The sequence below is a fragment of the Mangrovivirga cuniculi genome (assembly GCF_005166025.1).
GTDB classification, from domain to species: Bacteria; Bacteroidota; Bacteroidia; order Cytophagales; family Cyclobacteriaceae; genus Mangrovivirga; species Mangrovivirga cuniculi.
Map to the genome: position 1 here is coordinate 3,544,533 of NZ_CP028923.1, position 115,343 is coordinate 3,659,875.

Genomic DNA, 115,343 nt, shown 5'->3' on the forward strand with positions numbered 1-115,343 from the left:
GTTATTGCCGGAAGAGTACTTCCAAAAGAACACTACAAGTTATTCAACCTCAACTCCAATGAATTTGATAACTGGCCGGTATACCGAACTGATGTCATGTATCATTCCAGATCGTTTGAACCGACTCCGGTACCCATGAGCCGACAAGTAAAATTCAAGGCTTCAAAATTCTTTAAAAGCAGAAGAAAAACTCCATTACTCGATGCAGATGCATACACATTCAGACTGGATGACCAGGGAACTAAGATCGATGTCAATCAGTTGAAAGATACGTTGATGGAATCATCATCTAAAGCCAGTGAGTACCAGGAAAGACCTGCAGGAAAAAGGCCGGCTGCTTCTGTGGACCTGCATATCGAGGAATTGACTAAGGATTATGGAAAGATGTCTAATAGCGACATGCTCGAATTACAATTTGACACATTCCTGAGAAACTTTGACCAGGCTTTAAGCTCAAATATGGATGAGATCACCTTTATCCATGGTGTTGGCAATGGAGTATTAAAAAACAAGATCCACAAGTATTTAAGTGGAATGGATAACATCAAATACTTCAAAGATACCCAGAGAGATAAATGGGGTGGCTACGGCGCTACGAAGGTTGTATTTAAATAATATTAATTTGAATTCCAGAAACCATAAAAAATCCTTATATTATTTTTTATAACTAACCATAGCCGAATTATGAACTTTCTGGAATTCATGGAAAAATTCGCCTCCGAGATCGGCGGGCAATTTTCCGAGTACGACAAAAACAAATCGGTCATTATTGTACCGGTTGATGAATCGCGTTATCAGACCGTCCTTGGGATGATGCGCATGAACGAAAAATATGGTAAGACTGGTGTTGAGTTTACTTCCAAAGTATGCGAATACACTCCGGCCATAGATCTAAAGCACCTTTTAGTGGAAAACGCCAGGTTCTGCCACGCCAAATTTGTACTCAGCGAAAACTTCATCAAAGTGGAAGCTGCGACATTTCTCGATAACATTACTGATGATCTTTTAAAAGAGATGATCGTTGAAGTTGCCGAGCTGGCAGATGAATACGAATTAAAATTAACCGGGCTGGACGTACACTAAATCAGACTATATGGCATAATTTTACGTAATAAATAAAACAAAGGCAGTACAGCTTATCGCTCAAAACTTAGTTTTGTGAGGAAAGTCCGGGCAACACAGGGCACCGTACTTCCTAACGGGAAGGTTCCTGATAAGCCTTGCTTATCAGGAGACAGCCAGTGCCACAGAAAAGATACCGCCCTGACAAACTTCGGTTTCGTCAGTGGTAAGGGTGAAAAGGTGAGGTAAGAGCTCACCGGTCTTGGTGTGAATCAGGATGCGAGGTAAACCTTACGGGTTGAAAGACCAAATAGGTTCCGGATAAAGCGGCCCGCTTACATCCTTCGGGATACCGGAATGGGTAGGTCGATCGAGCCTGGTGGTGACGCCAGGCCCAGATAAATGATAAGCACTCCTCACGGAGTACAGAACCCGGCTTATCGTTCTGCCTTTGTTTTATTTTTTCATTACTTTCCACTTCCCCTCATCTTTGTTTTATTTTTTTCTTCTTTTTGTCTGGCATTCCTTTTGCAGTTCTTTAATTTTATTTTTTTAACCAACCAGAAATCTAATGGCTAAAATTCTGATAATTGACGATGAACCGGGAATCAGAGATACTCTGAAAGATATATTATCGTATGAAAAATACGATGTTGATGATGCCCCTGATGGTAAGGCAGGGCTTGAAAAAATCGAAAAGAACGATTATGACATCGTTCTCTGTGATATTAAAATGCCGAAAATGGATGGAATGGAAGTGCTTTCCAGGGCTCTTGAGCTAGGTAAAGACACCCAATTCATTATGATCTCTGCACACGGCACGATCGAAACAGCGGTTGATGCCACCAAAAAAGGAGCCTTCGATTTCATTTCCAAACCACCGGATCTGAACAGGATGCTGGTCAGTATCCGCAATGCGCTGGACAAATCAAACCTGGTTACTGAAACCAAGACACTGAAGAAAAAAATAGCCAAGAAATATGATATGATCGGTACCTCCGAACCGATGGAAGAAATTAAGGAGACGATCGAAAAGGTAGCTCCGACAGATGCCAGGGTTCTGATCACCGGTCCGAATGGTTCGGGTAAAGAACTCGTAGCCCGCTGGCTGCACGAAAAGAGTGAGCGAAGTAAAGGCCCGATGATCGAAGTAAACTGTGCGGCAATACCTGCAGAGCTGATAGAAAGTGAGCTTTTTGGTCACGAAAAAGGTGCGTTTACCTCGGCAGTGAAGCAACGAAAAGGAAAATTTGAACTCGCCGATGGTGGAACTTTATTCCTCGATGAGATCGGCGATATGTCACTTTCTGCACAGGCTAAGGTATTGAGAGCATTACAGGAAAATAAAATTTCTCGCGTAGGTGGAGATAAAGATATTAAAGTGAATGTTCGCGTTCTTGCAGCGACGAATAAGGACCTGAAAAAGGAGATCGAAGAAGGAAACTTCAGGGAAGACCTTTACCACAGGCTAAGTGTGATCATCATTAAAGTACCTGCTTTGAATGATCGCAAGGATGACATTCCTCTTCTGGTTGATAAATTTCTTAATGACCTGGCTGGTGAATACGGAACAGCCAAAAAAGAAATTGAAGATGGTGCGCTTGATGAACTCAAGAAAAACGACTGGACCGGTAATATCCGAGAACTGAGAAACGTTGTAGAGCGTCTGGTGATTATGTCGGGTAAGAAAATCACTGCTGATGACGTGAAGAAATATTGTTGAGGTTGTGTATTAAGTTATTAGAGATTAGGTTATTGGTTATTAGTGCGCTTGACTCGAATATATAACACACCACAAATATGACACTGGCGCCAGCTTCCCGCTGGTGCCTTTTTCATTCTACCGTTGAAGCTGTTCCAGATGTTAGCGTCAGCGCATCTGGAACCGAAGATAATTTAGGATCTTTGATCCGACTTCAAAAACTGTTAGAATCAGGAATTTTCAGAATTTTAAGATTACAAAGATTGCCTTTGACTCGAATAAAAAAACACACCGCAAAGGTCGCAAACAACACAGCAAGCTGTATAATTATAACCACAGAGATCGCAGAGAACGCAGAGAAAAACAGCAAGCTGTTTCGATATCAATATCAGATGGGAAAATTCTTTTTAATAAACACAGTTTATCCAAACATGGAGGACAGAAAACCTTCGTTTACAAGCTTGGGACCTAAAGAAAAATTGACACAACAAGTTCGGAAAACGAGAAGCAAAAGGAATACTAAAATCACAATTCAATAAAATGAAACATAGAAAGGCGCGGTAGATATGACAATATCACGAGGGTGGGGAGATTTGTGGGGAAGGAGGTTTGATATTGTCTTGATTTTTTGGTCCATTTTTTATCAAGAAAAAAGGACAAGAAAAAAATATTAACATATATAATTAGGAGATTCAAAATAGAATTTTATTACACTAATTAATTATTTCAACCGGTTCGTGAGGACACAAACCAGGGCGACAAAGCTTTATAAAATACACCGCAAATCCTTAGACCCTGACAACCTTTAAGTTCGTCATGGGGACGCAAAGGTCGCAAAGTCGAAGACCCTGATAAGCGGAAACTTCATCATGGGAACACAGCAAGCTGTATAATTATAACCACAGAGATCGCAGAGTACGCAGATAAAAACAGCAAGCTGTTTAATATTTATCACGAAGACAAAGAGAGCACAGAGCAAATTGCTAAGCAATTTATTCTAACTACCAGAATTTAGATTTCTATAGTTCCTATTTCATTATATCATCGAAGCTGTTCCAGATGTTAGCGCAGCGCATCTGGAACCAAAGATAATTTAGGATCTTTGATCCGTTATCAACCGGTAAGTGAGGAAACGAACCAAAGCGGCCTGAGTAGTTTATCAACTGTTTCATGAGCACATTAACCAGGGCGGTAAATAACATCAGCCCCACCCCAATATCACAACACCATCAAATTACACCCCCTGATATCACTATTATCAAACCGCCCGAGGATTTCGAATCTTCCATCGCTAAACTTGCGTCCCAGGTCCTGAGTTTCGATAAAAGAACACGAATCAATATTTGCCAGGTCGATTACATTTACTCCACCGGTTTTACCCTCTCCTACCCATGAAAACGGATCATTGGTATCTCTTACCATAATATCAAGAGTGGATGACGGATCAAAAACACCATCACCGGAAGAATAAGCCTGGGATAATAATTCAGTCATGCCATACTCCGAATGAATTGAATTCACTCCGAATGATTTTTTCAAAATATCATGAACTTCGGTTCTGGTCATTTCCTTTCTCCTTCCCTTCATTCCGCCGGTTTCCATGACAATCAGATCAGGGAAATTCAATTGATATTTTTCGGTAAAATCCAGTAGCCCGAAAGTCACCCCGAATAACACCACCTTTTTTCCTTCTTTTTTCAGGCTATTTAACAAATTAAATAATTTTCCGTGCTCATAAAGAAAAAAGCCACTTCGTTTATCATTGGATAATTTTATAAAATGATCGACCATGTAAATCAACGATGATCCTTTTCTTTCCAGATAGCCAGGCAATAGGGCCAGCACCACACAGTCAGATAAGGGGAAATATTTTTCCTCCCACAATTTATTCGTGATCTTTTCATACCAATTCCGATCGTAGAGTTCATGTTTGGAAGTATTTGAACCCGTGGTGCCACTGCTTGTAAAGATCTCCAGTGGTGATTGATTTGAGGCACTAATTCGGTGCTTTTTAAAAAAATCTATCGGTAGAAAAGGAATTTCATCGACATTGTTGATCGAGTACGGATCAACTGACAGATAAGTTAGATACTGCCTGTAAACTTCATTATGTTCTGATTGATGTCTGAATACACGAAGAGAGAGCTTATTAAAACCCTTTTTATCACCAGTCGATAAATTTAAGATCTCTTCCTTTAAACTATCTGACATTAATGTTCGTTTTAATATTGTAAATATTTACATATCTTTAATTTAAAGATAGACGAGCACACATGAAATATAATGCGTTTTTAGCAATAATTTTTATTCTCTGTACAGCGGCATTTTGTGACGGACCGCCATCATTATCTCCACAACCGACAATCAGTTATAACGACATAACTTATTACGATACCGGGTTTACAAAAAATTTATCCCTTGTCCTGAATTTCGAAGATGGTGACGGGGACTTAGGACTTAGTCCGGTAGATGTTGGAGTTCCTTATCAGCCATTTGACCTGGTATTTGATAATGGAGAACCGGTAATGTATGGTGACAGAGCCGGTGACCCTGATTTTAATTGTGTCGATTATGAAATTGTGCCGGATGGCAATGAGGTTGATACCTTTTTAGTTGACAGAAACAAATATCACAACAATATTTTCATTGATTTCTTCGTGAAAAGGAATGGCGTATGGGAGGAATATGATTTAAGAACAACGGATCCGTTTTTATGTGCCGATACATATGATGGTCGATTCCCGATTCTTAACCTGGAAGAAAATGAAAAAGCATTAAAAGGAGAATTAAGATATAACATGTATTCTGCAGCTATTTTCTCAGTGTTTAGAAATGATACCGTAAAAGTTCAGGCACAGATCGTAGACAGAGAACTTCACGAGAGCAATATAGTTGAAACTCCAGAATTTACATTTCAACAGATCACAGTTACTGAAGTACCGGAAGAACCGGAAGGAGAGTAAGAGATTTAATAAAATATTTTATCATTATAAGCCTCATCATTCGATGCAGGCTTTTTTTATTTCAATCGATTTACAACCTGTCAATCAAAATTAATATAAAAACCCCATTTTAAATATGTCCTTTTAATTTGGCGAATAAAATTATCCGTGAGATTATACGCATAATATACGTATATAAACGTTTAGTCTAACGTTTAAATTCGAAACATTTCGGTAATTACCAGCAGAATAATTCGGCTATTTATGATTGAAATTCTGTTGAAAAAAATCGATAATAAAAACTATCTGGTTTGTGAGTTTAAATACCACAAAAGGATTATTGAACTAGTAAAATCGATACAAGGGAGAAAGTGGTACCCGAAAAACAAATACTGGTATTTTGACGATACCCCACGCAGTTACCGGGAGATTAAAACAGTATTATCAAAATATCATTTACAAATAAGCCCTGAAATCCTTGAAAAATATGATTCAGATATGCTGAAAAGCAGTGTTTCACAAAAAACAAATACTAACAAAGAGAAAAATAAAAATCCTTTCACAAGAAAGAAGCGACGGGTCCCTGTACCTAAAGAATACATTCACAAACTGGAAACAGTGCGATATAGTAAAAGCACAATTGATACCTACCTCTATTATTTTTCAGATTTTCTAACCTATTGCCGGATCGAAAATCCGGATACGATGACTGATGAGCAGGTTAAAAACTATCTTTTATATCTTATCCATGATAAAAAGGCATCTCAAAGCACTCAAAACCAGGCAGTGAACGCCATAAAATTTTACCTGGAAAAAATAAAAGGAGAAGACCGGAAGTATTACTGGATCGACCGTCCCAGTAAAGAGAAAAAATTGCCCGTGGTACTGAGTGAAGAAGAAGTGGTGCGCATGCTTAAAACACCAATGAATCTGAAGCACCGGTGTATGCTGACGTTAATCTATAGTGCAGGCTTGCGTGTCGGAGAAATGATCGATATGAAAATTTCTGATATCGATGGTGACCGTATGTTGATTCATGTAAAAGGCGCCAAAGGCAAAAAAGACCGCACTACCCTATTATCGGAAAAGACGTTGGCGTTATTACGAGAATATTACAAAAAGTATAAGCCCAAACGATGGTTGTTTGAGGGCCAGGGAGGGGAAAAATATTCTTCGAGTAGCTTAAGAAAAGTATTTCACAGGGCAAAAAAGAACGCTGGGATAAAAAAGGACGCAACTCTTCATACGTTGAGGCATAGTTTTGCAACACATTTATTAGAAAGAGGGACAAATTTACGATACATCCAAAATTTGCTAGGCCATTCAAGCAGTAAAACAACAGAAATATACACCCATATCACAAGTAAAGGAATGAATGAAATTAAAAGTCCATTAGATAATTTAGAAATATGAAACCAGCCACATACTTGTTCAAACAGATTTTTGTAAATAGTGACTCAGGCATTATATTGCAAGGAAAACCAAATACATATATGGAATAAGAGCCACCGAGTGGCACTTAGCCATTCGTTATAGCCAATTAAAATGACTAAATTAATTGTACCAATATTATTTATTCTAAGCACTTTTTATTCAATTGGATGCTCTTGTTCGGATAAGATCAAAAACGACTTTATATCGAATGTAAAGAATTTTGATGCAGTAATCATTGGGAAGTTTATTAGAGATTCGAATTCAAACAAGGGAAAAATTTTAATTTCTGATGTCTTGAAAGGCACCATTGATCAGAGCTCCATTAAAATATACGAAGGAGGAATTGACTGTACTGAAATATTCGTTGAATCAGATAATACAATAATTGTCGGTTTAAATATAAAAGAATCAAACAACGGAAATGAATATTATGCTCCATCTTGCATCACGTCTGTTTTGAGACTTGATAATGGATTAATTTCTTCAGAAGTAGATGGATATAATATTCATATTTTGAATCCTAAAATCACACCATTTAAAACTATATTGGATGTTGATAAATTTGAAAAAAAGGTAAATAAAAGGCTATAACAGCATGTATGCAGTTATGTCGGCAGTACTGCCAGCTCAAGCGCCGGATTCTCGCTGGATTTCACTGTCCTATCGGACGCGAAATCGGCACGATAATCCGCCCCAACTCATACATCGAACGTTGTAGTTCATTACTGAGATGATGAAAAAGCTGTTAAATAAATTAAAGACAAAAGCAATTAAGGATTCTTATTTTGGAGAAATGGGGTCGACTTATGATAAATCCGATGGCTGTTTTTATTTGGACAAGGATATTGAGCTTGAAAAAGTTTATACACCCGTTACTTTGTATTTGAAAACTTCAAAAGAGAAGTCCAACAAAAGTCAGCAACTAGCATATGAATCTATCAAGACAGATTTTACAAGTATTTGGAACTCGTTGACTAAGTACATTGTGGAAACTGAACAGTTTATTTCGGATGATCAATTGAAAAAGGAATATCGACTTGAATCAATAACTCTACCAGAGGGTATTAATGGAAAAGAAATGAAGTGGGAAATGGATTTGATAAACTTAAAAGATGGTTTTTCAAGAATAGTTATTGAACTGGAAAATAATAATCCAATTAACCATTCCGTAGAAGCTTAAAGAAGAAAACGAAACTACAACAAATGCTATGAATGAATGGGGTACCATTGGTCAGGATACTTACATGTGGATTGGAAAGTCCGCCACAAGTTTTATATTTATATCAAGGCGTGGCTATGTGCGAGACGAGAGGTTAGTGCTTTCTAATCCCCACTCATCATAGCTGTACGTTAGGTTGCATTTGCAACAGCACAGAAACAATGGATACAGATTCAAAATTTAAAATATTAGAATGTAAGTTTGGAGACAAACGATTCAAGATTGAGGAGGACTTGCCTGATGTTGGATGGTATCTGTATGCATATGACTTAAACGATAAATGCCTCGCAGACCATCTGCAGGACGATTTTGAAACGATAATTGATTTTGCATTTGAAGAATATCAGATTCCTAAAACAAACTGGATTGACAGCGAAATCAGAAGTTTTGTACAGGAAGAGACGTATAAAATATTAGCTCAAAGAGTATTGTCGCACTTTGACAGTAAAAAACTTATTGACTGGGCGATAATGCTTATGGGCAAAGGATTTGATTCCGAAAGCTTAATAATTCTTGCAGGACTTGATTCGGATACAACAGAAGAACGTGAGCAGTATTTTTGGCAGACAATTGACGAATTAGGATTTGATATTAATAGGACTGATTTTGAATTAATTGAAAACTATGCTGTTTATGTTGCAGAATCTGTTGTAAATAAAAAAATCGCACCAATGGACGGACTGACAATAATGCAAGACATAGTTCGCTCCACAGATTATTCTAAAAAATACGTTCAGTTTTACGAGATAGACGAAGACTTGGATTACTTAAAATATGACAATCATACAATATTCAACTCTGGATTGACTCTTAAGAATGCGGACAGTTTTATAATAAGAGAATTTGAATTGTTCCTTGAAACAGAGAAATATAACATTGATGATAAAACAAGGGAGCTTGCGTACTGCAAACATTGCGATAAGATTGAGAAACCTAAACTAAAAAACATAAAAAACTGGATTGGTAAAGTAAAATACCAGACTTGGGTATGCGGATTATGTGAATCCAAGGATATTCTACATTTTAGTAGTCAGAAAGGAAAAGAGATAATTTTGAAACGAAAAACGCAACCTAATCGAGTAGACGGCTGACAGCCAATTGACTGTCAGTGCGCCTCTCACACCACCGTACGTACGTTGGGCAATGCCCCTCCCTTCGCACTCTCGTGCTCGTGAGCATATACGGCGGTTCGCCAAATCAAATCTTCACTTTCTGATAGTATGTAACCATGCTTTCATAGCCTCTTCGTCTGAGTCGGGATTCGGTAATCGTTGTACCTAAGATGGGGCTTTATTCACTATTTCAATTGATTTTTTAAAGGAGTTCATGAATGCGAAGCATTTGAGCAACTGCCCACCCTCCCATTATTCATTGTATTGTTTAGTTTTCAATCGTATTCACGAAATCGTTGATTTGCTTCGTCAAATCAAAAATAGATTCGGCGAAGCCAATGCTTCGCATTTCTTGTCCGGCTCCATGCATAGGCTTGGCCTTGATTGATACCTAATCTGATTAGGTTTTTACGCTTTCGCTCTCCTCCCCGTCACCCTGTCCCATCGCTAAAATTGTCTACCAGACAATTTCTCAACGCTCTGTCCTCCAGTCATGCCAGATACAGTATCTTAGTCGGCATCAAAGCCACTCATCGAGTTTCTTGAGTTTGGCGTTAATACTTCCCTGTCGGAAGTTATTGACCCAACCTCTATACACTTCTTTGAGTTTCTGAATGCGTTCCTGAAAACTGTATGGTAGCGTTTTTCTGGTAATCTGTTTAAGCTTGCGTTTCAAGGTATCCCATGCTGATGGTTTGGCTACTAACTGATATTTGCCTCGTTTCCCCTTTTGGTATATCGGTACAAACCCATGACCTAGTACTTCAAAAGTATTTGGTCGTCTTACCCCGCTTTTCTGTCTGTTAATTGGTAGTTCTAATTTTCCATTTAGGAAGTTAGCTACATCCTTGCTGATCTGGTTTGCTTCGGCTTTCGATTTTGTATAAATACTAAAGTCGTCAGCATAGCGAATGAACTTATATCCTTTTTCTTTCAGGTATTTGTCCAGTTGATCCAGCAGGATATTTGACAGCAGGGGACTAAGGGGACTGCCTTGAGGCACGCCCCTTCTACGCTTATACAATCTACCATTTATCTGTATCGGTGATCTAAGCCATTTTCTAATCAACCTAAGGGTTGTCTGGCATTTTACCCGATTGTAGATCAGTTGTAGGATTTTGTAGTGCTGCACTTCGTCAAAGAAACTCTTCAGGTCAATATCGACTATATCCTGATACCCATCCCTTCGCACAACCTGGCTCAAAGCTCTCGCTTTGCCCTATATTTCAGGCTTTGTCGAACAGCTTGTTGAGTATTCTTATGTGGTCTGAAGCCATAGCTTTCTGGTTCAAAAGTCAGTTCGAACTTTGCAGCTAGTTGTTGACTAACTGCCTGCTGAAGCCAGCGCTCTACTACTGTAGGTACTCCAAGTAGTCTGGTTTTGCCCTTGCCCTTCGGAATTTCCACTCCTTTGATAGGTTGTGGCAGATACTTACGGTTCATCACATCGAGAATAATCCTGGACCGATACTGTTTGAGGTAATCGCCCAGTTGGTCTGTTCTCATTCCATCAATGCCTGCCGCGCCTTTGTTACTCACCACTTGGTGGTAGGCTTTTGTCAGGTTCTTTGCATGTAGTACTTTCTCTATCATTAAATGTTAATCTTGTCCGTTTAAGTGAAGGCTATCCCAGAATACTGGCATTCCAACACGAATTAAGACATGTTTGACGTTCAGCCCTTCCCAACTTTGTGAGCCCTCTGTCGTTATCCGTTTTGGTGACAGCTCGTTTGCCCGTTGGTACTATGGCTTTCCGCAAAGCGGAACAGGTCCTGCTGACTTCTCAAATTGATACTCCTACCCTGCAACCTGGCTCATCGCTAAAATTGTCTACCAGACAATTTCTTAACGCTCTGTCCTCTCGGTAAGACGAATTTCCTTGTGTCTATTCCTGCTACATCTATCACTTCGGTATTTCCCTTTCCGGGTTTTATACTTCATTATGATCCCGTCACCAGGACAGGTAGTGCTACCTCATCCGACCTAATGGCCTCTATATATAGTTTCTGTCCGTCAGTACAGACACCGCACTCTGGTTTTATTCATTGTTTTTATAATTTATTTAATGGAATTCATGAATGCAGAGCATTTCTTCAGTTCCAGAATCACTTCTGACAACTCCCGATAAATCGGGACAGGCATTGCCACTTGCTTTGCTTCCAGGAGTCACCCCAGCGCATCCGGGACTTTATTCATAGAGTTATCTTATTATATCGAATTCATGAATACAACGTATTTCACCCTTTGGAACACTCATTTCCATGAGTTATATTCGCCATTCAAGGCACACACACTATGTAAAAACCATGCGCTTCAGCAGTTTCAGGCAAGCAAAGTGGTGGATTCCCGCAATTTTTGGCAAGCGAGGTAAAATGTTAATCGTAATTATTGCAGGTAACAAAATCAAGCCATTGGCTTCAATGTAAAAATTGCTAACTTCATCTCCTTAATTAAATGTGGCGCACGGATTTTTACACGTGCCCGTTGTGAAGCATAAAACTACTATTCCAAATTAAAATTCTTGTTTTATTGTATCCAAGTGAATACATTTACGTATGTATATAATTGAACAAACCACTGAATTTGAAAAGTGGTTTCGAAAGTTAAAAGACAGAAAAGCAAAAGCTAAAATTTTGCTCCGTCTACAGAGAATAGAGGATCAAGGTAATTATGGCGATTGCCAACCAATTGGCGAAGGTCTTTCCGAATTACGGATACATTATGCAAAAGGGTATCGGGTATATTTTAAAGAACGTGGAGATACACTTGTATTGCTATTAATTGGAGGAGATAAATCAACCCAAAGTAAAGACATTAAAAAAGCAAAAGAACTTTGGGAGCAGTATAAAAACAAGATTTAAATGAAAACTACAAGATTCGAAATTGCTAATTATCTTGAAGATGACGAGATGATTCAGGAGTATTTAAATACGGTTTTAGAAGAGGGGGATTCAAGAGATATTGTTGTTGCTTTGGGTCACATCGCCAAAGCAATTGGGATGTCAAAAATCGCAGAACAAACTGGATTGAGTAGACCTAGTCTGTATAAAGCTCTATCAGAAAATTCAAAACCTCAATTTGATACTATTTTGAAGGTAATAAGAGCTATTGGAAGTAATCTGAAATTAAATATTTCAACAAATTAATACACTTCACAACACTCACTATAACCGCATTTTTATGCTACAGGGGACATAAAATCGCGCCATAGTGTAGACGTTAGCTACAACCAGAAAAATGCAGATTAAAGAACTGAAAATATATTCTCAAAATTTCTTAGAGCAAATTGATTTTTATTCGAATCAGATTGGTCTGGACTTGATTGAAACGTCTGAAACCGAAGCACGATTTATGGTTGGAAAGTCAATACTCAAGATTGTCAAGAGTGAAAAATTTAAACCATATCATTTTGCAATAAATATTCCCAGCAATAAAGAAACCGAAGCTTTAAAATGGCTAAAAGAACGAGTAACAATTCTTAAACAAGGTAAGACTGAAATTCAAGACTTTGATTTTTGGAATGCAAAAGCGATTTATTTTTATGATATAGACAAGAATATTGTTGAGTTCATAGCTCGGAAAAATATGAAAATTGAAAACAAAGAAGAGTTTAGTGTTAATTCATTACTTGAAATCTCAGAAATCGGAATGCCTGTGAGTGATATTGAAACAACATTTTCTAGATTAGAAAAAATAGTAAATATTGAGATTTTCGACGGTGGATTTGAGCGGTTCTGTGCGATTGGAGACGAAAACGGACTGTTTATATGTATCAATAAAAAGATTAAGGATTGGTTTCCAACAGGAGATAAAGCTCATTCTTCTGAATTTGAGATAAAGATTAATGAGAATGGGTGTGAATATGAATTAGAATTTATAAATGAAGAAATAAAGGAAGTAGCTAACAAGGTATAAAAAACATAGGGCGGTTTAGGCTTGCCGAAAGGTCTATGTTTATTTACAAAGTCGCCAAATATAAAATTTGGCATTTTCAACAAAAAGATAAAAGCAAAATATTATATTTGGCTTAGTACCAAACTGAAACGTATCACTTTCTACTGCCCTACTTGCCATATACTAAACGTTGCCCACCATTAGGTACGATAAAGGGACATCCTTTACAGAGTTAAAGGGACATAGTTTACACTTTCGACATAGTAAATTGATTGATCTAAAATCATACTGCTATGCCTTGGAAAGTACAAACTATTATGGAAACAAGAATTGAATTTATCTGTGAATGGTTAACTCAGAAATACACCTTCACCGAACTCTGTAAAACCTTTGAAATCTCCCGTCCCACAGGATACAGGCTGATTCAAAAGGATGAAAAGTATTGGTTAGAAGGTCTACGTGAACAATCCAGGGCACCTCAAAATCATCCAAATCAAACCAAGCAATTCATCATCGATAAAATTCTTTCATTTAAGGCTAAATATCCTAGATGGGGAACTAAAAAAATCCATCGGTTGCTGTTTAACGTTTGTGAACCTGAAGACATACCATCAGTGGTTACAGTACACAACATACTGGCTAAAAACGGTTTAGTTTGCCCTCAGAAACGACTGAGAAGAGTCAAGCCAATCTACCCGATCTTTGATCCGCAACATTGTAATGAAGTTTGGAGTGCGGATTATAAAGGTAAATTCCAAATGGGCAACAAGAAATATTGTCATCCACTCACTATAGCCGATTCCAGAAGTAGATTTTTATTTACAGCTAAAGCACATTACCGAGAAGCATTTAAAGCAGCTAAAGAAGAGTTTACACGAGTTTTTAGACTATATGGAATACCAAAGCAGATTCATACTGACAATGGAAGTCCTTTTGGCTCAGTAAGATCAATCCAACGATTTACTAAACTCTCCTATTGGTTTATAGACTTAGGCATCTTACCAGTATTCTCTGATCCAGCTCATCCAGAACAAAACGGAAGATACGAAAGAATGCATCGGGATCTTAAAGCTGCTTGCGCTCTTCCTCCTGCACATGACCTTAAGTCGCAGCAAAGAAGGCTGAATAAGTTTGTTAAAGAATATAATGTCGAACGACCTCATGAAGCACTGGAAATAGAAACTCCTGCTGTAATACATACATTCTCAAATCGACCCTTTCCTGAAAAAATACCATCCTATGACTATCATACACATATGAAAGTTATGAATGTAACTCAAAATGGATCAGTAAGATGGAAGAGTTATTACTGGGTGTATATTACAGCTAGTTTAACTGGCAGACAGATTGCTGCTGAGGAAATAGGTAATGGGATTTATTCATAGTATAATTATTTTTAATGGAATTCATGAATCTCGTAAACTCGATTTGGAAGGTATTCTATAGACACGTATTTTTAGGATACTTTAATGAAAATGATATAAGAATTAAACAACAATCGATAAGGCTCAGTACGATTTTAGTGTAAAGCATCCCGAATAATTCGGGACAGGTCGTGCCCTTAACTTTGTAAACCATCTGCCTTAACGAACATTAAGATTAAAGCAAATGGCAACCGTAAAATACATTTTCACATGGACAATCTTATTGGTGATATCACAAATCACACATGCACATCCTTCATGGGGTATTGTTGTTGATCAAAACGAAAACATATACTTCGCAGACATTCTGCATAATGAAATGGGGTCGGTTTGGAAGTTGACCAACAAAGGAAAACTCGAACTTCTATTTGAAAACTTTCATGCTCATAACGTCAGTTTAGATGCTGATGGAAACTTGATTACCGCTCACGGTGAAAATAATCATACGATGGTTCGACTCAACAGCGATGGTAAAATTGACACACTATACCACAGATTAAATCATGAAGAGTTTAATGGGGGTAATAGCACCTATACACCACTTGGAGAAATTGTGTTTGTAGCTGAAAATTATTTGTGGCGTGTAAATCAATATGGAGATAAGGAAAAGCTCAGTGAATATAAACTTGGATGGAGTCAAACTGTATATGCTGATGAAAATGGCAATTATTACGCTCCTGATATAGGTGATGGCCTGGGAAAATTGATAAAAATTGACAGCACAGGAAGTTCAACAATAATTGCCACAAACTTGATTTCCAAATTAGATCGTCCTTTTGATCGGCACGCAGATATCCTTATGGGTATTACACTTGGTTGTGATGGACATGTCTATGTCGCAGAACTTGCTGGAAAACGGATAATAAAAGTACTGGACAATCAAAAAACAGAAACATTTTACATCTCAAGCGATGGATGGTTTCCCACAGGAGTCGACTTTTTTTCAGGTAACGCATACATACTAGAATACAAGTCGAAAAACGGACATGAAGGGCCTAGAATTGTCAAAATTGATGAGTCAGGCGTAAAGACCATCTTGTTTAACTACGACAATTACCAAAAAGGAGCGATTTCTCCAATCACAAAGGATAACACAAACTGGTTCTGGTGGATAGGAAGTGCTGCAATTATCACCTTATCGACTGTTATATTATGGATAAGAAGAAATAAAAAATTACTGCCAATAACTAAGCATTCGAGTGGCCGATAGGCCGTAACTTAGCCTGTCCCGAAAATCGGGAAATGCAGTGTTGACAAGTCCGGTGCTGGAAGATGGCACTATGGGGATTTCGGCGATTTTGGTAAGGGTATTTTCTGGTTATTACCTTTAAGCAGCTCTGTATTTGTTAGTTAATCTGGTTGTATATTCATGAGAATTACTATTCCTCAGGACTTTTTCGTTCCTTTTTTATAGTTTTTAACCCGATTTTGGAATAGTAATCCCCTACGCCCAATGGCGTTACATTTTTTAGTGGTTTAGCAGTAGTCTTTTCCAGTGTCTTAGTGGCCCCCGACCATCAAATACAGCGACGGTTACCAACCGACCAACTTTACATACCGGGCAGATTTTATGACACGTATTTTCTTGCAATTCCTGAATCACGATCGCACCAATCTGCTGATCTATTTCCTGCTTGCATTGTTTTTTAAGGCTGCTGCTTAGTATACCATAGTGTCGCATCCGGGTAAACCCTTTGGGCAACACATGCAATGCAAACCGGGGGATAAATTCTCGGTCCGGTAGTTTAAAGGACTTACAATATATTCTATGGCGGTTGAACAATATGTTATGAAATCAAAATCAGTCTTCCATACTCTTTTTGGAGCCATTTATCGAAAAATAATACATACTACTATTTATTCTGGTTTCATGATTTACTTTTGCTTTTCATTCTAATTTTTTAAACATGAAGATTTTTAAGAAATACTTTTTACTTTTTACACTTGCCTTAAGTTTTGGCTTTCTTTCTGGATGTTACGAAAATGAAGTTGACAATATAGAAATCTGTGATGGTTCTAAATTTAAGGTTTCTTATTCAGCGTTTATTTTCGGAAATATTACTGAATATACCTATTACATTTCTGCACCTAGTGGTAAAAAAACATTTGATGAGTCCGTAACTCTTAAATATCGAATTGAGTCAACTCCAAATTCAAATACAACACTCGAAATTCCAGCTGGAACGAAGTCTCCCGTGCAGTTTCACAGTTATCAATCAATAAATGGTAATCGTCCTGTTGATATTACAATAGCTACAGAAGAATGTCCACAGGAAACTAAAAAAGCCGAGGAGGATATAATTAATGAAAATGAAAACCCTGATTGTCCCGATCAAATTTCTTTGCAAATTCAAAGCTGCGAAGACATAATTAACTTAAGGTGGACTTCGAACCTAGAAAACACTACAGAATTAAGCATATATGGTCAAAATCTCACCATTACTAACGAAGGTGGCGTTACCTTGAACAAATCAGAGATTGATCTTACTGATTCTGAGCCTTCATTGTCAACTACTGATATTTGCCTGTATACAATTGAAAAAACATGTTCAGGAACATCTGGATCATTAACTATATCAGAAACGATTGAAGGAGGTCAGGAATTGAATATTAAAGTTACAGATGCAGATTTGAATATGGATGAAAGCGTCGTAGAAACAGTAAGTGTTCAGGTTGTTAGTGCTCAAGGTGAAAAAGAAACAGTAGCTTTAACGGAAACTTCAATCAACAGTAATGAATTTTCAGGTTCGCTTAGCACTATTTTAGGCGCTGAATCAGGTACTAATAATGATAATGTGCTGACAATTGAGAATGGAATGTCTATTACTGTCACGTATCAGGATGAAAAGGATGGAAATGAGGAAGCTGTTTCACTTGAAAAAACTGTAATAGCATCTGGTGCTGTTGCACCGAAAAACTATTCTGTAATCTATGCTGGTACTACCTATTATCTTGAGTCAGACTCGTATTTAGTTTTCAACATAGATGAGCCATACAGCGTTTATTTTAGCATAGATAATGGTCAAAATTCCTTTTTCTTGACCCTCGAAATTTATCACCAGGGTACACAATTAACTTCTGGAACTTATACTGTGGCAGGACAAAATCAAGGGGTAAATGCTGAAACAAGTGGAGTAAACGTTGGTGATGATCCTAATAATTACAAAGCTTTTACTGGAGGTTCCGTAAAAGTAACTACTCAGGAAGATGGGTATTTGCTTGAAATGAATCTGGAGGAAGGAAATAATACACTTGTCGGAAGCTACTTTGTTAAAACAGAAGGTCAATAAATATTAGAAAAAAATAAGAACTAAAGAGGCTGTCTGAAATAGGCAGCCTTTTTTATATTTTAACCTGTGCTAAAATACCTTCAGATAGATTAATTACAACTGATGAAATAAAATCATGGAAAATTTTATTGACAAAAAAACATGCAGGCCACTTAGAAATCAATTAGACCTTTAATATTTGAAAGGTTAATTGGATAACAGAAAACCTAAAATGATATCCTTTCGCCCCGCCCACCGTCGAAACCTCAAAAAGTTCACTAACCTCGTAAGCGAAGGCTAATATGGATGTTTTGGTATTAGCAAAAGTTTAACAATAACTACAAAGTAGCACTGAGTGAACGGCCTCTATCCATATACGCACAAGTCCCCTGCTTAAGATACCCATGACAATAAGTTTTAATGGGTATTTCATAAGGCGGTTTGGTAAATCAAACCAATTTTTCGCAATCGCGATTCATTTATAATTGTATTATTTCCAGATTAACAAGAAAATATTATCTTTTTAACTTGTTTTATCACTCCATCTTTTAACACTTTATTTGATTTAAATAGATGAATTATGTGTAAATAAAGTTGAATAAGAAGCGTTTTAATATACTTTTGTAGCCTATTTAAAAAACAGGTATCCTAAGCGATTATTCTTTGTAATCGTGATTTTAAATTCAACATGAAAAAACTTTTAACCATTACTTTTGCGAGTATTAGTCTATGTATTTTTGCACAGAATTCTGATTTTGAGAAAAAATTAGTCGAATTCAGGTCTAGCTTATATCCCCTTTTGGATAATTACAATCCAGAAAAGCTATTAAAATATGATTTTGATCAAAACGATTTAATTGTAACCAAAGTTGACAGTTTTGTTCATGCTAACGAGCTTGAAATTCAGCAATATCAATTAAGATTGATGCAGCAATACTCAAATAATTACAATTTTGAGATACGAACTGAACAGTTTGAGCCAGTAGATATTAATGACTTTAATCAAAAATTAAATAACATAGATCTAAGCTCAGTTAACCCCTTTTATAAACTGCTTTTGATCGACCCCATTAAAGAGTTGGAAATCTACAGAAATATGTATCTCGTGCAGAAATACACAAATACTGAATTTGCTGTTTTCAATACAAAACTGACCATAGCACCTTCTCTTATTAAGACTAAAAAATCAGAAGATGGATATTGGGATATCATTGAATATCTACATGAATTCATAATCAAAGCCCAATATGATCCCAAACAAAGCAAAATCACCAACATTGAGATTTTTAAGATAAAGCCTTTATAGCACAAATGGACCATTATTCTATCATGTAGAACAGGCCATCCTCAGCATACTATTCCACAGATTCAACCATACTTAACAAAAACACCATGCGCTTAACGTTTTGCTCTATATGTCTACTATTATTGTTTGACTTATATTCAAATGCCCAATCTAATGATACGCTCTTCTATGACATTAACTGGAATGAAACACGCCCTGAAAATGCTTTATATTTCAGGGTCAGACCTATAAAAAAGGGTTCCGTTTTCGAGATTAAAGACTATTACCTTTCAGGTAGGTTACGGAAAATAGCTTACTCCACTTCTTTGGAAGAAGATATTTTTCATGGTGAATTAAAACGGTATGATAAAAATGGAAAGTTGACCGAATTAGTGAACTATCAAAATGGAAACAAACAGGGAGATTATATTCAATTTGATGAATCGGGAGATACCTTAACTATTTGTAACTACAAAGAAAATCAGCCTTATGATGGTAGTGTTTTTTCTGAGAAATTTAAGCTAGCTATAGAAACTACTTATAAAAATGGATATATAGTTAAGAAATTAGTCTATGCTGCTAATGGCCACTCTAATTTAAAAATGGTGACAAACCTTATTAAACAGGACAAAGATTCTGTTTACCAAAGCAAAACTTATGGAAATAGCGGTCAGCTGTTAGGGGTAGGAACTTATACAGAAGAAGGTCAAATATGGAGTGGTTTATTTTCATTTGTTGAACCAAGAAATGGTAATTTAAACCTGGCTTATTTCACTGAGGGTCGACAAGATTCCAGTCTGAGTTTTTATAACAATGGGAAACTAAAATCTAAGACACTTTTCCAGGAGGCTGGAAGAACAACTTTATATTACAACGAGAATGGAAAAGTTCTGGATTCAATTCGATACAAAAATAAAATCCCCTGGAATGGCACTGAATATGAATTTGATGGTGATATTGTCTTCAGAAAGCACAGTTATAAAAATGGTGTTTTAGATGGCCCTTTTTTTGACACATATTATCTACATGGAATTAAGCGAATTGGGCAATATAAAAATGGAAAACTAGAGGGCAAAATAGAGCATGAAGATGAAAATGGAAATTTTATTTGCAGCGGTATTTACAAAAATGATTTTCGACAGGAAGGAAATTTTTTAAGTAGAACTGATAAATACCTGATGTTCACTTTCAGGGAGGGAAATCTGATTGAGAAACGCAGACATTATTCAGACCGAAAACAGATAGCCTGGCTGGAATACAAAGATTCTCTTCGACTTACTTATAAGCAAAATGGAGAACTTTTAGCAAAACTGATCTTTAAAAACAATCAAAAGTATACTGGCAGGGAATATAGTTTTTCTGCTAGCCATATCGTAAATCAAATTAAAGAATACAAAGAAGGGCATCTCATAAGCAATAAATTTTTTAATAAGGAAGGCGAATTAAATAGGTCAATTTTATACAAGAGTCCTAAAATCCGTACAGAGACAACTTATTATCCTGAAGGTGTAAAACAGTCGGTTATTGAATCAACTACAGACAGCAAAAGAATTATCAAAACAGTTTACTTCAATAAAAAGGGAGATACAATCGGAAGATTAGTCAAGGAAGGATACGATAAGCATGGCGATGAATATTTTTTCGAACATGGAGATGTCTACAGGATGGATCGATACCGCAATGATACTCTTATTTATGAAAAGCGCTATGCTCCTAATGAAAGGCTGATTTATGAGATTGACTATTTTGGTAAAGCTCGTTTTTATGATCCATGGGGAAATGTTTTAGCATCGGCAACCTATAAGCAAGGCAAGCCCTATGAGGGGACTATTATTGAATATCAAAATAAAACAATAAAAACGATTACTCATATGAAGGAAGGAAAGCTTCATGGTAAGAAAATTACTTATGCGCGGAATCCTGAATTAGGTCGAAGAATTATTGTTAAAGAAGAAAATTATAAAGATGGCAAACGAGAAGGCTTACTGAAGCAATTCCACAGAAATGGCGATACAATTCAAATTATTCAATATAAGAATGACAAAATGGATGGAGAAGCTAAGTTTTACGGGCCCGAAGGAATGGTTACAGGAATTTATTCTAACGGAGTCAAGGAGGAAGGTACTTTTTACGAATATTCCTCTGGAGAAATTTCGTCAATTGTAAAACTGAAGAATGGCCGCCCTCATGGAAAATGGATAAAATATAATTATAGTGGAGATACTTCGAGAATAGCAATTTGGGAAAACGGTTTTCAGAAAGAGCAAACTAATTTTCTATTTGGAAAAGCTTATAAAGTGAGCTTCAAAAACAACATTAAATATAATGGTGTGGTACCAAGGTACAAGAGATTATTACATTATGAAAACGGCGATTTAGTCAGGGAGGAACAGTATGCCAATGAGAATATGGATAATCTATTGGCCTCGATTGATTATGACAGGGCTAAAAATATACAGACCAGATCACTATATAAAACTAACGGGCAAAAAGTAAGTGAAATTCAATATAAAGCGGGAAAAAGAAATGGAGCGGCCATGTATTATCAGGGAAAGGGCAAAATCATCGCTAAAGGAATCTTTAAAGATGATTTACCGGTAGATGGTAAATTTATCTTCTACAGCAAAAACACCTTTGATAATTACATAATATTACAAATGGAAGGACACAAAATGTTGGCTAAGGCATTTAAGCATGGCGAAGAATCTTTATCATTTGATTTAACAATAAGTGATGATTTACCTCAAAAAGACTGGATGCAAAACATTGTTTCTTTTCTCCGAAATGTGGAAAGATCATGTGATTATCAATATGATATTCTTTAATAAATAATAAATATAAATGAGTTTAAAAGGAATAATTTTAATGATTCTGGCAATCTGTTTAGGCTTTAATGCACCTAGTAGGACAAAAAAACCAACTGATCCAAATGAAGCGGGTCAAAAAGTCTTTGATATTCTGAAAAAGCTAGATCAGCTATCACCAGAAAAATTCGCCCGGCAAATGATTAATATTCGGGATTTTCATAACCTGGTTAAAGAATATAATATTACCGATGAGCAAGAAATTCAAAATATCACAAGAATAACCAGAGAAGAGTGGAAGGAAATAGCTCTCAATAATTATAAAGGATTGAAGTGGTATACTGAAGATCACCAGATCGACTGGACAAAAATAAAATTCAGTAAATACAATTATAAAATAGTTGAAAAAGGTGGATTAGAATACTACGAGGGTTTATTAGAATTCACTCATCTTCAAACCACTCACAGCCTGGCAATCACTTCGATCAAAACAGGCAACAAAATTGAAATTGTTGGTATAAATGTTCCTGTAGAGGATTACTAATACCTGGTAAATCGATCAAACTTATTAAACTAACCATGCAAATGAAATATCTGGTCTTCCTGATCTTACTCGCAAACATGAGTCGATGTACTCATCAAGACGATCCTGTTATTTATAAAAATTTCATGAATTACAAATACGTAAATGGTGATGTTGTAGAAGTAAAGGAATTATACAAATTCGTGAACGATAATGGAAAAATTAACAAACCAGCATGGGAAATGGTCTATTCCCTGGATAAACATCATCGAATCACCTCTTCTTATATGCGAAATTTATCGATTGAGCCCTACGATACTACCGGACGAAGAAAAACCTATTTTACCGAAGACAACCAAATCGATTCGATAGTAACTGATGCCAATGGGGTATATCGATATATAACCAGGATAACCTATTTAGATGAAAATAGATTAAAAATCATAAAGAGTAATAGAAAAGGCGTAAAAGCACAGGAAACACATGCCTCGCACGATCAAAATGGACGTCCTTTAATATCTAATACCACCTGGTATAATATCGAGGGAGAGGTAGATAGTAAGACAAAAGATGAATTCAAATATAAAAATGGTTTTAATAAACCTATCTCCCATTCAACAACATTCTATGATGCCAGCGATCAGTTAATTAAGATAGAGAAAAGAATATTCATATATGGTGAGCACGATGAGGTGATTGCAGCGAAAATATATAATGAAAAAGATAGTCTGTTACAAACTTTACGTAATGAACAAGTATTGGATGATCAAAACAATCTATTAAAAACAACTACCTATAAGAATGGCAAACTTAATATGGTTGTTGAAAGGGAGTTTACTTATAAACAATTCTGACTTTCTAATATGGATTGTATACTATCCTTAGGATGAGAATTTAAGTAACATTTCGATATCAACTTAATCAACCAGAAAGAATGAAGAAAAGGAAATGAAAACTGATTAAAAAATAATACCGTACAAACTCCAAATATTCCACTAGTATTTTTTTTATAAATAAATTAATATTTTGTAGTAAAATAATAATCAGCATCTTTTTTGGAGGTATCGATTTACTATAAAAATATCTCAAAATAATTCTCATTTATGTAAAAATGAACTACACAGAATATCAACCAGCAGAAAATATAAAAGATATTGTCAGGAACTATTGGAGATTTGAGGTATCCAATCAGGATAAGATCAACTTTCCATTAAATCACGAAACACTACCCCACCCTGAAGTATCAATAGTTTTTATTAAGCAACCGTATTTCCAAGGGATAAGAATGCAGGGTCCACATACCAGGAAATTTGAAAAAACAATTTTTCCAAATTCAACATACTTCGGAATTCGGTTGATGCCCTGGATAACTCTTGACCCTGCAGTCCTTAATAAGCAGGAAATGCTAAACACTACAACAAGATGTCCACAGATATTAAGTAAAAAACTCGAATCAGTAAATTTTGATGAATCCACGGAACCAGAACTTTTAATTTCGCTAGTAGAAGAAAGGTTAACTCTTATATTTTCAGAAGATATACAGGTTACCCAAAATAATATAGTCAAATATATATGCCTTGAACTTTCCGGTGGAAAACCTGTGGGAGATACTATAGCAGAAATCCCATTGTCAAAGCGGGTTATACAAAAAATGTTTAAACAGGTGGTCGGGATGAGTATGCGTAATTATCACAGTGTAATCAGACAGGGAAGACTTTGGTCTGACTTTGTAAAGACCAAAAAAAACAGATCAGACTTGCTTTATAAATACGGTTTTTATGACCAGGCCCATTTCATAAACGATTTCAAGAAACAAATGGATCAAACACATACCGATTTTGAGAAAAAACTTAGCCAAATAAATATTTCAATAACCTAAACTGACGCTTTCTTACAATATTTTAATAATCAATACTCATATTTTTATTGAAAATCAAAAAACTACATCTTATGAGAATAATCGTTTTAATAATTATTGGCCTAAACTTCACATTTAGTGCTTATACCCAGGAAAAGACCGAAAGTGTAGACCAATTAAACTTTATGGTGGGTAAATGGGACGGAAACGGCTGGATATTGGGCAAAGACAGAATCAAAAAGCACTTTTCCCAATCTGAGATAATTCAAAGTAAGGTAAAAGGGCGTGCGCTTATAGTAAATGGATTGGGCTATGAAATAGACAGCACAGGTGCCATAACAGATCGTGAGATTCATGAAGCTTTTGGAATCATCTCTTATAATAATGAAAGGAAGACAGTTACTATGATTTCATTTTCCAGTATGAAAGGAAGAATGGAATCAGACATGATGATCCTTGGTGAGAAAAAGCTTCAGTGGTCATTCAAAGATGAAAAAAGTGGTGCAACCATCAGATTTACTGAAGATTTTTCAAAAGAAAATAAATGGAGTGAGATTGGAGAAGTTTCGATGGACGGAGAAAATTGGCATCAATTTTTTGAAATGAATCTTAGCAAGCAATAGTTGAATTCTAACGGGGAAATTGAATTAATGAAATATTATGAGATTTCACAAGCACCTGATCAACCAACTGAAAAAACATAAAACTGGTGTTTTCCTATACATTATATTGGCTTTAATTTTATTAATTATTGCCATACCGGAATCACGACTGATGAAGACATCTATCTATCTATTAGTCATGACAGGAGCATTCCTGATATCCGAATTTATTTATTATAAAAATAACCCTTCCATTAATAAGTGGGAAATCAAAAAACCAAAAAAGAATTATGGATAGTAATATTTGTAGTAACTATAGCCTCCCTCCTTTTTGTATTTTGGTTTATCATTATAGATCAAAACTCTATAAATCGACCCCTTAAAATCATCTTTTTCCTTCTTCGGATAGTTTTCATCTTTCCGGTTTTTCTTTTGGTTTATTTTCTGGCAATTAAAAAATATACTCCAAAAGATATTGGAATATGGGGCATCAAATGTTGGTATGTTAGCCTGCCTATCATCTTATTAATTGGTGGCGTAACATATATTTTATTTCCTGAAGGTATGCAATTTCAATACTACTGGCAAAATAATGGAATAACTGGCTTTATATTATTTGGTTTTATTACTGCTGCTATACCAGAAGAAATAACCAGGACATTATTTCAATCCAGACTTGGGATTGTTTTAAATAGCAAATCGATCGCCTGGTTTATGGTGTCCTTGGTTTGGGCATTGCAACATATACCCATATTCGTTTCAAGATCAGCTGGTGATTACTACAGTGCGTTCATATCAGCATTAGGGATATTACCTATCGGTTTGCTGTGGGGCTATCTAAATGAACGCTATAAATCGATAGTGCCATCGGTTATCATTCACGGCACCAATTTATGGGGACTACATAATATCTTTTGATTAAATAGTATTATGGACGATAAATGAAAATCATAAATTATATAGCCCTTTAATATTATATTATAAAAGCACTATCTATCTTTCTTTTAACATTTCTTTTTGTGGCTAATAATCAAAAAGAAAGCGATAGTTTTAGGCTAAAATCCGGTGACAATATCACTTTGTACACTACTTGTGGATCAAGAGAAGGACCGGGATTTCGTCAATGCCGGGGGCTCGATAAAGAAATGTGGGAAAAACAAATTGAATTTTTTAAAAGTAATTACCAGGTGATCGCTGATGAATGGAATAAGTCCTACATTTCCGGCAGAGCAACTGATTTTAAAACACTCATTTATTCAAATTCTTCAAAACCTGTATTTTCATTCAAATACTCAAAAATGAATGAGGATGTCAAAAATGCAAAGTGTTTAGCTAAGAATTTAGATGCTGATTAGATATAAATATTCAAGATAGTTAGTGGAATCTTGATTGAGAAATTACTCCTGTAATTTTTAAAGGAGACAAATAAGAATTAAAACAAATTGTCTCTCCATGCATGGAGAATTTGTATTGCAATTAATACATTCACCTGAACCCTCTATTTTTCAATTGCAGCCATTATCTTTGGAATTCGACTATTTGTTTACTCTTTCTGCAAATTAGTCCAGTTTATAACTATAAAATCTATTAATCAACCAAAAATGAAGTCAATCAAAACACTCCTATTACTTTTAATTTTTCCACTAATTAGTCTTGCTCAGGATTTTAATGTCGGAGAGCGAACCATTGAATACATGGATAGTTCCAGAAACAGACCAATTAAGACTGAAGTCTGGTATCCTACTTTTGAAACTGATTCTTTAAATGAGAAAAAAACTGAACTTCCTTTCAAATTATCGCCGACAATCAGAAATGCAAAACTGGTAAACAAATCTTTTCCCTTAATAGTCATGTCACACGGTACTGGTGGTAATAGATTTAGCTTAGCCTGGTTAGCGATCGAATTAGCAAAAAACGGATACATCGTAATTGCCCCTGACCATTGGGGAAATACCTATGACAATAAAATTCCAGAATATTTTGTCCGCTACTGGGAACGGCCACTTGATATAAACTTCTTGCTAACCTCAATTCTGGCTGATAAGTCTATTAATTCTTCTATCGACGATACAAGAATCGGAATGATGGGCTTTTCATTTGGTGGGTATACTACCTTAGCCATCGCCGGTGCGGATATTAACTGCGAATTGATTAAAGAGCAGACTAAAACCAAAGCTGGAAAAAAAGAATTTAAGGTTTCGGAATTAGGCGACCTGAGAAAATTAATTTCTGAAATTAATTGCAGCGAACCTCAAAAAACCTTTAAAGATGACAGATTTAAAGTTTTCGTTGCCATGGCACCGGCATTGGGACTCGGATTACCTGATCAATCTCAAAATATAAAAGCTCCTGTATTAATTATAGGAGCTAAAAATGACCGGACCACACCAATTCAAACCAACGCAATGAAATACCATAAACTAATTACAGGATCTGAATACTTTTTGCTAGAAGGTGAAACCGGCCACTATGTGTTTTTAAATGAGGGTAATAAAATGCTCCAAAAACGAGCTAAAAGATATTACAGGGATGATAAATCCGTTAAAAGAAGCTTAATTCACGAACAAGTGACAAAAGAGGTTTTATCTTTTTTAAAAGAGAGTTTCTAATTGAATTAGAAATATTATTAGCGGCAATAAAGAAATGAGAAAAAAACTATTTATTCCGTTCCTGGCAATTATCTGGCTTTGCTCCTGTCAGGATAAAGCCAATTCTAACACAGAAAATATTTCTAACGATCCGGCGGAATCAAAAGCATTTACAAACGGTAAAGAACAACCAACAATAAAGCCTGATTTAGAAAAGTATATTTATACAGACACTATTTATACTTCATTCAGTGGAAAAGGAATAACCATCCAAAACAGTCTTCCAAAAGGTGGTGCCATTGCCACTGATGGATCTCAATATGTTGATTCTTCAGGTAAGAGTTATGCATTTGCGGTATTCTGGACCCGCATAATCAATGAAACGAATAGTCCCATTCAACTTAAAATCAATATTCCAGCTGACTCATTTGCGATTTTTACTCCCCCTGACTCCTACTTAAAATTATTTTTACCAGCAGAAAAGTTTAAATACCAAAAGATAGAATCTTTTAATTACGGATTAACCAATATCAAATCCATTTTGGATACCAATTTTAGCAAAGCTACTCAGGTGCAAAAAACAATTAATCCCAATAAAGAGCATGTGTTCTACATCGCTACGCTAGCTTATAATGCCACAGGGACTCCAAGGGCAGGACTTATATTAAATGGAAAAGACCTTTATTATAAAATGAGCTTATCACCAAACGGCTCCGGGATAATTCCTGTCGGGGAGATTTTAATAAATGATAAAGTTGGTAATTAACATTTACTATTAACTTTGTTAGTTAACAGACTTTACTAACAGGTAAAAAATGAATGACTTTTTAAATAAAATCCACCCTGTAGACCGGGAAGTTCTCGATAAATACATTTCACATTGGACTGAATACAATGTTCCTAAAAAAACTATTATGACAGCTCCGGGTGAAACTGAGCGATACATGTATTTTGTCCTTGATGGTATTCAAAAGTCATATTACCTGAACAATGATAAACAACACGTCATTGCATTTACTTATCCTCCTTCATTTAGCGGAATCCCGGAGTCATTTCTAACTCAAACACCCTCAAAGTACTATCTGGAGACAATTACTGATAGCTCATTCCTTCGTCTTTCTTTTGAAAAGCACCAGCAACTGATGAAGGAATACCGTGAAATAGAAACCTTGTTTAGAAAGGCAGCTGAACTTTTTTTAATTGGAATGGTCGAGCGTCACTATGAGTTAATGGCGTTTGATATTAATCAGCGATTTAAAAGCTTTGCCCAGAGAAGTCCGCACCTTTTCAATTTAGTTTCTCACAAAGACTTAGCCTCCTACTTACGTATCGACTCAACAAACTTCAGTAAACTGTTCAACTCGATTAAGATTTAGATTGTTGGTTTATACCAAAAATAAGATGAAATAAGAGTCTGACCTTTGTTTCAAATCGAAACAATTAAACAGACATATTATGAAAACAACATCATCATCTAAATCCTGGGTTGACAATTCTCTATATCCATTTGAAAACAAATATCTTCGGTTAGAAGCAGGCAATATGCATTATGTTGATGAAGGGCAAGGGGAAATAATCCTTTTCGTTCACGGTACACCGACCTGGTCATTTCTGTACAGGAATTTCATAAAAGAACTTTCAAAAAATTATCGTTGTATTGCTATTGACCATTTAGGATTTGGATTATCAGAAAAACCAGATTCAATACCCGGGACACCCGAGTGGCATTCGAACAACCTCAGTGAATTCATCGAAAAATTAGATCTTCAGAAAATCACATTGGTCGTTCATGACTTTGGTGGTCCGATAGGATTAGCGGCAGGAATAAAGCATTCTAAGAGAATCAACAAAGTTGTGCTATTTAATTCCTGGCTTTGGGAAACCAAACACGAAAAAGAAGCCCTGAAAATTGACAAGATCATAAATTCCTGGTTGGGAAAATTCCTTTATCTGAATATGAACTACTCTCCAAAAGTCTTGCTTAAAAAAGGATTTACCGACAAAAACAACCTGCCCAAAGAAGTGCATAAACAGTATATTCAGCCTTTTCCGGATAAAAAATCCAGAATTCCGCTTCTGAATCTTGCAAAAGCTTTGGTTGGCTCTTCAGACTGGTACCAAAAACAATGGGAACAACTTGACCAATTATCGGACAAAAACTGGTTGATGCTCTGGGGAGTAAACGACGATTTTATTACTACGAAATACTTAAAAAAATGGCAGGACAGGCTTACAGAAGCTAAAACGTTAGAATTCGAATGTGGGCATTTTATTCAGGAAGAAAAGACTTCAGAATCAATTGCTGCAATTGATGATTTTATAGGCAACTAATAGCCTTTGCAAGACATTGTATAAGCTCAAAATGGATTTGACAGGAGGTTTATATCATTATTTTAATAAAAAAATGTATATTCCTAAATTAATACAAGTCTTTATAGCTTGCTATAGAGTCTAAATACCAATGAGCCTCGACCACTAAATGAAAAAATTCCCTAACGCTTTCGTTATAATCCTGTCTGTTATTCTCCTTGCCTGGATTTTTACATTTATAATTCCCCAGGGAACTTATGACCGGGAAGTAAATGTAGTAACAAATCAGACAAATGTAATTCCTAACTCCTATGAACATCAGGAAGCTCCTCACCTTTCAGCTTTTGATGTACTTCTTGCAATTCCGCAAGGAATTGCCGGAAGAGCGAATTTAATTGTTTTGATCCTTCTTTTAGGAGGATGCTTTTACCTGATCGAAAAAACAGGCGCTCTAAATCAAGGATTAAATCAACTGATTAAAATCTTAAAGGGTAAGGAAGTGTATGCCTTGATAGCCATAACGATATTATTTATGTTGGCTGGTTTTACGATTGCATTGCAAGAAGAAGTAATAGCTATGATGCCTATTCTACTTCTTTTTGGCCGCAACCTGGGATATACCCCACTTACTATTATCTATGCCAGCTATGGATCAACGGTTATCGGATCAGCATTTAGTCCATTTAATCCTTTTGGAGTACTGATTGCTCAAAAGGAAGCTGAAGTCACGTTGCTTTCAGGATCATCTTTCAGGATTATTGTATTTTTAGTAGGCGCTTTTTCTGGATGGTTTATATAATTCGGTTTGCTCATAAGAACCGAATAAAGAAAACTTATCAGATATTAGAAACAGACAAGCTTACTTTAAGAAACAAAATAATCTTAGGCCTGCTAGCTATAACCTTTGGGATTGTCACTTACGGACTGATAGAATTAGAATGGGGATTTACTGAGATGTCGGCCTGTTTTTTTGCTTTAGCCTTAGCAAGTGGTCTTATAGCTAAATTTGGATTCAATAAGACTACTGAAATATATGTTGACGGGTTCAAAGAGTTGATTTTTGCTTGCGTTATCATTGGACTTGCAAACAGTATCTCAATAATATTAACAAAGGGTTTGGTCATAGATACAATTGTTTATGCGCTATTTACTCCACTCAAGAATATACCGACTGCCCTATCTGCTGTTATGATGATGATTTCTCATTCTATATTGCATTTTCCGATACCCAGTTATTCAGGACAGGCAATATTAACAATGCCGATTCTGACACCTCTCTCTGATTTGATTGGTCTTCCAAGACAAATTACTGTCCTGGCCTATCAATATGGAGCTATTTTAATGGATTTGATCGTGCCGACTAATGGTGCATTGATGGCTGTGATAGCTATAGCCGGAATTAAATATAACAATTGGCTGAAATTCATATTAAAACCAACTTTAATAATACTGGTATTAGCAGCAATTGCTATTTTAACTGCGATACAAATTGGATATCATTAAAGCTGATAAAATTAGTAGCATTAATGGCCTGATAACAAAAAATGACTGAATAGAATTCTCATGAAAGCAATCATATTAAAAGAATACGGATTACCGAATGTCCTTGAAATAGGAGAAGTTGAAAAACCCCAACCAGAGGAGGACGAAGTATTGGTAAAAATCCATTCAACAGCCATAAATGATTGGGATTGGGGGTTAGTCAGAGGCAAACCATTCATAATTCGTATGATTTATGGTTTAAAAAAACCAAAAATTAAAATTCCCGGGGTAGACATTTCCGGAAAGGTAGAAGCTGTTGGGGAAAAAGTTAATTCCGTTAAAGTCGGTGATGAAATTTATTGTGATCTATCGGAAGGTAATTTTGGTGGATTTGCAGAATATGTTTGTGTTCCGGAAAAAACAATATATAAAAAACCTGCCGGCATCAGTTTTAATGATGCCTCTGCCCTACCACATGCCGGGCTCCTCGCTTTACAGGGCTTTCTTGAAGGAAAGTTAAAAGATGGACAGGATATTCTGATCAATGGTGCCGGAGGAGGTGTCGGAACCCTGGGAATTCAAATTCTGAAATCATATAATGTAAAGGTGACTGGCGTTGATAATGGTGAAAAACTTGATTTGATGAAATCACTGGGTTATGACTATGTGATGGATTATAAAAAAGTGGACTTCACCAATACAGGAGAAAAGTATGATCTTATCCTGGATACAAAATCAAACAGATCTGCATTTAAATATGCACGTTCTCTTAAAAAAATGGAACCTACATTACAGTTGGAGGATCGATGAACAGATTATTCGAAATTTTATCATTAGGTTCTATGATATCTCTTTTACCGGTAAAAAGCTAAAAATCCTCACTCTTAAACCAAATAAAGGGTTAGACCAAATTTCAGAACTTGCAGAAAAAGGACAAATAAAGCCAGTAATTGATGGTCCCCATAGATTTGAACAAATCCCTGAATTGATCCAATATTTGGGTGATGGCAAGCATCTTGGAAAGATTGTTGTTGAAATTGACTGACATTCCTATGAAAGTTATAGATAACAATTTAATATTAAAACAGGAAGTATGTAAAGGTGAATTGCGATTTAGTTCTAATTTCAAACCAATACCTTTACTTTCTTTAACCTCTCTTTTGTTTTCTTATTGAGGCTGTTATATTTAGATATCAGCTAATCACAGCCTTCTACCTATGATAAAAAAATTAAGTTTTATTCTATTATGCATTGTCCTGAGTGACTACTTGTATGCTCAGAACCTCATAATTAAAGGTGGTAATATTGTAAATGCTGATTCTAATATTGCAATACCAAATAATGCTATTGAGATCCGTAACGGTAAGATATATTCTATAGGTGCTACAACTAATGAAAATAACTTTCCTACAATCACACTTCAAAAAGATGATTACATTCTTCCCGGATTGTTTGATTTACATGCCCACTTAAAACTAGTCTATGAAGGACAACTAAAGGAAGACACCGTAACGACACCTCTTCTTTATTTGGCAAACGGTGTAACCACAATATTCACCTGTGGCGATGTTGATCCTGAAGCAGTGGCCAAATACAAATCTAATGTCGCATCAGGCAGATCGACAGGACCCAGAATACTGAATTCAGGCCCCTATTTTGGACATGGCAATAACGAATGGAACGATAGTATCAGCCGGGAAGAAATTTATCGAAAAATAGATTACTGGGCGGGTAGAGGAGTTGATGGCCTTAAAGTTAAAGATATCAGCGAACATCAGCTCAAATATATCATAGACAGGGCTCACAAGCATGGCCTGACTGTAACCGGACACCTTAACCATATTGTGCATCCGGAAGTTGGTTCGCAAATAGCTATTCCCCTGGGCATTGATCGTCTTGAACATTTTATTGGTGGCTATGCGCTGCCCGGTAAAAAACCTGGATATACTGAAGTAGCTATGTTAGACTTATCCGATCCATTAATAGATAAATCCATTGATCTTTTTATTGAAAACGAAGTCTATTTTAATTCGACTCTTACAGTGATCGGTGGGTTTACTCAAAGCCAGGACGAATGGCTAAAATATTGGGTGGATGAAAAAAAATACTGGACACCCTATGCTCAATCTATTGTTGAAAACAATCCTAAAAAATGGAACCCTAATCGTCAAAAATTCTATGAAAACAGTAAAAAAATACTCAAGCGATATTACGACCGGGGTGGCCTTATTTCAATGGGGACCGACGGACCATTAATTCTGGATTTCCTCTGGGTTTTTAAAACTCCCGGATTCAATACTCATCGAGAAATGGCTATGATGTCAGAAATACGTATTCCAAACAATGAGATTTTAAAAATCGCCACGATAAATAGTGCCATGGCCATGGGACTGGAAGAAAAAGTCGGATCCATCGAAATCGGAAAACTGGCCGATTTAATAATCATAAAAGGTAATCCGCTGGAAGATATCTATTTCACCCGGAGTGTACATACCGTAATCAAAAATGGGGAAATCTATGATTCGCAATCTTTATTAGAAAAATGCGAAGGTAAATTAGGTCCTGAAAGTGAAGAAAAGTGGTTTAATAAATAAATGCTATTACAATAAGATTGATTCCTGATACAAAAAATTTGACACTTTATTAGAATGGAGTTTTGATGACTGAAAATGTGGGTATAAAAACATAAAAATTTAAACCTGAGAATAACCCAAAGCTTAAATAACAATGACAATGGCATTTCCATTTTAGATGCGTGATTCAGATTCATTTAGCATAATAAATTTATCCTTTACCAAAGGACTGATAATCATTAACTTATCAAGTTAAAAACTATACAGCCACTGTTCGAAATCGAACATCAAAGTGTCCAGTATCGGTAAATTTATTCAATTTCAAATTACCATTAAACACTGATATTCAAAGACTTAAACTCAAAGGCATGGTTTTGACTTTCTTATTCATCGTTAAATCACAAAACCAATCATAAAAAAATGAAGACTTTTATACTAAGTACAATCCTTATCTGTTTATTACTTTCCCCTTTACAAGCTCAATATTCCAAAGTTGAAGAAGTAACCATCGAATCAAAAGAACTGGGGCAGACCCGTGAGCTCATGATTTATACCCCATTTGGATATGCTGATTCAGCGTATAAATACTACAATGTTATGTACGTATTTGATGCTCAGAACCGAATGTTTTTCGATTATACCACTTCGGTATCTATGCTATCAAAAGAAGCGGGCCAGGGATGCATTGTGGTAGGGATTAAAGCGACATTTATCGAAGAAATATTTTATGCGCGAAATCATGATTTCCTCCCTTCGGATACCAAACGTAACATGGGACCCAAATCGAAAGGAAATGCAGAGAACTTTTTGAAATATATAAAAAACGAAGTGGTTCCTTATATTGAATCCAATTACCCTACCCTGCCGGGCAGAACTGCAGTTGGACATTCACTGGGAGCTTCTTTTATCACTTATGCCCTGATCGAAGAACCAGACCTTTTTGATAATTACATTGCTGTTTCTCCAAACGTTGATTATGATGATCAACGGTTAGTTCGCGGATTACGAAAATTAAATCCAGAAGAATTTGAATCGAAGAAATATTTCTATATAAGTCATGGAGATGAAGGCGAAACGTGGGGATGGAAAGAAGCCAATGAAAATGCTTATGCTCTGCTGAAAGATACTCTGGACTCTGAAAAATTTCAGGTAACAATCGAAAAACATCCGGAAGAAAATCATGGTAGTAATTTTATGCCCAGTCTGCATTCAGCCATGCAAGCTTACTATAAAACGATCCAACCCCAATTCCGCAACAGGCTTTCAGGTAAAAAATATGAGGTTACCATTCGCCTGAAAGTTCAAGATCAAAACGATAACATCTATATTTCCGGTAATCAGAAAGCTTTAGGAAACTGGAAGTCTGATCAAATACAAATGAATTATGTATCTCCTTTAATTCGGGAAATAACTCTTCCGATAAGTGATCACGCTGAAGTGATGTTTTATCTGGATGGAGAATCGCAGGCCTGGATTAAATATGGCGATGGAGGAAGAACAACATATCCGATGATGATTCGACCTGAAGAAGGTGCTGAATATACTTTCGAAGTAGATGGATATAACAACTAATACAAGTCTAAAAATTATCTAAATTGATATAAAATCAATAATCATGAAAAATATTATAATACAAGGTTTATTAATTCTAATAACTTTCTCATTTTCATTCGGACAAGAAGAAAGTAGACTTAATTCCAAATATCTTGATTCAAAAGTATTAGAAGAAAAAAGAGAAGTTCTCATTTATCTACCTGAAAATTATTCTGAAAATAAAGCATATCCTGTAATCTATTTAACCGACGGAGGGACAACTAATTTTGAGGCTGCAAGAAATTATCTCGACATCCTTTCAAAACCCATTTATGACGCAGTTCCACAGTGCATTCTTGTGGGGATAATCCAGCAAAACCGCAATGCCGAATTGGATGTCTTTGGAAAAGAAAGAGGTAAAAAATTCATAAACTTCATCTTTAATGAATTAGTGCCTTATGTGGACAATTCCTACAACACATCGGGATTCAACACCATGATTGGTCATTCAGATGGAGCAGAAGTAAACCATCATATGATGCTGACTGAAGGTAATCCTTTTAGAGGGTTTATAAGTATATCAACGAACTTCAATACCGATTTAAAGGAAGAAGTAGGTCAATTTATGAAATCCTACGAGGGTGCTCAAATGTATTATTTTATTGCGAATGGTACCCAGGATGCTTTTATGAGAACTGACGCCGGAAATGCTTTTGCGGAGATTTACAAAAATTCCTCAAACGACCATATTGATTTTAAAAAAGAAACCTACCAGGGTGATCATCAAAGCATTGTCGCCCTTTCATTGCTCGATGGGTTGACGTTTATCTTTAAAGACTATAAAAACATCGAACAATATGCTACTGCCATTGATTATGGTGAAAATTACCTATCTGACTTAAAGGAAATTTATGGTATTGACGCTAACTACGACATTGCTGATACAGAGGTTTTCTTTATGGATATAATCGGTAATAAAAAACTCGACGAATATCATTATTTAATCGAATTAATCGATGAGCATAAATTATTTTTTGGATCCGGAATTGATCCGGTCAATCGTGCTAATCATTATTATGCGATGGAAATGTATCCGGAGACCATTGAATACTACAATAAAGCAGTTAAAGAGCTTGATACTATCCATCCCCAGCTTTTTTATGCCAATATTTTCAGAGTTGTAAAAGCATATAAAATTGAAAACAGGCTTACGGAAGCAGTCGATTTTCTTGAAAAGAGTAAGCATAAACTTCCTGAAAAATACACTCTGCGCATGAATTACCGAATAGCTAAACTATGTCTGGATAATCAAATTGAATTAAATAAGGGAAAAGCTGCACTGGAATACTGTAAAACCAATTACGAAGAAAATAAACTATTCACAATGGACAATTTGCTTGAACTGGAAAATAAATTGTAGAGATAGGTAATTAAAATTAAAGGTATGGCATTAAAATCCTTCTCAGCTATTGAGTTTAATTTTTTGCCATTACCTTTAAAATGTATTTTCACCTTCTAATATCAACTGTGACCAAAAATAAAGCACTTGAAAATCAAAGATACAGATTAAACCTGATTATTATCTCCTTCCTTTGTTCTACAACATTAGCACCCTCCTTAATATTTTTTGTGAGAGGAAAAGGGGAATTCATTTGGCTGGGTATATTTATTGCAATTGGTTTTTTAATAAGTCGTCTTAAACCCTCCTTTTATGATAGAATTCAATTTTCTCAAAACCTGAGTTTTTACAAGAAGCTGGGAGTTGATAAATTCAAAAAATTCTCGTCAAATGGCGATTATATAAACAGGCAAATAAGGAGAAAATATCCCTCCTATCGTTTCCTTAAAAATTTTGATATGATAAAAGAAAAATTGGAGGAGACTTATGTTATTGAAAGATCACATACTGTTTTATTTATATTTTGCCTGTTAACCAGCATTTATGCATTTTTAACTACATCATACCCAATTGCTATTCTTATAATCGTGGGGAATACTCTTTTTAATTTCTATCCAAATTTATTGCAGCAATATAATCGGATTAGGTATAAGCGGGTTATCAGTAAAAAAAATTAATTTCCCTGTTTAGCCATCTTGTTTCTTAAAGAGGAAACCAGAGAAAACCATATAATCAAGGAAAGTAAAAATATAAAGAGTCCATAAAGAGTCGTGATCATAGAGATTTTAAAACCTTCTGCGATTAATTCAGGCGAAACATCTACTATTCCGAGTTCAATAGAACGAAAAGCAGAAAAAAGCCCAATTAATTGCCCTAGCAGACCAATTATAAATGCTGATAAACCGATTGACCTCACTCTTTTAATTTTTCGTAAATTCTCAGCATGGTCATTGACTTTATTTTTAAAAACATACCAGCTATTGATTAATGCTACCCCAAGCATTGATAATAGAAGTATCGTTAGAATACTCATAAATATCGGTCCGCCAGAATAAAATAACTCTATCATTAATAATTCTTTTCATAACAGCTTTGGCACTATCATTTTCGTGTGAATTATACTTATAATTATCAACTTAATCGATAAAATTGCCGAGTTTAGTGCCTGCAAAGATGAAAAAAAGATTAATTAAACATTTAGCCTACTGGATTTTGATCCTGCTTTTCCTGACAGCTTTTTTCGGTTATAACTGGAAAAGCCATACTACGGCATTCTATTTTTCGATCTTTCTCCTTCCTGTGGTTATCGCTACGACTTACTTCTTTAATTTTTGGTTAGTTCCCAATTATCTGTTAAAGAGTAAATACGGCAAATTTGCTTTGTATTTCTTTTATATGCTGGTAGTCTCACTTTACCTGGAAATGGTTGTAACACTGATTTCTTTTGTTGTGATCGCCAACTATAATATGGAAGTGATGAACCTGGAAAGTATTTCCATCTTTATTCTTGGAATTAATCTTTACCTGATCGTTTTTGCTACCAGTTTTATCAGGCTGGTAGTTCAATTCCGCAAAAAATCACTTCAACTGGATACGTTAAAGACACAACAAGAAAAAAATCAGCAAGCGGTTATAAATATTCGTGCAGATAGAAAAAACCACCAGGTTATACTCGATGATTTGCTATACATAGAAAGTCTTAGTGATTATGTCAAAATAGTAACAACCGAAGAAGAACTAATAACAAGAGAGAAAATCAGTAAACTACACTCCGATCTCCCCGATCAATTTATCAGAATCCACAGGTCATTTGTTATCAACAAACGAAAAGTTCAATCATTTACAAATACTGAATTAACCATTAATAACACGAGTATTCCGATAAGCAGAACTTATAAAAAAAGTACTATTGAAGAACTACAGGATCAATAGATATAAACCCTGAAACCATAACCATTCTGTATTCCTATTTTTACTCTTACCACCTAAAATTAAATTCAATTAATTTCTTCAAAATTCCCTCATATTAACTTTCTAAAATCAATTAATCCTGAACACCTCTCTTGTACCGGGATGAGTTCAAAATTGGAACGCTAATCAACGCATATTTTTAATAATAGTCTTTCCCTCATCTTAAACTCTTATATTATCGACGAATGACAGGTTTCAGCATGGATTCTACATTGCATTTTACTCCGATTCCCTCAAGATTTGTAACAGTCATTTTCATTTAATTATTAAATCATTTTTTATGAGAACATTCGAAATAATTCTGCTTTTGACAGTTACAATTTTGCCTTTTATAAAGAGGCCTTTGATAAGGAAAATACCATCAAACTACCTCCTGATATTTCCGGGAATATTTCTATCGATTCACCTGCTTTTTGAAGGATGGCGATGGCAAATGTTACCGGCATATTTATTAGTTCTGATAGTCGGATGGAGAATAAAAACGGTGGATGAAACCAAATCACCTGGCTTATCATTTATAAGAGGTACCGGATTTTTAATACTATCTGTTTTAATAATTATCGGATGGACTCTCCCCATGGCCCTGCCAGTTTTTTCTTTACCCAAGCCAACTGGTCCTTACCAGGTTGGTACACAAATGGTCCATTTTAAAACTAATATGGATGAATCCATCACAAAAGATCCATCAGATAAGCGCGAACTCATGATAAAAGTTTGGTATCCAAGTAATGCTAATACTTCATCACTTGAAGGTGAAAAATATATCGATAACGCCAGTAGAGTTGGATTCGCAACAAAATATGGTCTACCCCCTTCAGCCCTTAACTATCTGGATTATGTAAAAACCTACGCCTATAATGAAATTCCGGTAGCGGAAAAAAAATACCCGGTTTTGATCTTTTCCCATGGGTATGGATCTAAGGCTACAGGTTATTATGCTTTACTGACCGAAATAGCCAGCCATGGGTATGTTATCATTAACATGAATCACACTTTCGAAAGCCTGGGAGTAACTTTTCCCGATGGCAGACAGGAGTATTTTGATTACAGTTTCCAGAATGAGATCTCATCAGGATCAATGGAGGTGATCGAACCGGTGATCAACGCCTTCAGAAAAGGACTTGATTATGAACAAAGGCATCCAATCGTAAAAGTAGCTGCAATAAATTACTTCGAAGGTGATATCCAGGATCGATGGGCTAATGACATGCAGATAACGATCGATCAGCTTGAAGAATGGAATTCTAAAGGTTTATTAAAAGATAAACTTGAGCTGGATAAAATCGGCGTAATAGGACATTCAGTTGGCGGTGGTTCAGTAGGTAAGGTTGCATTGCGAGACCACCGTGTGAAAGCTGCTGTAAATCTTGATGGAAACCAATGGGGAGAATTGATCGATAGTATCCACCATATACCCTTCTTATATGTTTCTGCTGATTGGCCTGAAGATCATGAAGATATCAATTCTCACATTTACATTAATAAGAGTACTGATTACTTTTACGAAATCAAGCTGTTAAATTCAGGACATCCGGATTTTATGGATATTCCATTTATGGTTCCTGTTAACTCGTTAGCCGGAACCGGAGAGATTGATCCTTACTTAGGAACAGAGATTATTACTAAACTTACCACTGCATTTTTTGATAAACATTTAAAAAACTCACAAGCAGCCAGTCTTAAGGAGCTCGATAAAAAATACGAGTTACTAGAGATGACTATTTACATAGGAGATTCAATCAGATAACTAAAATACAATTAAGAACTAATCATTTAGCAGCCTGTTCACTTCAAACCAGGCTGTTAAATAATATTTGTTCTTAACTTGTCTCCGATTAAATAATAAAATCTAACAAGCTTAGAGAAAAGAACCAATGCAATGGTGAACGAATTCAATAAAATGTTGCCATTAGACTTTTTTAAACGATCTATTTCAGTCTATTTTGCTTTCAATAAAAATCAAAGAACATGAAAGAGAATAGCGTGCTGAAATTTGTTGAAGATGTATTAGAAAACATGCCAAATGACTGGGTAAGGTTAACAACCCACCGCCTGGATATTTACGACGAGTCTTTGGCTAAAACCCAGTTTATCGAACAATTTGAAAAGTTATATAAGAAAAACAACTCTGATACTTCAGCACTCAGCGAATTACCTACTGCTTTCGATTACATACGACTTGGACATCCATTGTCTTGTGTACTTGAATGGGCTGTTGCTAATTTAAATGATCTCTCTTCTGATAATGTGATCAGCTTTTCTTCAATGACAGCTCCCGTATTAGCTGTTCTAAGAAAAAACCTGCTTGCAAACCGTAAAACGCTCATCACTTATACCGGCGAATTACCTGACCACTTTGATTTTGAAGTGATAAAAAGTGTTTATGGATATAACTTTGAAGTACAAAAGGTTGAGAATGCAGAGGAAATTCCAGCATTTGAGGGAAGTACGGTTTTCATTTCTCAAAAAGATGATATTGGTAAAATAGAATTGCATTCGAACATTGACTTCTTCGTTCGAATACATTCTCTTTTCGGTAGCATCATATTAGTTAATGGCGAAAATAATAAAGAGTACATCAGCGAAATTCAGCATGTGCGAAGAAGAGAAACGATAGCAATGACACCTGCCAACTGCTTTTTAGCCTTACAAATTTTGACAGGAGGTTCTTCGCTGGATAAAGTAAAAACCAATAAAGAAGAAAATAAAACTGTTGTTGAGAATACGATTAGAAAGGTTACCGGTACCGATTCAAAACCACTGGTTGGTTCTTCCGGACTATCTATTCAATATGCGATCATGATGGGGCTCATCGATGACGCACTAAAACAACATCCCGGAAAGGATATAAAATTTATCGTACCACCTAATTGCTATGGCGGTACAAACGACCAGGCCAGAAGGGTTGCTGCCTGCCTGGACAATGTCGAAATCGTCGATCTGCCTGTTGATGGTGATAATAACATGGTTGATAGTGTTGATCGCGTATTGGCGGAGGTGGCCAGGGAAGATGCGATTCCATATATTATAGTTGAAATCCCGACAAACCCGAGAGTAGAAGTTCCCAACCTGAAAAAACTAAGAGAAGCATTAAGCAAAGAGCGAAAAACGGCTTCAGGAAAAACTGCAATCGACCCGGTATTTATCCTTGACCAGACATTTTGCCCGAATGTGCAATTTTTGGGTATAGACGATATCCTCTCCTCCATCAGGTCTATTTCCTATGTCAGCGGATCTAAATTCCCAAGCGGAGGTAAATGTACAGCAGGTTACGTTACGGCAAATAAACAAGCAGAAAACCTACTCGATAAAATTGAAAAACATCTCCTGCTTTGCGACAACGAAGCCACAGATCTTCAATATGAAATATTAGCAGAGCAGTTACCTTCTATGAATCAACGAATTCACGATGCTTATAAGAATACCAGGGAATTCGTAAATTTCATTAAAGAACAATTACCGCAGGCAAAGATCAATTTTGTCTCTGAGAAATTAGCAGAGCAAGACTTCACTCCTTCAGTGTTTTCATTAGACCTTCCTACTAAAGGGAATACAGATGAGGAAAGGGAAGCTTATAAAAGGGAGTTAAATCAAAAGCTGATCAATTTGATGATCAGTGAAATCCCAAATGAAAGTAAATACTGTGTAAGCTACGGTCAGCTAAAAGGATGTTACTGGACAATCCCGGCTACCAGTACCCAGGGTACCACGAAAGAATCTGACAAAGATTATATTGTACGGGTAGCCTTATCTCACAATATGGATCTTGATCGCCATAAGGAAGTATTTAAAGATTTCGTCAAAGAAATCTGATCCTGATATATAAGAATAGAATTTAAAATAGCGGAAAATCACTTATAGATATCCGCTATTTTCTTTTAAAGTATATGGGTTTTTACTTTAAGTTTATTTTTAATCAAAAAATAAAAAATTGAAATAGGATGAATCAAACAAGTGAGATGATAAAATTAGCTTTGTCTCTGATATACGGGAAGATTAAATATTAATATTTTGATTTTCAAACAGTTAACAAACATCCTCTTGCAATTAACATCCCAATCCTGTATTTCATTATTCTAATTTTTATAACTACTTTCGTTTTTTAATAAAACCAAAACATAGTTTATCCGGCAAGTTTTTTCATCGGCCGGTAACCTTTTCAATTTTCTTCTCACTAACCGGAAGAAAAGATAATTGACAAATCAATTATCAATACATTTTTAAACCATTTATAAAATTAAGATATGAAATCGTTTCAACTATTCACCCGCCACTTATCACCTCTGGCTTGTCTGCTATCACTAATTGTCATTATAAGTTGTAATGACGATGATGGAGATCCTGCACCAGGCACTACTGATGCCGTGGTAATTAATGAAGATATTAACACTGAGTTGACACTGGAAAACATCAATCCTGAACAGGGACAATGTGATTACATTATTGATGGTTTTTTACAAGTAAATGCAGACCTGATCATCCAACCGGGAGTTTGTGTAGTATTCACAGCTAATTCAGGGTTGTTTATCAATGTTGACGGTTCAATTCAGGCAATCGGCACCGCTGCTGCACCAATCACATTAACCGGAGAATCCAGAACTCCGGGATACTGGAGAGGCCTGCAGGTAAGAGCAAACGATGTCCGCAACGAACTTAACCACGTTACAGTGGAATACGCAGGTAGTGATTTCCTCGCTACCTATGGTACGAATATCAAAATCAACGGTGGCGTTGCCGTTGAAGGTGCCAGTGGATGGAATGGTAGCTTAAAAGTATTGAATTCCACTATTCAAAATAATACAGGCTATGGACTGATTGTTGAGCATGGCACACTACTAAGAGATTTTGGAAGTAACAATTTCATGAATAATACCGAAGCTGCAGTAAGAATTGATGCAGATAATGTTGGTGCCATTGACGGTCAATCGACATTTTCTAACAACAGTTTTGACGGAATAGAAATAAACGCAAGTGGAAGTCCGATACACGATATAGTAAATGATGCTACCTGGCAGGCCTTGTCAAACGGCGCAGTTTACAGAGTAGAGCAGTCAATTGATGTAGAGGCTACACTTACGATCATGCCGGGAACGATCATTGAATTTGAAGCGAACAAAACCATGTATTTCAAGCAGGATTTTTCAGGTCCTAATGATGGTATCATAATCGCAAAAGGAACAGCATCAGAACCGATTACCTTCACCGGTGCGGCAAAAACAGCAGGTTACTGGATGGGTCTGGTAATTCACAGTAACAGTGTGCTTAATGAAATGGATCATTGTATAGTCGAATATGGAGGAAGTGATCAGTATGACAGTGGAATAGCTAACATCCTTTTAACAAGAGACGGAGCATATGATGCACCTGATCTAATCGTAACTAACAGCACAATTAGCAATAGTGCCGGATGTGGTATCTATGTAGAAACAGTAGATAGTGATTTTACTAACACTGACAATACCTTTACTGCTAACTCAAGTGGTAATATTTGTAACTAAGAAAAAATAAACTAACGATTTACAGGGTATTTTAGAAATGCTGCCAATTATTTATTGAAAAAAGAATAATTCGATAGTATTACTAAAATACCCTATTTATTTTGGCAGAGGTATTTAATAATGACACGTAGATTCACTATACCTTCATGATAAACCAATTGATAATTAAAATTGAATCAAATCCAAAACAATTATTTCTACTCGATGGATCAGGGGCAATTCTTTCAGCCTTTTTACTGGGTGTAGTATTGGTGCAATTTGAGACTATTTTCGGTATACCGGCCTCTACCCTATATTTCCTGGCAGCCATACCAGTCTTTTTTGCCTTATATGATATCATTTCATATCGTAAAGATTTAGCGAAGACAGCAAATCTTTTAAAAGGAATTGCAGTTATGAATTTACATTATTGCTGTCTTTCAATTGGTTTAGCTGCATATCATCAGGATACCATCACTCTTTTTGGATGGGCATATATTATTTCTGAAGTATTGATCGTGATTACACTTTCAATAATCGAAATTAAAGTTGCTAAACGGTTGCAAGCAAATAACTATTCAGACTGAAAACTCTAACTATAAAACTATAAAAACTGTACTCTAGATAAATAAAAAGAGATGTAAATTATTTACTTACAATTGGTTACAAACTATTAACTACTTGTATAAATAAGTAAGGTATAATTGATATGATGCTAAAATATTCTATCAATCAAACCAATTTTTTTATCATCACGGAATTTTTCAACCCATGAAAAAAGTATCTTATATATCGCTGTTAATTATATTATTAAGCATCACAGTTTCATCGTGTAAACAAAAGGAAGTAGAAGGAATAAAAATTTCAGAAACGTTATACATTCATCAGGATTACCGGACAAACTGGGAACTCAGGCATCTTATCAGGCAAACTTTAAATAAAGACTCGAAAGCCCTGGCAGGACTTGCTAATTTTAATTGTGGCGATGGTGAGGCCTGTTATGAGCTGGGGTTTGTTATCACTCAAATAACTTATAAGATGGGTGAAGCTGATTTTATCAATCTCTTAGGTCAACTTGATCAAAAAGAACTTTCAGTACTTGAAGGATTTATTAGAGTGGGCCTTGAATACGGCGATAACGATGGAAACGGAAAGATGGATAAAAAAAGAATCCATGAAGAGTTTCCGGGAATATATAATTTGCTTTCAATAAAATAGTCTGCCGAATTACTTATTCTGACCTCATATAACTGTTTTCTGGTTCTCAGGAAAAAAGACTTTGATTGTGTACATGACCAGATTTATTGACTGACTATTTAATTTATAGATCCTTCTGTCAAATCATACCCTACCGAATCTGAAGAAGAATTAGCAAACCTTCATATCGGATTAAAGCCTTCTCTTTATGAAAAATGAAAGATTTATTATTAAATTAATAACACAATTTGTTGAAGGAATAGGAGCGATGAAGTTCTGTTAAATTAATCTTAGAGTACAAACTAGAATAACATGGATAAGGCACTTCAAACGATGATCGACAATATGCCTGATAAGACAGGTAAGTCCTTAAATGAATGGAAAGCGATACTCAAAGAGAAATCCTTTGCTAAACACTCGGAAGTAGTTAAATTTCTTAAGACAGAGCATGGTGTAACTCACGGCTATGCAAACACAATAGTCACCTTATCAAAAGAAGAAGATAACTCATCAGAAGATTTAGTGGAAGCTCAATATCAGGGAAAAGAAAATTTGATTCCGATCTATGAAAAGCTTATAGATTATGCTAAATCCCTGGGATCTGATGTCACCATTACTCCAAAAAAAGGATCGGTAAGCATAATCAGGAGAAGACAATTTCTTTTAGTTAAACCAGCGACGAAATCCAGAATTGATCTTGGTTTCAAGTTACCGGATAAACCAACTACTGATCGATTAGAAAATTCAGGACCATTTGGCACCATGTGTACTCACAGGGTTCAGCTAACTGATCCAAAAGAAGTAGACAGTGAATTAAAAGCGTGGATAAAAGAAGCGTATGAGGAGTCAAAATAAAGGAGGTAAACTTGCCTTAGGATTTTATTTAAATCATTATTTTTCACTAAAATTATTGAGTCAATCAATACAAGCTTCTTTGCATTTTAAATTATTTTGGTAAACGTCCATTGAAAGATTACGAGAATATATTAGGTAACATTAAACGATATGTCAATTTAAATAAAGATGACGAATCACAGTTTATTTCAATCGTACGAACAAGCAGGGTAAAGCGAAGACAATATATTGTCCAACCAAATTTTATTTGTTCCCATCAAACCTATGTGGTAAAAGGTGCTTTTCGCAGCTATTTTGTTAGCAACGAAGGGATCGATCATACTATTCAGTTTGCTATAGAAGACTGGTTTATCAGCGACTTTAATAGTTATATTAATCAGACACCAGCCTCTCTTTTTGTTGAGGCCTTAGAGGATTCTGTTGTTCACCAAATCTCTTATCAAGGTGTTGAAGCATTATGTGATCAAAATCCAAAATTTGAGCGATTTTTCAGATTAGTTGCCCAAAAGTCTTTTGCCTTTTCACAAAGACGGGTGCTTTCTAATTTGGGTAAATCTGCCGAAGAACGCTATATTGAATTTTACAACCTTTATCCGGGTATTGTTCAACGTGTCCCCCAATATGCTTTGGCTTCCTACCTGGGTATGTCTGCTGAATTTCTAAGCAAAATAAGGAAGCGACTCGCTACAAAATCTTGAACTAGTTCAAGCAAATTTCCTAATTCAGTTCATTTTCCGTGGCAATTATGTCATGCAACTTTGTATTGTCGATTTTGACATAATTTAAATCACAGTAAAATGATTACGAAAAAACAAGTTCCGTCCTATTCTGAAGGATTAGAAGAATTGCAAAACAATTTAGGAAAAATGCTCCCCGCGGAAGCATTATGGGTTTTTGATAAAGATGCCAACGGGTTAAAAGCCAGGCATCAATCAATTTTAAAATTGAACATTGGAGATAAAGCTCCCGAATTCTATTTATCAAATGCTGTAGGCGAAACCGTTACATTAAAATCACTATTAAAACAAGGACGCGTTGTGCTTACTTTCTACCGTGGATCATGGTGCCCTTATTGCAATTTACAGCTCAACCAGTACCAGCAAATTTTAGAGGAAATAAATTCACTTGGAGCAAATCTCGTTGCTATTTCACCACAAACCCCTGATGAGTCTTTAAATATAAAAGAAAAAAATGAACTGCAATTTGAGGTATTGAGTGACAATGTAAACATCGTTGCAAGGCAATTTACAACTGTTTTCAAAAATGGTGAAGGACCAATTGAAACGATGAAATCATTAGGTATTGATTTCAAAAGTCACTACGCAGACAATTCATTAGAAATACCAGTTCCGGCAGTATTTATTATAGAACAAGACGGGATTATATCTTTCGCAACAGCAATCGATGGAGATTATCGAAATCGAGTTGAACCTTCAGAAATTATTAATGCACTTTCATAAAATATATGTATGAAAAGAAAAATATGGTTGATAACGGGAATTTCCAGCGGACTGGGTAAAGCACTTGCCCAATCCGTCATGGAATCTGGCGATTTTGTGGTAGGTACATTTAGAAGACAGTCGCAAATAGATGAATTTAATAAAACTAAGAGTGACTATGGGTTCGCAGTAAGACTTGATATTACGGATGAAATTCAAATTGATCAATGTATCGAAACCATTATATCCAAATTTGGATTTATTGATGTCTTAGTTAATAATGCGGGTTTTGGATTTATCGGAGCCATTGAGGAAGCGTCCATGAGAGAAGTCAGAGATGTTTTTGAAGCAAACTTTTTTGGGACGCTTAAATTAAAAAAAGCCGTTTTACCCATTATGAGAAAAAGAGGTAAAGGTCATATAGTTCAGATTTCCTCCCACGGTGGCATTAAAGCATTTGCTGGATTCGGCATCTACAACGCAAGTAAATTCGCCCTGGAAGGTTTTAGTGAGGCATTAGCTCAAGAGGTTGCTCCATTGGGTATTAAATTAACAATTGTGGAACCAGGTCCATTCAGGACTAATTTCGCTGGAAAAAGGCTTAAACAAGCAGATAAAGTGATAAATGATTATTCTACAACAGCAGGAGCTTTCCGGGAAAAATTAAAAGTAGTAGATGGAAAACAGGAAGGTGATCCGGTAAAGGCCTCTAAGGCCATAATTAAATTAGTTGCTTCTGAAAACCCATCACTTCGCTTACCTCTCGGTAAGGTGGCATTGATGACTATTGGCATAAAGGTAGACAGTATTAAGTCTGATCTCGACAAAAACCGAGAAGTAGCTGAAAGCGTGGTTTATTTATAATTAAATAGATATCCTTCTTCCATACACCCTCCTATCCGAAGTTAAGCAATCGCGTAACTTCGGATTTTTTGTTATTTGCAAAGCTCAAATTCCATTGGTGCATTGCTTTTTCAATTAAAACGGGTACGCTATTACAACTATTTTGCCCAATCATTCTTAATTTCTTAACACCAAATTTTTTCAGCATTTGGCATTATCTTTACGTATTAATATTTAATTTTTTAAACTTCGTTAGTAGCAGTATGGCTTATTTTATTTTTTCGTCGTTCTTATCCTCTTAATTTTTTACACTTACAATCAATTCACAAAAAATAAAGAGAGAAAGAAGATCGTAACCACCTTCCCATCAGACCGGCGGATTCTCTTAATCAAGCATGTTACTTTCTATAACTCCTTATCAGAAGGAGAAAAAGATCGTTTCGAGAACAAAATCCTTGAGTTTTTAAATGAAACCCGAATTACCGGAATAAAAACATCGGTCGAGCCCTTAGACGAAATACTAATCGCTTCCAGCGCCATTATTCCCATATTTCAGTTCCCGGATTGGCAATACACAACCCTCAACGAAGTTTTATTATATCCCTCCCACTTCAATCACCAGTTTGAAACCAGTGGCGAAGGAAGAAGAATTCTCGGGATGGTAGGCAGTGGTTATATGGAAGGAAAGATGGTCCTTTCAAAAGAGGCACTGAGGCATGGTTTTCAAAATGAAACCGATAAGAAAAATACGGCAATTCATGAATTTATTCACCTGATAGATAAAGCTGATGGGGTGATAGATGGGGTGCCTAACATAATATTTGAAAAACAATATATTATCCCCTGGCTTGATCTAATCAACAAAAAAATTGAAAAAATATATAATGGCGATTCTGATATCAACCCCTATGGTGGAACCAACAAAGCCGAGTTCTTTTCAGTTATTTGTGAATATTTCTTCGAGCGACCAAAGCTATTAGAAAGCAAGCATCCACAACTATATAGTTTACTGGAAAGGATATTCAAACATGATATGACATCAAGAAACCTGGATCAAAGCAAGGTAGAGATTGGGAGGAACAGTCCCTGCCCGTGCAATAGCGGTAAGAAATTCAAAAAATGCTGTGGTCGGGTTCATTACAATCAGGTGATCGGTTAAGAGTAAAATTTAATGGTTAAACGCAATATTAATTGCGTGCTATTATATTCTGCCCTTCACATCAAAAGTGTCTTGTCAGGGGACAAGCCACGGGGGTAATGGTTAAACCCAATAATAATTGTGTGCTATTATATTCTTCTAAAATTTAAGCCTTCCTTACCCGGTAGTAAACGGTTACAAACATTTACCAATATGTATAAATAAGAGAAAAATTCTATTCTGTGCTGCAAGCAGCTTTTTTTTTAACATTTAAAGGAATTTATTAACAACCAATACAATGATGGTTATATAAGGAATAAGCGCCATAGAGTGGCGCATAGCCAATCGGTAAAAATGCATTAAAACGCATTTTACACTCAACGTTGTACACAAGCAAGAGCTACTAAGACCATATGAAATATTTTTCGTATTATTATAGTATGAATACTAGAGAGAAACTTTTAGAACGGATTCAGCATATTAAGGATGAAAAAATTCTCGAAGAGATGCTTGAAATGATTGAACTTGAAATGAATCTATCAACAGATATTATTGAGCTTAATACTGAACAAAAAGAGGCGATTGATCAAGGTCTAAAGGATATTGATGAAGGTAAATCAATGAATCAAACAGATGTTGATAATTTTCTCAAAGAATGGTTAAATACGAAGTAATTTGGTCCAAAAGTGCGGTTAAAGATAAGTTTGGCATTTTAGAATATTGGTTCAAAAGAAACAAATCGAAAACATACAGTATCAGATTAAACAATTTATTTAACCAGACTATCAAATTAATATCAACTAACCCTGAATCTGGAAAAAAATCAGATTATAAGAATATTCGAATAAAAATAGTTAGGCATTATTTGATTTTTTACCTGATTAAATCAAACCGAATAGAAATAATCAGAATTTGGGATTCTAGAAGAGATTTCAAAAATTTAAAAATATAGCCTGTGTACAACACGGCCTAACCGTGATACCCCACCCCGAGGGATGTGGTTCGACGCTTAGCCTGAACGTTATACGCAAGCTAAAAAAAGGAAGAGCATATGAAGGCAGCTGATTTTATAAAGCAATTAAAGGAAAGTGCCAATGAACGTCCGAAAAAGGAGACGTTAAAATTTTTCAAGGATGATGATGGGGAGACCGATGCATTGGAACTCCAATTTGGTACTGTGTTCAAATTAGCCAAGGAATTCAGTGATATGTCACTGTCAGAAATAAATAAGTTACTTGACAGCAAGTACTAAGAAATCAGAATGGGGGCTGTAAGCATAATGGACTTTCAAGCTAAAAAGAAATCAACTTCCGAAGAAAGAAGAAAAGAGTTATATGACCTTTACCTAAACCGCCATAATCGATTAAATAATTGGGATTTTGTAGACAGAGGGGCATACAATATTATCGGGGAATATCTTATTGATAAACCAAAAGACATACTCTATGAATTAGCAAAATTAAAAAATCCCTGGGAACGAAGGACAGCTATCGTTTCAACCTATGCTTTCATTAAGAAAGGAAGAGTAGATGAAACTTTTAATATCGCAGAAATATTGGTGGATGATGATCATGAGTTGATTAACAAGGCTGTAGGAAGTTGGATAAGAGAAGCGGGTAAAAAAGACGAAAAGAAACTAAAAGCATTTTTGGACAAATACGCTGAAAGTATGCCAAGAGTAACTCTACGATATGCGATTGAAAAGTTTGATAAGCCAACAAAAAACCACTAGCTCAATATAGGAAAATAAAAAACCTGTGAACCTCAATATTTGCACTTAATATTGCATGGTGGGTTATATTAGTACAATAGTTGTGCCTCGGGAGCAAGATAGAATAATAACTCATTTTGTGAGCCATCCTAACTATACAATAAATTAGATACTTTTTTAAGCTCAACGTTGTAAGCATACTTAATATCACGCCCGAACGAAATTATAAACACCTTTCCCTTCTGCTACCAATTGTCCCTTCTGGAAAGCCTGCATGTTCGCTACCATAATTCTGGATCCAAGACGCACTAAATTACCTTCAACAACGACATCGTATGCTTCTGCACCTCGCAGATAATCAATACGAAGATCAATGGTAGCCAGTTTATCCTTTTTAGAAGTAAAATTTGCAATTCCGATCATTCCTCCTACCGAATCCATTATAAGGCCGATAATACCACCATGCCATCTGCTTTTACGGATATCGCCTACAAATTCTTCACTATAAGGTACTGAAACCCGAACAAAGTCGAGTTCCAGTTTTTCTACTTTTAGCCCTAAAAACCGGTGAATGGGAATCTCTTCCTCTGCAGCCCTGATAATATATTCTCGTATTTTATCTTCCATTTAGTATGCCATTTCTCCCCGTGCCGGGTAGTCATTATTAATAATATAGTTTACCGACTTAACGAATGTTGGCAGGTAAGGTCTTCCCCATGGATTACTATTCAATGCCGAATAGTAAATCTCATTTTTAGAATCTATGAGAAATAACCCCGGTTCGCTGAATATCTCTGGTTCTCCATCTTTAACTCCTTTACTGAGGTAAAGACTCCAGGCTTTAGCCGTTTCTTTGTCAAGATTATAACCAATATCAAGTTGGTCGATCTCCCATTTTTGTTTTGAAAGCCTGGCTCGTTTTTCAGAATCCATGCTTACTGCGACAATATTCACACCCTGTTCGTTGAACTCTGGCTTTAATTTCTGAAGTTCTTCCAGGTATTTTTTACAAATAGGGCAATGCAATCCCCTGTAAAATATCACTAATGTGAAATTCTCAGGTTGTTGCGCCTTTAAGTCCCATGGAGATCCATTTATTAAAGGAAATTTCAGTTCAGGTGCTTTATGCTTTGGAGTGGGTTTATTCATAATTCTAATTTTTAAAGTGTTCGTTTAAATGCGCATCAAATCTTTTAAAGTCCTCTTCAACCTCAGGGTTTTTCATCACGTCATAAGCCATAAAAGTAGGTAACGGTTCCAACCCGAACCATTTAAAGTTTAAATGCATAGGTCTCAAAAGCTCATCCTCACTGATACCCTCAAAAAACTTCTCATTCGGATTATTAAAAGCCTCTTTTGGGGCATTAGCTGTTACAGACATCATATATTTCCCTTTCAATTTACCACCAAGACCGTAATTTGCCTTGGGATTTTCACTCGATCTACCGTCACCGTCAGACATCTCTCCCATCATTCCCATTGAGAAAACGTGATCGATATATTTTTTGAAAGACCAGCTTACTCCCATCCAGTTAAGAGGCGTTTGAAAGAAAACGAGATCAGCCCATTGCCATTTTTCAATTTCCTCTTCTACATTAAAGTCTTCCTCTGTATGAATGTTTTTTACATTATATCCGCCCTGACTAAAGAAATCCGTCGCCTTTTGAACCAGGGTTTTATTTAATTTCCCTTCCGAAAACGAATATTCCTGATGTCCATTGATGATTAATACGTTTTTCATAATAATTTTATTTATATTTGTTTCACAAAGAAACTTTTAATAGTTTATTTATGAAACCATTTAACTTAAATACTTAAAAAATAGTGGTAACCAAAATGTAACTTATGGGAAGAAAGGTCATTGAAAATCCGAATTTATGTTCATTGGTGCATGCTATGAATATTTTAGGGGGCAAGTGGAAACCCATCATTATCTATCTTTTAGCAAATGGCGAAATGCGTTTTGGCAAACTGTTGATGCACACACCAACCATTTCAAAAAAGGTTTTAACAGAACAACTGAAGGAGTTAGAAGAAGATGGACTTATCATCCGAAAGCGTTTTTCGGAAATACCACCCAGGGTAGAGTATTCATTATCAGAAAAAGGTAATGGATTACTTCCAGTACTAAAAGCTTTAAGTGATTGGACATTTGAATCCTATAGTGATATTAATTTTGAGGAATGTAAAATAGTTACCTTGTAATTATCAAAGCGTAAAAATATATTGAAAAGAAAACTACTCTTCCGAACAAAAGATTGACCTTGTGCTCATGTTTGGCTTAAAAGTCTGGAATATACACGTTAGTAAACGTTTGTAGCCGTTTACTAAAAATTAAACGTTTACATTTGGTTACATACGTTTACAAACGAGTATAAATAAGAAAATATTTGATTTTGAGCTGGAAACAGCTATTTTTAGATTTTAAAGGAATTTTCAACAACTAAAACAACGATAGTTATATAAGGAATAAGAGCCACGGAGTGGCTCATAGCCAATCGTTGTGCTTCATGCGAAAAAGAGAAAACGAAATGTTTGCCAATAAAGAAATAGAAAGCCAACCGCACAAAGCAAAGAGTGCTAACGCACACATTGCTTTGTTGCCAACGCTAACAAAATTGAATAAAGAATTTTAAGAGATAATATGGCCAAGAAACTCACGAAGAAACAGATTGAACAATACGAGCACAGTAAAGACGAACGTGCCAATATTCCTCATGTTGGACTGGTAACACCTGACAGTGACCCTGACACAGGCGAAAAGAAAACTTACGAGTACGACCCCCATCTTGACCCACAACTGCAATGGGCAGGAAAAGCAGAACATACCAGTTTTGAAGTGCCTACGGTTAGTTTGCATGTACATGAACGCATTGACCCGAAAACCATCATTGAAACCGTAAAAAAGGACACAGATGATGGTGGACAATTCAGTCTTTTCTCTGAAAAGAAACCGCTGCGTGAAGCCATAGACTTTTACAAGCACAAAGAAGGTTGGACAAACCGACTGATTGCAGGCGACAGCCTTTTGGTTATGAACTCCTTGTTGGAAAAAGAAGGGATGGCAGGCAAGGTGCAGATGGTATATTTTGACCCGCCTTATGGGATTAAATATGGTAGCAATTTTCAGCCCTTTGTAAACAAACGTGATGTAAAAGACGGAAAAGATGATGATTTGAGTGCTGAGCCTGAAATGATAAAGGCTTTTCGAGATACTTGGGAATTGGGCATTCATTCTTATCTAAGCCACTTGAGAGATAGGCTTCTTTTAGCAAAAGAAGTATTGCATGAAAGCGGCTCTATTTTCGTACAAATTAGTGATGAGAATTTGCACCTGGTTAGAATTGTACTCGATGAAGTATTTGGCACTACAAATTTCGTCAGTCTGATTGCATTTAAAACAACAGGAGGATTTGCCTCGACCACACTCTCAAGAACGGGTGACTATTTAATATGGTATGCCAAAGACTCTTCGAAAACCAAATACAATCAATTATTTGAAGATTATAAACCTGAGATAGGTGAAGTAGGCTATAATTGGATTCTATTTCCAGATGGTTCATTTAGAGGTCTAACTTCTGAAGAGAAGAAAGATCATTCTTTAATACCTAAAGATGGTAAAATTTACAAAGCTACCAGTATCAAGTCTCAGGGCGGAACCAGTACACCCCAGTCCTTTACATATCAGGGCAAAACGTACGAACCTGGACCTAATCATCATTGGAAAACCTCCGTTGAAGGATTGGAAAATTTAGCAAAGAATAATCGAATACATGTTGCAAAAAATAGTATTCAATACCGCAGATTTAGAGACGATTTCCCATTTAAACAAATTTCAAATATTTGGCTTGATACTGGAACAGGTTCCTTCGGTGAAGACAAGAAATATGTAGTTGAAACTTCTACCAAAGTCATTGAAAAGTGTTTATTAATGACTACAGATCCTGGTGAATTAGTTTTAGATATTACTTGTGGTTCAGGAACAACATCAGTAGTTGGAGAGGAATGGGGTCGTAGGTGGATTACTTGTGATACATCAAGAGTTTCCATTGCTCTTGCCAAACAAAGACTGATGACTAGAAATTTTGATTTTTTCAAATTAGCTCATCCCAAAGAGGGGGTTTCAAGTGGTTTTGACTACCATACCGCTCCTCATATCATGCTAAAAGATATTGCAAAGAATGAAACATCTGTGCAGGAAGTTCTCTTGGATAAACCCAAAATTGAAAATAGTAAAACAAGAATTACAGGTCCTTTCACAGTAGAAGCTGTTCCCGCACCTTATGCCAAAAGCTTTGACGAATTGGAACAAGAAGATTCAGGTTCAGATACTTCTGTTGCTCGTAGCGGTGAAACCAACAGACAAGCGGAATGGCGAGATGAATTGTTGCGTGCAGGTGTAAGAGCGAAAGGTGGTAGCATCATAGAATTTACTCGAGTGGAACCATTAGCTGGCACAAAATTCATTCAAGCTGAAGCTGAAACGAAAGAAGATATACCTAAAAAAGTATTGGTTGTTTTCGGGCCTGAACACGCTCCGTTAGAGCAACGCATGGTAGAAAATGCTTGGCAAGAAGCCAGAGCCTTAAAACCTGATATGTTACTGTTCTGTGCTTTCCAGTTTGACGAAGAAGCCGCCAAAGACATTGACGAACTCACACCAGCCGTTGCGGGCATGCAACTTATCAAAGCCCAAATGAATGCGGATATGTTAACAGACGACCTTCGCAAAAAACGTAGTAGTAACGAAAGTTTCTGGTTGGTCGGTCAGCCTGACGTACAAATCCACAAATTGGATAACGGTAAAATTCAAGTGGAAGTAATGGGCTTTGATTACTACAATCCAAAAACTGGAAATGTAGAAAGCGGTGGTAAAAAGAACATTGCCATGTGGATGTTGGATACCGATTATGACAATCGTTCCCTCTTCCCTTCCCAGGTATTTTTTCCAATGGCAGGAGCAAAAGACGGTTGGGCAAAATTGGCTAAGAACCTCAAAGCAGAAATTGACGAAGAAAAAATTGATGCATTTAAAGGCACGACATCACTTCCTTTTGAAGCAGGTTCAGCAGTAGCAGTCAAGATTATTGACGACAGAGGTATTGAAAGTTTAAGAGTTTTAACGGTATAGATTATGGCAGGAAATATCGATAAACTTATCATCAACAGTCCTCATCAAGAACCACAGCAACATTGGTTTTACGATAGAGAAAATAGAAATTTCTTCATCAAAGAAGGAAGACGCCCTGCGGGCTATGTTATGGCCACGCCAAACTCTAAAGCCTTTGACGATCCCGGCATTTTTGTAGAAATAGACATTGTCAATAAAATACGACCAAGAGTACAAGCTTGGCGAGAATCAGGTTATCCAGGTGTAACGGGCATAACAAAACGTCTTTTGGAACATTGGCAAGCCCCTGAAGAGCGTAAAGACCGCAGATTTTTCTTTTGTCAGTTAGAAGCCATAGAAACTTTGATTTGGTTGACAGAAGCACCTGCAGCGGACAAAGTTGGAATTGACATTCAAGGAGATGGCGGAGCTTTTGAACGTTGGTGCAGTAAAATGGCAACAGGTTCAGGAAAGACCATCATCATGTCCATGATAATCGCATGGAATTTCTTGAATAAAGTAACCAACCCAACGGATGCACGATTTAGCAAATATGCATTGTGTGTCGCTCCTGGTCTTACCGTAAAGAGCCGACTTCAAGTTTTACAACCTACCCACGAAGAAAACTATTATGAAGAGTTCAATATTGTACCAGCTGCCTTGATGGATAAACTCCGTCAAGGAAAAGTGATCATTCACAACTGGCACGCTTTGGCATGGGATTCACAAGATAAAATTGATGCTAAAGTCGAAAAAGGGTATTTGCGTTCTGTTGATAAACGTCAACGTATGCAAATAAGCGGTGAAGCGTATGTTCGGAATGTGCTAGGCGAAATGAGCAATGCACGTAACATCATTGTACTAAATGATGAAGCTCACCATGCTTGGCGCATGAATCCAGAAGCTGTTGGAAAATATAAACGGACCGGTTCAAGCAAAGACAGTGCAGAAGAAGCAACTATTTGGGTTGGAGGTCTAGATAAAATCCATGAACAAAGAGGAATACTCAAATGCTTTGATTTATCAGCAACACCTTTTACACCTTCAGGGAAGAAAGCCGCAGAAGATGCTTTGTTTACTTGGATAGTTTCAGACTTTGGATTGAATGATGCCATTGAATCAGGTTTGGTAAAAACACCACGAGTTGTGGTTCGTGATGATAGTGAACGCACTAAAGAGTTAAAATCAAGATTGTATCACATCTATGCAGATGATGAAGTAAAAGACGACATCAATCGTAAAGCAGACGAAACTGAGCCATTACCCGACCTATTAATAAATGCATATACTTTACTCGGGCTTGATTGGAAAGAGACTAAGAAAGAATGGGATGATGTTGGCCACAAAGTGCCTCCTGTAATGATTACAGTTGCCAACCGAACAGAAACTTCTGCTCGAATCAAATATGCTTTTGACCACAACCAGATTTCAATACCTGAATTGTGCGCACCCGACAAAACCTTGCAGATAGATAGCAAAGTTTTGGAAAAAGCAGAATCAGAGACTGAAGCAGTTGAACTGAATATTGAATCTGATGAGGATGGTGATGAAACACCAAAATGGACCAAAGCACAACAAGCAGAATTACTACGATTAACGGTTGATACAGTTGGGAAAGAAGGAGAACCAGGCGAACAGGTTCAAAATGTGATTTCAGTTGGAATGCTTTCAGAAGGTTGGGATGCTAAAACGGTTACCCACATTATGGGATTACGAGCATTTTCTAGTCAGTTACTTTGTGAGCAGGTAGTTGGTAGAGGATTAAGGCGTGTAAGTTATGATGTAGGAGATGATGGTTTATTTGAACCTGAATATGTGAACATTTTTGGTGTTCCATTTACTTTCCTACCGCACGAAGGAGGCGAAGGTACTCCGCCACCACCACCAAAGCCAAAAACTAAAATTGAACCAAGAAAGGAAAAGGCAGAACATGAAATCACATTCCCAAATATTGTAAGAATAGACCATGTTTATCGCCCACAACTCAAATTGGATTGGGACAAAGTCAATACGTTAGAAATTGACCCGTACGAATCAATCACAGAAGCAGAATTGGCAGCTATTATTTCAGGGAAAGCAAATCCAAAAGTAAAATCTGCAATTGGTTTAGAGCAGATTGCGGAAGATACTAGGGTTCAGTCTATTGTTTTTAGAATAGCATCTACTATTTACAACTCTGAGAAACGACCTAATTGGAAAGGGAGCAAAGAGATTTTCCTTGCTCAGGTTGTCCGCATTGTGGAACAATTCATTGATTCGGACAAAATTCAGATCAAGAACGACCTGTTCCACCAAGATGATTCAAAAAGAAAGATTCTGATCATTCTGAACATGAATAAAATCGTTCAGCACATTTGGTCAGCAATTCGTTCTGATAATACCGAAAAACTCACTCCAATATTTGATAAGGAAAAACCAATTCGTTCGACAGAAGATGTTAGAACTTGGTACACGAGCAAACCTTGCGAATGGACGGAGAAATCGCATATCAGTCATTGCGTTTATGATAGCGGTTGGGAAGCAAGTGAAGCCTACTTCTTTGACAAATCAGATTTAGTAGAATCGTTTGTTAAGAATGACCATTTAGGATTTACCATACTTTACAATCACAAGGGAATAATCAGAAAATTCTATCCCGACTTTATTTTACGCTTGGTGAATGGTGATTACATGGCTTTAGAAACCAAAGGTGTTGACAGTCAGCAAAACAAAACAAAACGGGAATATTTGAACGAATGGATAAATGCGGTGAACAATCACGGTGGATTTGGGAAATGGCATTGGGATGTGTCGTTTCACCCAAGCGACATAGAAGGATTGGTCAAGAAATGTATGGATAAGGAATTAGCCTAACGCATTTGCAGCACATTGCCATCCTCGTTCCTGCGGTGGCAAAGAGCTGCAAGCCAACCCGAAAACAGAATTTGGCAAACATTGCAAAGAAAAAGAAAATAAAGCACGAAAGCACAACAAGGTATATAGTGCATGGCTTCCTAACGTCAGCCACGACACCATATACAAACCGTTACCATTCATTAAGAAAAATGAGATTCATAATATTGATAATTTTAGGCTCGTTAATGGCGTGCAACTCTTCAAATAAAAGAGAACAAATGGATTCAGAATATACAATTTCAACTGCATCAGAAAGTGAGGAACGTGCAAAAAGCGTGTTGCCGCATAAAGGAAAAGAAGATGTAAGCAATATTCTAACCATAGAATTAAAAAATCCACAAGTTTCTGAAGAATCAGAAGATAAGGAATATTTTGCGAATGAGAAGTTTGACTGGATTCTAACTATTGAATCACTTAAAGAAAGTTATTTCAAGCGAGATTCTGTATCCAAACACTTCGACAATAAGTGGAGAGAAAAACATAATTACTCATGGATTTACTGTATTCCGAAAGGTGATTCAAAGTGGACGTATTTTAGTTCGAGTGAAGATGAATCAAAAGAATATTCGAAGGTGGCATTAGGTTGGAAACTCTATGACCCATTGGAAGACCCACCAAAAGTCTATGATGAAAAGACTTTAAAAGAATACAAAAAATCTGTTTCTAAGATTTCTCGAAAACTTAAATCAGAAGTGGTTTCAGAGAATTACACAGTTGAACAGGCAGTAAGTAAATCAAAAGAACTTTCTGATTTCGTACCTAACAACAATCAATACTCCATAATCATTTTAAAGGCTGAAAACGAATTTGAAGGAGAAGAAATATGGGACGTTATGATGTCTTTAGGTCTGAAATGGGGAGACATGGACCTATTTCATTGGAATAATGATTTTGAATATGGAGATGATCAATTAATTAGTGTATGGACTAGCACTAATCCAGGCTATTTTTTCCCAGAAGAAATTGCTGCTGGAAGGGTTCAAACTGAAGATCTGATATTTGGGTTTAGTATTCCTCGTTCTATCTCTCCAGAGCAAATATTGGAAGTTATGTATAAGGCAACAAAATACGCTCAATCGAGATTAGGCGGGGAAATTTTAAACGAAAATGGCCATCAATTTAATCTTGAAATAGAGAAAACAAAGGTTAACAAGGTAGTTACAGATTTAAACAATAACTCTATTACACCCGGAATAGGTGATGCGTTGTATCTATTCCAATAGAAAGAAACGAAATGGTAATCGAGTAGACGGCCGTGAGCCATAAGCCCACGGTGCGCCTCTCACACCACCGTACGTACGGGGGCTATGCCCCTCCCTTCGCACTCTCGTGCTCGTGAACTTATACTGACGCTATCGGTCAGCATCTTCAATACGGCGGTTCGTCAAATCAAATCTTCACTTTTAAATAGTAAGTTAGCATGCTTTCGTAGCCTCTTCTTCCGAGTCTTGATTCGGTTATCATTGCACCTGGAATTGGACTTTATTCACTATTTCAATTGATTTTTTAAAGGAATTCATGAAATCGATGATTGCTGTGCCAAATTGAGATTCGGCAAAGCCAATGCAGAGCATTTCTTCAGTTCCAGAATCTCTTCTGACAACTCCCGATGGTCGGGACAAGCATTGCCACTTGATTTACTTCAAGTAGTCAACCCAGCACATCCGGGACTTTATTCATAGAGTTATCTTATTATTTCGAATTCATGAATACTACGTATTTCACCCTTTGGAACACTCATATTCATGAGTTATATTCGCCAGTCAAGGCACACAATGTATATAAGTAATAGCAGGTAAATTTCTAAATCAAAAGTTTCGCTTTTAGCCATCTTTGTGCTTAACTGAACAGATGACAGTTAAAACCAACTACTGCTCGTATATTCAACGGTTCAACATTAAAAACAAACTAATGAAAAGACAAACTTTACTATTAATATGCTTAATGATTTCATTCATCTCATTTTCTCAAGAGAACCGAATTGAATATAACGGAGAAAAGGACGATACGGATATCGGAGTATTTATGGCAATGGTTGGATTCGACTATCATAAATTTGAAATGAAGTCCGAAAAACCAGCTTACATAAACGTATATGTAGATGAATATCTAAATGACAAATTAATAAAACATTTTGACCATATTTCAGCTAACAAGGATGAAACACCCAAAGCATATTTTGATTTAGTATTTACCAAATTAGGTAGTGCAAAGTTTACTATGAAAATTTATACTCTTTCAAAAAATGATAGCATCGAAAAAATTCAATTCAGAATTGGGGAATTAGGACTTTTCAAAAACTTACAAGTAAATAAATCCAAATTTGACTATAGCTGGAAAAGAGGAGATTTTAATGGCAATATTGGACCGAAAATCGAAATTGGAAAAAAAATCCCATTACTTTTCTATGCAACAGCAGTTAGTGAAAATGTTGATGGACAAACGGTTAACGCATTTTGCAACGTCCCGAATATATTACTTAATCGAGATGAAATTGAAAATCAAGGTAAAATTGAACACTTCTTCGAAATTGGAATTGTATTAGTTGAAAAAATTGAATAAAAATAATGTTGCACAATCGAGACGGCCGTGAGCCATAAGCCCACGGTGCGCCTACTGATGATAAATATCAGCATTTTAAATCTCACATTGTAAATCCTGACTAAAACGTCAGGACCACCGTACTTACAGGGGCAAAGCCAATGCTTCGCATTTCTTCAGTTTCAGAATCACTTCTGACTATTCCCGATGGTCGGGACAGGCATTGCCACTTGATTTACTTCAAGTAGTCAACCCAGCACATCCGGGACTTTATTCATAGAGTTATCTTATTATTTCGAATTCGTAAATACTACGTATTTCACCCTTTGGAACACTCATATTCATGAGTTATATTCGCCAGTCAAGGCACACAATGTATATAAGTAATAGCTGTATAAATGATGAAACGAAAGGTTAGTGAGTAGAAATCCGCCCCAACTCATACATTTAACGTCTGCCTTAACGAACAGGTAAGAGATAATCAAAAAATCAAAAAACTCCAACCTGGAAGACCTTCAAAAAGCGCACTTCTCAATAGTTAGAAGGCTATTTTGAGTATTATAAGATTATTTTACTAAACTATTATTATAGCAAAAAAATGCAACAAATCTCTTTTTGGCAAACATGGATAGTGGCAGGCTTACTGATGGCGATGTCCGCAACAGTCACAGCACAGGAAGGTGAGCTCACTCTTGATGACCTGTTTGCAACTCCAAAACTCACAGGAATAACCCCGTCTCGTCCTGCGTGGTCACCAAACAGTGAGCACTTCGCCTTTTCCTGGAGTGAACCGGAAGATCCCGGGCGTGGCCTCTGGGTATCCACAAGCGATGGTAAGGACGTGCGCCTCAGTTCCAATACGGCATCCGGGTCAGTGCGCGAAATGGTCTGGACCGACGCGAACACAATTGTCAGCCTGCGAGATAACAATCTATGGCAGACATCGCTGAGCCAGGGAGACGACTTCAAGATGATGCCCGTCGAAGCAGGTGCACATAACCTGTCGATTTCACCAGACGGCAACCAAGCGGCGTACATACAGAACGGTGACCTGTGGCTTGCTGATTTCCATTCCAAACAGAATCGCCAGCTCACCAGGATCGGCATTCCCGGACTCTCGATCTTACAAAAGGGGCGCTACAGCCGACCTGAACGTGAAATTGGTCCGGGTATCTGGAGTGGACCGACATATAAGTGGTCACCGGACGGCAAGACAATCGCATTTCACGTTGTTGACCGGCGCAAGGTGAGAAAGGTGCCGTTCCCGGATTATCTCACTTCCGAAACCAATCCCAACGAAGTGCGCCGGGGTTATCCGGGCGATCCAAATGAGATTCGCAGGATTGGCCTTCTCGATGTAGAAAGCGGTAATATTGTGTACCTCGATTTGCCCGACCCGGACGCCAACCAGGTCATCGATTTCAACTGGTCGCCGGGCGGTGCTCTGCTGATTGATACCGCATCCGATACGGCGGTTGAACGTAAAATGTTCGTCGTTGCACCCGGAGAGAGCCAGCTGCGCGAGATTTGGCGAGGGGTTCGGGAGAGCCGTATGTACACATCGTTTGGATCGACCTGGCATCCCGATGGAAAGAATGTCATTTTCTTAAGCGATATGGCTGATCGATACGGACTTTATACGATCGATGCCTCACCGTCCAGGGATCGGCCGCAGCTGCTGACAGATCCGTCCTACGATGTGCTGTCCACACCAAGTGTTGCTGGTGGCGCGCTGTTTTATGCAGGCAATGGCGTTAATCCGCACGAACAACATGTGTATCGCCTGAATTTGTCCGGTGGCGACCCCGAGCAGATGACGAATCTCCCAGGCCGAAACGTTGGCTACCCTTCACCGGATGGCCGCCACCTGGTATTCATGCACAGCAACGATACATCACCTCCCGAGCTTTACGTGGTAAGCAGCGAGGGTGGTGACGCTAAGCGAATAACCCACTCACCATTACCCGCATTCACGGAGCGAACCTGGACGGCTGCGGAATACGTTAGTTTCCCAAGTCTTGTCGATGAATACACACTGCATGCCCGGATTCTGAAACCAGACAATATGCAGCCCGGTAAGAAGTACCCGGTGCTGTTTGGCCCCGTGTATTCGAATACTGCGAGGAACCGATGGGCAGGTAACTACAGCCTCATACAGCAATTCCTGGTCAAAAAGGGATATATCATAGTGCAGGTAGATTCACGTGGCAGCAACGGTTATGGTCGGGCATTCCGTGAAGAGTTCCTGCTGGGTTTTGCCGACCAGGACATTGAGGATTATGCGAGTGCCGTAGCCTACATGGAATCATTAAGTTATGTTGATCCCGATCGCATCGGTATCTGGGGCAGTAGTTACGGTGGCACACTCTCCGTTTATTCGCTTTTGATGAAGCCAGGCTTATTCCAGGTAGGTGTTGCTGCAGCGGCGGCCGTTGACCCAGAGTTCTTTGGTACGGACGACGTTGCGATTGTTCGTCGCCCACAGACACATCCGGAGATTTTCGAAAGAAAAGCGCTCAACTATGCAGCGAATCTGGAGGACAAACTCCTGTTTATCCACGGCATCCAAGATCAGGTGGTACCATTCAAGACAACGGTCGAGTTAGCTGAAGAACTGATTAAACAGGGCAAGGACTTTGACTTTGCGTTTGCTCCGGGTGCCACGCATGGATGGAGCCGTGAGCCGAATTACAATCGCTACCTTTTTGGCAAGATAATCGAATACTTTGACCGACACCTGGCTGTGCCAAATGAATAGGTATATGCAGGTGTCTTGTTGCAGGCGTAGAAGAACGCCTGGATGATATTAAAACGCCACAATATAAATGATATACCACATGCTTTACCTGAGTTTTCTGAAAGTGAAACACAGCAAGGAAATAGCACCTATATTTAAGAGTTCAGAGTCACGTGCTATACCCCCTTGGCTCGCGTTGCTTTTTCAGAAATACGCGTACTCAAAAATAAGCATTTGATCCTTACCCTCACCAGCCCAAATATGTATTCATCCTTTATTGTCTCAATTATGATAGATAGAATTAAAAAAATGAAAGGACGATTAAAGTCCTTTCAATCTTTTTTGATACTGTTAATCCTGGTTCACTGTCAGACACTAGTTTTTCTATTTCTCACTTCATTAAACACCTATTCGTAAACTGTAACAAACGGATAAAATTTATCAAACTACAGTCATTTACGTACGTTTACTAACAGGTATAAATAATAGGAAATATTTGATTTTGAGCTGTTATCTGCTATTTTTATCATTTACAGAAACTTATTAAACATCAGAACAAGGTTGTTTACAGGAAAAATAAAACGTTCTGAGTAGTGATCAGCCATTTGTAAGCAGTAATTCATAAGTTATAGAAATGAAAAAAGTAATAATATCGATATTCTTCTTGCTCGGACAGATATCGGTTTCAGGGCAGAATATGGGTAAAGAACATGTTTTGGAAGACCTGAAAAATCTTCGGAATAATATTCAACAGTATAATCCGTCGTTAGAAAAATATAACCCGGATTTTGAAAATCTTTCGATGGAAATTATACAGTCGGTACAAAAAGATTCCATTTCAATCTTTGACTATTTCTCTTTGGTCAGTGAATTATGCGCTCTAAGCAATGAAGGTCATTTTACACTTGGAAATTGGCAGGACTCTATTCATAAATGTATTCCTGAAAGTAAATGTCCTTATTTTCCTGTATCTGTGAAATTAATTTCAAATCAGCTTTATGTCTGGAATGATTATTCCAATGAACAATTATTAAAAAGTGGTGATAAAATTATTTCTATTAATGGTCAGACCTCAGATGAAATAATAAAAAAATTACAAAAAGTAATTCCTTCAGATGGTGACATTCTAACCTATTCAAACAAGAATATTGAAATCGGATTTGCCTGGTTATACTTTTTTTATATTGAACAAACGGACATGTTTAAGTTAGAATATCTTCGACCAAACCAAGGGGTTAAATCTGTTACTATTCAAGCACTTTTGAAATCTGAACAAATCTCAAATTTCAAAAAACACTTTAAAAACGATGATATAAATCAAGGAAATGAACTCAATGCATTTTATGATTTACAACTTAAAGAAGGATATGCATTTATTAAACTACCCTCTTTCGACTACAAAAAAGTCAATCAATACAAAGTTAAGTCAAAGAAACTTTATAAAAGCATTTTCAGAGAACTGGCAGATAAAAAGATTACCAACCTGGTTATTGATCTGAGAGATAATACAGGCGGACGTAATGAATTTGCAGACGACATGGTTCCATATATTCTTAAACCTGAAAATGCAGATTCGTATTTAAAAAAAACAATTTCATGGGAAGGGAAAGAAAAAACTTATAAAATGCCCAGCGTATCAAAATATGCATTTGAGGGTACAATTTATGTTCTGGTTAATGGAAAAACATATTCAGCAGGTAGCTCGCTTGCTCGATTCCTTAAAGAATATGCAAATGCTATAATTATCGGTGAAGAGACCGGTACGCGTTATGAAGGCTTTTCAGCAGGTTCCATTCAATCTGTTGTACTTCCAAATTCAAAACTAAGAATTGGAATTCCCCGCTATCACATTTTTTATCCTGAATCTGAAAAACAAAATACCCGAAACAGGGGCATTATACCGGATTATCAAATCAATTATTCGTTTGAAGACATAGAAAACGAAACAGACCTTCATTTTGAAAAAGCTTTAAATTTAATAAAAAGATAACAACAGCAATAAAAGGACATTTTAATATCTCTTGAAGGACAAACCATCCCTACAGCTACATTGAATTTTTACTTTAATATTCTTAAAGAAAACTCATTATCAACTAGTTATTAGTATCCGTTTACCTATGGGTATAAATAAGAGAAAACATTTTAATTTGAACCGGGAACATCTATTTTTAAATTTTGGACAACCAATTCAAAAAATATAATAGAAATTAGATCGACAGAATCACTATAAATCATTCATAATCTACAACCAAAACCAAATTGCCTCATGAAAAAAACTGCAATAACACTATTTTTAGGGATTATAGCTTCATCAATCATTATGGGCTTAATGTTCTATTTTTTTCTTTTTCTTAATCCACTAAATATACATGAAGTCAATTCATTAAAATGGATTCCTGTTCTAATTGCGGTAACAGGAATATTTATAAGTGGAAAAATAAATAAAGAAACTCCGGTAAAATATCTTCCTTTTTTATTAATCCCATTCATCATTTTTAAACTATTTAATTTTGCATATTTTCCATTTATTTTAATCCTGATAGCTGTAGGAGCTATTACTTTATTTCTTACCAGGAATCACAAAAAACCTGGATACAAAACTATTGGTTGGGTTGGAGTGACAGGTGTTTTTGTATTCTTTCTCATTTCCCAGCCTCTCATATTAGAAAAAGAAGATTTTGGTTACGATAAAAATGGAGAAATAATTAATGCAAGTATAATATGGTCAATTAGTGAAGAACGCGTTGATTTGCCTGATCACGTATTATTTGATAAAAATGATGATGCGTTTAATATAGGTAAGATCGTCGGACAAAAATATTTAATTACTTTCTGGGCAACCTGGTGTGCCCCCTGCTTAAAAGAAAAGCCTGAATTAGATAAATTAAAAAAAGAATTTGCCAATAAAAGCAGTCTCAAATTTATTGACGTATCATTTGATAACGACAGGAATAAATGGGAGAATTTTTTAAACAATAAGCAGCCGTTGGGGAAACAACTAATTTCAGAAAATCAACAAAGCACAAGCAGAGAATTCAATTTCAATGGAATCCCAATGCATATTTTAGTTAGTGAGGATGGCACTTATAAAAAATATCGCTCATTAGAAGCTGTAAAAAACGTAATTAAAAGAGATAGTAAATAGCAATAGCTACCATGAAAAATCCTTTCGCCTCTAGCAAAAGTTTTTACTTGTGCTTTTTGTTTAAACTAAGATTTATAAGATTAAAATAGGATAGGATGATTTAAATCTCTCTAATCTTTTCAAATCCTGGTCAATCGTGGTTCTCCACAAGCTAAGCAAAAGGAACTATTTTAATTTAGGCAGGAAACAGCTATTATTACCATCTACAGGAATTTACTAACAACCAATACAATCACCAGTATAAAATCAAACTCACCCTTTTTTCTGAATTAAATAATTGCAGATCCCAAACGCGCAAAACCTGTGATATAAACCTCAATTAACTTATTTTCAATCTGTTCAAGCATATTGAATAAGAAATTATATGAAAAGAATCGTGGTTTTCTTTCAAAAGAAAACCGGTAAATTTAAAGGAAGCGTTATAATAAAACTGAACCGGATAGCAATATCAATTCTGCTAAAACCAGTGAAACTTGAAAAGTTTATTAATAAAATGTCCAATTTAAGTCCTTGAAAATGTCTTTAAGGTGAAACTTATAATTCTAAGACAATGAAAAAATTTCTATTATTACTCCACGAAGACATTGAAAAGTTAAATAGTTTATCTCCAAAAGAAATGGAGGAACTGGTCAAAGCACATATGGCATGGGCTAATAAACTTTCAGAAGCTAATCATCTAATTTCAGGTGACGGATTGAAAGATTCAGGAGTCCTCATCCAGGGAAAAGACAGCGTTGTAAAAGATGGACTATACATGGAATCGAAAGAATTGATTGGTGGATATTACCTATTACAGGCTGAAAATCTGGATACCGTTGTTCAAATCGCCAAAGAATGCCCTTGCCATCTATGGGGAGGAACAACGGAAATCAGACCAATTATGGAAATGGATGACTATGAGCAATAATACTCACAAGGAGATCGAATCCAATTTCCGGGCAATATATGGAAAACTGTTTTCTGTTCTTATTAACCGGTTTGGTGTGAAATATTTCAACGAAATCGAAGATGCGCTTCAAAATGCTTTCTTAAAGTCGTTAAAAACATGGCATGCCAAAACCCCTGATAAAATCGATAACTGGCTATTCATTGTTGCCCGTAATGATGTCATTAACCAAATCAAACGAAAAAACGGATCACCTTATCAGTCCTTTGGAAACAATATAGATGAAAATTGGGAAGATACAGACTTAAGACTCCAGACTATATTATTTATTTCGTCATCAAAAATTATCTCTACCCAGGCTAAAGTAGTATTCATCCTTAAAAATATATTTGGACTCAATGTCCGTGAGATCAGCGAAACTACTTTCTTAAGCCAGGAGGCCATTTATAAAAGTATAAAACGGGCTAAAAGCACTTTAAAAAATGAATTTGCTGGTACAACTATCGACATCATTACCGACGAAGCCGACTTATCCACGATTAGTACAGTGGAAGATATACTTTATGGAGTCTTTAACATTGGCTACGATTCGTTTAATAAAAAAACACATTCGATTGTCGATGAAGACCTATGCCTGGAAGCCCTGGCACTTGGTAAATTATTGTATGAAAAACACAGCCAGGTCTCGACTAAAAATTTACTCTCCTTGTTTTGCTTTCACATTGCCCGAATACCATCGAAAGTAATCAATGGAAAATTCATCCCGTTTTTTAAACAAGACAAAACCAAATGGAATAATGAGATGATATATATGGGGTTCCGTTATTTACAAAAGCCTGAGGAACTGAACCGATATTATATTGAGGCGCTAATAACCAGTAAATATATGACAGCTGAATCCTATGATACTGATCATTGGAATGACATAGTTAGCCTTTACGAGCTGCTAACCAGGCACCACCCCTCACCCATCGTCAAATTAAATCTTTGCTATGGGTTATATAAAGCAAAACAAAAGGAACACGTCCTTGATTTATTGGCTGAAATTGAAAGTGATCTTCCTTCCGGCCACATCTATTTTTCATTAATCAAAGCAGAATTACTACGAGAAAAAACACCACTGGAGGCTGATAAAATCGTCAAAACCGTTTTGGACAAAATAGATCAATCCGTCAGGAGAGAATTTATTTTAGCAAACAAACTAATTGCATTATAAGAAACTAAACAGCACCTGTTTGTTTTTAAATTAAAACCGACTATTTTCGGATTATTCAACACCATTTCACTCTGCCTCTGGCCAGTCCATTAGGGAGAATAATGAGCTGAGCTTATTCCAATAATAAGCTTAATCAACAAACCAAAACCAACTGAAAAATGAAGACAAAAAAATTAGAAGAACTATCAGATGAAGAATTATTAAAAGAAGCAAAAAAGATGAAATCTTCGGCTATGATCAATTCATTATTTATCGGTTTTCTCATGGGCATCGTTGTTTACAGTATATGGAAAAACACCTATGGCTTCCTGATGATTATACCTTTATTTTTAGTGTATAAATTAGTTAAAAAACCAAAGCACGATAAGAAAGAATTAGAATACCTGCTAATGAAGCGAAAACTGAAATAGAATATTGAATAAGATGAAATATAATTTTAATTCTAAACCTGTGCAGGCACCACCGTTATCTGGAGTTAAGCTATCAACTACAGACAGCATAGTCAAAACGCAGCCATGAATTGCATGAGTTAATCAAACTAATCGATATCAGAATATTGAAAGCACCTCAAAACCCTCACTGTGTAAAACCTGAATTAATGCTTTCAATGCTTCCTAAGACAAGTATTTTTTAAAAACTCAATATCATTTTTCCTTATTCTACCACACTAATTATATTAATTATTTAGATTGGAATTTTAATTAATCAATACACCATTATCAGAATACTTTTAACCAAAACTTAAATTATGAACATTCCAAACCCTTTAAATAAAACGAGCATTTCATTTCTGCTATTTTTCTTCACGGTGGTAGTTATTAAGTCTCAATCATACAATGTTAGACTTACGAATAGAATTGATTCCGATATTTTTGATCCGGTAAAAATCTACCTGAAAAATGATAGTATAAAAGAAGGTTTTGGACTTATTCCTTACCCCTTTTCAGATCAAGTTCTTTTCGTCGAGGAAAAAGCAGGTTAAAAGGAGATAACGAACGAGGAATGGGAAATATATTATCCCAGAGAAATTAATAAGATGGAATTAAATAGTAAAATGTATTATCCTGTAAACTCAAGGGGGAGTGGAGGAACTCAAATATTTCTATTTAAAATGTATGAAAATGAATCGATTATATTTTATTCAGGATATGAAACCATTGATGAACTCAGTGAGGGTGGAAAAACGGTAGTTCATGTTCATATAAAAACTGAAGAAAAATCAGAAAAGATAATAATTAACTTTAGTAAGGATCATCAAAAAATACCGAAAAAATTGGCAAGAAACCTTAATAATTGCAGTCAATTATACGATGAAATTGAAACAGGTAAATATCAAAAATCTGTATCTGATTTCATTAAACTACTTGATTTTTATGATGAAAACTGCATTATAAATTAAAACATTACCAGGAAATTTACTTTACAATATAGTTTCACTTTTCTTCAATTTACGTTTTTTAAAAATTAGCTGATTGGAAGACAAAGGCAAGAGATGCCAACATTAGCACAAGATTGTTCTTGTGCTTTTTTGTTTACATTTATAATACTGACAAAAGACCATATAACCAGTTTTAAATACAAGGTTTGTGGATAAAGATACTTCTTGATTATTGTCAATATTGGTTAATCCACAGGCATACTATTCTTAACCTCAGCACGCCACTATATCCATTAGTAAACGGTTACTAACGGCTACAATACTACCCGCTTACTATCGGTTATAAACGTTTACTAACAGGTATAAATAAAAGAAATCATTTGAATTTGACCTGGAAACAGGTATTTTTAGGTTTTTAAGGGATTTATCAAATACCAAAACAACGATAAATATATAATGTATAAACGCGACAGAGTGGCTAACAGCCATTTGATAGGCATTATTAAATACAATACAGATGAAAGAGACAGTTGAACTTATTCAAGCCATCCTTACAAGCGTTTCAATTTTAATCGGTGGTGGTTGGGTTTTTTACCGTTTCATTCTTCAATAGGAAAGATTCCCAAATATCAATTTCACCACAGATATTAATATGATTGGAAAACAAGGAGAGTTTTGGATAGTTGAGCTTACAGCAACAATTGAAAATAGAGGCAAGGCTCAACACAAAATGTCTAAAATTGGCTTTGACCTAAATGCAATGTTCGAAGATGACCAAGTCGAATCCGAAGAAAAATGGGGAGGTCAAATTAATTTTCCACATCGATTGGTATGGGGTTCTTACTTACCTAAACATCAGAAATACTTTTTCGTAGATCCTGGAACTAAAGCTTAGTATTCGTATTTGACAAAAGTTCCATTGAATACAAACTGTCTTGTTCTTCATTCGAACTTTATTTATTCAAAAAGAAAAAACAAAAAGCATACAGCTGAGAAGACTATTAAAGTTGAAAATAAGGAACAAAACAATGTCTTACAAAACCTTCCATGAATAATCCTTTCCCTTTAAATTAAATAATTAACAAAGAAAATTTAAACTGCCTTATAACAATATCTGTTTAGTTATGGCGGCTGAGAGGCCAGTTAAACCACCGAATTCCCGCTGGTTGTCACCATGGTTTTATTTTTGGGAAGTAACTATTATCTTTGAGTATCAGCTATGCGATTTTTAATCAGCCGTATGTTTCGGCAGACACCTTAACGTGGCAGGGTAGAATGCAATTTCAAAATGACAGAATCTGAACTTTTAATAGCATCCGTCTTAGGCACCATTCTATTTTACACTATTCTTTATCTTGTAATCAGAAGCGCCAAAGGTAAACCTCTGAAGCGAATTTCAATTTTATACGGAATACTAATGTTAATTCAATTTTAAAATCTACTGTTTTGAAGAAATCACCTATTGAAATACCACTTAGCAAGTTGAAACTGACTCTTCTTTTGACAGGAGCTGCAGCTTTTGTCGTTGCAGGATTTCTATTTGCTATTGAACCTGCCAACTTCGGATCACGAATATTCAATAACGAACAAGTAATTAGAATTGTTGGAATCGTCTCAATGATATTCTTTGGAGTTTGCCTTGTCTTTATACTACGACAACTCTTTGATGACAAAATCGGGCTAAGAATAGATGAAACAGGGATTACTGATAATTCTAGTGGTGTAAGTGTTGGACATATCGATTGGAACGATATAACTGGCATTGAAACTTTCCAGGTATATCTATCCAAATTTATTGTGTTAGAAACAGATAAACCCGACAAATACCTTCAAAGAGCCAGCAACGGGATAACAAAACAGGCTATGCTAGCCAACAATAAAATATGTGGATCTCCACTAACAATCAGCTCGAACTCCTTGAAGATCAAACATCAGAAATTGGAGGAACTTATATTAGAAAAGTGGAATGAATACGGCAAAACAGACGCTCTGCAACAAGTGCTTTCATGAATAAATGGTTTTCTGTCAGGATATTATTGTGAGATTTAGAAAGTCCGCCATAAGTTTTAAATTTAAATCAAGGCATGGATATGTTCGAGACGAGAGGTTTTAAAACCCCGCACTTGCATAGCCAGGTCGATGGCGGTAATTTAAGATCTGAGAGAACACAATGAACACTCTATCCCACATATCGACATTAATAATGCTCACTTTAGCACCGTTTGCATTTGCACATCCAACGGGCAATATGATAACTGTGGGAGACCATGTTCTTTGGTCTTACATCAATCCGATAAATGATCCAGATCATCATGCTTGCATTATGATTTGGGAGAAGAATTCAGAGCCAAAAGTTTTTTTACAATCTGAATATTCTGCAACTGATTACATGTTGTATAATGATCAGGATGACATATATATAATTGAAAGGCGACATCAAGAAACTACACAGAGCTTTGAATTTCGACTTCTGAAAGCAACCATTGACAGGAAAGTAGAAGTTATTTGGGATTGGTCTAAAGATGAATGGCGAATTGGAGAAGGCGGTTTTTTTATGTTATCCGACAATCAAATGATATTTGGAAAATACCCTGAAATTTATTCTTTAAGAAAATACGGAAGACCACAGAAATATTTTGATATTGGCCGATCTATAAGAAGAATAAGAGCAGTTGAAAATAACCTAATCCTCCTGCTGGGAGAAAACGCCTGTTATTTGACCCGACAAGACGGAAGCATAGTGAAACAATGGAATCAATTGATAGACGAAAAAATTAAGGATGCACCTTTAAACAGGAATCAAATTTTTGATGTCGATTATAAAAAAGGAAATTTACTAATCGCCTATTGGGGAAAAAGATCATTTGAATGGATAGACAAAAGCGGAGAACGGCAAACTCTTATTCAACAGTCAGAGCCTCTAACACCGCATTGGGTAGCATTATGGAACAATAATAAACTACTATTTTCTTCTGAACTCATTTTTGACGGAAGTACACCTCAACCTCGATTAATTTTAATGGATAATACCGGAAAAAGTAATGTGATATGGAATTGACTATTTAAGAGCTCAATCAGGACAAAATGAATAGCATTTCAATTCTCAGTCTATATTACCTCTCAATAAAAGAAGATAGGGTCACCACTAAAAGATATTTTAACCAAAACTGCTACGTTGAAAGGCTTCAACATATTGATAGATTATGTATCCAAAGCCTTTAAAGATTAAAATAAAAAGGCTAAAAAAAAGTTGTACTCCGAGCTTAACTTACAATTAGATTAAGAAAAATTAATTATTTTTTGATATGAATTGGTTACTAAAGATTATAAAAGGCTGTATTGAATTGGGAGTAAACAATCATATGCAGTATCCCTTAAGCGACAGATATATCTTACTAATATCATTTCACTAATTTTAGGAGTGCTTCTGTTAATTTTCTTATCAATAAGGCTATTGTTTTTTGGTAAAGTTTTTTTTGGTGTACTGGATTATGTAATCATTTTACTGATATTTCTAGCTCCTCTTGCTTTAAATGCTCTTTCAATGACAATAGCTAGCAGATTACTATTATGTATAGCACCGGTTGCCGTTACTTTTTATCAGTTTATAACTCCACTAGTAAATTTGCAAGGGCAAATCGAAGCATCAATGTATGATGGTGCCAGAATATACCTTATTGCTTTTGGGGTAGTTCCCTATTTACTTTTTGACAATAAGACTCCATGGCTACTTGCTTTTGGCGTTTTACCAGTTTTAATATCCATCTTCTTTTTTGATCAAATTATGGCTTTAGCAGGAGTGGGATATAAGCAAATGGCACTTAATGACATTGATTATCCGGTTATGTGGCTTAGAACTTCAATTGCATATATTGGAATAAGTTTAATGAGCTTGGTGCTGGTGAACATGGTTACTAAAAATGATCAATCAAATCAAGAGTTAATCCAGAGATTAAATGATAAGTCTACTTTAGTTGAACAACAAAATGCTGAGCTTAATGAAGTAAAAAACGATCTTCTTGAACTTAATGCAAATTTAGAAAACATTGTCTCAGAAAAGACTCAAAGCATCATAAAGCAAAATCAAGCACTGGCTGAATACGCATTCAGAAACGCCCACCAACTGAGAGGTCCAGTTGCACGGGTGCTAGGATTAATTGAATTATCGAACATTACAAATGAAATGGAGTTTGAATGGTTCATTAAAAAAATAGAAAATGAAATAAAGGACATTGATAAAACAATCAAGGTAATAGGCATAACCCTTGACGGTGCTGATAGTTCTTCCTGATGTCATTTATAGTTTAGGGACTATTAAGAAGCAACAAATAAGAATTAAAGTATGAAAATAGATGAAATTGTTTTTCCCAATAATGGAGAAGCATTTGATGTTAATATTGACAATTAACACAACAAACAAGCTACAACAATATATTCCATAAAAACCCCTTACCTTTAACCTTAATCCCTTGCTAATCAATCACTTTTAAAACCGGGAATTTTAAGTAAAAAGAAGCTCCTTTTTCTATCTCGCTTTCGCACCAGATATTGCCTTCCATCGCATCAACGTAACGCTTTACTATCGCAAGTCCCAGCCCGGTCGATTTCTCTCCCCCGGTTGGTTTGGCAGACAGCTTTTGAAATTTGTTAAAAAGCATCTTTTGATCAGATTCATCAATACCGGGTCCGTTGTCATTAACTTCTACTTTAACATTATCACTTGAATAATTTACAACAACATTTACCTCCCCGCTGATAGGAGAAAATTTAATCGCATTAGAAAGTAAGTTTTCTAGTATTTGGATAAAAAAGTTTTTATCCAGCCTGACAAGGCCTTTATTATAGTTAGAAGTTAGTTGCAGTTTGATTTTTTTGTTTTTTGCTTCCTGTAAAAAAGAATCAACTACCTGCCTGATTACCTCCACAACATCAAATTCTTCTGTATTCAATTCAATCTTTTTTGCTTCAAGCGCACTGATATCCAGTATTCTCGTAATCATTTGATTCAACCGGTCAGTGGCATCAATCATCTTATCCGAGCATTGGATTACACTTTTATTATCTGTTTCCAGTTTAATCAAGTGAGCCAGGCCTTTCATTTGATTCAGTGGGCTTCGTAAATCGTGAGAAACAACATTGATCAAATCATCTTTTTCCTGGTTGAGATCTGTGAGTTCTCTATTCTTACTTCTCAACACTTCACTTTGCTTTTCCAGTTCTTCAGTTCGTTCTTCTACTTTTTGTTCAAGACTATCATAAAGTATCGCATTTTCTAATGATACGGCCATTTGACCCGATAGAAGCTTAAGTATTTCAACCCGTCTGACGTTAAACACACCGGTTGTCAGGTTATTTTCCAAATGGATAAATCCTGTGATCTTTTGTTTGTTTATAATAGGAAAACACAAGATTGAGCGACACGTATTTTCCACAACATATTCATCATCTACAAACCTGTCATCTCTCTGTGCATCTTCAATGATTAATGTCTTTCCTGTTCTCTTAACAAATTGTATGATCCGTTCTGAATACAACTTTCCTTCGTTGACTTCATTTTCAAAGGGTTCAGAAATCTCACCTTTCTCATTTATAATTGCCTGTACCTGTAACTGACCATCGACATTTAAAATAAACACACCGCTTTGTGCTCCGGCATTTTGGGTGACAATTTTTAATAACTGATGAATGAGCTTTTTGAATTTAATCTCACTTGATATAGCAGAGGATGCTTTAATTATGGTTGATAAATCAACGAGTGATAGATCTCCACTGAGTTCATTATAAGTTGTTGATACCACAGTCCCGCTGGAGGAAAATAAATCCTGCGGACCGGCATAACTTTGTAGCTTCATTACCTTTATAGCCACACCCCATTTTTTATAGGCAGTGTATGCCTTAGTGAAATATTCAGATTTCTTACTTAAATCACCAATTGAATCATAAAATTTAGCTGCCAGGTCATAAGCTATAGCCAGGTCATTGGTATAGTTATTTTTTGTTGCCTCAACTATACTTTGATCAAAAAGAATCTGAGCTCTTTCCTGATCCTTATTGAATAAGTGTGCAAAACCTGCCTCTACAATCAGAAACTTATGGCTGAAGTTCATTGGTGCATACTTCATCCATTTCTTCATCTTCTTCTGATTACTTTTTATTCTTTTTGACCACTTCCTTCTTAATGATTCAGAATTTGAATTCTGGCATAATCCCAATCCGATCAACGAGTCATAAAATACATGGTGAGGAATGAATGGTGTACTCATTGCCACTTCCAGTTCGTTTAATTTCTCACTGTGTTCATATGCTAAATGGTATTCATCACTCAAAAGATAATGACTCATCTTAAAGAAATGGAAATGAAAAAGAGCTGTCTTATCATTCCTTTTTTCCTGGTGATCATCCTTCTTAAGGAAATTATTCTCGTTAAAATACTTCCCAATAAGTTCTGCCGGATTATCAGGATTCTCAGTCAGATTAGCAATGGCTTGCAGATCAATTGAGCTATATAATTCATACGATTTTTGTTTCAACTGACCGATCTTCTTGTGAAAATCTTTAAGTCTTTTTAACAATACCGGTAGGGACTCACCTAATAAGAATGAATGATAAGAATGAACAAATATTGATCCTGCAGCGAATTCCTGGTCACCCGATTTCAAACCATCCTGATAAGACTCCAGCAGTAAAGGCAAGGATTTATTCAGGTGATCCTTCCAATGGCTGATAAAGGTGGTAAAGATTAATTTTGTCCTGGAATTCACCTGGCTTGCATCAGGAAAAGAATCAAGCATTTTCAGTGACTCGACACCATAGGAATACCCCTCATTCATTTTTCCTGATATTCCACAAAGTAAAATACCATAGGCTGCATAGGTAGAAATCAAATTTGTCGACGTACCATACTTTAAGGATAACCGAAGCATTTTCATAATTACCAAAGGAAACAACTCCGGGGTCACATGGTAGGCTGCCGATGAAAAACTTAAAATAATCTCAAGGATCGCCAGTGCTTTAGGATCCTCAATTGGAGGAAGGTCATTAAAATGGCTGGCCTCCTTTTTACCGATTAAATACCTCGTTTTCAAATAACTTATAACGATCTGAAATTTTGTCGGCTTAACGGGAAAATGAACATCAAAATTCTTCAGAACATTAATCCCCAGGTCAGTGGCTTCCTTATACCTGTTTCTGGCGATTAATGAATAAATCAACACCCTGTAAGCATCTACCTGATCGTAAATTGAATCAGACTGGTTAAAAATTTGGTCGCCCAACGTGTCCATTTTCTCATAATCACCAACCAGGTAAGCACATTCCATTGCACCAATTATCAGGTCAGGAAATCCCTCATAATCACCTTTGTTTTTTGAAGAAGAGAGTAGCTTAATCGACCGTTCGTATAGAGAAAGAGCATTTTGATAAGCCGATGAAGATTTAGCTTTGATAGCAGCCTTATGATTGAGAACAACAGACTCCCTTCTCAATTCTTTTCCTAATTTCTCATCGGGCCCATTGTTAAGATGAAAAACTATATCAAAGATCCGATCCATCAACTTTTCAGGATCGATATTCTTAAGCATCTGCTCTCCGATTTTCAGGTGGAGCTCCGATTTCAATTCTTCTGAAACCATCGAATAGGCTGCCTGCCTGATCCTGTCATGAGAAAACTTATATTGAATACTCTTTTTACGTTCATTATTCTGAACACGACTGTGTATGTGAATATAATCAGGATTTTCATCCAGTAAAGAAATGTATTGATCTTTTACCAGGTGATAAAGGCAGGCCTCTACCTCGTGCCCGGGTTTATTACTTATGAGGGATATAGTTTCCAGGTCAAAAACATCACCGATGCATGACCCTAACATTAATATTTCTTTATCCTCTTCATTAAGTTTTTCTATTTTGCGAATCATGAACTCTACCACATTATCGGTAAAATTCATTTTTTCCATTTTACTTAGATCAAATTCCCATCTGCCCCCGGCATCATCAGGTTGATGATATATAAGTTTATTTTCATGAATGGATTGTAAAAATTGATTTACAAAAAAGGGATTACCGGCAGTTTTATCGTGAACCAATTTAGCAAGTGAAGCCCCTTGGTTCTGATTCATCAAAAAAGTATCACATACCAGGTCTTTGATATGATGTTGAGAAAGTTCACTAAGGTTAATTTTATTAATCTTTATTGAACTATCCAGACTATTTATTGCTATTGCCGTTGGATGCGAATCATCGATTTCATTATCCCTGTAAGCACCAATAAAATAAAAGTTGTCAATTTCTTCATCGCTAATAATCTTTTTCAATAAATGCAAGGATGAGCTATTGGCCCACTGCATATCATCGATGAATAAAATTATCGGATGATCATCTGTTGCAATAGCCTTAATGAATTTTAAAAAGGTATAATCAAATCGATTTTGAGCCTCATTTATACCCAGTTTAACCAGCGGTTTTTGTTTACCAATGATTAGCTCAAGGTTTGGAATAATATCTGTCAATAGTTTTCCTTCCGAACCTAAAGCGATTTTCAATGTATCCCGCCAATATTTCAACCTATCTTCATTTTCAGACAACATCTGGTTTGTAAGATAGGTCAGCGCCTGCACCAGGGCATGGTAGGGTATATCTTTTTGAAATTGTTCAAATTTACCATGGATAAAATACCCCTTCTTTTTCGTTAGCGGCTTGTACACCTCATAAATAAGAGAAGTCTTACCCGTTCCGGAATGACCAGTGATGAGTGATATCTCTTTACTCTCTCCCATACTGCCGATTGAATCCAGGAGATCAATAATTTCTTTGTCCCTGCCATAAAGCTTTGAAGGTGTTAAAAACTTCTCCGAATGATCTTTCCGGCCAATTTCAAATCCCTTAATATTTACTTTAAGCTCAGTTTGGTTGTAACAATCCACCAAATCAGCCAGTAATCCACTGGCAGTTTGATAGCGTTGTTCCATGTTTTTTGACAAAAGCTTAGATACTATATCAGAAATAACTTGTGGAATAGCATGATCAAGTTCTACTAAGGATACTGGCTGAATTGCCAGGTGAGCATGCACCAGCTCCATAGGGTCTTTGTCAATAAACGGAAGCTGCCCGGAAAATAATTCATATAATACCACACCCAGTGAATACAGATCTGACCGCTGATCAACTACGTGATTCACGCGCCCGGTTTGCTCGGGGATATATAAGCGAGTGTCCCGGCAACATAATTCGAGACATTTTGAACTTCTGTCTTCGTGTTAAGCCTGGTTGCTAATCCGAAATCAATCAAATTAACTTCCTGGTTATTATTTACCAGGATATTGTATGAATTTATATCCTTATGAATAATATCATTTTGATGAACTTTTTCAATGACCTTACAAATAGCAATGGCAACTTGCATTCGCTCAATAAAAGGAGGGGCTAGCTTTTGTAAATACTCTTTTAGGGTAAGGCCTTCGACATAATTAAGAATTACAGCAGGACAACCGTCAACTACAGTCTGTCCATGGGATTTCCTGACTCCTTTTAAGTCAATTTCTTTTAATAATTCGTATTCATTTAAGATTTGTGAAGTATAAGGGTAAAAATTCCTTTCTTCCCGGATTATCTTAATTAATACGGATTTATCAAGATCATCATTTTGCTGAAAATAAATAAGCGAGTTTCTTCCCTCAGCTATTTTTTTGGCTTCCTCCCCTTCTAAACGAATTATGTCTTTCATGCTTAAATACTATTTTATGGAGCAATGAAATAAGCTAATATTGCACTACCCCAAATCCATAAGCCTTCTAAAACTCCCAAAATCAGGGCTATCAAAAAACTTTTCCTTTTAACAATCAGATAAATACATACAGGTAATAATAAAGAAATCAAGGCCTCACAGATAATAATGTAATAAGGAGCATTCCAAATCATTGAAACATTCTCATACCACCACCAACCGGCATCTTTAGCGAAATTTTCATAAAATGGAATGTACATACCCCCAGCAACAGCCATGATAATTGAAGCCATCAGAATGCCTTTCCATCGTATCAAAAGCAAACTATAATATCCTAATTGAACAAATACATTAGCCCATGCAAAAGGCATATATAATGGTGAACTCACCACCATTGGTTCATTTCCCGGATAAATTAACGCATTGATCGTTGCTACAGAATAATGATCGGCTATTAACTCCAAAACACCCCCGGTCAGACCAAAAACAAGAAGTAAAAAGATCAACCTACTCCTGGTTATTACTCCATAAATTATGAATGCCCCAAAAACTAAATAAGTAATTATTGCAGCCGATGTTGGCCCGGCTTTTAAAATTGAACTTCCTAACGACCAGATCATCATCATTACCTGGGTGCCGACTATAAACCAGGTATTTCTTTTGTTGACACCCCAATTAATCGAACTATTTTCCATAAATATAAAAATTAAACTCCATCCTTTTTGTGTTGCCAGGCCAGCCTGTTCCCGAAAAAATCAGGTGTTAATAAAAACTTATTTTGCCATTCATCTACGATATTCCAGTCTTTGCAAAGGGAAGGAGGAATAAAAAAGTGAATGTTTTTACCACCATTATAATGTTTTAGATATCCATGTAAAAGGTGCTTATTAAAATATCCTGAAATGGCCTGGATAATCTTAGAATGGTCTTCTAATCGACTTATTTCCCTGGATAAAAATTTACTGATTGCCATAATCAGTTTTTCTTTAGTTCCTTTAATTTCTTTTACTCCAATTGTCGAGCTTAGATCTATTCCTGTTGCTGCTGACATATCCTTGAAAAAATACCAAATCATATATTCTGAAACCCCATTAAATATGGTTCCGGGCATAATGGTATCGATAAAAGTAATACACGACCGTGTCAGTTCTTCCCCTTCCGGTGACTGGGCAGATTGGTGCTTTAATATTTTTACTGCCAGTTCCCAATTATCTTCTTCTGTTTCAGGAAGAAATGCCATATCAACTCCCATCATATAACCTATTACTCTCCAGCAGTGTAAATAGGCTTCCTTTTGATCCCGGGTTAATTCTATATTCAGATTCTTTAGTCCGTTAAGAATTATTGGGCTAAACGACATTAATGTGCCGGCAAGATCTTCCTGGTTAATAGGCTCACCAAGAACATCTACATCCCAACCATTTGGATTAAACCGCTCATGTTTGAGATAATATCTTATGGATGCATGAATTAATCTAACCTTTTGCAGTGTGATGACTCCGCTTCCACCACTTGATAATCCTCCGGGAGACATAGCATTAACCACCATTTGAGCAGTTTCCATTAATCTTCTGGTCATCGGATCTGTATCACCTCCCCTGTCTAATAATCTGCCGGTTTTGTAGAGTACCTTTGCCCCTTTACTGCATGTATAGCACATGGGTAAAGAAAGCACGTTTAACAACATGAATATCTCAGGTCCGAAAAGGCTAAACACCTTCTCTCCCATTTTGATCTTTTTATTATCAATCCAGGAAGGTAATGTACTTGTTCTTTCGAAATATTGGGTAACTAATTGATATACTTCCTTCGGCAGATCCTTAAACATATCCGGATGATAGCTGTCATTTTTTACTAATTTTAAAAAAACATCATTCACTTTTTCTTCATAACCAGATGCGATTATTTGAGCGATAACCTGATCTGCCATGGGGTCGGTATGTTTTCGCTTTCTTTTTAAAAAATCGTTGGTAATTACTTCCGGATTAAATGAATCAGCTTGAGACGTAGTCATTCAATTAAAAAATTGGGTTTTAGATAAAAAATTGTTTTTGCGCAAACAGTACAATAATACAATTTCTTATGTTATAAACATTTAATTTATTATAAAAATAGTCCTTTCGAGCGCATGGTAAACTAAACGCATTTGTTATAGCTGCAATTAGCCATCATTTATCTTCCATCTTCCTGCTTCTCTTCCACTTGTATAAAATTGGTTTTGAGCATATATATCCTTCAAAAATCACAATACATCATACTCATTCGTAAACGGTTACAAACGGCTACTAATTTATCCAATTACAGTCGGTTACAACCATTTACTACGGGTATAAATAATAGAAAAAGTTTGAATTTGAGCTGGAAACAGCTATTTTTAAGATTTAAAGGAATTTATTAACAACCGAAACAACGATAGTTATATAAGGAATAGGCCGACAGAGTCGGTGAAATCACTTTATTCCAATAAATGGGCTTACCTATTATGAATAATAAAAAAGTATCTATATCGGAGCCATGCCACATGAAGTGGAATGAGTTGGATAAAATTCAAAAATCAAAAAGCAGACACTGCAGTGAATGTTCTATAGATATTATCGACTTCACTACAATGAGCAACGAAGAAATTATTGAATATTTATCAGAAAGAAAAAATAAAAAAGTGTGTGGCAAATTGTTTTCTTCAAATGAACATTCAAAATATTCAAAAGTGCAAATGAAGGTATTAAACTGGCACGAGAGCATAAAATCCAACTTCAGCAATAGTTACTTCAAATCAGTCGCTTTAGCATTATTGGGATTGATGGCTACAGCAACCGGATGTGTACAGGAAATCGGCGAACCAGCCTGGCCATGCCGGGAAGAATTGGTACCCGACACAACTACAGTAGATCCAGGTGATAGTACTTACGTTGAAATTTGTAATTAAACAAAGAAGCCAAACCTGGTAATAAATATCAAAATAAATATACTAGCTAATCTACCTTCTATCAGAGGTTTAGCGAAACTGCAACGCTGAATCTCTTATGAATTGCAGGATTCTTTATAAGATGAAATGCAACAAAAGTGCGGTTATACATTCATTGACACATTTAATTGATTGGTAATACCCAGGATACCAATAAAATTAAAAATTCTTTTTCGCAGTATGATCATTTGGAGGGATAAGCAAAAGATCATAGCTATAAATCTCAAATTTCTCACGTTCAGTAACCTCCAGTTTTTTAGCTTCAATTTTGTCTCTAACAGGTCGGAGATCTATTAGAGTCCAGCGTTTTTTTTCACCAGCTTTCATGAAGTTTGATACATCCTCCCATCCTTTTTTACCTGTATAATCTTTTCCGTTTTTATATCTCCTTAAATGTCTGATAGTAAGAAAACCAGTATTATTCTGCTCTGCTTTTTCCCTTAGGAATTGCCCCACATCATTTACCCCAAATGGCGACTTACCACGGGTAAGATGGACACTCCCTAGCTTCACAAATACTTTTGGATACTCTTCATTTACCTTTTCATACTGTTTCTCAAAGTTTGATTTCATATAATCTGCGCGTTGCTGATTGGAGTTTTTTCCACGTACACTTTTACAGTAGATATCAAGACTTGTATAAAAATGGTCAATGTGATTTGCAGCCTCTGGTATATCATTAAATTCATTAAAAAATCTTTTCAATCCTTCGTGCTCATAAAGCTCACAATAATAACTGTAACCCAAACTGAAATTCGACTTTCTGATCATTTTATGGATGATTTTCTTTAACTCATAATATTCATTTTGTAGTTGCATACCCGGAGACTCGTTATAAGAATAGATCGAATCCAAATGCATCTCAAATGAGTTAGCGAACTCCTGATCAAGCCCCCAAAAATCAAACCCTTCCTCTGATGCTTTTTTTATAAAAAGTGCATCTTCCTCCCTGTCAACAAATATAATTGGAACCATAGAGCCAAAAAGGCGATTTCCATACGCTCTATTGATATATGCAGTTTTTCTTTGTGTCTCCTCGGGAGGAATAGCTGATTTCTCAAGAAACTCTGCTGAATAAGGTCCTGTTTCCAGTGCTAAATGGTGGTAATTCGCTTCTGCTAATAAATCAAGGAAAGCCACTGTAAACAAGCTCAATTGTTCTGACCGGTGTAATTCTGCAAGCCCGACAAATTGTGCAGATCTAACTTCTTTATTCAAAAATTCAGCAACATCACCCTCAAGCCTATAATCTGGCGTCAGGGAAAAGTGGAAGGCTTTATTGTTAAGTTCATGTAATAACTTATTTTGAGATCTTAACTTAAAACCTGACCATACGGTGATTAATATAAAAGCCGGAATTATGTACTTCATAAAAATTGTAGTTTGATTAAGCTCTCCAAGAATAGCATATTGTTCCTACTCCAACACAAGCTTGTAAATTCCATTTATTCATTTAAATTGAGACATCAGAAAAAATTTAGCAATACTGAATGGACCTGGAACTTTTTATTGTAAGTGCCGGATGTATCAATGCCCTGATATTACTAATGGCACTAAGTGCACTAAAGGGCAAAATCAAAAGAGCCAGTCGCCTGCTCGGTTTATTCATTTTCAGCTATTTTATATCCCTGACAAATTGGATAATTATACCTCCCATAGCTTTCCGATTGGGAGTTTTACCGTTCTGGCTTCCCAGTCTTTTTTTTATCGCCCCACTGGGATATTTTTTCTTTCGGGCTATTGATAATCCTACCTTTAAGATCAAAGGCTTATTTCTCTTGTTTTTCCTTCCAGGGATACTAGATGTCATTTTCCATATAATTCAATATATCTATTTCCTTTTGAAGATTGGAAACACATACGTTTTTATGATGAATAGAGGCTTCGTTTATTTTATGCACGATGGAATAGCCATCATATTCAATCTTATCTGCTTTGTATTCGTCCTGAAGTTTGTATTCACCCTTCGACATGTAGAAGCCCCTGCAAAAAAATTTTACAGACTATTTGTCGTATTTATGGGTTATATGACTGTTCGGTGGGTCACGTTTTACTTACTGGACTTATTTAATCCGAAAGCATTAAACAGTGATCTCTTCCTGGGTGCCTGGGTGTTGGAAATGATCGGTTTGTTGATTATTGGTTATAAAGGACTAATAGATTCCCGTCTATTTAATATAAGGCAGCAAAAAAATTCCTCAATTACTACATCCGAGATTAATAAAAAGAGCAAACTATTATTAGAAATCCTGAATGAAAAGAAATTGTATTTAAAACCAGACTTAAATAGAAAAGACTTAGCAGAAGAATTGGGAACATCTGAAGTTACGATATCACATATCCTCAATAAAGGACTTGGAACAGGGTTTTATCCTTTAGTAAATAGATATCGAGCTCTTGAAGTTATCCGGATGCTAAAAGCAGGTGACCATCATTCCTTTACCCTTGAAACGCTGGCCCGGAAAGCAGGCTTTGGATCATTAACTACCTTCAACAAGGCTTTTAAATCTGAAACAGGCCTGACACCAAAAGGATACCTTCACACAATTAATTAGGTCTGGCATGCACTACCTTCGAAAATTCTTGCGAATCAAGGCCTTAATTAAAGAGAATTGCTAATAAAATAATACTAGCTACTACATTATTAATCTAAGCACATAATTAATTGAAATTAGATTTCTCATATTAGTTGCTTTTAAAAATTGAACACAGATGATAACCAACTTCATAAAATACATGTCAGGTAATTTTTCATTTCCTTAAGTACGTGTTGACACAAGTCCCGACAACTCCAGAGCAATTAATTGTTATAAAATGTAGAATTTCGCAAAATTCAAAAAGTCACAACACCTGATGTATCAGCAGTGATGATGATACTTGATAAATCACATTTACAAAAAATGATGACAAAGCTATATTGAAGCATAAATAACAAGTCATCAATATAACTTTCGGTTAACAATCGCTTTATTTTTAATTAACCTAACATCTTTAATTATTCATAATTTTCTAAAAATCTGATATTGGACTCTTTAATATAGACAGAATATAATTTGGCGATAAATACTTAATTCAAATTAATCTATGTTTGTTTTGTAAAAATAAATCTTTACATTGCGAACTTTATCAAACCAAACCAAAAACCTAATGAGAAAAGTTTTAATACTTCTTTTTGTTACAGGATTTATTTTCACAGCCTGTAACGATGAAACTCCAAACATGGTCGCAGATAAGGATGAGCAAGTTTCTGTTGATATGAGCGACTTTTATCTTTACACTAATGCGGACGATGAGGCTTCACGTACAAATGGCGGTAAGGCTTGTCACACCATGAAGGTGTTAAACAGACAGTTGAGCGAAAACCCTGGACTTTATAACAGAATGTACAATGTTGAAAAACAGGTTAGACAGTTTATCGCTGCTAAAAAACCTTCTGGCACTCCGGGCAACGGAAATGGCGGTGGCAATAATGGTGGTGATGATGGAGACGGTGGAACTGGCGATCCAGTTGATGATGGATTAGGTTCGATCAACATCCCTGTTTATGTACACGTGATATACAGCAACTCACAGGAAAACATTAGCGATGCGCAGATTCAGTCTCAGATTGATGTTTTAAACGCTGACTTCAATCTTACTAACAATGATGCATCAAACACTCCTACTGAATTCACTGATGTGCTAGCTGATGCTGATATTAACTTCACTTTAGCCGGAGTAACCAGAAAAGCTTCTTCAAGAACTGAATGGGGAACAAGAGATGAAATGAAGTTTGCATCTAACGGTGGTGTAGATGTCGTAACTCCTGAGTCTGCATTGAATATCTGGGTATGTAACATCGGTGGTGGCATATTAGGTTATGCTCAATTCCCTGGTGGCGACCCTGCAACTGACGGTGTTGTTGTTGGACCTGAGTTTTTCGGAGATACTGGTTATTTAGCTGCTCCTTTTGACAAAGGAAGAACTACTACTCACGAAGTTGGACACTACCTTAACCTTAGACACATCTGGGGTGACGGAAGATGTAAGCAGGATGACTTCGTTGCTGACACTCCTTCTTCTGACGGACCTAACTACGGATGTCCTTCTTACCCTACTGTAAACTGCAGATCTAACGACATGACAATGAACTACATGGACTATGTTAATGACGAGTGCATGTACATGTTCTCTGAAGGTCAGAAAGCAAGAATGCGAGCATTATTTGCTGCTGGTGGAGCAAGAGAATCTCTATACAACTAATAAGAATATCATTTAATCTCAATAATAATAACCGACCAGGAAATTCCTGGTCGGTTTTATTTTATCCCCATCTATTAAACGTAATAACACCTGCTTTCATAAAATTAACCATACACTCCAACATTAGTATCCCCATCTATAAGGTATCAATTAACAACTCTCTCTATTCTGATTGACGCTACTGGAAATTATTTATCCGTCTGTCTACTGCAACTCTCCGTCTGTCGACACTACCGATTTTGAGTCATAATTCTTCATAAGTTAGAGCAAGAAGAATCAAACTTTAATCAATATCATGAATCGACTAAAAGAAATTATTACTCTGATTTTCATTTGCTTGCCTATCTTTAGCTACGGGCAATCCAAAGAAGAAATAATCAAAAAAGCACAGGAGCTAATGCTGGAAAACTATATTTTTCTGGATAAAGCCGGGAAAACTAATACCCATCTGGATAAGTTGCTAAAATCGAACTACTTCGATGAGTTTAAAGAACCTAAAAAATTTGCCAGGGCCCTTTCAAAGGAGATGCAAAAAATCACCAAAGATAAACACCTTAACATCACCCCGCCTCCACCTCCACCCCATCCTAATTCTGAAACTGATTTTATAACCAGACATCTGGAAATTTACGAGCGGTTTAGAGAAGGTGGATTTGGAAAAATTAACCTGCTTAAGGGTAATGTTGGCTACGTAGAACTTAAAGGGTTTAGAAAGGAAGATATACCAAAAGTTGATGCTATAATGGACTACCTGTCTACAGCTGATGCAATTATTATCGATTTGAGGGGAAATGGCGGTGGAAATAGTCTCGGATTATACTGGAGCAGCTATTTCCTGGGAGAAAACATTCCACTCAGTGGTGTATATGAAAGACGAACCGACACTTACAAAGAGCTAAAGACAGTTTCTGTTAAGGGAAGAAACAGAATGGAAGTCCCCCTCTTTGTTTTAACTAGTGATTTCACTTTTTCGGCAGCAGAAGCTTTTGCCTATGATTTACAAAGCAGAAAACGAGCGATAATAATTGGTGAAAGTACCGGTGGTGGAGCTCACCCCGTAAACCATATGCCATTAACAGGAGGTTATGGAATTATAATGCCTTATGCCAGATCGATTAACCCAATAACAAAAACTAACTGGGAAGGTGTCGGTGTCCAACCTGATATTCCTGTTACAAAGGAAGAAGCGTTTTCAAAAGCACATGAACTTGCAATCAAAGCAGCGACAGACTACAGAGAAGAACCTTTCAACAAGCTTAAGACTATTCTCTTAAAGAAAAAACTGACAACTGATGATGAATCCCAGGTTTATGATCTAATAAGTTTATTATTGAGCAGAAAACACATTGAAAAATTTATGGTCAATGATATGGGTTATTTCTACCTGGATAACCATCAAATACATTCGGCTTTGGCTATATTTAAAGCAAATTTAAAGATTTTCCCGGGTTCTCCGAATGCGCATGATAGTTATGCTGAAGGTCTGGCACTAAATGGCGAAAAAAACCAGGCTTTAAAGCATTATAAAAAGGCAGTAAAGCTGGCTGAAGAGCAAAATGATCCCAGACTGCTGTCATATAAGAAGAACCTGTCAGATTTTAAAGCAACTATCACCTCTGTGACGGGCCAGTAACAAACCGATTTACAGAAGGTATTTTTTAATGAAGGAACTGCATCACATGTTTAAATCAAGAAAAACCATTGGTCATATCATCTTTTGGTGTGTGATGCTTCTTTATTATATCAGTTCGGCATGGCCACACGAAAAAGATAAGTTATTCTTATTGGAGCGAATGCTGGCAAAAACAACTGTACAATTTATTCTTGCTTATGCATTTATATACATTCTTCTCCCTCTTTTTATTGTAAAGAAGAAAAAATTACTATTCATAGTATTAGGTCTGGCAGCAGTGTATTGCGCCTATGTTTCACATACAGCAATACGCTGCTTTTACTTATTGCCTAAATATCCGGAGATTTATCAGTACAGGCCTCCGCTGAATTTTATAGAACGGATAACTAATGGATATGCCTTTATGGGAAGTATAACAGGGCTAATATTTCCTGCTATTATATTAATTGTAATCGATTATTACAGAAAACAAAAAGAAATCATAAGCCTGAGAGAACAAAAAAAGACAACAGAACTACAATTGCTCAAGCATCAGTTAAACCCCCATTTTCTTTTTAACACACTTAATAACCTGTATGCTCTTGCATTAAAAAAATCAGACCAAACTCCAGAGGTAATAGAAAAATTATCTGATATTCTGGATTATATTTTATATCAATGTGAGGCGAGGTATGTATCGGTTTCGAATGAGGTAAAGCTGATTGAAAATTACATCTCCCTGGAAAAAGTAAGGTATGGAAAGCGGTTAAACATAACTTTTGATTCACAGGTTAACAATGAAGTGAAAATTGCCCCTCTTTTACTGCTTACCTTTGTAGAAAACGCCTTCAAGCATGGTGTTAACCAGGAAATAAATCAGGCATCTATTAATATAAAGCTTATTACATCTAATGAAAAAATTGCTTTTTGTATAGAAAATACCAAACCAAAGACTGAACTAACAGACAATAATCAGTCCCGATCAGCTATTGGACTCAGTAATATTGAAAAACAGCTTCAACTATTGTACCCTGGTAATCAATACTCCTTGAAAATTAATGAAGAAAAAGATTCGTTTAAAGTAAAATTAACCCTGGATGCTAATGGCGTATAGATGCATGATCGTAGATGACGAAGAGTTAGCCAGAGAGCTAATTGAAACTCACTTATCACAGTTGGATGACTTTGAGTTGGTAGCCAGTTGCAAATCGGCTGTGGAAGCCCACCAGGTATTACAAAATGAAAAGATTGACCTTCTGTTTTTAGACATCGAAATGCCAGTTTTAAAAGGCACTGATTTCTATAAAAATCTGATCACCAAACCTAAGGTTATTTTCACCACTGCATTTCGGGATTATGCTCTCGATGGTTTTGATTTAAGTGCAGTCGACTTTTTACTAAAGCCAATTATTTTCACCCGATTTATGAAGGCAATAGAAAAATTCAGAAATAGTATTTCTTTAGAACATTCATTCTCTAATTTAACTGAGAAATCAGGGCACATATATATTCAAAAGAATAAAAAGAATATAAAAATTGAATTAGATGACATCTTATACATAGAAAGCATTAAGGACTATATCTCCATCTATCTTATCGACAATAAAATCATAATAAAGCATACATTAACTGCTTTTGAAGAAAAACTTGACAGTCGTTTTATGAGAGTGCATCGTTCATTCGTTACCAATATCGATCACGTAACAGCTTATACCAAAAACGATATCGAAATTGGTAATATTGAAATCCCTATCGGTGACTTATATAAAGAAAAAACTCTAAATCGATTAACTCTTCCATTAAAATAGCATTAATCACCTTGTCTTTTCCTGGTATAAGAACATCTTAATTTTTCTTAACCACCCATTTCCACAATTCATCCTGCTAATCCAACGGTTGGGTAAATCATTTTTCTTTTAAAAGGTAATCTTCGTCACCTTTATCAAAAAAACAGAAAGAAATGAAAATCCTGACATACCTGTTTATCACATTTTTCACTTTTGAATTAGCATTAGCTCAAGTTACCATTCAAGGAACTGTAACAGATAAAAAAGGCGATGCAATAATTGGTGCCAATATTTATATCAAAGGAACTTACGATGGGGCTTCAACTGATGTAAATGGAAATTTTCATTTTAAAACGGATTATGAAGGGGAGCAAATCCTTGTAGTGACTTTCATAGGCTATAAAACTATTAATCAACCTGTTAACCTTAACCCCAATTCATCTGAATTTGGTTTCGTTTTAGAAGAATCTATTAATGAACTAGAGGCGGTAGTTATTTCTGCCGGATCATTTGGCGCCGGAGATGAAAACAGGCAGGAAGTACTGAAGCCGATGGATATTGTTACTACCGCTGGTGCAACAGCCGATATAGCCGGGGCGCTTAACACACTTCCGGGTACTCAAACTGTTGGTGAACAAGGAAGACTCTTTGTCAGAGGAGGTAGCGGACATGAAACCAAAACCTTTATTGATGGCATGCAGGTGTTAAATGCCTATAACCCCTCAATTCCAAACACCCCCGGCCGCGGTAGGTTTTCACCCATGATGTTTAAAGGTGCAAGCTTTAGCACCGGTGGATACTCAGCCGAATACGGTCAGGCATTATCCTCTGCATTAATTCTGAATACCAAAGACACTCCTAATCATGACCGGATAGACTTGGGCATTATGTCGGTAGGCCTTAGTGCTGGTGGCACTAAAGTCTGGGATAAAAACTCTGTCTCGGGGAAAATCCAATATATTAACCTGAAACCCTACTTCTCAATGATCGAACAGAAGATCATCATGGATAAAGCCCACGAAGCTATGGAAGCAAATTTCGCATTCCGTCAGCAGGTCAATAAGGATGGAATGCTGAAATTTTATGGAAATATCAATCAATCTTCATTAGTGAGTCAGTTAGCTGAAATTGATAACCCGAAAACTTTCCATCGCTACTCGCTCGAAAACAAGTACCGGTATTTAAACGCCTCATATAAAGATATTCTAAATAATAAATGGAGCATCAGAACCGGCGCATCTTATACCACTAATCAGGATATCATCGGGATGGATACTGCAAAAATCAACGAAAAAGAACATGGAGTTCACTTTAAAACTGTACTTGGTTATGATCCATCCAGCCAGTTTGGGATTAAATTCGGAATGGAAGTATTTAACAGGAATTATCAGCAACAAGTTGATTTATCATCAAATCAGACCATCCAGCCACTTAATTTTGAAGAAACAATTCTAGCCGGGTTTTCAGAAGTAGAATTCTATGCTTCAAATAATTTCATCACCAAAGCCGGACTACGCTTTGAACACAACAGCCTGAATAATGATCAATTACTTGCCCCCGATTATCGATGGCTTATAAAACCAGTGAAAACAGCCAGGTATCAATGGCTATCGGGCAGTTTCATCAAACCGCAGAAAATCAATGGGTAAAGTTTAATCCAAACCTGAGTGTAGAAAAGGCCAGTCATTACCTAATCAATTATCAATGGCAAAATGAAGGGCGTATACTCCGTGGAGAAATTTATTACAAGGATTATACTGACTTAGTAAAATTGGTTCCGAATCAATCAATCCAACGGGAAAGCCTCACAAATCAAGGCAATGGGTATGCCAAAGGATTTGATCTTTTCTGGCGAGACAATAAAACTTTTGAGCAGGTAGATTACTGGATTTCGTATTCCTACCTGGATACGAAGAGAGACTATTTGAATTTCCCACACGAGGCAACGCCTACATTTGCCTCAAAACATAATTTCTCTATTGTCTACAAACATTTTATCGATAAGATTAAAACCCAGGTAGGGATGACATACAATTTCGCAAGCGGACGTCCATATAATGATCCGAATAATACAGGATTCAATTCCCGCAAAACCAGGGCTTACCACGACCTGAGTATGAACTTCAGTTATCTATTGAGATCAAACGTGATCATCCATGGCTCAGTAACCAATGTATTAGGAACCAAAAATGTGTTCGGTTACGAGTACAGCAGTAAGCCTGACGAAAGTGGGCTTTACAAAAGAAGAGCTATCACTCCTATCGCACCACGGTTCATTTTCCTGGGTATCTTCATCACACTATCGAAGAATAAATCGCTTAACGAATTACCGAACCTTTAATAAAATTTTACAGAACGATAAATAATAAAATCATGAAAAAAGCAATCATTACCTCTCTTATGACAATCTTAGTTTTTTCAGTTTTCGGAAACGAAAAATTTGAAAAGGCCATGAAAAAGAACATCGAACTGGTTTACTCGGCTGATTCTGAGGAAAGTTACCAGATCGCAATAAACAACCTTACTCGAATTGCAGATGCCGAACCAGAAAGATGGGAGCCGGAATACTACATTGCCTTTGCTTATACTCTATATTCTTTTGATGAAACAAAATCTGACAAGAAAGATGCATTACTAGCAATAGCCCAACAACATTTGGACAAGGCATTAAACCTCGCCCCCGAACATGCAGAATTATTGACTTTACAAGGGTTTATTTATACTGCAAAGCTTTCGGTCGATCCTGCGACCCGGGGCCAAAAGTATTCAGGTATGGCCATGCAAAAATATAACCAGGCTTTGCAGCAAGATCCTGAAAACCCAAGAGCCTTATTAATGTTGGGGCAGATGATGTACGGCACTGCCCAGTTTATGGGCTCATCTACTGTCGAAGCCTGTGAAACAATCGGGAAATCAATTGAGAAATTTGAAACTTATAAAACTGAAAATGAAATTGCTCCGACCTGGGGAAAAGGCCAGGCAGAGAGAGCCTATCAGCAATGTGGTGAATAAATATTCAAAAAGCATCCCATAAAGATATAAATCCCAGTGTAGGAGCACATAGAATTGATATTAGATTTCAAAAATATTAGTGAAAATTTGGTAAGCATAAAATGAACTGCTTTTTTGATTTTTATTAATTGCTATAACCTCCTTAATCAATGGAAAATACAACTTCCGGGATTTATATCATCATGGGTGTATCTGGTGTTGGTAAAACAACGGTAGGTAAGCTATTAGCCGAAAAATTAGACCTTCCTTTTTTTGACGGAGATGATTATCATCCGGATCACAATATAATAAAAATGGCCAGTGGTAAGCCCTTGAATGATGGAGACAGGGAGGACTGGCTTAAGAGCCTGAATATTTTAGCTAAAGAACAGGCTCAGAAATCAGGATGTATCATTGCATGTTCTGCCTTAAAAGAAAAGTACAGAACTAAATTAGAACAAGGTTTAAATAATCCTCCTCATTGGATTTACCTGGAAGGTAGCTTTGAAGTGGTATATAAACGCCTCAAAAATAGAAAAGACCACTATATGCCGCCAGGCTTACTACAGTCTCAATTTGACACCCTGGAAATACCAGAGAATGCACTCACTTTTAATGTAGAACATAGTCCAAAAACAGTAATTGAAATGATTCTTCAAAGCCTTAAAGACCTATCTGAATTCGGTGTATTAGGTCTCGGGGTTATGGGAAAAAGCCTTTGCCGGAATTTTGCTTCCATGGGAGTGAGAATATCAATGTATAACAGGCATGTACCCGGAAAAGAAGAAAATATTGCCTTAAATTTTAAAAAAAAGCATCAAGAACTTGAAAATACTCTCGCATTCGATGAATTACATAAATTCGTTGGTTCCCTGCAACAGCCAAGAAAAATATTATTAATGGTTAATGCCGGTCCTGCAGTTGATGATGTTATTAGTGAATTAATCCCTTTAGTATCAAAAAATGACACCATTATTGATGGTGGCAATTCCCATTATGAAGACACTTCTGAAAGAGAAAGAAAATTATCCGAACATGGTATAAGTTTTATAGGTTGTGGAGTTTCAGGGGGTGAAGAAGGGGCCTTAAAAGGGCCATCTATTATGCCAGGTGGTAATTATAATGCCTACGAAAAAGTAAAGCCTTTCCTCGAAAAAATTGCAGCCAGAGATAAAAAGGGTAAAGCCTGCTGTACTTACGTAGGAAGATCCGGCAGTGGACATTTCACTAAAATGGTGCATAACGGAATTGAATATGCCGAGATGCAGCTATTAGCAGAACTATATCAAATATTAAGAACAAAAGGCAATAACCCGGATGAAATTGCCAGCATCCTGGCTGATTCTGAAAACAAAATGCAAAGCTATTTGCTAGAGATCACCATTGACATTTTAAAGAAAAAAGAAGGAGATGCATGGCTGATCGACAAAATATTGGATAAAGCCGGTAATAAAGGTACGGGTAACTGGACGACAATTGCTACTGCAAAATTAGGAACTCCTTCTACGATGATTGCCAGCTCTTTGTTTGCCAGGTATATATCAGCCTTTAAAGATGATAGAATAGCTGTCGGGAAGATGTTACCTGTTGAAGTAAGCGCTGTAAAGATTTCTGATGATATCATTTTAGAAGCCTATCAACTAGCAAGGATCGTAAATCACATACAAGGTTTCAAACTCCTGAATGAAGCCTCAAAATCTTACGATTGGTCACTTAACTTAAGCGAAACTGCCAGAATTTGGACTAATGGATGTATTATCAGGTCTACTCTAATGGAAAAGCTTGTCGATATTCTCCGGAAAGAAGAAGATTTAATCCATCATTCCGAAATCATTTCTTCGATAAAACAATTAAAACCATCACTTACCAGGGTTGTTGCTAAGAGCATTGAAAGCAATCAGCCTGTCCCCTGTTTGAGTGAGGCTATCAATTATTTAAATGCAATTTCACATAGCAATTCTCCCGCTAACCTGATACAGGCACAAAGAGACTATTTTGGAGCTCATACTTATCAAAGAATCGATGATGAACCAGGCAGATTTCATCACACAGAATGGTAAAATCAACTTGAATATGGATTACAATTTACTATTAGCAGTTTTTACCGGGATAGCCGTATTATTGATCTTAATCCTTAAAGTAAAACTACATGCTTTTCCTTCTCTCTTAATTGCAAGCATAGCTGTAGGTGTGCTGGCAGGACTTGAGCCAATTGCAATCATGGATACCATAAAGGAAGGCATGGCCAATACGTTGGGTTTTGTTGCGACAGTTGTTGGTCTAGGTGCTATGTTTGGCGCCATTCTGGAGCACTCTGGTGGAGCCAGAATAGTGGCTGATTTTCTGATAAAAAATTTGGTGTTAAAAATGCTTCAGGTGCCATGGCTGTTGCAGGGTTCATTATTGCTATTCCCGTGTTTTTTGAAGTTGGATTTATATTATTAGTGCCAATGATCTATGCACTGCATAAGCAAACCGGTAAGTCACTTTTAGTATTTGCGCTTCCTCTTTTAGCCGGACTGGCAGTAACCCATGCCTTTATGCCACCAACGCCGGGTCCCATTGCTGTAGCTGATATTATTGGTGCTGATTTAGGGTGGGTGATTTTAATTGGCGGACTAGTAGGTCTGCCCGCAGCAATTATTGGAGGTATATTTTATGGTAAATTTATCGCGAAAAAGATTTTCGTCGGGCTCCCTGCATTATCTAACATTAATGATACAAACAGAGAGAAAAACAATAAACAACAACCTCATATTTATACCATATTAGTGATAATCGCCATCCCAATATTTCTAATTCTCCTTAGCACTTTTAATAATAGCGGAATCCTCCCAATATTTAACCCGGCAATAAAAAAAACAATTACCTTAATAGGTCATCCCTTTGCAGCATTAATTATTGCAAATATAATAGCCTGGTATGTATTGGGGATCAAGCTAGGATTTACGAAGACAGAATTATTAGATATCAGTACCAAATCATTGGGTCCTGCAGGTTTGATTATTTTAATTACCGGGCAGGTGGAGTATTTAAGCAGGTTTTAGTAAATACTGGTGCCGGAGAAATGCTTGCTAATAATTTATCAGAAATAGGCTTCCCCGTACTGGTCTTTGCATTTATAGTTGCCTTGTTAATTCGGATTATGCAGGGATCTTCTACTGTAGCAATGATTACAGCTGCCGGATTAGTGTCTCCACTAAATTTGGCTGACACAAGTAGCTTTAGTCTCGCATGCCTGGTCATTGCTATTGCTGCAGGAGGTACGTTCATGTCACATGTAAATGATAGTGGCTTTTGGATGGTTAAAGAACTATTGGGCATAACAGAGAAACAAACTTTTAAAACCTGGACTATTATGACAGGTATAATAGCTGTTTCCGGTTTTATAATGGTTATGCTAATACATTATCTCTTTAAATGATACTTTACTGCATATCATCAAAGGACTCTTTCCCTTTTTATTTCACAATACTTTTACATCTTAAAAAGAGGTTGAATAATAAAAAAGCAGCAGTTTAAAGTAACCCTAGTTTGTATATGACAAAAATTCAAATCCGTAAACTTCGATTTGGAACAAGCTCTTTATAAGTGTATATTATAATAGCATTAATATCGGTAAATAATAATATCAAATAGCCCGGTAAAGATGCCTTTTTATGCATATTAATTTCTATTAGCCGCCTGACACACCATGAAAAAATTCATCCTGTTACTATTTCTCCTGCCTTTCCTAGCGTTAACCTGTTTGGCTCAGGATACTTTACATGCAGAAACAAAACAATACGTGATTCACGAAAGAGGAATCTACCTCCTTCAAAACCTGACCATTCTGGATGGAACTGGCAGTCCTGAGAAAACAAACCAGGATATTTTGATCGAAGGTCAATACATCACTCAGATTGGAGAAGATTTACCTGCACCCAAAGAGGCCGCCATCATTGATATGCAAGGGAAATCGGCTATACCCGGAATGGTGATGCTTCACGAACACCTGTTTTATCCTAAAAATGTTCCGGGTCCAAACTACGGGCTCGATCAGATGAGTTATTCTTTTCCTAAGCTTTACCTGGCAGGTGGTGTAACAACGATGCGAACAGCTGGAGCGATTATGCCACAAACGGATGTAAAACTAAAGAAATGGATTGAAGACGGGCGATTGCCCGGACCGACAATTGATGCTACAAGTCCACACATGGATAGAGAAGGATTACCTATCCTGGAAATGTATTCTTTCGATGGTCCGGACCAGGCCCAGGACCAGGTTGATTTTTATGCAGACCTCGGTATAACTTCAGTCAAAGTTTACAATATGCTAACAAGGGAAGATCTGAAAGCGATTATTGATGCCTCCCATGCCAGAAATATGAAAGTCACAGGTCACCTTTGCTCCATTACCTACCGTGAAGCAGTAGATCTTGGTATTGATAACATAGAACACGGGTTTGGCTCCTGCCCTGATTTTTTAGAAAATAAACTGCCTGACCAATGCAATCCCTTTATGCTGGAAAGCCTCTTAGAAGTTGATCCGGAGTCCGAACAGGTCACCAGTTTAATAGATCACATGATTTCAAATAACGTAGCCTTAACAACAACAGTCAATGTTTTTGAGCCCTATACCGGAAGAGAAGTCATCCCGGGAGGCGGACTGGAAGCTTTATCTCCCAGGGCTAAAGAAAAAGTCTATCAACGCTGGATTAGCAAACAGGGAAGAGATTCAATCGATATTGCCAGGTACAATAAACTTATGTTGATGGATAAAATGTACCATGATGCAGGTGGATTACTGGTGGCCGGAACCGATCCAACTTACGACGGACGCATCGTCGCGGGCTATGCAAACATGAGATTACTCGAAATAATGGTAGAAATGGGATTTAGCATTCCGGAAGCTATTATGATCTGCACTTTAAATGGTGCTAAATACTTAGAATCAGATAGAATGATAGGTACGGTCGAAAAAGGAAAAATAGCCGACCTGATTATTATGGATGAGGATATTAGTAAAGATATATCTGCGATCCGCTCAGGAAAAATCATATTTAAAAATGGTGTAGGTTATGATTCACAAAAATTATTTAGAGCCGCTAAAGGCCTGGTAGGTATCAGGTAAAGAATTACCTGCTAAAAAATAATTATAGAAAAATTTTCAGCTCTCGAGAAAAAATTAATTTAAATATCAAATTATTTTAACGTTCAAATAACCTCCAGCGCACGTTAAAACCCATTTCCAGGCTTATTTTCAGGATATACTTTAATTTGATTTTTTTAACTTCTAGCTTCACTTATTCTAAAAATTATAAGTGTATTTGGTAATTAATTCGGTATAGACATATTTTACCGAATTTTATATTGCAGAAAATAATTTGTATACTTGTATTTATAGTAAAAGTCAGAGCGAACATTTAAGTGAAGTTCGAGCAACCAAAACATTATTAATCATTTCATTGTCTTAAACAGACCAACCGCTCAAACCACTGTAAATCTGGCATTTATAGTTTATTTTTATTAAATCTATAAACCAAACCTTTATGATTAAACATCTACTATTATTTGGAATGGTGTTATGCTGTTCTTTCATTTCTTATTCCCAGGAACGTGTTTGTGCTACCGACGAGGTACACGAAAGATTGCTCCAGCAAAACCCTGAATATGCCAGGCGCCAGGCTGAGATCGAGCAACTAACTCAACGTCTTGAAGAAAATTCTGAAAATTTTAGAGTATCCGGCAGCAATATTATCATTCCTTGTATCATTCATGTTGTATATGGAAACTCTCAAGAGAATATTTCTGATGCACAGATTCAATCTCAGATTGACAGGTTAAACAAAGATTATAGCGCTACTAATAGTGACTATGACAACACTCCTTCTGAATTTCAGAGTGTGCGATCCGGAGATACTCAAATCCGATTCGAAATTGTTGAAATCAAAAGATATGCTAACTCCCGTGACACATGGGGTACAAATGATGCTGTAAAAGCAGCTTACCCGCCTATTGAACCAGATCGTATTTTAAACATGTGGGTTGCCGATATCGGAGGTGGAATCCTTGGATACGCGCAATTTCCGGGTGGTGATCCAGCAACTGATGGAGTGGTAATGTCTCCTCAGTATTTCGGAGATGCTTCAGTGTCTGGCGGTAGTAATTTCTACCTTTCAGCTCCATTTGACCAGGGACGAACTGCTACTCACGAAGTAGGTCACTGGTTAAACCTTCGTCACATCTGGGGTGATGGAAATTGCTCTGCAGATGACTTTGTAAACGACACTCCTGTAGCCGGAAACCCTAACTACGGGTGTCCTTCATTAGGAACAAATAGCTGTTCTGGTGGCGGAAACGATATGTTCATGAACTATATGGATTATGTAGATGATGCGTGTATGTTTATGTTCTCTGCCGGACAGGATGCTAGAATGCAGGCTACTTTCTCAAATGGTGGTGGCCGTGAAGGATTCCTTTTAGATCCTGTTTACGATCCCGGAAATCCCGGAGGCGGATTTACCTGCTCAGGAACAGTTAGCAACTTCCCTTACAGCGAAAGTTTTGAAAGTGGCACAGGAAACTGGGCACAAGGTTCAGGAGACAACATCGACTGGACAAGAGATGCTTCTGGCACTCCTTCTTCAAACACTGGCCCTTCTTCTGCAAGTGATGGATCTTACTACATGTACGTAGAAGCGTCAGATCCAAACTACCCATCAAAATCTGCTTTCCTGGATGGTCCTTGCTTTGATCTTTCTGCTGAATCATCTGCTACTTTTAGCTTTGACTATCACATGTATGGATCGGCAATGGGAACTCTTGAAGTTCAGGCATTAGTTGACGGTGGTAGCTGGACTACAATCTGGTCATTAAGTGGAGACCAGGGAAATAGCTGGTTTACTGCCAATGTAGATATGGGTTCATATATCGGAGAAGTTGTAAAACTAAGATTTGCCGGAACTACAGGTTCATCTTATACTTCAGATATAACAGTAGATAATGTAAGCCTTTCAACCGGTTCTACAGGTGGTGGCGGTATCAGCTGCTCTACTACTGAGACTATTGGATATAGTGAAGGATTTGAAGGTGGATTCGGAGCATGGTCACAGGTAAGTGGTGATGATTTCGACTGGACCCGAAGATCAGGCGGAACACCATCGAGTAACACCGGACCTTCAGGTGCATTTGCAGGAAATAACTATGTGTATATGGAATCATCAAGTCCAAACTACTCGTTTAAAAGCGCTGAGTTAGCAGGACCTTGTTATGATCTGACTTCTGAATCTGCAGCAGTCCTATCATTCAGATACCACATGTACGGAGCATCAACAATGGGTGACCTTGAACTTCAGGCTACTACAGACGGTTCAAACTGGTCAACAATCTGGAGTAAATCCGGAAACCAGGGTAATAGCTGGAACGAGGCCAATGTTGACCTTGCCGCATATCTTGGTGGAACTGTAAAACTAAAATTTGTAGGTACAACAGGTGATACCTGGCAGGGAGATATGGCAATTGACGCCTTGAGTTTAGGTACAGGAGGAAGCACTGGCGGAGGAACGACTAGCGCTACATTGTCTATCACTCTTGACAATTATCCTGAAGAAACAAGCTGGGAAATACTGAGTGGATCAACAGTAATTGCATCAGGTGGTACTTACGATTCACAACCAGATGGATCAACTGTAACTCAGAATATCGTTCTTGACGATGGATGTTATAACTTTGTGATCTACGACGCATATGGCGACGGTATCTGCTGTTCTTATGGCAGTGGTTCTTATTCACTAACTGCTGACGGCGTTACATTAGCATCAGGCGGATCGTTCGCTTCAAGTGAAACAACTAACTTCTGTGTAGGCGGCGGAGCTAGAACTTCTCAAGTTGCTGTTACCAGAGAAGGTGAAAGACCTCAAGGATATTCTGTTTATCCTAATCCTGCTAAGGACTACCTGAAAATACATATTGGTAAAATGGAGTCGGCTAAATTCAGAATTATGAATACTACCGGCCAGGTATGGAAAGAAGGCTCTCTTTCTAATACATTTAATGAAATCAATGTATCAGATTTAGACGCAGGACTTTATATAATTAGAGTTACAGATGGTGAAAATGTATTAGTTAACAGGATCCTAATCCAGTAAGCTATACATCTACCTTAATAATATTAGCCACCTCATTTAATGGGGTGGCTTTTTTTATAAAATATAGTTAGAGGTTCCTGGCATCCATCATTACTAAAACTTCGTGAAGCAGTGCGGTTAAAAACAGGTTCTCTAAAGGGTCCTCTTGATCACTTTCTAAAATTTGAAAAATTCATTATTTTAAAAGGGTCATGACGAAATACCTTCTTTTGATATTAATACTTATTTCTTCACTTGTGAATATCAGTGCTCAAAAGCCAGACCACCTGGTTATTGATATGACATTTAAAGACACAATAGTAAATGTTAATGCTACTTATCACAAAATAGTTCAATCTCCTGCGGACTCCCTGTATTTCTTATTAAACCCGGCTATTAATGTAGACACGATTAAGGCCGAGAATTTGGAATCATATCAAATAACTAAAAAAGAAGGCAGACCTTTCCCCTTCTGGCTTATCAAATTCAAAAAACCACTAGACAATAAATCAGTGGCATCGATTCATTTTGAATATAGTATCAATCTAAATACTCAAAATCATCTGAAGTCTGACTGGATCGAGTTAAATGCGGATAAATTATGGTTTCCAAACAATGGAGATTTAAATAATCAGTTTACTTACAATATTTCCATTTCTAATTTCCCTTCTTCTTATTCGTTGATTACTCATTCCGATGCAGAGACGGAGAACAAGAAAGATAAAATAATCATTAAAAAGAAACAGCCTGAATATGAAGTCTTAATATTAGCCGGTAAGGACATGATGGAGTGGAATTATAATGAAGACATAACTATTTATGCTAGTAATGACACAAAAGACTCTACACTAACATCAATAGGCAAAAAAGTAGAAAACAGCATTGCTCTGTTAAACCGAACAATCGGATCGTCAGATCCCATACAGAAATTCATAGTGGTTCTGCGAAACACTTCAAAAAAAGAACTTGGATTTCAGTTCAATAGAAAGAATTTGATTGTTACCGGAAAAGATTTTAATTCATACGCCAACTTATCTCATGAAATAGCTCACTATTGGTGGAGCATGGCAAATTTTATTGAAGAACCCTGGTTAAATGAATCTTTTGCCAATTATTCCATGTACCAGGTAGTAGAAAAATATAATTCAGACGCTTATAAATCAATAATAGAAAAACATCGAGAAATTGCCGATAGTGCTATTCCTGTATCTGAAGCTAGCCTTTTCACAGAAAATGCTTACCCCTCCTATTATTATAAAGGAGCCATACTTTTACTCGATCTGGAACAAAAAATCGGGCAAAAAATAATGTATAACATTCTTTCCTATTGTATAAAAAAAGAGATTAGTTCTTCCGAGGGATTTCTAAAAGAACTTCAAAGGCATACTAGTGAGCAAATCAGACAATCTTTTGCTAAAAAATTAAATGAATGATTAATTAAATTTATTTCAACCTATATCACATACCTAAAACCGTTATAAAATATCAGCCATTTTTTTATTTAAATACACTCAGCCATCATCCACACCCCTCCATTATAAATTCATCGAAAAAACAGGCTGACAACTATTTCAAATAGGTTTAAAATTGCTAGAATCTGCATTTTTAGTTAACTTCTTATACACCACAAGTAAATTCTATAGCCATGATACCGGTCAAATCAAACCTTCAAAAAGGGTATACTACCCCATTTCTTTTATTATATCCTAGTTTTAAATCACTTATAACCTTTCTTCTCTTTTCATTCTTTTTCATACCCACTTTCGCCCAGATACAAGTTGAAAAAAACTCTTTAGAACAAACTTCTGAACCGAAAATTAATCCTGAAAACGAGCGGCTGTTGAAAGAATTCAAACAAAAAGGCAACGTATTAATCCTACCGTCCGACAAAGTCCAATTAAATCAAACCATATCAGAGGAAAAGATTTTATTAGATAACAAGTACGAGAGTATTCTACTAAATAAGGATCATTTACGAAAAACAAAATCCTTTGAACTAAGCGACATATTAAATCAAAACAACACGGTTCAAGCGCTACCTGGATCAGAAGAAATCAAAAATCAAGAGCGGGAAACAACGATTATTAAGAACCCTGAAGGAATAAACAAAAATAATATTTCCAGAGAAATTCTGGATATGCTAATTAAAGATCAGCCTAATAATCCGATAGAAGTAAAAAGGTCCAACCTAATTTTTCAACAGGAAAAACCGACCAAACTTTTAAAATCTGAGCTCCCGGCAAAAAAAGATGATCAGATGACAATTTCAGAAACAGACACGGAGAATTATGCACCTGTAGCCACACCGGATGTATATACAACTCCTGAAAACACAGAGTTGGTCGTTTCTGCTCCGGGCCACCTGGCCAATGATACTGATTTAAATGGTGATGAAATAGAGTGGATTTCTTATACCGTTCCGCAAAACGGCACGGTAAGTAACACCAGCACTGACGGTGGATTTACCTATACCCCTAACCCCGGATTTTCAGGAATAGAAAACCTGGAAATAGCAATAACAGACAATAACGGTGGAATTAGTTTTGGTCTCATATCGATTTTAGTTATCCCTGATCAAAACTTGAATCCTGTAGCAGTACCGGATGTTTTCACCACTCCCGAAGGAACGCCATTAACTGTGACTGCCCCGGGACACCTTGAAAATGATCTGGAACCTGATGGAGACCAGATAGAATGGATATCTTATACTCTTCCTTCAAATGGTACAATGAGTAATACTACTTCTGAAGGAGGGTTCATCTATACACCTAACCCAGGTTTTTCTGGTATAGAGTCATTTGAAATTGCTATTTCTGATGGAAACGGAGGAATTGATTTCGGACTTATTTCTATCCTGGTAATCCCGGATCAAAATCGAAACCCAATATCACTACCCGACGTTTTCACCACCCCTGAAGGCACTCCATTAACAGTTTCTGCTCCGGGTCATTTAGTTAATGATTTTGATCGCGATGGTGATGAAATAGAATGGATTTCATATACTCTTCCTTCAAATGGTTCAATGAGTAATACTAGTTCTGACGGCGGATTTACCTATACGCCAAATCCCGGATTTTCTGGAATAGAATCCCTTGAAATTGCTATTACTGATGGAAATGGGGGTGTTAGCTTTGGATTAATACAAATTATGGTGGTTTCAGATCAAAACCGGGATCCTATTGCAGTACCAGATAGCTTTACAACTCCTGAAAATACTGCCTTAGTAGTTTCTGCGCCTGGTCATCTAAGTAATGATTTTGATCGAGATGGAGATCTAATAGAATGGATTTCATATACTCTTCCTTCAAATGGTTCAATGAGTAATACTACTTCAGAGGGTGGATTTACCTATACGCCAAATCCGGGTTTTACTGGCATAGAGTCTATTGAATATGCTATTACTGATGGAAATGGGGGAATTGCATTTGGATTACTAAATATAACTGTCACACCATCAGGAGGTACAGATCCTGTAGCAGTGGCTGATGTATTCACTACCCCTGAAAACACTCCTTTAATAGTTGCTGCACCCGGTCACCTTGCTAATGATTATGATCCAAATGGAGATCCAATTACCTGGATCTCCTATTCTTTTCCAGAAAATGGCACAATGAGTAATACCACCTCAGATGGTGGGTTTACCTATACTCCAAACCCCGGGTTTTCAGGGATAGAATCCTTTGAATATGCTATTTCAGATGGAAATGGAGGAATTGATTTCGGACTCATTGCTATTCTGGTAATCCCGGATCAAAACAGGGATCCAATAGGAATACCAGATGTTTTTACAACTCCGGAAAACACTCCATTAACAGTTTCAGCTCCGGGCCACCTGGCAAATGATTTTGACCGGGATGGAGATCAAATAGAATGGATTTCCTACACTCTTCCTTCAAATGGATTAATGAGTAATACTACCTCTGATGGTGGATTTACCTACACACCTAATCCAGGTTTTTCCGGTATTGAGTCTTTTGAAATTGCTATTACTGATGGAAATGGAGGAATTGCTTTTACAACCTTAACCATTTTTGTCATTCCTGATCAAAACAGAGATCCAATTGCAGTTCCGGATGTTTTCACTACCCCTGAAGGTACTCCTTTAACAGTATCAGCCCCAGGCCACCTGGCTAATGATTTTGACCTAGATGGTGACCAGATAGAGTGGATTTCCTATACCCTACCCTCTAATGGAATAGTGAGTAATACCATGTCTGAAGGAACTTTCACCTATACCCCTAATCCAGGTTTTTCTGGTTTAGAGTCTATGGAAGTTGCTATTACAGATGGTAATGGAGGAATTAGTTTCGGACTTATTACCATATTAGTTATTCCGGATCAAAACCGAACTCCTATTGCTGTACCGGATGTTTTTACGACACCCGAAAATACCGAACTGATCGTTACAGCTCCCGGTCACCTGGCAAACGACTTTGATCTCGATGGTGATGAAATAGAGTGGATATCCTATACTGTCCCGGAAAATGGTTTAATGAGTAATACATCATCTGATGGTGGATTTAATTATACACCTAACCCGGACTTTACAGGTATCGAATCTTTAACTGTCGCCATTACAGACGGTAACGGAGGTATCGGTTTCGGTCAACTCATTATTTCAGTTATACCAAATAACCCTCCAATAGCCGATGCCGGGGAGGTTCAGGAAGTTATTGAACAACAAACCGTCAACCTGGATGGTTCCGGCTCTTCCGATCCTGAAGGAGATCCGTTAACTTACTCCTGGATGTTTGCCAGTCCGGACACTTCTCCTGCAAAACCTACAGGTAGTATAGCATCACTAAGTGGAGCTAATACTGCAACACCTTCGTTTATTGCAGATATTCCAGGAACCTATTCTCTAAAGCTTGTTGTTAAGGACGGATTTAAGGATAGTGATCCTGATTTTGTTACAATAATAGCTATTTCAATTGAAGAGGCAATTAATAATCTGGGAGATGACATTCATTTACTGGCTAGTTCAGGTGTACTCAACAAAGGGCAGGAAAACGGGCTAATGAAAAAAATCGACCAGGCTCTCAAGCTGCTTGATAAAGGTAAGTATGGGGAAGCCTTAGCAGTTTTATACGATCTACGTATCCAGGTAATGGATCTCTACAAAAAAGACAATGTACTCTCTGAAGATCAGGCGATTGACTTAACATCAAGTATTGATGAGATCATTGCGGTAATAGAATTAAAGTATTCAGTCAGTAGCTATTCTGTTTCATCCGTTTCATCAACAATGACGATTTCAGGGAATGATTTAGCTATTGAAGAAGATTTGATCAGTATATATCCGAATCCTGTAAACACTACAGCTGAAATTAAATACAGATTAGATAAAGAGGCTAATGTGAGTATTGAGATGTTTAACCTGCTTGGACAGAAAATTCAGGTGATCAAGGATGGATTTAACAGAGCAGGAAATCACCAGATCACCCTTAGACCTGAAAATGTAAAAAGCGGTATTTACCATATCTTTTTCACAACCGACTCAGGCATACGTGAAATGAGAAAAGTGATGATCCTTCGATAATTATATTTGAAAGAGAATATTCAAAAATTAAATGGAAGTATAACAGATCATTCCAGAAATCAGTAATTCATAACCATATTCCGGATATAAATACACCTAATAAAGTATGATGTATCCGGAATATTTTATGATTAAGAATTGCGCAAAATTAAATATTTACTCAAAAATTTAAATTTTGATTAGAATAAATTGCACTTTATTAACAAATTATTGATTATATTTAATAATAACCAGCGATTTGAAAGACAAACAATAATTGCTAAAACTGCCAAATATCTGTTTTTAGTTATCGCTGAAAATTGAGAAAGTACGAGAGAGTAATAATGCACCTACTCTATATTTAATTGAAAAATTGAATAATTCTGACGTCGAATACAGGCGTTTACTCCGTAAGTAAATATCCTTGGGATTAAAGCATTACAGTCATTCAGCATCATGAAAAAGATTATCAACGGTTTCAGGCAAATCTTTGATTTTGCTATTCTCGCTAAAAACAGCAATTATAAATTTGGAGAAAAATTACAGATTTTCTGGGTTCTCCTGACTACCTACCTGGGCTCTAAGTTTAGTAAAAATAAAAGGGAAATAACTAAAAACATCTTTGACTATAAAGTTACAGCATACGACTATGACACTTTACTTTATTTGATTATTGAAATCTTTTTATCTACTGATTACTATTTTGATATCGAAACCGACTCCCCTAAGATCATCGATTGCGGTGCCAATATTGGTATGTCCATACTTTTCTTTAAAAAACTTTATCCTGATTGTTCTATAATGGCATTCGAGCCCAATCCGTATGCATTTGAATTATTGCAAAAAAATGTACAACAAAATAATTTGAAGAATGTCGAATTGCATAATGTCGGACTCTCAAATGATATCGGAGAAATAGATTTTTTCATAAACGATCACAAGGGATCACTCCAGGGGTCTTTTAATAAAGAACGAGGTGGAGAAAATAAAATCGTTGTAAAAACTCAAAAACTTTCAGAATTAATCCGGGACAACCATTTTGATCTGATAAAAATTGATATTGAAGGAGCAGAAATCCAGGTAATCGAAGACCTTTTTAGCAAAGAAAAAATCGATCATTTTAATAGATACAAGATTGAATATCACCATAAGATCGGTGGTGAAAAATCCCATTTATCGAGTTTTATCCAGCAATTTGAAAAAAATAATTTCGAATATAATATCAGAACCAACTTTTCTAAAATAGGTGAATTCCAGGATATTTTGCTGGATGTCTACAAATCGAGGAAAATGTCTAAGATGGTATAAAATCAATCCTTATTTCCGAAGAAATTCAAACTTAGTTACATATTTTTGCCTCCTCAATTTTGAATTAAGGAGACATGAAAATATTATTTTTATCAGCTTTACTGATTATTTTTTCAATACCAGTATTTTCTCAGGATACAATTTGTATTAACAAGACAATCAGTCATAAAATAGAATCTCAGTATTTAAATGAAACCAGGAATTATTGGGCTAGCCTTCCTCTAAATTATTCAGATACAATAAAGTACCCTGTGATCTATGTTTTAGATGCTGAATGGAGATTTGACCTGGTTAGAAATATTGCTTTTGATTTAGGTGCAAATAACATTATTCAAAATTCAGTTATTATTGGAATCCCACATATTGACTGGAAATTTAAAAGAGGAATAGATTTAACTTTCAGCCAAACCAGGATAGAATATGATGGTGAAATTGTTGATTCTACCTGGTATAATTCAACAAACTCAGGCGGAGCACTAAAATTTTATAAATATCTGGTAAATGAATTAATCCCGAACGTAAACAGTAATTATTCCACTAATGGCGTCGAAACATTAATTGGACATTCTTACGGAGGATATTTTGGTGGTTACATTCTGACTATGAAGCATCCCTTTGAAGTAATCCACATGTATGATCCCTCCATCTGGTATAGCAACGGGGAAGTAATTGAAAATATAAAAAGCAATCAAATAAATAAGGCTATTAAAGTAGTCATTTCATACCAGCCAAAACCCGAATTTCATAAATCGAAGATTGAAGAATTAATTGAGTTGTTAAAAAAAGATCCCTCAATTAATCTGACAACCTTCTTTTATGAAAAGAAAACACATAACTCTCTTTACCTTGATAGCTTTTATAAAGGGATACAGATAACCAATGACACGGTAAAAGTTCCGATCAATTAATGATTTTTTTTATTACTTTCCGCTTGCCTCATTAAAACATTTTCAGAGCTTGTGATACAATAGTAATTAAGAAAAAAATTATACTTTCAGCTAATTATAATCATAACTGATTTAGTGTAAAATCTATTTATCGGTAAAATAAACTAAACCTTAAATCAACATTTCTTTTAAAAAGGATTATTTTAACTTACTCTTTACCAGTCGATTAAATAGAAAAAAGCCAATTACAGGGTAGAGTATCAGATATAATGGCTAACTTATATAGAGGCCAGTGAAGTTATTTATTTTGGTTCTGGTGCATCAAAATCAAATCTTCAAATTATGGTCAACATTAATACTTTCTACCCCCGTGGCTTGTCCCTAGACAAGACACTTTTGATGTGAACATTTTTAATGGTCTGTCAGGGGACAGACCATGGGGCAGAGCTTCATAATAGAAATAATATTTACAAATATTTGACACAGTTAACGATTACCCAGGGTATAACCCTAAGACCCTGTTTCTTGTAAAGAGAACATATCATGTTAATTTGAATATATTTCTTATATTAAAAGGGTAAGAAGGTCAATTAAAATAGTAATCGATTCCTTTCTTTTATTCCAAAAAAGCTTCATAATCGTTACTTACAAATTAATCTTCATATCAAATTACAATCGGTATAAACATATAAATAAAAAATCAGGTGTTTTGGTAATATGACAGATTATGAATTGAAATGTGCTGTTTTGGAAGCTGAGAATAAAGAATTAAAAGAAAAACTAACCAGGCTGGAAAGGAAATTAAACAATTCCAATAGTTTCAACAAATCTGAAAGATTTTTAAAATCAATTCTGGATCATTCACCGACAGCAATCGGTATTTGCGAGGCTCCCGATGGACGCATTACGTATGTTAATGATGCAGTATGGAATTTTCGAGGTGAAACAGATGCAAGTTTAACTGATATCACAATTGAGGAATATGTCAATTCATGGAGAATATTTTCACCAGAGGGCAGGGAATATACTGGTGCGGAAATGCCAATGGCAAGATCTCTGATTGAAGGTATTGTCATCAAAAATGAAGAATTCATCATTCAGCTGGATGATGGCACAAGGAAATGGGGTGCTATTTGGTCAGCCCCAATATATGACGATAAGAATAATATAATTGCAGCCATTGCTATATTCGATGACATCACTCATCGAAAGACAATGGAGAATAAGATCAAAAAAAGCGAAGAATATTTAAATCGACTAAATTCTACCAAAGACAAATTCTTTTCAATTATTGCCCATGACCTTAGGTCTCCATTCAGTTCGATTTTAGGTTTAGCCAATTTACTTGAAAAGCAGGTTAAAGAAAATAATCTCGATGGCATTGAGGAATATTCTCGGTTGATAAAAAAATCTACTAAGAAAGCGATCGAGTTGCTCGAAAATTTGATTCAATGGTCGAGAACTCAATCGGACACTATTACCATGGCTCCGGAAAATATAGACTTGAAAAATCTCATCCCCCATGTTATTGGTTTATTAAAATATCATGCCAAACAAAAATATATAGATATAAAATGTGATATTCCTGATAAGAGCAAGGTAAAAGCAGATCCGAAAATGCTTAGAACCATTTTACGTAATTTGATTTCAAATGCGATAAAATTTACCAGGGAAAATGGAGAAATTAATATAAAAGTGGAAGATCAGAAATCAGAATATCATGTTATTATCGCTGATAACGGAGTGGGGATACCCAAAGATAAATTTGAAAAGCTGTTCAATATTGAAGAATCCACTTCGATGCCAGGCACCAAAAATGAAACCGGAACAGGACTAGGATTAATTTTATGTAAAGAATTCGTAGAAAAACACGGTGGTAATATCTGGGTGGATAGCATGCCCGGAAAAGGATCAACCTTTACATTTACTATTCCTAAGAAAGAAATTTAGAGTAAAATAAAAAGTCCGGAAATTAATCCCGGACTTTAATTTTATCTTCTAAAGATCCTTATTTATATAATTCAGGATACTTCCTTGGATTGAACTCATTCATCATTTTATAAACAGTCTCAAAAACAGTCTCTGTGTTTGGTTTACTGAAATAGTCACCATCAGAACTGTAGGCAGGCCTGTGTTCTTTCGCTGTTATCGTCATCGGCTTAGAATCCAGGTAACGATATCCATTTTGCTCTTCAAGAACTTTCTGCATCATAAATGCCGTTGCTCCTCCAGGCACATCTTCGTCAGCAAAGATCACGCGGTTCGTTTTCTTGATTCGATCAACTATTGTATGATTGATATCAAATGGCAGTAAAGACTGAACGTCGATCACTTCCACTGAAATACCAAACTCTTCAAGTTGCTCTGCAGCCTCCATTACTATCCTACACATAGAACCGTAAGTAACAACGGTTACATCAGAACCTTCCCTGATCACTTCCGGAACACCAAGTGGTGTAGTATACTCAGCAATGTTTGCCGGAACTTTCTCTTTTAATCTGTATCCATTCAAACACTCAATAATCAACGCCGTGTCATCAGACTGCAACATCGTATTATAGAAACCAGCAGCTTGCGTCATATCTCTAGGTACAAGAATATAAATACCCCGGATACTGTGCAACAAAGCTCCCATCGGAGAACCCGAATGCCATACTCCCTCTAATCTGTGACCTCTGGTACGAATAATCAAAGGTGCTTTCTGACCGCCTTTCGTTCTGTACTGAAGATTCGAAAGGTCATCAGCCATTATCTGGAGAGCATAATATATATAATCGAGATACTGAATCTCAGCAATCGGTCTTAAACCTCTTATCGCAGCGCCAATTCCCTGCCCTAAGATGGTTGCTTCCCTGATTCCTGTATCAGTAACTCTTAATTCACCATATTTTTCCTGTAATCCTGCAAATGCCTGGTTTACATCGCCAATGTATCCCACGTCTTCACCAAAGGCAAAAACTCTCGGATCCTTTTCAAGATTCGCATCAAAACAAGCCTGAAGAACTTCACGACCATCTACGAGCTTACTTGAATCGTCATACACAGGGTCAATAGCTGGTACGGTTAACGCTGCATCTTCTGAATGTGAGTAAAGATGACTGCTAAACCTGTCTTCATTTAATTTCTCTTCTCTTTTTAACCAGTTGAGAAGATCTGTTTTTGCAGATGAATTTTCACCGGTAAGATATCTCAGTGCTCTCTTCACAGCTCTGAATGAATCCAGACGGATCGGGTTGAGCGTATCTTTGAGTTCATTAGAGATCTTGTTCAGTTCTTTTTTATTTTCAGAACCTTCAGCTGTTGCCTTAATCAGATCTACTGCTTCCTTATGAACCTCAGCAATTGAACCATTGAAATCTTTCCAGGCATTATTCTTAGAGTCTTTCGCTTCTTTCTTAGCCTCTTTCTCTAATTTCTCAAGTTTTTCTTCGTCGGCAATACCCTCATCAATTATCCATTGACGCATTTTGGTGAGACAGTCATGCTCTTTTTCCCATTCCAGCCTTTCCTTAGACTTATATCTTTCGTGAGAACCAGAAGTTGAGTGTCCCTGTGGCTGAGTGATTTCAACCACGTGAACAAGCACAGGAACGTGCTCTTTTCTACAGATTTCTTCTGCTTTTCTATATGTTTTTATCAAGTCTGCATAATCCCAGCCGTTAACAGTCAGGATTTCATAACCCTTCTCATTTTTATTACGCTGAAATCCTGCAAGAGCTTTTGAAATATTTTCTTTCGTAGTGTGGTAACTCTTCGGAACACTAATTCCATAATCATCGTCCCAGACAGACATCAACATTGGAATCTGAAGTACTCCGGCAGCATTGATCGTTTCAAAAAATAACCCTTCAGAAGTAGAAGCATTACCTATAGTACCGAAAGCGATCTCATTACCGTTATCAGAAAACTCTTTAAATTGTTTTAAGTCTTTGTTTTCTCTGTAGAGTTTCGAGGCATACCCCAATCCTACAAGTCGAGGCATCTGACCGGCAGTAGGTGAAATATCCGAAACACTATTATATTCCTGGGCAACATTTTTAAAATTACCATTATCGTCGAGCATTCTGGTACCAAAGTGACCATTCATTAGTCTACCCGCACTGGCAGGTTCTGCTTCGACATCAGTATGAGCATATAACTGTGCAAAATACTCCTGAATAGTCAGCTCGCCGATAGCAAACATGAACGTTTGATCACGATAATATCCAGATCTGTAATCTCCTTTTTTAAAAACTTTAGCCATGGCGATCTGGGGGATTTCTTTTCCGTCGCCAAAAATTCCGAACTTAGCCTTACCCATAAAGACTTCTTTTCGACCTAACAAGCTGGCCTCACGACTGGCCACAGCTAATTTATAATCCTGAAGTACTTCTTTATTGGATAATTTTAAAGTTTTCAATGGGGTATCTGTTTTAGTTATTTCCATAAAATGCGTTTATTGAGATGGAAAATCTATTTGGGCTCTTCAAAAATACTTAAAAATGAGGGTGTTTCAAAGTCTGCACACCTTTGAAAACTACAGTAAAATCGCAACAAATAACAAGTGAAGAAGCAAAATAAGCTTCGTATTTAACGCAACCCCCTAACAACCACAGAATTAAAACCAATATTTTTGATTAAAATCAAAATAAAATTTTTATTTTTCAATTT

At 36.4% G+C, this 115,343-nt stretch carries 96 protein-coding genes, 1 other RNA gene and 2 pseudogenes (1 of these 99 only partly in view); 85 read left to right on the forward strand and 14 right to left on the reverse strand.

Translation table 11 applies throughout. The annotated features are described in order from the left end of the window. From DCC35_RS15650 to DCC35_RS15665, 4 genes are all read left to right on the forward strand, one after another. Nucleotides 1-615, forward strand: the 3' portion of a protein-coding gene (locus DCC35_RS15650) for a Smr/MutS family protein (RefSeq protein ID WP_137091696.1). 366 nt of this gene lie to the left of the window's left edge; 615 of the gene's 981 nt are visible here — the last part of the coding sequence; the start codon falls outside the window, past its left edge; its stop codon occupies nt 613-615. Nucleotides 616-684: 69 nt separating this feature from the next. Then, on the forward strand, nt 685-1,083 hold the full coding sequence (locus tag DCC35_RS15655) for a type III secretion system chaperone family protein (RefSeq protein ID WP_137091697.1): 399 nt from the start codon (nt 685-687) through the stop codon (nt 1,081-1,083). Between the two features lie 40 nt (nt 1,084-1,123). Further along, an RNA gene (gene rnpB / locus DCC35_RS15660) (RNase P RNA component class A) lies at nt 1,124-1,518 on the forward strand. A 115-nt stretch (nt 1,519-1,633) separates the two neighbouring features. Beyond that, nucleotides 1,634-2,785, forward strand: coding sequence for a sigma-54-dependent transcriptional regulator (locus DCC35_RS15665; protein WP_137091698.1), 1,152 nt, complete (start codon nt 1,634-1,636; stop codon nt 2,783-2,785). 1,197 nt (nt 2,786-3,982) lie between these two features. Here DCC35_RS15665 and DCC35_RS15670 read toward each other — a convergent pair. Then, entirely contained in the window at nt 3,983-4,975 is a 993-nt protein-coding gene (locus DCC35_RS15670) for a LuxE/PaaK family acyltransferase (RefSeq protein ID WP_137091699.1), read from the reverse strand. A 62-nt stretch (nt 4,976-5,037) separates the two neighbouring features. On the opposite strand from DCC35_RS15670, the gene DCC35_RS15675 reads away from it, so the two are divergent. The 5 genes from DCC35_RS15675 to DCC35_RS15695 all read left to right on the forward strand — a co-directional run bounded on the left by DCC35_RS15675 (nt 5,038) and on the right by DCC35_RS15695 (nt 9,450). After that, nucleotides 5,038-5,727: a hypothetical protein gene (locus DCC35_RS15675; protein WP_137091700.1), complete on the forward strand. Its 690-nt coding sequence runs from the start codon at nt 5,038-5,040 to the stop codon at nt 5,725-5,727. Between the two features lie 243 nt (nt 5,728-5,970). Next, nucleotides 5,971-7,119 carry a site-specific tyrosine recombinase/integron integrase gene (xerA, locus tag DCC35_RS15680; protein WP_217495858.1) on the forward strand — a complete coding sequence of 383 codons (1,149 nt, stop codon included), beginning with the start codon at nt 5,971-5,973 and terminating at the stop codon, nt 7,117-7,119. 132 nt (nt 7,120-7,251) lie between these two features. Beyond that, a complete protein-coding gene (locus tag DCC35_RS15685; protein WP_137091701.1) occupies nt 7,252-7,731 on the forward strand; it encodes a hypothetical protein in 480 nt (159 codons plus the stop codon). Between the two features lie 142 nt (nt 7,732-7,873). Beyond that, nucleotides 7,874-8,320, forward strand: coding sequence for a hypothetical protein (locus DCC35_RS15690; protein WP_137091702.1), 447 nt, complete (start codon nt 7,874-7,876; stop codon nt 8,318-8,320). A 200-nt stretch (nt 8,321-8,520) separates the two neighbouring features. Next, nucleotides 8,521-9,450, forward strand: a complete 930-nt coding sequence (locus DCC35_RS15695) for a hypothetical protein (RefSeq protein WP_137091703.1) — start codon at nt 8,521-8,523, stop codon at nt 9,448-9,450. A gap of 541 nt (nt 9,451-9,991) precedes the next feature. Here the strand turns inward: DCC35_RS15695 and DCC35_RS21580 are convergent. Both DCC35_RS21580 and DCC35_RS21585 read right to left on the reverse strand, forming a co-directional pair. Then, nucleotides 9,992-10,675, reverse strand: a complete 684-nt coding sequence (locus DCC35_RS21580) for a reverse transcriptase domain-containing protein (RefSeq protein WP_262710348.1) — start codon at nt 10,673-10,675, stop codon at nt 9,992-9,994. Next, nucleotides 10,672-11,064: a reverse transcriptase family protein gene (locus tag DCC35_RS21585; RefSeq protein WP_262710349.1), complete on the reverse strand. Its 393-nt coding sequence runs from the start codon at nt 11,062-11,064 to the stop codon at nt 10,672-10,674. The genes DCC35_RS21580 and DCC35_RS21585 overlap by 4 nt, the downstream gene beginning before the upstream one ends. Nucleotides 11,065-12,026: 962 nt before the next feature. Here DCC35_RS21585 and DCC35_RS15705 point away from each other — a divergent pair. The 5 genes from DCC35_RS15705 to DCC35_RS15725 all read left to right on the forward strand — a co-directional run bounded on the left by DCC35_RS15705 (nt 12,027) and on the right by DCC35_RS15725 (nt 15,999). Further along, entirely contained in the window at nt 12,027-12,332 is a 306-nt protein-coding gene (locus DCC35_RS15705; protein WP_137091704.1) for a type II toxin-antitoxin system RelE/ParE family toxin, read from the forward strand. Further along, the gene (locus tag DCC35_RS15710) at nt 12,333-12,617 is read left to right on the forward strand and encodes an addiction module antidote protein (RefSeq protein WP_137091705.1); all 285 of its coding nucleotides are present in this window, start codon (nt 12,333-12,335) and stop codon (nt 12,615-12,617) included. A gap of 91 nt (nt 12,618-12,708) precedes the next feature. Continuing rightward, entirely contained in the window at nt 12,709-13,386 is a 678-nt protein-coding gene (locus DCC35_RS15715; RefSeq protein ID WP_137091706.1) for a VOC family protein, read from the forward strand. Nucleotides 13,387-13,658: 272 nt separating this feature from the next. After that, nucleotides 13,659-14,750: an integrase core domain-containing protein gene (locus DCC35_RS15720; protein WP_137091707.1), complete on the forward strand. Its 1,092-nt coding sequence runs from the start codon at nt 13,659-13,661 to the stop codon at nt 14,748-14,750. Nucleotides 14,751-14,973: 223 nt separating this feature from the next. Beyond that, nucleotides 14,974-15,999: an NHL repeat-containing protein gene (locus DCC35_RS15725; protein WP_137091708.1), complete on the forward strand. Its 1,026-nt coding sequence runs from the start codon at nt 14,974-14,976 to the stop codon at nt 15,997-15,999. A gap of 258 nt (nt 16,000-16,257) precedes the next feature. On the opposite strand, the pseudogene DCC35_RS22240 reads toward DCC35_RS15725, so the two are convergent. Continuing rightward, nucleotides 16,258-16,527: pseudogene (locus DCC35_RS22240) on the reverse strand (transposase); the annotation flags it as partial. 169 nt (nt 16,528-16,696) lie between these two features. Here DCC35_RS22240 and DCC35_RS15735 point away from each other — a divergent pair. The 21 genes from DCC35_RS15735 to DCC35_RS22135 all read left to right on the forward strand — a co-directional run bounded on the left by DCC35_RS15735 (nt 16,697) and on the right by DCC35_RS22135 (nt 37,692). Further along, nucleotides 16,697-18,079, forward strand: coding sequence for a hypothetical protein (locus tag DCC35_RS15735; RefSeq protein WP_137091709.1), 1,383 nt, complete (start codon nt 16,697-16,699; stop codon nt 18,077-18,079). A 667-nt stretch (nt 18,080-18,746) separates the two neighbouring features. Further along, nucleotides 18,747-19,364, forward strand: coding sequence for a hypothetical protein (locus DCC35_RS15740; RefSeq protein WP_137091710.1), 618 nt, complete (start codon nt 18,747-18,749; stop codon nt 19,362-19,364). Nucleotides 19,365-19,486: 122 nt separating this feature from the next. Next, nucleotides 19,487-22,168 (forward strand): toxin-antitoxin system YwqK family antitoxin, encoded by a 2,682-nt coding sequence (locus DCC35_RS15745; RefSeq protein ID WP_175402841.1) that lies wholly within the window; start codon nt 19,487-19,489, stop codon nt 22,166-22,168. Between the two features lie 16 nt (nt 22,169-22,184). Next, nucleotides 22,185-22,691 (forward strand): hypothetical protein, encoded by a 507-nt coding sequence (locus tag DCC35_RS15750; RefSeq protein ID WP_137091712.1) that lies wholly within the window; start codon nt 22,185-22,187, stop codon nt 22,689-22,691. A 41-nt stretch (nt 22,692-22,732) separates the two neighbouring features. After that, on the forward strand, nt 22,733-23,524 hold the full coding sequence (locus DCC35_RS15755) for a hypothetical protein (RefSeq protein WP_137091713.1): 792 nt from the start codon (nt 22,733-22,735) through the stop codon (nt 23,522-23,524). Between the two features lie 257 nt (nt 23,525-23,781). Further along, nucleotides 23,782-24,549, forward strand: coding sequence for a helix-turn-helix domain-containing protein (locus DCC35_RS15760; RefSeq protein ID WP_137091714.1), 768 nt, complete (start codon nt 23,782-23,784; stop codon nt 24,547-24,549). A gap of 71 nt (nt 24,550-24,620) precedes the next feature. Next, complete coding sequence (locus DCC35_RS15765; RefSeq protein WP_137091715.1) at nt 24,621-25,151, forward strand: DUF1579 domain-containing protein; 531 nt, start codon at nt 24,621-24,623, stop codon at nt 25,149-25,151. 240 nt (nt 25,152-25,391) lie between these two features. Continuing rightward, complete coding sequence (locus DCC35_RS15770; RefSeq protein ID WP_137091716.1) at nt 25,392-26,048, forward strand: CPBP family intramembrane glutamic endopeptidase; 657 nt, start codon at nt 25,392-25,394, stop codon at nt 26,046-26,048. 101 nt (nt 26,049-26,149) lie between these two features. Then, on the forward strand, nt 26,150-26,485 hold the full coding sequence (locus DCC35_RS15775; RefSeq protein WP_137091717.1) for a hypothetical protein: 336 nt from the start codon (nt 26,150-26,152) through the stop codon (nt 26,483-26,485). Between the two features lie 246 nt (nt 26,486-26,731). Next, nucleotides 26,732-27,739, forward strand: a complete 1,008-nt coding sequence (locus DCC35_RS15780; RefSeq protein ID WP_137091718.1) for an alpha/beta hydrolase family protein — start codon at nt 26,732-26,734, stop codon at nt 27,737-27,739. Between the two features lie 34 nt (nt 27,740-27,773). Continuing rightward, nucleotides 27,774-28,484 carry a hypothetical protein gene (locus tag DCC35_RS15785; protein ID WP_137091719.1) on the forward strand — a complete coding sequence of 237 codons (711 nt, stop codon included), beginning with the start codon at nt 27,774-27,776 and terminating at the stop codon, nt 28,482-28,484. 49 nt (nt 28,485-28,533) lie between these two features. Next, nucleotides 28,534-29,094, forward strand: coding sequence for a Crp/Fnr family transcriptional regulator (locus tag DCC35_RS15790; protein WP_137091720.1), 561 nt, complete (start codon nt 28,534-28,536; stop codon nt 29,092-29,094). 79 nt (nt 29,095-29,173) lie between these two features. Beyond that, nucleotides 29,174-30,049 (forward strand): alpha/beta fold hydrolase, encoded by an 876-nt coding sequence (locus tag DCC35_RS15795; protein ID WP_137091721.1) that lies wholly within the window; start codon nt 29,174-29,176, stop codon nt 30,047-30,049. Between the two features lie 148 nt (nt 30,050-30,197). Continuing rightward, a complete protein-coding gene (locus DCC35_RS21590; RefSeq protein WP_217495859.1) occupies nt 30,198-30,827 on the forward strand; it encodes a hypothetical protein in 630 nt (209 codons plus the stop codon). Next, entirely contained in the window at nt 30,815-31,531 is a 717-nt protein-coding gene (locus DCC35_RS21595; protein WP_217495860.1) for a Na+/H+ antiporter NhaC family protein, read from the forward strand. Before DCC35_RS21590 ends, DCC35_RS21595 begins: the two co-directional genes overlap by 13 nt. Nucleotides 31,532-31,591: 60 nt before the next feature. Beyond that, on the forward strand, nt 31,592-32,320 hold the full coding sequence (locus DCC35_RS15805) for an NAD(P)-dependent alcohol dehydrogenase (protein ID WP_246070046.1): 729 nt from the start codon (nt 31,592-31,594) through the stop codon (nt 32,318-32,320). Continuing rightward, nucleotides 32,268-32,555, forward strand: a complete 288-nt coding sequence (locus DCC35_RS21320) for a zinc-binding dehydrogenase (RefSeq protein WP_246070047.1) — start codon at nt 32,268-32,270, stop codon at nt 32,553-32,555. Before DCC35_RS15805 ends, DCC35_RS21320 begins: the two co-directional genes overlap by 53 nt. A gap of 172 nt (nt 32,556-32,727) precedes the next feature. Next, entirely contained in the window at nt 32,728-34,104 is a 1,377-nt protein-coding gene (locus tag DCC35_RS15810; protein WP_137091722.1) for an amidohydrolase family protein, read from the forward strand. Nucleotides 34,105-34,503: 399 nt separating this feature from the next. Next, a complete protein-coding gene (locus DCC35_RS15815) occupies nt 34,504-35,655 on the forward strand; it encodes an alpha/beta hydrolase-fold protein (protein ID WP_137091723.1) in 1,152 nt (383 codons plus the stop codon). Nucleotides 35,656-35,698: 43 nt separating this feature from the next. Further along, on the forward strand, nt 35,699-37,036 hold the full coding sequence (locus DCC35_RS15820; protein ID WP_137091724.1) for an alpha/beta hydrolase: 1,338 nt from the start codon (nt 35,699-35,701) through the stop codon (nt 37,034-37,036). Nucleotides 37,037-37,116: 80 nt separating this feature from the next. Beyond that, a complete protein-coding gene (locus tag DCC35_RS22135; protein WP_394347707.1) occupies nt 37,117-37,692 on the forward strand; it encodes a glycosyl-4,4'-diaponeurosporenoate acyltransferase CrtO family protein in 576 nt (191 codons plus the stop codon). Here the strand turns inward: DCC35_RS22135 and DCC35_RS15825 are convergent. Beyond that, nucleotides 37,689-38,084 (reverse strand): MotA/TolQ/ExbB proton channel family protein, encoded by a 396-nt coding sequence (locus tag DCC35_RS15825; RefSeq protein ID WP_137091725.1) that lies wholly within the window; start codon nt 38,082-38,084, stop codon nt 37,689-37,691. The genes DCC35_RS22135 and DCC35_RS15825 overlap by 4 nt on opposite strands. 104 nt (nt 38,085-38,188) lie before the next feature. On the opposite strand from DCC35_RS15825, the gene DCC35_RS15830 reads away from it, so the two are divergent. The 15 genes from DCC35_RS15830 (at nt 38,189) to DCC35_RS15895 (ending at nt 51,667) form a co-directional block, all read left to right on the forward strand. Then, on the forward strand, nt 38,189-38,947 hold the full coding sequence (locus tag DCC35_RS15830; protein ID WP_137091726.1) for a LytR/AlgR family response regulator transcription factor: 759 nt from the start codon (nt 38,189-38,191) through the stop codon (nt 38,945-38,947). A 319-nt stretch (nt 38,948-39,266) separates the two neighbouring features. Next, nucleotides 39,267-40,733: an alpha/beta hydrolase family protein gene (locus tag DCC35_RS15835; protein ID WP_137091727.1), complete on the forward strand. Its 1,467-nt coding sequence runs from the start codon at nt 39,267-39,269 to the stop codon at nt 40,731-40,733. Between the two features lie 221 nt (nt 40,734-40,954). Next, on the forward strand, nt 40,955-42,799 hold the full coding sequence (locus DCC35_RS15840; RefSeq protein ID WP_137091728.1) for a PLP-dependent aminotransferase family protein: 1,845 nt from the start codon (nt 40,955-40,957) through the stop codon (nt 42,797-42,799). Between the two features lie 431 nt (nt 42,800-43,230). Continuing rightward, the gene (locus DCC35_RS15845) at nt 43,231-44,484 is read left to right on the forward strand and encodes a hypothetical protein (protein ID WP_137091729.1); all 1,254 of its coding nucleotides are present in this window, start codon (nt 43,231-43,233) and stop codon (nt 44,482-44,484) included. A gap of 146 nt (nt 44,485-44,630) precedes the next feature. Next, the gene (locus DCC35_RS15850) at nt 44,631-45,050 is read left to right on the forward strand and encodes a hypothetical protein (protein WP_137091730.1); all 420 of its coding nucleotides are present in this window, start codon (nt 44,631-44,633) and stop codon (nt 45,048-45,050) included. Nucleotides 45,051-45,234: 184 nt separating this feature from the next. Continuing rightward, on the forward strand, nt 45,235-45,681 hold the full coding sequence (locus tag DCC35_RS15855) for a hypothetical protein (RefSeq protein ID WP_137091731.1): 447 nt from the start codon (nt 45,235-45,237) through the stop codon (nt 45,679-45,681). Nucleotides 45,682-45,972: 291 nt separating this feature from the next. Then, nucleotides 45,973-46,515, forward strand: a complete 543-nt coding sequence (locus DCC35_RS15860; RefSeq protein ID WP_137091732.1) for a DUF4287 domain-containing protein — start codon at nt 45,973-45,975, stop codon at nt 46,513-46,515. Between the two features lie 110 nt (nt 46,516-46,625). Continuing rightward, entirely contained in the window at nt 46,626-47,213 is a 588-nt protein-coding gene (locus DCC35_RS15865; protein WP_137091733.1) for a Crp/Fnr family transcriptional regulator, read from the forward strand. Nucleotides 47,214-47,312: 99 nt separating this feature from the next. Further along, nucleotides 47,313-47,975 (forward strand): peroxiredoxin-like family protein, encoded by a 663-nt coding sequence (locus tag DCC35_RS15870; RefSeq protein WP_137091734.1) that lies wholly within the window; start codon nt 47,313-47,315, stop codon nt 47,973-47,975. A 9-nt stretch (nt 47,976-47,984) separates the two neighbouring features. After that, a complete protein-coding gene (locus DCC35_RS15875) occupies nt 47,985-48,818 on the forward strand; it encodes an oxidoreductase (RefSeq protein WP_137091735.1) in 834 nt (277 codons plus the stop codon). A 328-nt stretch (nt 48,819-49,146) separates the two neighbouring features. Then, nucleotides 49,147-49,956 (forward strand): zinc-dependent peptidase, encoded by an 810-nt coding sequence (locus tag DCC35_RS15880; protein WP_394347737.1) that lies wholly within the window; start codon nt 49,147-49,149, stop codon nt 49,954-49,956. Nucleotides 49,957-50,375: 419 nt separating this feature from the next. Further along, nucleotides 50,376-50,609 (forward strand): hypothetical protein, encoded by a 234-nt coding sequence (locus tag DCC35_RS15885; protein WP_137091737.1) that lies wholly within the window; start codon nt 50,376-50,378, stop codon nt 50,607-50,609. Further along, nucleotides 50,591-50,887: a type II toxin-antitoxin system RelE/ParE family toxin gene (locus DCC35_RS22140; RefSeq protein ID WP_137091738.1), complete on the forward strand. Its 297-nt coding sequence runs from the start codon at nt 50,591-50,593 to the stop codon at nt 50,885-50,887. The genes DCC35_RS15885 and DCC35_RS22140 overlap by 19 nt, the downstream gene beginning before the upstream one ends. A 99-nt stretch (nt 50,888-50,986) precedes the next feature. Continuing rightward, nucleotides 50,987-51,187, forward strand: coding sequence for a hypothetical protein (locus DCC35_RS21040; RefSeq protein ID WP_217495861.1), 201 nt, complete (start codon nt 50,987-50,989; stop codon nt 51,185-51,187). A gap of 9 nt (nt 51,188-51,196) precedes the next feature. Further along, nucleotides 51,197-51,667 carry a DNA alkylation repair protein gene (locus DCC35_RS15895; protein WP_217495862.1) on the forward strand — a complete coding sequence of 157 codons (471 nt, stop codon included), beginning with the start codon at nt 51,197-51,199 and terminating at the stop codon, nt 51,665-51,667. 186 nt (nt 51,668-51,853) lie between these two features. Here the strand turns inward: DCC35_RS15895 and DCC35_RS15900 are convergent, their stop codons facing one another. From DCC35_RS15900 to DCC35_RS15910, 3 genes are read right to left on the reverse strand one after another with little or no spacing between them, the layout of a single operon-like run. After that, a complete protein-coding gene (locus DCC35_RS15900; protein ID WP_137091739.1) occupies nt 51,854-52,273 on the reverse strand; it encodes a hotdog fold thioesterase in 420 nt (139 codons plus the stop codon). Continuing rightward, nucleotides 52,274-52,795: a peroxiredoxin-like family protein gene (locus DCC35_RS15905; protein WP_137091740.1), complete on the reverse strand. Its 522-nt coding sequence runs from the start codon at nt 52,793-52,795 to the stop codon at nt 52,274-52,276. It lies immediately after the preceding gene. Nucleotides 52,796-52,799: 4 nt separating this feature from the next. Next, a complete protein-coding gene (locus DCC35_RS15910) occupies nt 52,800-53,387 on the reverse strand; it encodes an NAD(P)H-dependent oxidoreductase (RefSeq protein ID WP_137091741.1) in 588 nt (195 codons plus the stop codon). 104 nt (nt 53,388-53,491) lie between these two features. On the opposite strand from DCC35_RS15910, the gene DCC35_RS15915 reads away from it, so the two are divergent. From DCC35_RS15915 to DCC35_RS15995, 17 genes are all read left to right on the forward strand, one after another. Next, on the forward strand, nt 53,492-53,851 hold the full coding sequence (locus tag DCC35_RS15915; RefSeq protein ID WP_137091742.1) for a winged helix-turn-helix transcriptional regulator: 360 nt from the start codon (nt 53,492-53,494) through the stop codon (nt 53,849-53,851). Nucleotides 53,852-54,290: 439 nt separating this feature from the next. Further along, nucleotides 54,291-56,777: a site-specific DNA-methyltransferase gene (locus tag DCC35_RS15920; RefSeq protein ID WP_137091743.1), complete on the forward strand. Its 2,487-nt coding sequence runs from the start codon at nt 54,291-54,293 to the stop codon at nt 56,775-56,777. 3 nt (nt 56,778-56,780) lie between these two features. Then, entirely contained in the window at nt 56,781-59,609 is a 2,829-nt protein-coding gene (locus DCC35_RS15925) for a BPTD_3080 family restriction endonuclease (protein WP_137091744.1), read from the forward strand. A 191-nt stretch (nt 59,610-59,800) separates the two neighbouring features. Beyond that, the gene (locus DCC35_RS15930) at nt 59,801-60,874 is read left to right on the forward strand and encodes a cell division protein ZipA C-terminal FtsZ-binding domain-containing protein (RefSeq protein ID WP_137091745.1); all 1,074 of its coding nucleotides are present in this window, start codon (nt 59,801-59,803) and stop codon (nt 60,872-60,874) included. Between the two features lie 688 nt (nt 60,875-61,562). Continuing rightward, nucleotides 61,563-62,213, forward strand: coding sequence for a hypothetical protein (locus DCC35_RS15935; protein ID WP_137091746.1), 651 nt, complete (start codon nt 61,563-61,565; stop codon nt 62,211-62,213). Nucleotides 62,214-62,790: 577 nt separating this feature from the next. Continuing rightward, nucleotides 62,791-64,950, forward strand: a complete 2,160-nt coding sequence (locus DCC35_RS15940) for a S9 family peptidase (protein WP_137091747.1) — start codon at nt 62,791-62,793, stop codon at nt 64,948-64,950. A gap of 613 nt (nt 64,951-65,563) precedes the next feature. After that, nucleotides 65,564-66,919: a S41 family peptidase gene (locus tag DCC35_RS15945; protein WP_137091748.1), complete on the forward strand. Its 1,356-nt coding sequence runs from the start codon at nt 65,564-65,566 to the stop codon at nt 66,917-66,919. Between the two features lie 276 nt (nt 66,920-67,195). Continuing rightward, nucleotides 67,196-68,074: a TlpA family protein disulfide reductase gene (locus DCC35_RS15950; protein WP_137091749.1), complete on the forward strand. Its 879-nt coding sequence runs from the start codon at nt 67,196-67,198 to the stop codon at nt 68,072-68,074. Nucleotides 68,075-68,624: 550 nt separating this feature from the next. Further along, nucleotides 68,625-68,981, forward strand: a complete 357-nt coding sequence (locus tag DCC35_RS15955) for a YciI family protein (RefSeq protein WP_137091750.1) — start codon at nt 68,625-68,627, stop codon at nt 68,979-68,981. Beyond that, entirely contained in the window at nt 68,971-70,176 is a 1,206-nt protein-coding gene (locus DCC35_RS15960; RefSeq protein ID WP_137091751.1) for a sigma-70 family RNA polymerase sigma factor, read from the forward strand. Before DCC35_RS15955 ends, DCC35_RS15960 begins: the two co-directional genes overlap by 11 nt. Before the next feature lie 158 nt (nt 70,177-70,334). Continuing rightward, entirely contained in the window at nt 70,335-70,586 is a 252-nt protein-coding gene (locus DCC35_RS15965) for an FUSC family protein (RefSeq protein WP_137091752.1), read from the forward strand. A 338-nt stretch (nt 70,587-70,924) separates the two neighbouring features. Then, a complete protein-coding gene (locus DCC35_RS15970) occupies nt 70,925-71,158 on the forward strand; it encodes a hypothetical protein (RefSeq protein WP_137091753.1) in 234 nt (77 codons plus the stop codon). A 54-nt stretch (nt 71,159-71,212) separates the two neighbouring features. Further along, nucleotides 71,213-71,575, forward strand: a complete 363-nt coding sequence (locus DCC35_RS15975) for a hypothetical protein (protein ID WP_137091754.1) — start codon at nt 71,213-71,215, stop codon at nt 71,573-71,575. Nucleotides 71,576-72,206: 631 nt separating this feature from the next. Beyond that, on the forward strand, nt 72,207-72,449 hold the full coding sequence (locus DCC35_RS15980) for a hypothetical protein (protein ID WP_137091755.1): 243 nt from the start codon (nt 72,207-72,209) through the stop codon (nt 72,447-72,449). 551 nt (nt 72,450-73,000) lie between these two features. Beyond that, nucleotides 73,001-73,564 carry an STM3941 family protein gene (locus tag DCC35_RS15985; RefSeq protein ID WP_137091756.1) on the forward strand — a complete coding sequence of 188 codons (564 nt, stop codon included), beginning with the start codon at nt 73,001-73,003 and terminating at the stop codon, nt 73,562-73,564. 193 nt (nt 73,565-73,757) lie between these two features. Beyond that, the gene (locus DCC35_RS15990) at nt 73,758-74,612 is read left to right on the forward strand and encodes a hypothetical protein (protein ID WP_137091757.1); all 855 of its coding nucleotides are present in this window, start codon (nt 73,758-73,760) and stop codon (nt 74,610-74,612) included. Between the two features lie 396 nt (nt 74,613-75,008). Continuing rightward, the gene (locus DCC35_RS15995; protein WP_137091758.1) at nt 75,009-75,845 is read left to right on the forward strand and encodes a GAT domain-containing protein; all 837 of its coding nucleotides are present in this window, start codon (nt 75,009-75,011) and stop codon (nt 75,843-75,845) included. 181 nt (nt 75,846-76,026) lie between these two features. On the opposite strand, the gene DCC35_RS16000 is transcribed toward DCC35_RS15995, so the two are convergent. From DCC35_RS16000 to DCC35_RS16015, 4 genes are read right to left on the reverse strand one after another with little or no spacing between them, the layout of a single operon-like run. Then, nucleotides 76,027-80,730, reverse strand: coding sequence for a sensor histidine kinase (locus DCC35_RS16000; protein WP_137091759.1), 4,704 nt, complete (start codon nt 80,728-80,730; stop codon nt 76,027-76,029). Continuing rightward, complete coding sequence (locus DCC35_RS16005) at nt 80,727-81,275, reverse strand: protein kinase domain-containing protein (protein WP_137091760.1); 549 nt, start codon at nt 81,273-81,275, stop codon at nt 80,727-80,729. The genes DCC35_RS16000 and DCC35_RS16005 overlap by 4 nt, the downstream gene beginning before the upstream one ends. Nucleotides 81,276-81,289: 14 nt before the next feature. Beyond that, nucleotides 81,290-81,970 carry a DUF6989 domain-containing protein gene (locus tag DCC35_RS16010; RefSeq protein WP_137091761.1) on the reverse strand — a complete coding sequence of 227 codons (681 nt, stop codon included), beginning with the start codon at nt 81,968-81,970 and terminating at the stop codon, nt 81,290-81,292. Nucleotides 81,971-81,981: 11 nt separating this feature from the next. Beyond that, a complete protein-coding gene (locus DCC35_RS16015) occupies nt 81,982-83,289 on the reverse strand; it encodes an oxygenase MpaB family protein (protein ID WP_137091762.1) in 1,308 nt (435 codons plus the stop codon). Nucleotides 83,290-83,757: 468 nt separating this feature from the next. Here DCC35_RS16015 and DCC35_RS16020 point away from each other — a divergent pair, with 468 nt between their 5' ends. Next, complete coding sequence (locus tag DCC35_RS16020; RefSeq protein ID WP_137091763.1) at nt 83,758-84,201, forward strand: hypothetical protein; 444 nt, start codon at nt 83,758-83,760, stop codon at nt 84,199-84,201. A 198-nt stretch (nt 84,202-84,399) separates the two neighbouring features. On the opposite strand, the gene DCC35_RS16025 is transcribed toward DCC35_RS16020, so the two are convergent. After that, nucleotides 84,400-85,611 carry a hypothetical protein gene (locus tag DCC35_RS16025; protein ID WP_137091764.1) on the reverse strand — a complete coding sequence of 404 codons (1,212 nt, stop codon included), beginning with the start codon at nt 85,609-85,611 and terminating at the stop codon, nt 84,400-84,402. 119 nt (nt 85,612-85,730) lie between these two features. Between DCC35_RS16025 and DCC35_RS16030 the strand changes: the two genes are divergently transcribed. The 17 genes and pseudogenes from DCC35_RS16030 (at nt 85,731) to DCC35_RS16110 (ending at nt 112,643) form a co-directional block, all read left to right on the forward strand. After that, the gene (locus DCC35_RS16030; protein ID WP_137091765.1) at nt 85,731-86,795 is read left to right on the forward strand and encodes an AraC family transcriptional regulator; all 1,065 of its coding nucleotides are present in this window, start codon (nt 85,731-85,733) and stop codon (nt 86,793-86,795) included. Between the two features lie 592 nt (nt 86,796-87,387). Further along, complete coding sequence (locus tag DCC35_RS16035) at nt 87,388-88,482, forward strand: zinc metalloprotease (protein ID WP_137091766.1); 1,095 nt, start codon at nt 87,388-87,390, stop codon at nt 88,480-88,482. Between the two features lie 295 nt (nt 88,483-88,777). Further along, nucleotides 88,778-90,115: a S41 family peptidase gene (locus DCC35_RS16040; protein WP_137091767.1), complete on the forward strand. Its 1,338-nt coding sequence runs from the start codon at nt 88,778-88,780 to the stop codon at nt 90,113-90,115. A gap of 28 nt (nt 90,116-90,143) precedes the next feature. Continuing rightward, nucleotides 90,144-91,208, forward strand: a complete 1,065-nt coding sequence (locus DCC35_RS16045) for a sensor histidine kinase (protein WP_137091768.1) — start codon at nt 90,144-90,146, stop codon at nt 91,206-91,208. After that, complete coding sequence (locus DCC35_RS16050) at nt 91,198-91,902, forward strand: LytR/AlgR family response regulator transcription factor (protein WP_137091769.1); 705 nt, start codon at nt 91,198-91,200, stop codon at nt 91,900-91,902. Before DCC35_RS16045 ends, DCC35_RS16050 begins: the two co-directional genes overlap by 11 nt. Before the next feature lie 152 nt (nt 91,903-92,054). Continuing rightward, entirely contained in the window at nt 92,055-93,530 is a 1,476-nt protein-coding gene (locus DCC35_RS16055) for a TonB-dependent receptor (RefSeq protein WP_137091770.1), read from the forward strand. Then, on the forward strand, nt 93,449-94,222 hold the full coding sequence (locus tag DCC35_RS16060; RefSeq protein ID WP_137091771.1) for a TonB-dependent receptor domain-containing protein: 774 nt from the start codon (nt 93,449-93,451) through the stop codon (nt 94,220-94,222). The genes DCC35_RS16055 and DCC35_RS16060 overlap by 82 nt, the downstream gene beginning before the upstream one ends. A 32-nt stretch (nt 94,223-94,254) precedes the next feature. Then, complete coding sequence (locus tag DCC35_RS16065; RefSeq protein WP_137091772.1) at nt 94,255-94,893, forward strand: hypothetical protein; 639 nt, start codon at nt 94,255-94,257, stop codon at nt 94,891-94,893. 149 nt (nt 94,894-95,042) lie between these two features. Next, the gene (gene gndA / locus DCC35_RS16070; RefSeq protein WP_137091773.1) at nt 95,043-96,932 is read left to right on the forward strand and encodes an NADP-dependent phosphogluconate dehydrogenase; all 1,890 of its coding nucleotides are present in this window, start codon (nt 95,043-95,045) and stop codon (nt 96,930-96,932) included. A gap of 13 nt (nt 96,933-96,945) precedes the next feature. Continuing rightward, nucleotides 96,946-98,296, forward strand: a pseudogene (locus DCC35_RS16075) (GntP family permease). A gap of 270 nt (nt 98,297-98,566) precedes the next feature. Next, complete coding sequence (locus tag DCC35_RS16080; RefSeq protein WP_137091774.1) at nt 98,567-99,985, forward strand: amidohydrolase family protein; 1,419 nt, start codon at nt 98,567-98,569, stop codon at nt 99,983-99,985. A 418-nt stretch (nt 99,986-100,403) separates the two neighbouring features. Further along, on the forward strand, nt 100,404-103,001 hold the full coding sequence (locus DCC35_RS16085; protein ID WP_137091775.1) for a T9SS-dependent choice-of-anchor J family protein: 2,598 nt from the start codon (nt 100,404-100,406) through the stop codon (nt 102,999-103,001). Between the two features lie 191 nt (nt 103,002-103,192). Continuing rightward, complete coding sequence (locus DCC35_RS16090; protein WP_137091776.1) at nt 103,193-104,413, forward strand: gluzincin family metallopeptidase; 1,221 nt, start codon at nt 103,193-103,195, stop codon at nt 104,411-104,413. A 407-nt stretch (nt 104,414-104,820) separates the two neighbouring features. Continuing rightward, entirely contained in the window at nt 104,821-108,519 is a 3,699-nt protein-coding gene (locus DCC35_RS16095) for an Ig-like domain-containing protein (protein WP_175402842.1), read from the forward strand. Nucleotides 108,520-108,954: 435 nt separating this feature from the next. After that, nucleotides 108,955-109,806 carry an FkbM family methyltransferase gene (locus DCC35_RS16100; RefSeq protein ID WP_137091778.1) on the forward strand — a complete coding sequence of 284 codons (852 nt, stop codon included), beginning with the start codon at nt 108,955-108,957 and terminating at the stop codon, nt 109,804-109,806. Nucleotides 109,807-109,880: 74 nt separating this feature from the next. Further along, nucleotides 109,881-110,714 (forward strand): alpha/beta hydrolase, encoded by an 834-nt coding sequence (locus tag DCC35_RS16105; RefSeq protein WP_137091779.1) that lies wholly within the window; start codon nt 109,881-109,883, stop codon nt 110,712-110,714. 696 nt (nt 110,715-111,410) lie between these two features. Continuing rightward, nucleotides 111,411-112,643 carry a PAS domain-containing sensor histidine kinase gene (locus DCC35_RS16110; RefSeq protein WP_137091780.1) on the forward strand — a complete coding sequence of 411 codons (1,233 nt, stop codon included), beginning with the start codon at nt 111,411-111,413 and terminating at the stop codon, nt 112,641-112,643. Between the two features lie 58 nt (nt 112,644-112,701). Here DCC35_RS16110 and DCC35_RS16115 read toward each other — a convergent pair whose 3' ends face one another. Next, nucleotides 112,702-115,119, reverse strand: coding sequence for an alpha-ketoacid dehydrogenase subunit alpha/beta (locus DCC35_RS16115; protein ID WP_137091781.1), 2,418 nt, complete (start codon nt 115,117-115,119; stop codon nt 112,702-112,704). Nucleotides 115,120-115,343: the final 224 nt, after the last annotated feature.

Coding starts and splice junctions, on each gene's coding strand:
- DCC35_RS15795 (WP_137091721.1), top strand. CDS start 29,174: ATGAAAACAACATCATCATCTAAATCCTGGGTTGACAATTCTCTATAT.
- DCC35_RS15755 (WP_137091713.1), top strand. CDS start 22,733: ATGAAATATCTGGTCTTCCTGATCTTACTCGCAAACATGAGTCGATGT.
- DCC35_RS16065 (WP_137091772.1), top strand. CDS start 94,255: ATGAAAAAAGCAATCATTACCTCTCTTATGACAATCTTAGTTTTTTCA.
- DCC35_RS15895 (WP_217495862.1), top strand. CDS start 51,197: ATGGGGGCTGTAAGCATAATGGACTTTCAAGCTAAAAAGAAATCAACT.
- DCC35_RS15655 (WP_137091697.1), top strand. CDS start 685: ATGAACTTTCTGGAATTCATGGAAAAATTCGCCTCCGAGATCGGCGGG.
- DCC35_RS16060 (WP_137091771.1), top strand. CDS start 93,449: ATGGCTTATAAAACCAGTGAAAACAGCCAGGTATCAATGGCTATCGGG.
- DCC35_RS15740 (WP_137091710.1), top strand. CDS start 18,747: ATGAAAAAACTTTTAACCATTACTTTTGCGAGTATTAGTCTATGTATT.
- DCC35_RS16030 (WP_137091765.1), top strand. CDS start 85,731: ATGGACCTGGAACTTTTTATTGTAAGTGCCGGATGTATCAATGCCCTG.
- DCC35_RS16080 (WP_137091774.1), top strand. CDS start 98,567: ATGAAAAAATTCATCCTGTTACTATTTCTCCTGCCTTTCCTAGCGTTA.
- DCC35_RS15715 (WP_137091706.1), top strand. CDS start 12,709: ATGCAGATTAAAGAACTGAAAATATATTCTCAAAATTTCTTAGAGCAA.
- DCC35_RS15975 (WP_137091754.1), top strand. CDS start 71,213: ATGGAATTAAATAGTAAAATGTATTATCCTGTAAACTCAAGGGGGAGT.
- DCC35_RS15780 (WP_137091718.1), top strand. CDS start 26,732: ATGAAGTCAATCAAAACACTCCTATTACTTTTAATTTTTCCACTAATT.
- DCC35_RS21040 (WP_217495861.1), top strand. CDS start 50,987: ATGAAGGCAGCTGATTTTATAAAGCAATTAAAGGAAAGTGCCAATGAA.
- DCC35_RS15945 (WP_137091748.1), top strand. CDS start 65,564: ATGAAAAAAGTAATAATATCGATATTCTTCTTGCTCGGACAGATATCG.
- DCC35_RS16025 (WP_137091764.1), bottom strand. CDS start 85,611: ATGAAGTACATAATTCCGGCTTTTATATTAATCACCGTATGGTCAGGT.
- DCC35_RS15765 (WP_137091715.1), top strand. CDS start 24,621: ATGAGAATAATCGTTTTAATAATTATTGGCCTAAACTTCACATTTAGT.
- DCC35_RS15750 (WP_137091712.1), top strand. CDS start 22,185: ATGAGTTTAAAAGGAATAATTTTAATGATTCTGGCAATCTGTTTAGGC.
- DCC35_RS21320 (WP_246070047.1), top strand. CDS start 32,268: ATGCACGTTCTCTTAAAAAAATGGAACCTACATTACAGTTGGAGGATC.
- DCC35_RS15885 (WP_137091737.1), top strand. CDS start 50,376: ATGAATACTAGAGAGAAACTTTTAGAACGGATTCAGCATATTAAGGAT.
- DCC35_RS15950 (WP_137091749.1), top strand. CDS start 67,196: ATGAAAAAAACTGCAATAACACTATTTTTAGGGATTATAGCTTCATCA.
- DCC35_RS15810 (WP_137091722.1), top strand. CDS start 32,728: ATGATAAAAAAATTAAGTTTTATTCTATTATGCATTGTCCTGAGTGAC.
- DCC35_RS15920 (WP_137091743.1), top strand. CDS start 54,291: ATGGCCAAGAAACTCACGAAGAAACAGATTGAACAATACGAGCACAGT.
- DCC35_RS21595 (WP_217495860.1), top strand. CDS start 30,815: ATGGTTTATATAATTCGGTTTGCTCATAAGAACCGAATAAAGAAAACT.
- DCC35_RS15685 (WP_137091701.1), top strand. CDS start 7,252: ATGACTAAATTAATTGTACCAATATTATTTATTCTAAGCACTTTTTAT.
- DCC35_RS15855 (WP_137091731.1), top strand. CDS start 45,235: ATGAAAAAAGTATCTTATATATCGCTGTTAATTATATTATTAAGCATC.
- DCC35_RS15980 (WP_137091755.1), top strand. CDS start 72,207: ATGATTGGAAAACAAGGAGAGTTTTGGATAGTTGAGCTTACAGCAACA.
- DCC35_RS15835 (WP_137091727.1), top strand. CDS start 39,267: ATGAGAACATTCGAAATAATTCTGCTTTTGACAGTTACAATTTTGCCT.
- DCC35_RS16085 (WP_137091775.1), top strand. CDS start 100,404: ATGATTAAACATCTACTATTATTTGGAATGGTGTTATGCTGTTCTTTC.
- DCC35_RS15760 (WP_137091714.1), top strand. CDS start 23,782: ATGAACTACACAGAATATCAACCAGCAGAAAATATAAAAGATATTGTC.
- DCC35_RS15860 (WP_137091732.1), top strand. CDS start 45,973: ATGGATAAGGCACTTCAAACGATGATCGACAATATGCCTGATAAGACA.
- DCC35_RS16035 (WP_137091766.1), top strand. CDS start 87,388: ATGAGAAAAGTTTTAATACTTCTTTTTGTTACAGGATTTATTTTCACA.
- DCC35_RS15720 (WP_137091707.1), top strand. CDS start 13,659: ATGCCTTGGAAAGTACAAACTATTATGGAAACAAGAATTGAATTTATC.
- DCC35_RS15710 (WP_137091705.1), top strand. CDS start 12,333: ATGAAAACTACAAGATTCGAAATTGCTAATTATCTTGAAGATGACGAG.
- DCC35_RS15915 (WP_137091742.1), top strand. CDS start 53,492: ATGGGAAGAAAGGTCATTGAAAATCCGAATTTATGTTCATTGGTGCAT.
- DCC35_RS15790 (WP_137091720.1), top strand. CDS start 28,534: ATGAATGACTTTTTAAATAAAATCCACCCTGTAGACCGGGAAGTTCTC.
- DCC35_RS15670 (WP_137091699.1), bottom strand. CDS start 4,975: ATGTCAGATAGTTTAAAGGAAGAGATCTTAAATTTATCGACTGGTGAT.
- DCC35_RS15735 (WP_137091709.1), top strand. CDS start 16,697: ATGAAGATTTTTAAGAAATACTTTTTACTTTTTACACTTGCCTTAAGT.
- DCC35_RS15940 (WP_137091747.1), top strand. CDS start 62,791: ATGCAACAAATCTCTTTTTGGCAAACATGGATAGTGGCAGGCTTACTG.
- DCC35_RS15870 (WP_137091734.1), top strand. CDS start 47,313: ATGATTACGAAAAAACAAGTTCCGTCCTATTCTGAAGGATTAGAAGAA.
- DCC35_RS15690 (WP_137091702.1), top strand. CDS start 7,874: ATGAAAAAGCTGTTAAATAAATTAAAGACAAAAGCAATTAAGGATTCT.
- DCC35_RS21585 (WP_262710349.1), bottom strand. CDS start 11,064: ATGATAGAGAAAGTACTACATGCAAAGAACCTGACAAAAGCCTACCAC.
- DCC35_RS15820 (WP_137091724.1), top strand. CDS start 35,699: ATGAAAAATATTATAATACAAGGTTTATTAATTCTAATAACTTTCTCA.
- DCC35_RS15960 (WP_137091751.1), top strand. CDS start 68,971: ATGAGCAATAATACTCACAAGGAGATCGAATCCAATTTCCGGGCAATA.
- DCC35_RS15905 (WP_137091740.1), bottom strand. CDS start 52,795: ATGAATAAACCCACTCCAAAGCATAAAGCACCTGAACTGAAATTTCCT.
- DCC35_RS15725 (WP_137091708.1), top strand. CDS start 14,974: ATGGCAACCGTAAAATACATTTTCACATGGACAATCTTATTGGTGATA.
- DCC35_RS15990 (WP_137091757.1), top strand. CDS start 73,758: ATGCTCACTTTAGCACCGTTTGCATTTGCACATCCAACGGGCAATATG.
- DCC35_RS15695 (WP_137091703.1), top strand. CDS start 8,521: ATGGATACAGATTCAAAATTTAAAATATTAGAATGTAAGTTTGGAGAC.
- DCC35_RS15930 (WP_137091745.1), top strand. CDS start 59,801: ATGAGATTCATAATATTGATAATTTTAGGCTCGTTAATGGCGTGCAAC.
- DCC35_RS15675 (WP_137091700.1), top strand. CDS start 5,038: ATGAAATATAATGCGTTTTTAGCAATAATTTTTATTCTCTGTACAGCG.
- DCC35_RS16115 (WP_137091781.1), bottom strand. CDS start 115,119: ATGGAAATAACTAAAACAGATACCCCATTGAAAACTTTAAAATTATCC.
- DCC35_RS15875 (WP_137091735.1), top strand. CDS start 47,985: ATGAAAAGAAAAATATGGTTGATAACGGGAATTTCCAGCGGACTGGGT.
- DCC35_RS16005 (WP_137091760.1), bottom strand. CDS start 81,275: ATGAAAGACATAATTCGTTTAGAAGGGGAGGAAGCCAAAAAAATAGCT.
- gndA (WP_137091773.1), top strand. CDS start 95,043: ATGGAAAATACAACTTCCGGGATTTATATCATCATGGGTGTATCTGGT.
- DCC35_RS15785 (WP_137091719.1), top strand. CDS start 27,774: ATGAGAAAAAAACTATTTATTCCGTTCCTGGCAATTATCTGGCTTTGC.
- DCC35_RS15845 (WP_137091729.1), top strand. CDS start 43,231: ATGAAATCGTTTCAACTATTCACCCGCCACTTATCACCTCTGGCTTGT.
- DCC35_RS15925 (WP_137091744.1), top strand. CDS start 56,781: ATGGCAGGAAATATCGATAAACTTATCATCAACAGTCCTCATCAAGAA.
- DCC35_RS16020 (WP_137091763.1), top strand. CDS start 83,758: ATGAATAATAAAAAAGTATCTATATCGGAGCCATGCCACATGAAGTGG.
- DCC35_RS22140 (WP_137091738.1), top strand. CDS start 50,591: ATGGTTAAATACGAAGTAATTTGGTCCAAAAGTGCGGTTAAAGATAAG.
- DCC35_RS15705 (WP_137091704.1), top strand. CDS start 12,027: ATGTATATAATTGAACAAACCACTGAATTTGAAAAGTGGTTTCGAAAG.
- DCC35_RS16100 (WP_137091778.1), top strand. CDS start 108,955: ATGAAAAAGATTATCAACGGTTTCAGGCAAATCTTTGATTTTGCTATT.
- DCC35_RS15900 (WP_137091739.1), bottom strand. CDS start 52,273: ATGGAAGATAAAATACGAGAATATATTATCAGGGCTGCAGAGGAAGAG.
- DCC35_RS15935 (WP_137091746.1), top strand. CDS start 61,563: ATGAAAAGACAAACTTTACTATTAATATGCTTAATGATTTCATTCATC.
- DCC35_RS16110 (WP_137091780.1), top strand. CDS start 111,411: ATGACAGATTATGAATTGAAATGTGCTGTTTTGGAAGCTGAGAATAAA.
- DCC35_RS16055 (WP_137091770.1), top strand. CDS start 92,055: ATGAAAATCCTGACATACCTGTTTATCACATTTTTCACTTTTGAATTA.
- DCC35_RS16105 (WP_137091779.1), top strand. CDS start 109,881: ATGAAAATATTATTTTTATCAGCTTTACTGATTATTTTTTCAATACCA.
- DCC35_RS15825 (WP_137091725.1), bottom strand. CDS start 38,084: ATGATAGAGTTATTTTATTCTGGCGGACCGATATTTATGAGTATTCTA.
- DCC35_RS15965 (WP_137091752.1), top strand. CDS start 70,335: ATGAAGACAAAAAAATTAGAAGAACTATCAGATGAAGAATTATTAAAA.
- DCC35_RS16040 (WP_137091767.1), top strand. CDS start 88,778: ATGAATCGACTAAAAGAAATTATTACTCTGATTTTCATTTGCTTGCCT.
- DCC35_RS15850 (WP_137091730.1), top strand. CDS start 44,631: ATGATAAACCAATTGATAATTAAAATTGAATCAAATCCAAAACAATTA.
- DCC35_RS15830 (WP_137091726.1), top strand. CDS start 38,189: ATGAAAAAAAGATTAATTAAACATTTAGCCTACTGGATTTTGATCCTG.
- DCC35_RS15840 (WP_137091728.1), top strand. CDS start 40,955: ATGAAAGAGAATAGCGTGCTGAAATTTGTTGAAGATGTATTAGAAAAC.
- DCC35_RS16050 (WP_137091769.1), top strand. CDS start 91,198: ATGGCGTATAGATGCATGATCGTAGATGACGAAGAGTTAGCCAGAGAG.
- xerA (WP_217495858.1), top strand. CDS start 5,971: ATGATTGAAATTCTGTTGAAAAAAATCGATAATAAAAACTATCTGGTT.
- DCC35_RS22135 (WP_394347707.1), top strand. CDS start 37,117: ATGTATTTTCACCTTCTAATATCAACTGTGACCAAAAATAAAGCACTT.
- DCC35_RS16045 (WP_137091768.1), top strand. CDS start 90,144: ATGAAGGAACTGCATCACATGTTTAAATCAAGAAAAACCATTGGTCAT.
- DCC35_RS16015 (WP_137091762.1), bottom strand. CDS start 83,289: ATGACTACGTCTCAAGCTGATTCATTTAATCCGGAAGTAATTACCAAC.
- DCC35_RS15805 (WP_246070046.1), top strand. CDS start 31,592: ATGAAAGCAATCATATTAAAAGAATACGGATTACCGAATGTCCTTGAA.
- DCC35_RS15955 (WP_137091750.1), top strand. CDS start 68,625: ATGAAAAAATTTCTATTATTACTCCACGAAGACATTGAAAAGTTAAAT.
- DCC35_RS21590 (WP_217495859.1), top strand. CDS start 30,198: ATGAAAAAATTCCCTAACGCTTTCGTTATAATCCTGTCTGTTATTCTC.
- DCC35_RS15665 (WP_137091698.1), top strand. CDS start 1,634: ATGGCTAAAATTCTGATAATTGACGATGAACCGGGAATCAGAGATACT.
- DCC35_RS15970 (WP_137091753.1), top strand. CDS start 70,925: ATGAACATTCCAAACCCTTTAAATAAAACGAGCATTTCATTTCTGCTA.
- DCC35_RS16010 (WP_137091761.1), bottom strand. CDS start 81,970: ATGGAAAATAGTTCGATTAATTGGGGTGTCAACAAAAGAAATACCTGG.
- DCC35_RS15815 (WP_137091723.1), top strand. CDS start 34,504: ATGAAGACTTTTATACTAAGTACAATCCTTATCTGTTTATTACTTTCC.
- DCC35_RS15910 (WP_137091741.1), bottom strand. CDS start 53,387: ATGAAAAACGTATTAATCATCAATGGACATCAGGAATATTCGTTTTCG.
- DCC35_RS16090 (WP_137091776.1), top strand. CDS start 103,193: ATGACGAAATACCTTCTTTTGATATTAATACTTATTTCTTCACTTGTG.